The organism is Bartonella sp. EBT8, from assembly GCF_055796165.1.
Map to the genome: position 1 here is coordinate 1 of NZ_JBTTDJ010000006.1, position 82619 is coordinate 82619.

The following is an 82619-nucleotide window of genomic DNA, read 5'->3' on the forward strand; positions in this document are numbered from 1 at the left end:
TGTTGTTTCTGCTAACCAATCGCGTAAACTAGACCGAAAACCATGGGGACAAACATCAAGTCCAGTTTTTTGCATATATTTTAACATGGACTTCTCAGCAAGGGGACCACGACCTGTTGCAGAAAAAAAGAAATCATTGCGAGATAGAAGACGCGCTTGTTTCAAAATTTCCAATGCTTCAGATGATAAAGGCACGCGAAATTCTGTTGTAGCATCACGCCTTCCTTTCATATTCTCAGCAGGAATAGTCCATACACTACCTTCAATCTGATCTTTATGGATATGACGCAAGGAATTGCTACGAACCCCTGTCAAAATAAGCAGACGCAAAGCCAATTGTGTTAGAGTTGGTGTTTTGCAAAGTGTTTTATAAAAATCCGGAACCTCTCTCCAATTCATTGCTGGTCTATTCGTAGCTTTATGACGTTGTTTCCCCAACAAAGCTTTTGCTTTTTCTGTTACCTGTAAATCAACATCCAATCCCATTGCAGCAGCATGTTTAAGGCAAATATTGAGGCGATTAAGAGCTTTCATAGCTGTTTTAGCTTTTGTATGCCAAATCGGTGCGAGTGTATTGCGTATATCGGTTTGGGTAATCTCTGAAACGGGGAGGCAGCCTAATTGGGGGAGAATATGAAGTTTTAAAGATGAAAACCACTCTCCATTTTTACCATCTCCTTTTAATTCAGCTTTACGAGTTTCAAAAGCATCCAAAGCAATATCTTTGAGATAATGGAGATTACGCATTGCTTCGCGTTTTTGTTTCTCACGTTCTTTAATGGGGTCACGACCTTCACGCAAAACAGAACGCCACCCAGTTGCCAATTCACGGGCTTGTTTTAAAGAGACATCTCTTAAGGCACCCAAGCCCATTTCACGACGCCGCCCGTGGATGGTATAGCGTAAAATCCACTGAGCACCACCATCTTTACGTTTGTGAAGTAGCAAGCCGGCACCATCATTATATTTACCAGCCCCCAATGTTGCGACAGCCCTTGCATTAAGACGATTCATTAAAGGCATTTTTACTCCTTTCTAAACGTTTTTTATCCACACGTTAATCCCACTTGTGATGTGCAAGGGGATGGTTTGGTTTGATTCATCATAAACAAGATTGAAATGAGAGAATCTTAGGGTATTATGAACTCTCATTCAACATGCAAAACAATGAATTATCGTTATAAATCAATATCTTGTCCTGTAAAAGCGGCGTCAGATTTTTTTGAAAATCCTGAAAGGGAAGCCGATTTTTTATCGCCTCTCCAACGGCGGCTTTAAAATCATCCAAAATATCATAGCCAACCGATTTTGCTACCGTAAAGGAAAAAGCATGTTCCTCCGGCGCTATATCGCGCCAATCAAAGCTTGGAACAATCTTTTTAGCTGCAAAATAACGCGTGACCTCTTTGGGAGCCGTTTTGAAAAGTTCCTCATCCATGGTGCCCAAGCCCACGTGCAATCATTTGCACCTTTGCCAAGCGTGCGGCTAATGCGTGATGATCCATTTGACCGAGCAATTCATCTAAACCTTTAAGGATATCCTCATAACTTTTCGCTTGTTCAACAAGCTTTTTAAAGGGCTTTAAAAGGGGTTCTAAATCCTCTTCCCAGTCCCTTAAAGCCTCCTCAGAAAGACGCTCTAATTCGTCGTGATGATCTCCACCCTGCTCTCCTCCACCCTTGCGCTCTCTTGTAAGAGAAACATCAAAAGCCCCACCACAATCGGCACAAACATCAGCCTTTTTGCTTTCCTCACCGCTCTCTTGTCTTGCCTCATCACCGATAATATGATCAGGGGCTTTTAAAATATCTTCCTCTTTTGTTGGTTGCGAAAAACCAATCTTATTGCGCACTTCTTGCGCTCCAACATGCAATCCCAAGGGCACCAGTTTTGCCAATGCATCACTCAAAGCTTTAATATCTTCATTTTCAGAGATTGGCCAATAGACAAGCGGGTAGCGCTCTTGGCGACCAAAATTAATATCAACAAATGGCACAATCAAATCACGATTAGCGGTAAGCGCCAATTGGCGTGCATCAGCTCTGGCAATATCATGGCGGACATTTTCATGAATACGCGCTTGCGAAAAGGACGAACCATCATCCGTCGTCATGGTTTGCCCTAAAACACCCTTAGAAATCTGCCGATCTAAATATTCAGCCTTAGAGGCAAAAACAGCATTGCCACTGCCCCCCGCTGCTTCAATAAATTCAATCTCCATTTCTTTAGGAATAATAGCCGCCGCATCACTGGATAAATCACGCACAGCCTGAATAAGCACCCGCCGCTCCTCATGGGAAGAGCTTGCTCCATATTTTCCCAAACGCAACGGCATGCCGTAAATTTCTAAAAAGGCCATCCAATCCTTTAAAGTATAAGACTTAAAAAGAAAGGCCCAAGCCGCAAGCCTAGCGAGCCCTGTACGGATCGGCAAACCGCTTTTAAGCTTTGGTCGATGAATGGAAAATTTATAAGCAGGCAATTCGCAACCATCTTGAGAGCCCTCTTCTTTTAAACGCAAATGAAAACCATCCCGTCTATCCAATTGGAAAAACCGCTGATCACGCCATTTCCATGCAATAGGCCACCATGCTTTAGCACTTTTATCCCACAAGGTTTCAACAATGGCATAGCCCTTGCCCAAAGCATCTAATAAATCCGTCACATAATCATCAACAAAGGTTGGCGCTTTAATCACTTCGTAAACAGCATCGGCAATCTTTTTGTCCAAAGCACTCTCACTTGCTGCAATCACCCCTGGTTCCACCCCTGTCAGAGCATTTTTACGCATGCCAAGCACGGCACGATAATGCAAATCACGCTCTTCCATTTCATCAGCAAGCTGGAAAAATTGTTCTGGAGTGCCTTGCGCTGCTTGTTGCAAAATATCGGCAAGTTGCAAGGGCGTAAGACCACTGACAAGGGTTTGTGACCAAACATCACGCACACCACCAATCGTTGGTGCCGCCACTTCCCGCTCCAACCCTTTAATGTTCAACGCCCTACCCCATTGGTCGACAAGTTTTACCATTTCACAATTTCCTCAATAAATCTTTGACCGCATTGTTGAAAAAAAGGGGGTTGAAAAGAGCGGGCTTTCCTCAAAACCATCAACAGCACGAACAGGTGTATAGTCGTAAATCTCAGGAGTTTGACGGCTAGCAAAATAAGCCAAAGCACAAGCAATCGCGCTATCCCCATGGCGCATAAAACCATCACTGCCTTTAAAACGATGAGTATCAGGAATTTTCACAATGCCATTCACATAAGCAAGGGCTTGATGATCAGCAACAATGTCACAATCGCGCGGCAAAACAATGGTGCCATCACCAAAAGCTTCTAAATAGGCGGGCATTTCTTTGCCATACCAACTTTGCGATAATTGCACTTCCTTTACACAAGCACCATAACGTTGTGCCGCTTTTTCTGCTAAATAAGCCCCATTGCCCCGTGCATCCAAAGCGCCCCCCAACAAACGCGGCAAACCACTCACCACATAAAATAAAATCTCTCTTTGTTGATCAAAGGGTGTATTGCGCAACTCCACCATAAACCGGACACGACGCACCAGATCTTGCCCAATTTCTAAAACCACAATCGAGGTTGCATCCCCAGATCTGGCAAAATCAACACCAAAAACATGTTGGCGCCGCCGATCAAGCCCAACATGAAGGGGCTTTAAATGCCCATCACACCAGTTAAGCGCCGCAACACTTCGTTGATAATCCGATTGATTTTTAAAAGCATCCACACAAGCAAAACGCAACACCGCAATATCAGGCGCACAACAATTTTCAATCTGTAAGCGCGTTAAAGCAGCCCCTTCTTGATCGGCAGGGATCGCATCCAATTCTTGCCGCATCGCAGAAAAACGCACCCCATAAGAGGCACGAATCTGCTGCTCCCATTGTTGCTCCGCCCTTGCACTCCACACCTCCCCCTTCATGGCACAGACCCGTTTAAACAAGCCATTTTTAACCGCCTCAACAAAGGGGTAACAATGCACGGAAAAAGGAACCTTCCCCGCCCTTGCCTCACGGATCAGTTCATTGAAAGGGTTCAACACGCCATTATGCGTGGAAATCACACGGATCTTACCACCCCAAATCAACAAAGCATTGACCGCATCTAAAACAGCCCGCACATCTTGATGAAAGGCTGCCTCATCAATCACCACAATCCCCTGCAACCCGCGAATATTTTCAGGGCGGCTTGAAAGCGCTTCAATGCGAAAACCAGAAGCAAAACGCACACGGTAAGCAGAAATATATTTTGTCGATCCATCCGCCTTTTGATCAGAAAATAAAAATTCCTCCACGTCACCACTATTGCTGGTAATAGCCCTTGCAAAATTGCTCACATAGCCAATAAATTCCCGCCCCTTTTCTTTGCTATCGCCAATGTAAAAAACATTATCGCCACCAGCTTCTCGCGTTGCTGCAGCAATCAGTGTATCATCTAAAGCTTCAGCAAAAGTAATACCGGTGCGCCGCCCCTTTTCAACCAGTTTTAACGGTGATTTATCTTCAATCCATGCCCGTTGATGTGCCATCAAAACACCATCCGCTAAAGGATCTTGCTCTTTTGGAAAAGCGCTTTCCTTCCAAACATCACAACCGCTTTGATGATCAGCATGTTTTTCTATGAAAGAGCACCCTTCAGCCATGTTTTATCCCCAACACTTGCGCACGAATGGCACGCGCTGTCTCTTTGGAAAATCCCGCCGCTGCCGCTGCCGCATCAACCGCTTTGCTCGCTTGGGTCGCAAAATCTTTCTCAAGCTTTTGCCGCCTAGTGGTCGACAAATGTTCCGCAGCCAACACACCCTTTAGTGCATTTGCCAACTCTTGTGCCGCTTTTGGTGAAAGGTTTTTCCCACTGCTTAATGTGGAAAAAATAAGCTCTTTAATCGCAGCTGCCGTCAAAAGCGTAATATTGTCACAAGCTTTAGCATCAAAGCGCTGCGAGAGACTGGCCGCTATTTCCCTTGTCTGTTCTAGGCGCCGTGACATCACAGCCAAACGCAAAGAATAACGATTAAAACTGGAAAAAGAAGGAATCGAAAAACTTAATCCCGTTTCCTTTTGTAAAGCCTTTAAAGCCGCTTTAAAGTCACTATAAATAGCCATTTGTGTCTTCTCACGCCCATTTAAAGCCTCAGCAGCCGCAGCAATAATCTGATCACAAGCTTGCGGCAATAAATCAATCGCCGTTAAGCGTCCACGCCCGACCTTGCGCATCCTTCACCTCATATTTTATTGATGTGCGTTTGGGCCGCTTAATCCCCTCAATAGAAAAGCTACGATCTAAATGACGCGCCCCTCGTTCTGTTAACGCCGCAAGAAAAACCGAATCCACCTGTTTTTTTAATGTGACAGCATCTTGCTCTTCCATCCAAGCCAATTCATTATGCACAAAATCTCGATCTCGTCTGATGCCATAACTGTATAAAAGCCGCTCAATCATCGCACTCGATAAAGTCTCACTGCGCTCACAAAGGAGCCCCTTTAAAATAATCAATCGCGCTTCTTCACGGATGATCTTATCCATATCTGCTTTCATTTTTTGGCATTCTCCAGTAAAAATTCTTGCAAGCGCTCACCAATCGCCGCCACCGGTTGCAACTGTGCAGAAAGGGTATTGAGACGACCATTTAACCGTTCCATATTCACTTCCAATCGTTGCAGTCCGTCGCGATCAGGCAAAAAATCTATCTCCGTTTCTAACTTTTGCACACGCTCCTTAAGCAGCACGAGGTCTTTCAACATTTCTCGCGTACCAGAAGAAAAATAGGCTTTCAAAACACCACAAATCGCTACAATCGACAGCAGTAAAGACAACCAGCCATTGGCAACACTAATATCCAAATTCACTTGAAATTCCCCTCCCTCTTGCTCAAAACCGCTCTCACTGCAGCAGCACGACGCTGTTCGCAGATCAATAAAGCCGCACGGTCACGCCCCCAATAATGCATCACTTCTCGTGTGTTCAAAGCACGCTCTGGAAGCAAAAGCGGGCGAGAACACGCACTTTGTGCAAGCGGCGGCAATGTAACCGATAAAAACCGATAAGAAAAATTACCCACCGGCTTGCTTGTTGAGCAACCGCACACGTTCAAGCTCAATACCACAGCCAGTAACCGGTAAAGTCCCATTTGCTGCCTCCATTTTTATAAGCTCTTGTCTCAAAGCTAAAATCGCCTTTTGCGCATGACTTTCAGCAGCATCTGCTGCTTGCCTCTGTTGTTCTTTCTCAAATTGTGCACGTGCTGAAACCTTGGCAATTTCCAACTGCCAATACAAATCACGCGCTTTTTCCGCTTTGAAAACTTGCGCTTTCATAAAGCCAAATTCCGCTAACAGCGCACTCATCAGAAAAACCATCCCAAAAGACAATTTTAAAAGAGGATTAAACATTGCGTTTATCCCCCCAATGCGCTCTCTCTCCCACATCATAAGAGCTGATAGGCCGTTTATTGGAATGCTTCCTATTGGAAAAATCCAACGAACCAAAACCGCGGTGCACACCCAAATTGCCAACAATAATCGCCACCATCGAAGGAATAGAAATGGCCGCCATATCAACAATGCGCGCCACACCTAACAAACCACCCAAAATGAGCAAAAAAATAACCGCCCAAGCAAACCAAAAAGACCACCATAAATAGAGTCTCGAACCACGATAGGTCGGCTTCATAGCTTCGCCTCGCAAAAAAGTCCCAAAAGCTTTTTGGCTCGCTTTAAATAAGCCAAACGTTGAACAAGACCGTTCCTTCCCCCATTAATCGCCTTAGTAATTCCTAGCAAATCATCTTGATCGGCTAACCTATTCAAGCCTCTCATCTGCCAAAACCAAATAGCCGACCAAAGCGCTGCTGGAAATTTTTCTACCATCTCTGGAAAAGCCTCACAATCAAGCGCTTGCGCGTCTACCGAACACCAAAACTGCGTAAAACGTTGATAATTCTTGCGCCCCGTCAATTGAATCAATCCACGCCCCTTAAAGCGCACCCCATCCCCTGGGCAAACATTGCCTAAATCTTTGCGCCCCTCATAAGCACGACCAGAAGCATATTCACACACCGTAAAAAAACCATCACTTTCATGGGCACATTGGCTTAGAAAATGCGCAATACGCAAGGGTGTTGTGAGTGCAGCATAGGATAAAGCTTCAGGCAATGCCCGTGCCATTTCCACAATAATAAAATCTTGGCGCGCATGATGCGCCAATCGAGGGGCAAGCTTATGAAGAAAAGAGCTATCTATTGAAACCATAACAAACCGCCGCATGCATAAAATCCATGCGCAGTTTATTGGATTCCTACCCGCAAAGATAAGTCTGACACTGTCAGTCAAACATCTCAATATTCATAAAAATCTGGAAACAATGAACCCTGTGGTTCTTGCAAAGAAATTTTCTTCTTCAAGCGGTAAGCTGTGCGCACATGCATGCCAGAAACAGCAGCCGCAGCATCCGCTGACCAGCCTTTTTGCAAGGCTTCTGCCATTTTTTGCCGCCGTTCAGCATCTCTGCCAAGGGGAATAAGAAGACGCACACCAGCACCGTTAAAACAAAAATGCTTGATCAGTTGCTCTGTTTCTTCAAGCCCTATAATCTCAACCAACCAATCAGCATTTTCAAGGCGCCCAGGAAGATAAACCTGTCGCCCACCAAAAGCCCGCATTATATTCCATGCCGCCTCATTGCCAGCAACAGCGGCTATTTCACGCAACAATGCTGGAAAATCACTATAAGCTTCCTCTTGCATGCGCACTTATCCCCCATAACCTTTCCTCCCGCGAATTTTCCGCCCCCAAACATTCATCACTTGTCTCAAAGCAAAAACATCCATCTCCCCTAAAGCCTTACCGCTCTCAGCCATAACACTTTGATGAAAAGCCTCACAGTCAAAGGAACCATGAGGATGCAAACGCTTCCATTGGGCACATAAAATCAAATATCCCGGTACTTTCTGCCCCAGTAGTTTCTGCAAAGAATCTTGAATCTTTTTCCCTTTCCAGTCAACCCCGCCCTCACGCTGCAACCAATTTTTTAACGCCTCAATAGCTTTTGCCGCATCATCGCCATCCCGTAAAAAACGAATATGATCAATGCCCGTTTGCCGTTTGACAAAGGCAAGCAACGCTTTGTCTGAACGATCACGGATAATGCCAAGATTCCATCCCGCAATCCATAAGGCCTGAAGCTTTTTGGCATATTTGCCCTCTAACCGTTTTCCATTTTCCTGAAAGCCGCACGCTCTCATCTCATCAACAACAAGACGCTGTTCTAAAACAGTTAAATCTTTCGCCGATTGCTTGCCTGTTAAGCGAAAAAGCAGGGCGCGATAGGTCTCATCATCAAGACCTAAAGCACGTTTGCCCATATGAAGAGCAGCCAAAGACATTTTCCCCCCTCCTCACGTCTTTGCCAAATCAATCGTGACAGGGTGCCAAGGGTGCTCCAAACTGTCCCGTTCATAAAAACGCACATATTCCTTACTGGTCGTCACACGGATTGCTTCACGAATTGCACGCATAGCTTGCTTCCAGCGAGGATCATCAATATCCAAACGCAACAGCATAAAGATTTCGCCACGATTGACTTTCCCTTCTTTATCGGTATTAAAAGCACGGGTAATAATAGCGCGGATTTCAGGACGCGCATTCGCAGACCATTCATTCAAACACTCATCAAGAAGGCTTTTGGCTATTTGCAATTGCGGACCAAAATCAACACTTTCTTGCACTTGCACCCGAATGCGTTGCAAACCATCAAAACTCTGGTAAGTACAATTGCCCTTTTTACCACGCCGCTCCACACCATATTCTTGCGCAAGTAAACTATCAAAGGCACTCAAATCCGCAATCGTATGATTGTTAAAACGTGCAACCCTTGCCGATAATTCTTTGGCAAAGCCCATAATTTTACGCACCGTTTCATCTTCTAATAAATCCGCAGGGCGGATTAAATTGACCGGCACCAAAGCCCCCTTTGCATCCTTCATATAATGCGTGCCTTCAAGCTCAATTCGTTGATTCATCATAAAAATCCTCCTTGTTTTTCTGAAAACGGCGAAACGGTACAACTTCACATGATTGCGGCTGGTACCCCGCCTTTATTTGCCAACGATACCGACAAAGTTCATGACCCAAAATGTGGTTATAGCGCGCTAAACGGCGCAAATAATCATTCAATTCTCGAACATCTTTCGCACTCAAAAAAATGCCTTCCAACTCATGCTTTAACAAAGCAGAACGCATGGCAACCAAACATTCACTGACCATATAGGGATTACGTTTCATGATTTGCCTCCTCCAAAATCTATAGGAATAACTGTACCTGTCTCATCTCTTGTTTTTGCCTCATCCCTCTTTGAAGAAGAATTTTGGCAACGGGCAAAAGAGTCCACCACTTGGCTTTCTAAAACCGCTTCTGCTTCGCTTAGACGGTGAATGCTCAATTCCAATTCAATGGATAACGCCAAATCAACACAGAGTTTAAGCTGGTCCCCAATCTCAAAACCACGTTGATAATCGTCATAAAGACCAACAAGCGTATCGGATAATTCTTTATCGCACAAAGGGATCATGCCAATTCCTCCACGTCACGGTTTTTCCATGCCGCTTTGACATGTTTAAGTGTGACCTCACACCCATCTCCAAGGGCTGCCATGCTCGCCAGCACCATGGTTTTGTCAATTTGCCGCAAAGCACCAGCTTTTAAACCAATCCCTGTCAGAAACTTAATCGCTCCAGCATCTTCAATCCCCCAATCATGGATGCGGGCAGCAATATCTTCACTATAGGGCTTACGGCGCTTCAAATGCATCGCCAAACGGCTTTTAATTTGCGCATAAGAGGGGCCATTTTGACGGTGAACCAAACGTCCAGAAATCTCATCATTGCCAACCAAAGCCAAGCCTGTACCATTGACATCAACAAAATGGCGCAATTGATTAATCGCCTCATCCGTTAAATTTTGTGCCTCATCAACAATCAGTAACGTCCCACCACCTACCCGCTCTAACTTCTTACCAATGGCGCGTGTTAAGCGGGTGGGATTATATTCCACCACTTCCAATTCCGCTGCCATATCATTCAAAATACCATGAACACTGCGCGTATGCGGGCTTGCTGTCACCAAATAAACATGCGGGCGCGTTGCACGGTAATGGCGGCATGTTTCCGTTTTGCCACTGCCCGCATCAAGCGTAATCATCACCATATCGCCCGTGCTTTGTGCCAGTGTTAAAGTATCAATGATTTCCTGCGCAATACGATTCCTCTGAAAGGCCGGCTTTTCAGGAATACGCTCCAAAAGCGCATCCACATCCTTTAAAGCCTCCACCCACTGTTGAACTTTTGTATTCTGCTTGCCCAATTGCCCCGCATAACTGCCCGCATACCATTGCGAAAATGTTCCATCCGGCATACCAATGCGCCGCGCAACTTCCGCCTTCGTCCAATCATTCATTTTCCCTATAGCTCTAACCGAATCCACAAGCGTATTCCATAAGGCAATATCATCACTGTTGCGGTTTGCTGCTATTTCAGGCTGGATTTTTGGGCGCGCCCAAGAATTTTTCTCAACTGTTGCATTTATCGCGTATTTCATCTATAATCCCCTCTCGTATTGATTTAGACTAATGAATGGGTAGGGTCGCAAACCTACCCATTTTTGTTTAACCTAAAGCCGTACGCGATACTCAACCGGCTCCCGACAAATCCCCCTCATCCTTTCGCACTTAAATCAGGGGAAAGTGAATCGCTTCTCACACCTTACCCGTTTTCGACAAGGCACCTTAAAGCTTTGCTGTATTGATTTTTGATCTGATCTATTGATTTTTGAGTTCGAATAGGCAGAGCTCCAACCTGCCTCTCATCTGTATTCTCATAAAGCCGTACGCAACACTCAACCGGCTCCCCTTTAAAAATTCTTCCCCCCTCCTTATCCTCTCATCTCATTCTGTGGACTTTGGAAATTTAATCACTTCACGCCCCCCATCACTGACAGAAAGCCGTCTCAAAGCCTTATGAAGATGTTGACTAAATTCTTCTTCTCCCAAAGCCTCATCTTCCTTCACTGTCAAAGCTAAATTCCCCACATTGTTTGTCACCAATCTCGTAACCTTTGCTTTGATAGGAGATTTGCGTTTTAACTCTTTGCCCTTTTGTTCAACGCAAGCATAAACATCAGCCAATTGATCAGGCGCAAGTTTGGCTGCCAACTGCTTTTCGGCTTTCACAGCCTTCACATATTCTTTACGCAAACGCCCATTCAAACGCGCCGCATGCTGGTCGTAAAAACCCACATCGCAAAGACAAGATGCCATGCAAATAAACCGATTGTTCAAATCATAAACCCGCAAATCCTGATGCAAATGATCCGGATCAAAGCGCACAACCACCTTCTGCCCCGCATATTCATTCAACGCACGGTCCCAGTAACGATTGCCATAAAAATGAATCTCGCCCGTGCCCTTTTGCGTACGCAGCGCTTCTGAAGTCAAAAGCCATAAAGCCCGTTGTGCCGCTGTTGCTTGCCGGATAATCGTCCCATCAGCTTTTAAGCTTTCTTCAAAGGTCACATCAAAACTGCGCCCCGCACAATTAACCGCCTTGCGCCCCGCTTGCTCATTATGCGCCATAATCTGCTCTCCAACATGGGCTTTAAATGCTTCAAAACTTACCGCACGCTTGCCATAATCCTCAGGCTTAGCATCCGGCTTATTGCCCGTATAAGCCCCCGCACAAAAAGGATGTTTCGAAATCCCCTCCGCCAAATCACGCCAAGCCCGTTCAATCGGTTTCGATTGCCCACTATAGGGCGTCGTCCATTGCAACTGCACACCCAAACTCGTCAAAAGCCCTTGCGGATCATCCGGCTTAATCTTAAAGCGAAAACGGTTTTGCACACCCCCAGAAATCCATTTGCTAGTAAAGGCGCGCCCATTATCCAAAGTCATACGCTCCGGTATCCCATAGGCTTCAACCATATCCCCAATCACCAAACGAACGATTTCCCAGCTTTCAACATCCGATAGGCGCCACGATAAAATCTTCCCTGAATAAAGATCTTGAATAGCTATCAAATAAAGACGCACAGGTCTTTGAGTCCAAGGCACAGTCACAAAAACATCCAACTTATGCCCATCCATATTCACCGCTTGCAAAGCATGCAAACTCGAGCGATCACGCCGTTGTGCTGGATAAAGCTTCTTCGCCTTTTCTTCCCCCTCACGCGCCAACACCACTGCCGCCTTGGAAACTTCTTTATGAAAACGGCGCCGCAAAGCCCGCTCTGAAGGAAGTGGTTCCCAGCCTCTCTCCCGCGCAATCACAACCATCCGCCGATAACATGCCGAAAAAGCAGGTTTAGAGGGACGTAAATAATCCGAACAGAGAACTTCCCAAGCTTCCTCATGACAGGGCGCAAATTGTGAAAAATTCTCCTCACCATAACAAGGTGCTAAAGCTGCAAGCCAATCTGGGCGTTCATAACCTTCCACCCTTTGCCACCAATGAAACAGTGACCGACAACTAATACCAAAGTGAACAGCTGTCCGTACCGCTCCATCATGCACGCCAAGACCTCCATGGAGCAAATCATCCATAAAACAAAGTGCCTTCAAACGCTCTTCACAACGCCTTTTATGCTCCTTTGAAAGTCCCTCATAACGCGCCCAAAGGTCTTCTTTTTGTCCATTACTCTCTACCTCTTGTGAAACACACCCCGCTCCAGTTCGCACCAACAAAGCCGCCCGCGCCTCCTCCGGTAATAAGGAGAGATGAATCTCGACAATGGGTCGAAACGCTCCTTTAACTTTGCGTATCAAGTCATTATGATGGCGCCATTTCGTCGATAAAATCCTGCGAAATCCACTTTTGCTCTTCGGCAAACTTGGCAAAGCCGCTTCAGCCAATTCAGCAATACTAAACCATTCCTTCATGGCTGCCCTCGTCTAATTCTCACAGGGGTTGCACGCATAACCTTTAACCGCGCCGCAATCTCCCGCTGTTCTTGCTGGAGCCGTGCAATCTCTGCCAAACGCGCTTCATCCCCTTGCAACAACAACAAACCATCTTCACGCACAACCTCATCCCAGAGCCAGAAGGCTTCCGTCGCCCGCACAAAGGCCTTAAAACGCGGTAGAGAAATATCCACCTGCTTACTCTCAGCAACATAAGCATCCAAACTCGCCTTACTCAAACAACCAATGCCCAAATAATGCGCCATACGTTCAGCAACCACGCTGCGTTCAAACCGGCATTCGCGCAAAGCCCGTGCCATGGCGCGCTTCATATGTGAGCGAAACCGCTCTAAATCAATTTGCGCAACCGGTTCGCGACAAGGAAAAACCGGCTTTTGGAAAAAATCAAGCTGCCCGCAATCATGTATCTTCATCATTGCACCTCCACCGCTTGCTTTTCTAAATAGTTGCAAAAACGCGCCCGCGTTTGCTCATTCGCCCTTTGCCACACCCCCAATAATTGGGCAAAAATCCGTTCCTGTTCATTGATTTGCGGGGGCGTATTAATGCCATTGACCAAATCAAAATCCCGCCGTAAATCCCCCCTCAACCTGTTGAAAAGCAACCGCCACCCGCCGTTGCGCCAACGGTTCCATCTTTGCTAACTTCAATAATTGTGCCTGATTATCCGCCAAGGCCGTTCCACGCAAAACCGACCGCAACTCCGGCTGTAAATACTGCGCAATCTTCGTTAAATAATGTACTGCGCGTTTCGACAAACCAATGCGATCCGCTACATGTTTAGCAAAAGGGTAAACTTTACCCAATTGCTCTTCATCATGCGATTGTGCAAACTTTGCACTATTGCTACTCCTTTGAGCAATTCGGTCAAGTTGACCGAATTCCTCCAAAGACCCATCATCTCCGATCAAAGGTGCAAGTTGCCCCTTTACCACTTTGTCCCTTTCACACGTGATTTCATTATCATTTGAAGAGACATTGTCACTGATTTGAGCAATTGGGGCAACTTGCACCAATTGCTCTTTTTTGCTTTTATGCTGGTTACTACCATCCCCACCACGCTTGATTTCCCCATACTCCTTCTTCCACAATTCGCGGTAAGTCTGGACAAACAAAGCACGGTCAATAACAAACAATTCATTGCGAAACAGATTTTCCGCAACCTCTAATAGAGCAGCATTCTCCTTATCCGCTTGCACTACAACCGCATCAATTTCGCTATAACCCAAAAGCGTAGCAGCCCGTAATCGGTGCGCTCCGGCAATAAGCGTATAATTGCCCTCCTTGGCATTAGGCGTATGACGCACGGTAATTGGGTTCATCAACCCTTCTCGCGCTATCGATTGCGCAAGAGCCTTAGCATGCTCATCATCCACAGGGCGAATACGCTCCGGCACAACAATCACATCAAGAGAAAGTCTTTGAAACTGTGCCATCACCCCGCCGCCTTTCTCATTTCTTTAAAAAACAAATCCATCGCACGGCACAGCCCATCTTTGATAAGCTCTAGCAAAAACAGGATCGTTCAAACGACGACTAATCACTTGAAGAGACAAAGATATAGAAGTCCGCTGCCGTGCCTGTATGGCAACAATACGCCGCCGCGGCACTTCAAACTGATAATGCAAAATATGAATAACAATCTGCCGCGCTAATGCCGCATCAAACAAACCATGCGGCGGATCAATAATATACCGGATCGGTAGATGCCTAAAGCCTCCATTCACCGCCTTAAAACAACAAGCAAGCATCTTTTCTAATCGTTCAACCTCTGAATAAGGATTGACGATTTCTCTTTTTGCCTCTGGGGTCCATAAATTACAAGCTGCAACCATAACACCCCCCTCTAAAGAAAACCTGCTGACCACCTAAGCGCCAAAACAAACCCATCCAAACGGCCGTTTGACCATGCAACTCTCTGCAATTTATCTTGCCTATTTCGTATTGATGTTTAGACATTGATAACTCTTTTTATCTTATGATATTTAAATTCATGGGAAATGCGTAAAACACACGCACAACCTTGCAACAAAGTTCAAGCGGCATTACCGCGCAATGTGGAATGTGCACTCAAATCCGTATTGGCATGTTTTGCTGCTTTAAAAATGCGACGGCTCGTTTTAGGGTATCGGTCGCTAAAAACCTGCTCGACGGGCAAGCCGATAAAATCGGCAATGGCACGTTCGGCTTTTTCATTGGGCCGTGTCCAAATGTTTTTGACACTGGACGACGGGATTTGATAAACTTTCGTGAGTTCCGCCAAGGTCATATTACGGCGGCGTAGCTCAGCTAAAATACTATGGCGATCCCATACTTGTGTGAGAGTCATAACTTTCGCTCCTGCTTGAAACGGATGCCGCAAACATCCGTCTTTTGTGGGGTTCTTTGTGTAATAACTGTCTTTTTTAACAGACGGTAATATGAGGTATACGGCCTAAATAGGCTTTTGTAAATACCCAAATGTCATTTGGAGTAATTTTTTTTGGCACGCCCTGAAAAAGAACCTACAACAGAACTGGCAAAACGATTGCGTGAAATACGGCACACCCTTGGTTTCACGGAGCGCAAACAATTTGCTAAACATTTTGATATTCCCGAAACAACTATGCGCAATTATGAAACGGGTCTACGAGAGCCCCCATCATCTATACTGCGAATATATAAAGATCGTTGTGGAATATCCTTAGATTGGCTTGTTACTGGTGAAGGTGAAATGTTCAGTGACATGGCAAAAGCGAAAGCAGCAGGTTTTAAAGCACCTACCATCCCTACTGGACTCATGAAAAAGCTCGGTCGCATAGCTTATACAACCTATCGCGACGCAAAAATAAAACTCCCCCCTGAAGATATAGCGGAATTAGCGGCAGAGCTTTATAGAAAGTTGCAAGAGCTTGTTCAAAACATCAATGACCCAGAAGAAGTCGAAGCGACTTTTCCTCTTCTAAAATTACATTTAAAGCGACAAATTGAAGCTGAAAAAGCACATCTAACAACCACACAAAATATGGCCTAATGTCCCTTTAAAAGGAAAAATGTAGACGCGTTTCTCCTTACATTAATAAAATAAATTAACTTATTGTTTTCAAAAGATTATATGAGATAAAAATAGAAATGCGTCATACGGCGCATTTCTATTTTGCTTTTTTGGTCATTTTGGGCTGATTTTGAAGGTGATTACACTTTTTGCTTCATTTTTTTCAAAGGGTCTTCAAAGCTGGTTTTCTGAACTTTCACAGCCTTTTCTTATTTTTAGTACAAAATTCTAATTTTTGGCATTTTTCGTTCTTTTTGCAATTTTTAGGTATCAAAATTCATTTTGGATGGAACACACATTGAAGAATGAAAAATAACTAATAAAAGAAATAAGTTATCAAATATTTCTTCCTGACTCTACCTCTTCTCATTTAGCGCAAATCCTACCATCAAACCACATGTATCAACATACCCTCTATCTGACATTGTATCAATATATTCACCAAGAATATGTTTTTTCAAAACAGAATCAAGAGGTAATAATTTTAATATATCAATCGGAGTGGTTTGAGTTTCTAGCACATATGAGCAAACATGGCTAATAAAAGATGCCCTTTATAGATCACACTACTTTCAGTAAAAATCGATACATTGTATTAGAAAATCTTTATTTAACTAATACGGACTATATTCCTTATCAGTATTTTTATAAGAAACCCCATATCACGAATAAATAGCGCTCCATACCGATTTAAAAAAAATGAACGATATGGCTGGGTAATTCGACCATAGCCAACCATTCCTCCACTGCTTGACAGCCATTAACTTTAACAGCACATACTTTAGCAGCACAGCCTCTGCTTCAGCAACATAAATATCACCTTAATTTAAATTACCTGCTTACAATTTTTCACGTTCAGCACCAGTCATGTAATCATCAGGCATTCTTTTTATAAAAAATCCCTTACCATAGTAGATGTTAACATACTTAATCTAATGATCGAATATTGTTGACAAACTATAATTTACTTGTTACCGGCCCCATCCATAATGTGCTCTAATCTTTACGCATAATAGTCAATCATTAGTTTAAATAAAATAATTTATGAGTTTAAAGGAGTTTGTTTCGTGAAACATATTATTTTAGCTGCAACCTTGTTTTCTCTCCTATCTCCAATGAACAGCTAGTGCACTGCCGGTAGGAAATGGGTAGGGAAGTAAAACTGATCAGTTGATAGAAAAGATGGCAAAACAAGGTAATCTTGGAAAGCGGGAGAGAGAAATTCTTAAAAAAATTATTGTTCCTAAAAGGAGAAACCTCTTTTCATATAGAACGGACAGATTCCAAATTCAAAAGCGTAATCGTTCGCTTCTTTTAGCTATGGGATTGAGAAATTCTTGTCGTGATCTTGATCCGAAACAGCACAGTGGTTACAATTGGATGTCATGTTCCATTAATTAAAATGAGTAAATAAAGATAATTTTGATAAGAAGAGCGCATCTTATTGCATAAGGTGCGTATCTTTTCAAAGTGGCACTTTTATTTTTAGCGATTTAAGTTTTAGAAAAACATCTTGGATATGATATTTTCTAAATATGTTGGCTATGATAGCAGTCCGTGTTGACAAAAGTGATAAAACTATAGTTCTTTGGTAAATTAAAGCAGGGAGGATTTTTTCATCTTTTAATTCTTTTGTTAGAAAATTTTATTTTGGGCACAGCAAAACTTTGTTCTTTTCTCTTTTTAAAATAGGTTCTTTTTCTTATTTATAAAGAATAGCAAAAATGATTGATGCATTGAGGGATATTTTAAAAAACTCTGCTAAAATCATCAAAAATGCCTATTTACTTTACAAAAAGCGTATCTTCTTCACGCTAAGAAAACGTAGGAAATCTCTTTTACGATAAGAAAAACATTTTTGGAAAGATAGACAATGTGCAAACCAGCCAAAGTCTTTCTAAAATGAACATTTTAAAAGCTTTTAAAGAACCGTTGGCACTCTCTTCACAGTAAACAGAGAGTTCTCAATACATGGATCTACTCATCAATGAACCCGAACCATATTGCATAATAAAGACTCGACAAGTGCATTAGAGCTTATATGTTTAGGCATAAAGGGAAATGAGAGCAGCTAAAAAAGACAAGTAACAAAATGTCCTTTTCGTTTCATGCAGTAGAGAGCAAGAGTTAAATAATAAGCATTACTTTGCAAATTTCTGATACAGTGTGCTTTTTCTCTCATGCTTTCAGTAAGAAGCAAATTTTATTATAATTTACTGCGGATTACAAAAACTTGTGTATCTTATTCCAATAAGATCAAGATTTTTAATATTAAAAAGTTTTTTCTATCTCTCCATTATAAGCTTTAACGTGAAGAGTTTTTCTTTTCATATCTATAAGATAATAATCTCTATTGCAGAATGCACCAGCTGTGTAAACATGAATTTTCCCAAAGACTTCACCATTTTTGCGCAGAAACAGAATTGATAATGGATATATCTCGTTAAGATTGCTTTGACATTATAGGGAGTCATGATTGACTTAAATAAAACCTAATCCCTAGTTTTTTACGAGAAAAAAAGAACTCACCATCAATAGATGCCACACGAGTATCATGAAAATTGATGATTGTCACGTTACCTCTCTCATCAACAACTGCTAAATCTTCTTTAAGCTCATCCAAAAATTTATTGATTTTTCATCTCCATAAACGATCCCCCAAGCATACCGTATAATTTCGATAATTATAAAGTTACAGAGAGTGAGGATCTCCACAGTCCCCAAAATAACTTAAGCTCTCCTTGAGAGTATGAATATTTCCACTCGAAACAGGAAATGAACTTTCACGAATATCTGTACTAAAATAACAGAACAGACTACGATGTTTTTGATTTCAGGCACCATTCTTAAAATGGCACTTATAGCACACACATCGTTATAAAAATTGAATGCTTCAGGATTGTACACTTACTAATATTCTTAGCAGAATGGTGATTGCCTAACTCCTCATAGAGAAGTGCGCCGAGGTTTTTATAGATATTTTGATAATCGTCATAGTTTTTTGTTGACCAAGCTGTGTCAAGTGAGCCTTAACAATATGAAAAACAACCTTCTACTCTTTTATCACATTGGCAACCTACTCATTTATCTTGAACCATACCCCCTATTTGGTACTCCATTGGGATCACCAGAGTTTAAACGTCATGGTTGCGGTTTAAGCATAATGATCGTGATATATGTTTTGCAAGAAATTTTTCTTTTATAGACCAATTTATTAACGCACTCTGAAGCCTTTCATCTTTTGTTTTTTCAGAACAAAATAATGATGATGACAACCATATATTCAACTTTATATCTCATAAATGAATATCATAAAAACATTATGTATTTTAACGTAAAGTTTCTGAAAAACAATATTTCTTCAAAGAAAGGTACATAAATATCAAGCTTTGTTCTTGAAGCATTTCATTGGTTAAGAGTGTAAGCTAGAGATGCGTCTGTTTCAAAGACATATGATGAAACAACCGGTTATCAGAAAGCGAACCTTTAAAGAGAACCTAGCAATTGTCGGTATTTTATAAAATAAAAGCGAATATTAGGATATACCTAAGCAGTCAGCACCTGTAAGGAAAAACTAAAATACATTTAATATTTTTTTATACATCAGTTAATAAAAATAAATTATTTAAAATATTAAATAATGTTATACAAATAAAATACAAAAAATTAAATTTAATAAATACAGTTTGCAATAAATATAAACAGTTACAATCATTTAGTATTAATTACTTTTAAATTTGACAATGAAGCAAAAACATCTTACCCAAATGATACGCAGTCAATATTATTAGGTTAAAACAATTATACATTTTCACTTCTCTCTTATGAAGTTAGCGGGGAAATGAATATTTGGGGACGTTTATAAGGAGAATTCTGATGTATAAAAAATATCTTCTGTCGTATACAGCGACAGCAGCTATCTTGTTGTTTAATATCCAGTTCAATGCACATGCTGAAATCCTTGAAACGTCTGGGGAACAACAGACCTTATCTGAGAAAACCTATGAAACTATTCACGCACAAGGCAGCGGTAAAGTCATCGGCAATCATTTAACTGTCGTTGGAAATAAAGAGATAAACTCAAGTTCAAACACGGGTGCCTTTGCTGTAACAGTTGAAGGTGCTGAAAGTGCGATTATCTTCCAGAAAGATACAACTATTAAAGGAACTGATTCTGTCATTTCTTTAGGCGTTGAAGCAAAAAACGGTGCTAACTTTCAAATGACTGGGGGAGCCATTACAGTTTCCGATACTGGTGCTCTTTTCTGGAACAATAATAACAAAGAAAACAAACTAAAAGATGTGACCATATCGATTGATAAGGACAGGGCACCACAGACATATGGAGTGATGGCAGACAAAAACAGTACAGTCACTTTAGAAGGTGTCACTATCACTGAAGCAAACAATACCATAACTGCAAGGAATAAGTCGACAGTAACAGTCTCTGGAGGATCATTTGATGCAATACAAGACGCAATAGTTTCTGCAATCGGCAGCACCATTCTTGTAACCGGCAATGCAAAAATTACATCATCTAAGAGTGTTGGCCTCGCAGCAGAAACACAATCCACCATCACAATGACGGAAGGAAGTGTAACTGGAGAAAAAGCAGCCTTGGGTGTAACAGGCGGCGGACATATTACAGTTACAAATGTTACTCTAAAAACAAATAGTTCTGAAACAAATGCACCAACCACAGGCACTAAATATAAAGATCACTTCGGTGCACTTTCTATAGACAAGGACAGTGTGATTGAAGTGAACAATACCCAGATTAGTGATGTTAAAGTTGGGCTTGCAGCAAAAAATAATGGCATAATCAGCATGACTAGGGGGAAAATTACAGCTTCTAATTCTGGTGCTGGTTTCTTAAACAGTAAGAGTGACAAAAACAAACTGGAAAATGTAGAAATATCAAGTGGTAATAACGATGCGCTCCTTGTTGTTGGAATAAACGCAGACAAAAACAGTAAAGCCGCTTTAAAAGATGTCACTGTCACGCAAGCACAATTTGCCATATCTGCAAAGAATCAGTCGACAGTAACAGTCTCTGGAGGATCATTTGATGCAACAAAGAACGCAATAACTGCTGCAAAGGGCAGCACCATTCTTTTAACCGACAATGCGCAAATTACATCCTCTGGGAGCGCTGGACTCTATGCATATGACAATGGCATAATAGAGATAACCGGAGGAAACGTAACTGGGAAAAAAACAGCATTGGGAGCAGCAAGCGGTGGACATATTATAGCGACAAATGTATCTTTAAAAGTAAACGAAATAGATCCGCAAGCTGAGGACGCTGGCGTCAAATATGGATTGGGTGTATTTTCTAAAAACCCTAACAGTTTTATTGAACTGCATGGAGACAAGACTACGATTACTGATAGTATAATCGGTCTTGAAGCAAGTGACAATGGCGCAATCAGCATGACTGGAGGAAGTATTAAAACTTCAAAGGCTGGTGCTCTCTTCTCGAACAGTAACAGCGATAAAAATCATCTAGAAAATGTGATAATATCGAGTAGTGAAGATGATGCACTCCTAGTCAATGGAATAGAAGCAAACCAAAGCAGTAAAGTCACTTTAAAAGATATAACTATCACTCAAGCAGCGCATGCCATAGTTGCAAATAATCATTCGACAGTAACAGTCTCTGGAGGTTCATTTAAAACGAAAGGTGCAACAATAGATTCTCAAAATGGTAGTACTGTTATTTTAAAAGATGTTAAGGAAATTACATCCTCTGAGAACGCTGGACTCTATGCGGATGACAATGGCATAATAGAGATAACCGGAGGAAACGTAACTGGGAACAAAGTAGCTTTGAGTACAACAGGCGGCGGACATATTACAGCCACAGATGTTATTCTAAAAACAAAGAGAACTGGAAAAACACCGGGAGCTCAATCTAATGAAAATACTACAGGCAATAGTATTGTAGTTCCGGATATATTGGGTGCACTTTCTAGTGGTATGGACAGTGTGATTGAGTTAAGAAACGCCACGATTAGTGATAGTCAAGCCGGTATTGCCGCACAAGATAGTGGTGCAATCAGCATAATTGGGGGGGAAATTACAGCTTCTCTAGGTGGTGCTGGTTTCTTCAACAGTAACAGCAATAAAAATCATCTAGAAAATGTAACAATATCAAGCGGTAAAGATGATGCGCTCCTAACCGCTGGAATAAACGCAAACCAAAACAGTGCAGTCACGTTAAAAGATGTCACTGTCACTCAAGCCAAAAGTGCTATCATTGCAGATGATAAGTCGACAGTAACAATCTCTGGAGGATCATTTGATGCAAAAGAGATCACAATAGAAGCTGCAAAGGGCAGTACCATTATTCTAACCGACAATGTGCAAATTACATCATCTAATGACAGTGGACTCTATACATATGACAATGGCACAATCAGTATGACTGGAGGAAGCATTAAAGCTGCCTACAATGGTGCTACCTTTAAGAACAGTGACAGCGATAAAAATCATCTAGAAAATGTAACAATATCAAGTGGTAAAGACGATGCGCTCTTAATCAATGGAATAAACGCAAACCAAAACAGTGCAGTCACGTTAAAAGATGTCACTGTCACTCAAGCAGAAAATGCCATAGTTGCCAATGATCATTCGACAGTAACAATCTCTGGAGGATCATTTGATGCAAAAAAGGGCACAATAGAAGCTGCAAAGGGCAGCACCATTCTTTTAACCGACAATGCGCAAATTACATCCTCTGATCAAGTTGGCCTCCATGCAATAGACCAAGGCTCCACCATCACAATGACAAGCGGGAGTGTCACAGGGAAAGGTCATGCACTGGTTGCTGAAGATGGCGGACAGATTACGGGCACAAATGTATCTTTAAAAACAACAGATGAGAGTGATAGATCAGTCGGTGCACTTTCTACCGACTCTGGTAGTATCATTGAATTGCTAGGAGAAAAGACCGCGATTAATGATGCTAACATCGGGCTTACAGCAAGCGACAAAGGCGCAATCAGTATGATTGGGGGAAGCATTAAAGCTTTCTCCAGCGGTGCGCAATTCGAGAGCAGTGACAGCGATAAAAATCATCTAGAAAATGTAACAATATCAAGTGCTAAAGATGATGTGCTTCTAAACTCTGGAATAGAAGCAGACCAAAACAGTACAGTCACTTTAAAAAATGTCACTGTCACTCAAGCCAAAAATGCCATAGTTGCCAATGATCATTCGACAGTAACAATCTCTGGAGGATCATTCTATGGAAAAGCTGATGGTGTATATGCTGGAAGCAACAGCACTATTATATTAAAAGACAGTGCTACAATCACATCCTCTGAAGGCAGTGGCCTCCATGCAGAGGGTTCAGAATCTCAGATCACAATGGCAGGCGGAACAGTAACAACAAAAAATGAAAAATCTGCATTATCTGCGGAAAAAAGCGGACAGATTGAAGTTACGAATGTTTCTCTAATAACAGAGGGCAAAGGAGGCGGTGCATTTGCTGGCAAGAACAGCACAATTCAATTGCATGGCTATACAACAATTAACAATACTTTAAACGGACTTGAAGCCGTTGATGGTGGTAAAATTACCAGCGAAAATTTAACAGTAATAGGTGGTGAAGTAACAAATGAAAAACTAGGCGATAAAAATCTCGACACAGAACGCTCTGGCATATGGACATCAGGCTCTGGTAGTGAAATTAAGTTAACAGGCAAAACAATCATTAAAAATGTTGATGAAGGTTTTTACGCAGACGGCGGAAGTAAAATCATTAGCGGAGATTTAATCATAATCGGTGGTGAAAGTAAAGAAATCACTACTGGTGTAGGCAGTTATGAATCTGGTAGTGTCATTGAATTAAATGGTAAAACAACCATTGAAAATTTTGATATTGGCCTTGGTGCAGCAAATAATAGCACAGTTAAAATGGTGAATGGTGATAGTGAAACAACACAGAGTCAATTAGAAAATGAAATAGCAGCAAAAAAAGTTGCACTAAGGGTAGCAGCGGGTGGACAAATTGATCTCCAAAATGTTTCTATAACAGCAGGAATTGGTGGCTTACAGTTCTTAACTCTCTCTGAGGTTGATAAAGATAAACCAGATAATCCACAAAAATATCAAAGCAATGAAATCAATTTAACCAATGCTGATATTCACGTTGAAGATGGTTCAGCAATTCTCATGGGAGCTCTCAGTAAAAATAACATTAAAGAGACTCAAGACTTATCAATCGGTACAGTCAAGCTTAATAAATCAAAAATCCATGCGGATATTTTATTAAAGGATAATATTGTTTGGAATAAAAATTTGTTCGAGGAGAAAGATTTTAAAGTAACATCCAATGGTACCTTCACATTAACCGCAGATCATTCTACTCTAGAGGGCAGAGCGAATATTGCTAAAGACAGAAATGTACGCTTTGATTTAAATAACAATACCACATGGACATTAAAAAACAGCACGAAAGAAAAAGATGAGGACGGCAATCTGCTTGATATTGCTCAAAGAGCGCATTCTGATGTTTCTGTTCTTAATCTCAACAACAGCTCTGTTATTTTTAATGGTCCAACAGAAGAGCATTATCACACATTGCACATAGGGTCTGGTAAACCAGACACACAAGAAGTCTACAAGGCAACAGGGGAAGCGAAGATTTACTTCAATACTGAATGGAGTGATGGTGTAGCAAGTGCCGATCAAAAAACCGACAGACTTTTGATCAATGGCGACATATCTGGAACGACAGCGGTTTATGTCACAAGGCACTTAGGAAAGAACAATGTTGAAGAAAATACCTCTGCTGCTGCCAATCTACGTGGTCTTTCACTTATTCAAGTCTCTGGAAAAGCACAAGAAGACTCCTTTAAATTAGTAAATGGCTATACTACAAGAAGTGGTTTACCAGATATGTATACACTCCGTGCCTATGGACCAGACTCAAGCCATGGGAAAGCCGATATTGCGCAAAACCTATTGGATGAAAAAAATGAAAACTTCTGGGATTTCCGGTTACAACCTGAACTGCTAACCGATCCTAGTGGTAATTCAAGCTCCAGTGGTGGCTCTGGTGGTGCTATAGCTGCCCCTGTCCCACAAACGGCAAACTATTTGGTCATGCCAAATGCTCTCTTCTACACGGGATTAACCGATATGGCCAAGCAAAACGCGCTTTTAGCCAATATCAGAACATCCATCCCAAGAAAAGAAGAAGAGAAAAACACCGGTTTCTTCCTCTATACCTATGGAAGCACAGGAACATTATCCTCTGAACGTGGTCCTCTCAAATATGGTTATGGCGCCGATATTCGCTATGCGGCTCTCCAAGCTGGTGTGACTTTGGCACCAATTGAGAGACAAAACGTCAATACTCGTTTTGGTCTTTTAGGAACCTATGGACAACTGTCCTTCACTCCAAAGGATATAGCAGATGTCAGTAAGAGCACAGTGGATAAATGGTCTCTGACAGCCTATGCAAGCCTACAGCATGACAATGGTTTCTATCTTGATACTCTGTTATCCTATGGAGTTATAAAAGGCGAGATCGGTAATGCCATCAGGGGCAAAACAGCAAAGTTAAACGATGCCAAAATATTCAGTCTCTCTAGCACCATTGGCAAACAATTTGCCACCGGAATGGAAGGCTTAACCTTTGAACCGCAAGCACAACTTGCTTATCAACATTTGATGTTTAAACCCATTGAAGATGCTGATAATTTCACCATTGATATAAACAATCCTTCTCAATGGTTGATTCGTGTTGGTGGACGCGTGACAAAAGCCATTGCCACTGAAAACAACCGTCCTGTATCTTTGTATGGAAAAGTAAACTTTATCAAAACTTTTGGGGATGATGGTGCCATTCATATTGGTAGAGACTTTGACCTTGATCCTATGGGACCTGCCCTTGAAGGCGGCGTTGGCATCAATGCGCAACTCTCCCACAATTTCTCTCTACATGGTGATATGAGTTACCAACAAAAACTTCAAAAAACCGGAATCTCGGGAGCAAGTTTCTCTGGTGGAGTACGCTATCACTTTTAAAGCAAGATTGTAGAAATAAGCGTATATTATTCTATACGCTTCACTAACAAGGGCAGCACTCTGTGTTGCCCTTGTTAGTTTGTAAATCTGAATTTCAGCGTCACAGCCCTCTTTCCTTTTTACCAATAAAAAATGCAAACTATCTGCATTTCTTTGTTTTACACTTATGAAGTAACAAGTCGGCACCATCATTATATTTACCGGCCCCCAATGTTGCGACAACCTTTGTATTAAGACAATTCATAAGGAGCATTTTTACTCCTTTCTTTTGAGTTTTTTACCCACACGCTAACCCCACTTAGTGACATATAAGCGAGTGATTTTACTTGATTCAAAATGGAATGATTTGAAATGAGAGAACCTTACAATATTTGGAGTTATAATATAAATTGAAAAACAATTATTTATCTTTATAAATCAATATGTCGATTTGTTTTCAAAGTATGACATTCCCCTCCTAGCTTCTACATACTCACCCCTCTTTGCTGATTCTACATTCGAATGATTTTCTCAAAATTTTGGTTGTACTCATTTTTGGTAGTAGTTCATAAAGCAATATCTTCCCCTTCAATCCTTTAGATTTTTAATAAAAAAAGCTTTGAGCAGTAATGCCTAATATTTTTGAATATTGTCTTTATGGCAATTCGATTAATGAATACAAATTCATCAAACTCGTTTTTTAAATCTGTTTTTCCACTAGTTTGAACAAGCTTTTTCAAGATTTTCTAAAGAAGATTTTTAAACTATAGAGAACACCATGCTATAACTTGTTTTGTTCTTTACAAGAAAAACATAATGATATAAATACCTTCTCACTACTTGCACCATGAGGGGAATGCAATAAACATCAAAGGCATACCAACATTAAGGGCATATTTATGTATAAGAAGAAAACTTTATTGTGTACAATTGCTGGAACGTTTCTTTTCTCTCATTTCAATTTGGCTTACGCAGATCCTCCTTTTCGTGAGCTTCCCTCAGTTGCTGTTAAAAAGGGGGAAGAAAGTTTTAACAACGCCATTATCCGTGGTAAGTACACTGCAGCAATTGCTAGTGAGCCAGAAGCTGTTGCTACAATTACAAAATCAATAGTAGACTCAGAAACGACAGCCTTAAGTGTAGCAGATGGTGGACGCATTAATGCTAAGGAAGTTATAGCATCTTCATTGGTACAAGGTTTGAGTTTTTCAACCGGTATAATGAATATTGAAGATTCAATCATAAATGTCAAAGGGAACCACTATGGGTACGGTTTTGTTTTTGCTAAACCCACAAAATCTTTTTTAGAGGCAGGAGGGAAGAAATTCAACAAAGCAATCCTTACTAATACAAAACTCTTGGTAAGAGATGGTATTGGTATTTTAGGACCATATGTAGATGCTGAGATTGAACTTAAGAATTCGGAATTTCGTACCGATATGTTATTGAGAAATGACAGTTCACCAGACATTGGTCCCGCTTCTCTTAAATTAACGGCTGATAATTCCATTTTGGAAGGACGAGCACGAGGAGTACAAAAACACACGACAGTTTTTACTCTAAAAAATAATAGTAAATGGTACTTAAAGATTAGTCAAAGAGAGGTAGATAGAGATGGTAGCGTATTTAACTACACTCTTCTTGACATTAATCAACGAGCGCAATCTAACATTTCAGCACTAAACCTTAATAATAGCTCTGTTATATTTAATGTACCGAATGCACGGACCCACTACCATCATCAAACCTTGACTTTGGGAAGAGGAATACAAGCTGAAAAACCCGAATTGCAAATAAATCAAGGCTCCAAGATAGCAACAGTTTATAATGCGACAGGGGATGCAAAGATTTATTTTAACACTAAATGGAGTAATGGAGTACCAAAAGAACAACAAAAAACTGATCGTCTTTTCATTTATGGTGATGTATCCGGTACCACAAAAATTCATTTCAACAGCCTTTCAAAGGATGCGAGTATAGAAGAAATGAAAGTTGAGGATTCTATCCCCTCGAATATGCGTGGTCTTTCACTCGTTCAAGTTTCTGGAAAAGCCGATGAAAACTCCTTCAGACTTGCAAATGGCTATGCCACAATAGGTGGATTACCTTATAAATATTCACTGAATGCCTATGGACCAACATCCAGCCATGGAGAAGCGGATATTACAGAAAGCTTCTTAGAAGAGAATGGAAATTTTTGGGATTTCCGTTTGCAAAAAGCCACGTTGGATCCTGAAGCGAAAATCAGAGCCCTTGTTCCGCAAGTAGCAAGTTATTTGGTAATGCCTAGCACTGTATTCTCTGCTGGATTTTCCGATGTAAATAATCAAAATACATTGTTAGAAAATATGCAATCAACAGCAGTTGAAATGCAAAATAACAAAAATAAAGGGATCTCCTTCTCTGCTTATGGTGATAAGCATACATTATCTTCTAACCGCGATCCATTGCAATATGGCTATGGTGCTGACATTCACTATGCTGCCTTACAAGCAGGCGTGACATTAGCATCCATAGAAGATCAAAATACCATCACAAACTTTGGTCTTATGGGATCATATGGAAAACTAGCTTTCACTCCAAAAGATATGGAAGGCTCTGCAAAGAGTACACTAGATAAATGGTCCCTTGCTGCATATGGTAGCCTCCAATATAACAAGAGCATATATCTCAATGCACTCTTTTCCTATGGAGCTTTAAAGGGAAATATCACCACTGCCCTCATTGGAAATACCGCAAAAGTAGATAATACAAAAACATTGAGTGCTTCTGCCACCGTTGGACAGAAATTGGCAACGGGTGTTGAAGGATTGATTTTTGAGCCACAAGCACAGCTTGTTTATCAGCGTCTCATGTTTGGCACTCTCTCTGATGTCGATGGTTTTGAAGTCAATATGGGTAATCCTCATCAATGGTTGGTGCGTATTGGTGGGCGCTTAACGCAAATGATAATGCCTACTGAAAAAAACAATACCTTTTCTTTCTATGGTAAGCTGAATCTCCTGAAAGCATTTGGTGATAACAGCACGATACAAATTGGTGACACTTTCCACCTTAATACTATGGGATCTTCCGTTGAAGGTGGTCTTGGTGTTAGCGCGCATTTATCACAAAATGTCGTGCTTCATGCCGATGTTAATTACCAACAGAAACTCCAAAAATCCGGTATCTCTGGAATGAGTTTCTCTGGTGGAGTGCAATACCGTTTCTAAAAGACTTTGATCTGATTTTTTAAAATAAAGGCAGCGCTGAAGGATAAACGGCGCTGTTTCTGTTTTGCGCATGACGAAAAATAATGCGTCGAGAAATTATTCACTTTTCATCAAAAAGAAGACACTAGATTAAGGAGCATCTTTATGCATAAGAAGCCTTTATTTTTATGGACAACCGCTTGTGCTTTATTTTCTTGTTATTTTACCCTCACACATACAAGCAACGCCTCTGATTTAAATGCTCAAACGCGCTATCCACTAGCAAGCCATAATCAATATCCCCAAAGGGATTTGAACAACAACCCAAGAGCGGCAACAAACAATCATCAAACAACACATTCTTTTGGTACAGTTGGAAAAAATCCATATTTCAAGGAAGCAATTCAAAATGAATTCAATCGAAGGAGAGATCAAATTAACAGCTATTACGCCGCTGCTGGTCGTGGTGGATCTGGTGCACATGCCGATGCGTTAAAAAAACTTGACAATGCATATGCAGATGCCTTGGCAAAACAATATAATCATGAGGTTTTGTATAGCATTCCAACAGCGACAAATGAACAGCTTGAGAAGATAGCATCTGGTGGCATGATGGGACCAAATTCGTATTTCAGTCAGCAACTTCAAGAAGGATTGAATGATATAAAAAAGAGAGTTAATAGCCATTTTGTAGGAAGCGGTATGTATGGCTCTAGTGCGCATACAAATACGTTACAAAAGAGTCTCAGTGATGCACGTGCCCGTGCCATGGCAGATCAGTATGATAAAGACTTACAGCACATGCTGCTCGCCAATGCAATACTTGCAAAACGCAATCAGAACCAATTAAAAGCAGCAGAGATAGCCTTACGACAACAAAGCCATGCAGCTGCAAATGCTTTACAAAATGCCGTAAATCGTGATGCCGATAACCAGCGTCGTATTGATGCGCAGCGCAGACAATGGGTAAGGCAAGACAATCGCGACTGGAATGAGCTGCAAAATAAAGCGAACATGCTGCACAAAGCAATCGCAGTGGATAACGCTTTGCAAGGACAAAACAAGGCACTGTCCGATACCTTACGGGCAGAAGTCAAAAAAGCTTGGGACACCGGTACGACAACAAAAAGGGCAAGAGAAGGAGAAACGCAAATATCCTCTTCCTCAGCTAAAGAGTATCAATCATCTCTCATTGACCCCAATATAGGGAAAGAACAGGCTAGCAATAAATTCCAGCCTACTCATGCATCACAACATGAGGATAAGGATCATTCATCCCCGATAATAGATCATAAAAGGACTCTACAACCTGAAATTAATAAAAACACGCAACAAAATGTTGGTCTTGATCCAAGTGCTAACACCCCTTCTTCATCATCGACAGCCACTCTTAAAACTTCACCAGAAGCATCTATGACTTCGCCCTCAAAGGTTGAATCTGTTGACCAAACGAGCGCAAATAGTGAACAATCATCTAAGCTTAAGGACGATAAAGAAACCACAACCTTATCGCAGGCCTCTCCTGCTTCTGAAGCCAAAACGCTCACACCACAAATGGCAAGCTCTTTGGTAATGCCTCATGCGATGTTCGCCGCTGGACTTGCTGATGTAAGCAATCAAAACATAGTGTTAGACAATAGACGCATAACAATGTTTGAACCAAAAGATAATAAAGAAAAAGGGATTTTTTTATTGACTTATGGTAACAAACTCAAATTATTTGCCGCCCCTCATGCATCACAAAATGGCGCGAATGCAGATATTGGTTATACTGCTTTACAAGCAGGCGTTCCATTCGCAACAAGAGAAGATCAAAATACCACCACAGATTTTGGTCTTATGGGGACATATGGGAAACTCGCTTTCATCCCAACAGGCAGAGAAGGTGCTAGGAAAACAATAATTGATAAATGGTCCCTTACTACCTATGGAAACATTGAGCATGACAGCGGCGTCTATGCAAGTACATTCCTCTCTTATGGAATTTTTAAGGGAAAGATCACCACTGGCTCCATCGGAAAGACGAAAAGAGGAAAGGACACAAGAACATTGAGTGCCTCCGTCACCGTTGGTCAGAAATTACCAACCAGTTTTCAAGGAATAACGATTGAGCCACAAGCTCAGCTTATTTATCAACGTCTCCTGCTTGGCACTCCTTTAGGGACCGATAACTCTAAAATTAACCTCGGCAATCCTTATCAATGGGTGTTGCGGATTGGTGGACGTTTAACACAAAACAAAGGCCATGCCGTATCCTTCTCTAGCAAATTATACATTATCGAAACTTTGAGCCATAAGAATACCATAGAAAGGAATGAGAATTCACAAACTCCTGATATGGGAACTGCCATTGAGGGTGGAATTGGTATTAATGCATACGTATCACCCAAGATCGCGCTTCATGGCGAGTTCAGTTATCAACATAACCTCAAAAAGGTTGGCGTATCTGGAATAAATGTTTCCGCTGGAATGCGCTATCGTTTTTAAAAATACTTTAATTCACATCTTGAAATATAAACAGTGCCCTATATGTTTCCTTCTGTAATTTAAAAAGAAACATAATGAGTTAAAAAATAAGAGAGGGGGCAGCAGATGTTTAGGGATATATTCAATGATGAAAAAAAGCTTCTTACTCTACACAATTTCAGGAGTTCTCTTTTACTCTTCCAGCCTGTCTTATGCCCTCTCTGTAACGCTTCCTCCATCATCAACTGAAGATCTTTCCTCTGTACAACCTCGTTCTCGTAACTTAAGAACACATCTTGAAGAGGGGAGATCGACAACCACACCAACATCTCCAACTCCAGCTCCTACCATTGTAGTACTAGTACCTGAACCTCCAGAAATTGTAATTCCAAGAAATAGATCTAGCGCAAGAAACTATACAACATACGCAAATTCTTCTAGAGGAACGGGAAGGACTTCTTCTCAAAACCATAAAGAAACGCCACTGACACGTTCGACAACTATTGGTACAACTTCTTCTATACCAGATTTTTATATTGCTCCAATGGGTACAGAAATACCAAATGCTATAGCTATCCCTAATGTCGAGCAAACTCCACCTAAACTCTCAGAAGATAAACCAGAATCCGCAACGACAAACGGCGCAAAATCGAGAAGACGCCCCGTTCCCTCTCTTCCTTCCACAAACTCTATCACTGGAGAGAATCGACAAAATCCTCCTATGCCTCCACAATCAATGCCTAGAAATTCAGCATCAGCAACGCCTGAAAAACCAGAGCTTACAGAGCGGGAATCTGCAAAACCAGCGCCCGCTAAACCATCATCTGTACAGGAAATGGCTGTAAAACCCGATCTTGAAAAACCGATACCAGAACAACCAGAAAAGCAGTCTAGGAAACTTTTACCAATTGAGAGTTTTCAACCTGGTGTTGTCGTCCGAGACGGTAAAACTGTAACCCTGCATCATCCTAAAATTTACGACAAGTATTTTGCTATAGATGTAGAGGAAAAAAATTCTCTCCTAAAGATGATAGGAGGAACAGCAACTGCAGATTTTGTTGCCCTTAATACAGTAAGAGGCGGAACGATTGAAGCGACAGATATTGTTGCCACAGCACAAACAGCTGGTTTAGTAAGTGCAAATGGAACAATGAAGCTTAAGGATTCGACCGTCCATGTTACGGGCCGTTATAACGCAGCTGGTATCGCTCTCAAAAATGACCTATCCTCTCTCTCTAGAAACCGAGAGAGAGACAATGCTGAAGAAAAAGCCGATGCTGTCCAAGAAGAGCAACGCGTTGCGAACAGAATCCTCCTAGAAAATACGAAGATTGTTGTTGAACATGGTCTTGGCATTGGTGTTTATGGATCGCATATCGACAATCAAGTCAGCCTCCAAAATTCAGAAATCCATGCTGACATGTTATTAAAAAATAAAAGTGGCCCTGCCTCTCCCCTTACATTGACTGCAAGTCACTCCTTTTTGGAAGGGCGGGTCAGAACTTTAGGAGAGAGCAAAACAATTTTTGATCTCAAAGACGGCACCAAATGGCTTTTAAAGGCCAATAAAAACGTAATCAATAATGATGATGAGTCTTCTCCTTATGCGCAATTTGGCAATGATGAAAAGTCATACTCTAACCTTTCAGAACTGTCTCTCACAGACAGCACTCTTCTGTTTGAAAAGCCGAGAGGCGAACATTACCAAACGTTATTTTTAGGATCTCATCCCCATCAAAAAGAGGACACTGCCAATACCTCAGTGGTTTATAGTGCAAAAGGAAACGCAGAAATACATTTGAACGCTAAGTGGAGCGGTAATTCTCCAGTAACAAAACAAGAAACCGATCGGGTTGTGATTCATGGAGATGTATCAGGCACAACCATAGTTCATATGAATCTTTTGCAAAAGGATAAAAAAATAACCGATAGCCGTTCTGTTTGGGGAGAACACATGGTTTCAATTCCTTCAGCAACACATGGAATTTCCGTCATTCAAGTTTCTGGAAAAGCGAACGAAAATTCCTTCAAGCTAGCAGGAGATTATATGACAATAGGTGGTTTGCCTTATAAATATGAACTCGCGGCCTATAAACCTGGAACATCTCATGCAAATCAAAGCCTCTTTGGAAAAAATGATCAAAATTTCTGGGATTTTCGCTTGCAAAACGCCTACCTTGATAAGGATAAGAAGATCCGAGCACTTTTGCCACAGGTCGCAAATTATTTGGTCATGCCCAATGCTTTATTTTCTGCTGGATATACCGATATCAACAACCAAAACATCCTTTTAGATAATATGCGTTCAACCGTGTTTGGAGCAGAGAATAATAAAAACAGCGGCATCTTCTTATCTTCCTTTGGTGAGAAAGTCACCTTATTCTCTAACCGTGACCCACTACACTACGGTTATGATGCTGATGTAAACTACGCGGCTTTACAACTCGGTGTCGTCTTAGCCGCGCGAGAAGGTGAAGATATCAGTACACATTTTGGTCTTTTAGGATCATATGGAAAACTTTCTTTTACTCCAGAGGGCATGCAAGATGCTGAAAAAACGACACTTGATAAGTGGTCCATCACGGCTTACAGCAGCATTCAGCACAACAATGGTCTCTACATAAATGGCCTTCTTTCCTATGGAGCTCTAAAAGGAAAGATTACGACAGCTCTAGTTGGCAATGCCGCCAAATTGGATGGGACTGAAACATTAAGTGTCTCTGCTACCATTGGTCAAAAATTAGCAACGGGTTCTAAGGGACTGGTGTTTGAACCACAAGCGCAATTGACTTACCAAAATCTCTTTTTCGATCTATTCTCAGATGCCAATGGTTTAGAAGTTGATATGAGAAATCCACATCAATGGTTGATACGGATTGGTGGACGTTTGACACAAACTCTCACTACAGAAGAAGACACCAATGCCTTTTCTTTCTATGGTAAACTGAATATTCTCAAAGCTTTTGGTGAGAGTAAAACAATAAAGATTGCAGATGCATTTTATCTTGATCCTACCGGTTCTTCAATTGAAGGGGGCATCGGTGTCAATGCCTTTCTCTCTCAAAATATTGCCCTCCATGGTGATATTAGCTATCGGCAGAAACTCCAAAAAGCTGGTGTCTCTGGAACCAATTTTTCTGGCGGAATACGTTATCATTTTTAAAAGAAAAACAGTATCAATTTAAGTAAAAGCAGTAAAGCAGCACGGCGTGCTGCTTTTTCTTTAATCTCTCTTTCTCAAAACACTCTTATAAAAAATGCCCCAAAACACCACTGACAGGAAAAGACTTCTTCTATTCAAAAAAAATACGCCCTTTTCCCCTCTCCAAAATCTCTTCCTGATAGGAAGGGGTAGTTTTTTGCAACATAAAAATTAAAAACGGGAAAATAATAATAAATTATGACAGCAAATATTCAAATACTTAAAAGAGATTAAAGCACTCTCTCGGCAAAATCCACACGCTCCATCATTCTTTTCATCACTGATGAATGTACTCATATTGATCGAAAGAGAAGAGCGGATTAATCTGTTTCTTTTATACCACCACCCCCCTGCATAGCTTGCGAAAGGTTGTTTACTGCACTCAAATGGCTTTGAAGCAATTCACTATTACGCTGTAATTTTCCCTGTAAATCCGATAATAAATTTTCCACCTCATTGACAATATCTTCATTCATGTAGCGTTTTATATCACTCAGAGATTTATTAAGGTCACGTAAACCACGTATTTTACATAAATTTATTTCTTCATAATCTGGAACACTACTGCTCTCGAGCATATTGCTTTCATAGTCAACCACTTGTGCCAACCCTTTAACAGCAGCGACAAATTTTGTCATTGCCCAATCACGATCAATAAGATCATTATTTAGAACCTTTGCTTTTGATGCAAAGCTCTCATCACCGGATTCTATTACAGACATTTTTATTTCCCCTTCCACAATATTGTTCAATCTTGCTCTCAAATAAGGGAGATCAAACAGCTTCTCTTCAATGCTGATACACTCAATTGAGTTCATTGTGCAAACATTGCCCCAACAAAAAGCACGACAATCCTTAAAAGCGTATATCTATTCACTTCTCAACGCGTTCTCTGAAGTATTTTTCTTGCTCCACCCCCATTGGCACGATACAAATTCGCCAAAATACGGCAAATTTTCAAACCACTATACGGATGATCAATACGCGATAGATATCAGAAATCTCTAAACTTTTTCCGCCTACCTTCAATAAAAACGACATTGCGTTGATACCAACCTATGCCAACAAAAATTTGATGCATAGAAACAGTTCAGCTCCTTAAAGATTTCAACATTTCATCCTCCTCATTCTTCAGCCTTACGACGTACCTGAAACACTCCATGCTTTTTGGCACTCACAGGACCAGTATACATCTCTTCAGAAAGATTGGCTTTTCACTTGGCGCTCTCACTACCCACCCGTACAGTGTCTCACACAACACACAAAAAAGCACTCTCTGAACATAGCCACGCGATAATCTCAAAAAGATAACTTTAAAATAATCAATGATTACCCTCTCTCAATTATCATTCGCTTTTCTTTGCAAAGAATGACTATATAGGATTTTCTTAATCCTTTCAAGAGCTTCTAAAAAACAGGCAGTTCTATGCTCTTTCACCACTATAAACTCTCAAAACGCCTCCATATCGTTATTTTTAGTACTTTCTTTCCAAGTAATCTTTTTGCAGATCATTTCACTCAATAGATGAAGCACCCTTCTTAACATCACTTCTGAAAACTCACCCTCTGCATCCAAAAAAATGAGAGGAATAATAATTTCCTCTACAAAATAAAGCTTCTGCTATAAATTCTCTTTTTATTTCCAATTCAAGATGAAACTCTCTTGCTCCTCCTCTCTTTCACGGATCTCTTTGATCTTGCTTCATAAAAAGCAGCTCCCTCTCATTGACAGTGAAAAACCAATCAAAAAAATCTGTATAAAAGAGCTTTTAGCACACCAACGCAGCACATAAAAATGAAGGTACAAGCCGGCACCATCATACTATTTGCCCCCCCCAATGTTGCGACAGCCCTTGCTATTCAGACGATTCATAAGAGGCACTTTTGCTCCTTTCTAAACTGTTTTCTACCCACACGATAACCCCGCTTATGGTGTGCAAGTAAGTGACTCTAATTGATTCAAGATGAGATGAGATGAGATGAGAGAATCTTACAATATTCGGGAGTCTAATTCAATAGGCAAATAGTAAATTATCGTTATAAATCAATATGCTGTAGCAATATCTCTAATGCTCCCATGAGAATCAGAAGAGAAGATAAAGCATAAACTAAAACACTGAAATAGAGTGATAGGGCTACAAAAACCATATCCTTTTTTAAACAACTCTCTTCTTCTCGACAGATGAAACATTTCTGTTAAAGTGCTTTTTCAAAAAGTTTCATTCTTCTCATGCTTGTTGGAGATCAAACACGAAAAAATGATAAAGAGAGATCATATCGGAGAGTAACAAAATGAACTTACAACAAATTGATCCTGATATTTTTATCAGCGGACAAATTGATGTTGAAAACATCAAAACATTAGCACAAGTGGGCTTTAAAACAATTATTTGTAACCGCCCCGATCAAGAAGATCCTGATCAGCCTGATTTTTCCCTCATTAAAGCAGCAGCACAAGAATATGGCATAAAAGCCTATCATATTCCTATCGTGCCCCCCACCATTAAAAAAACAGATATTGAAACCATGAAGACAATTTTAAAAACAGCATCGACACCTCTTCTCGCCTATTGCTACCAAGGAACACGCTCCATGCATCTTTATCGTCTATCCTGTCTTTAAATCTGTGTTAATGGATCATAAAGAAAAAAGCAGTAAAATTTTAAACGATAAGAAAAACCCGAGAATTTCATAAATTTACGAAAAAGTTATGTTGAAATCAGATCGCCAACCCTTTGATTCCCCCTCTCAACAACAAAAAACGCATCTATTGCATGATGTTTTAGAATATATCTTCGTGATCATCGTGAGTTTGAGTGCTATTTTTGCCGCTCTACTCTCCTTTTCAGACCAACTTAGGGCGTATTTTTAAAAGTAAGCAGCTGATCCAACTGTGAGAGTGGTTTGGCTGCCGCCAAAATTTCTTTTGCTGCCTTTTCATCGCGTTGCATTTGTGCAATCAACGGCTCAAGCCCATCAAATTTTTCTTGCCCTCGCAAAAACTGGAAGAAAGAAACGGTGCAACTTTCTCCATAAAGATCGCCATTAAAATCAAATAAATAAGTTTCCAGAAGCGGTGCACCATTTTTAACAACTGTCGGACGACAACCAAAACTTGCAACCCCATCATACAAAACACCGTTAGCACGACGCAATCGTACCGCATAAACACCATGCGCTAAACTAACTTGAAGAGGTAAGATCTGATTAGCAGTAGGGAATCCTAAAAGGCGTCCTAGTTTTTCACCCTGAACAATCTTTGAGCATACACGGTAATGATAGCCTAACAAATGCGCTGCTTTTTCCACCTGCCCCTCAGAAAGGAGCTTGCGAATAGAGCTCGAGGAGATAATCAACGATTGTTTCTCTTGAATGTTAGAGATGCAAGGAACTTGCACCACCTCAAAACCATATTCTTTTCCCTTTTGATAAAGAAGGTGTGAATTTCCCCTTTTCTGGTGACCAAATTGAAAATTTTCACCCGTTACCACCACCGAAACATCAAAAGTTTGTTTTAAAATCACCTCGATAAATTTGTCTGCTGAAAGAGCAGCAAAATCTGCATCAAAGGGCTGTTCAATCACCCCATTAAATCCCAAAATTTTAAAGATTTCAGCTTTTTCAGCAGCTTCTGTCAAGCGATCGATAGGAGTTGAGGGGGAAAAAAAGCTTCTTGGATGTGGTTCAAAGGTTAAAACAACAGCAGGCTTATTGTTCAGACGAGCGAAATCAAGTGCTTTTTGAAGCACGGCCTGATGTCCACAATGAACACCATCGAAATTTCCAAGTGCCAACACGGTTCCTCGCCAAGCCAAAGGAAGCATATGAATCCCCTGAAGACGCAGAAAATCAGACATTATTGAAGAGCCCACATGACCGCTTGTGGCTTATAGCCATGCCGTTCAATAAAAGAGTGCAAAGCTTGCTTATCCACCACCCCATTTTGCATATAGTCATAACGGTGAATGCCTCCCATGATATAAAGAGCATCAAGACCAAAATGGATTGCACCTTTAATATCGGTCAAAAGACCATCGCCAATAGCTAAAACCTGATTTTTCTCTACTATTCCACGAATTTTTTGCAATTTTTCAAAGGCACATTCATAAATGGGTGCATAAGGTTTACCAGCAATACGAACCTCCCCGCCTAATTGTTGATAAAGACGCGCCAATGCACCAGCACACCAAAATTCCCGCTGTCCGTGATGGACAATCACATCAGGATTAGCACAAATGAAAGGCAAATTGCGCGCCCGCATACGGTGAAACATCTCCTCATAAGCAGAGGGTTCTTCCTCAAGATCTTCAAGAAAGCCACTACAAACCACAACAGAGGCTTCCCATTCTTCAACCAGTTCACACTCTAACCCTTCAAACAACATCAGATCTCGTTCTTGACCAATAAAAAAAACTTTACGGGGTGCAGCACGAATAAGATCGCGCGTTACATCTCCTGAAGTAATAAGAGCATCATAATAATCGTTATGCACATTCATATTTTGCAATTGAACAATGACATTTTCCCGTGGTCGAGGTGAATTGGTCAATAAAATAACACTTTTTCCCATCTGTCGAATTTTGTACAACACTTTTAATGCCGGTTCAAATGCGTGCACACCGTTATGCACAACACCCCAAACATCGCAAAAAACAGCATCATAATGCGCTATAACAGTCTCGATATGGGTAAGTTCATTCATTTTGCACCTGTTTATACATTTGCCATTGATCAAACTATCTTTAATCTTGTGAAACTCCTTATCGAAAGAGTATTCTTCTGTCATCTATTTTCTTAACACTGTCTTTTTTTCTACAATTTCTCAAACTTTAAGAGAGAAAATCATTTTTTCTGTCCGTAAAACTTTTGATCAGCAAACACAATATTCGTTATACACGAGAAGCGCATGAATTATAAAAGAATATTCTTTTATAATTTATTGATTTTTATCTTTTTTGGCTATTAAATTCTTGAGAGATTCATAGAGGAAAGACAAAGAGAGAGCAATTTCTTTTGCATTTTCTTAACTGTATAAAGATCAATTCTTATACCAAAGAAAAAAATTCTACGCTTCAACAAGAGAAGAGAGAACCAAACAGAGAAGCATCGTGTTCAGCAGCTGTATCAACAAACTTGATATTCCTGTTAAGTTCATTGATAAAAGTCTTGAGAGGAGACCATGGCTTACTCTTCTAAATCTTACAATCCTTCAACGCTTTCAGGTGTCTTGGCACAATATCCCATACCCAGTGTCAAGAGACGGCAAATGGAGAAGAGAGATGAGATCATCTCTTTTTAAATTTTAAGAATATAATGCCTTTTGCAAAACGAATGATGACTCTACAACCACATCCAACACAATGAATTTATTTGATGACACGCATTTGTCGCCAAATAACAGTTTTATCAATTGTTTTGTTACAATCAAAGCAGAAACAAAAGCATCCCATGGCCCTTAATCCCATCGTGTAAAACCCATTGCCATACTCCGCAGAATTCAAAACTCTATAATTGAAAATGATGCACAATTCTTTTTCTTCAGCCCTCCTCTATGAGCATGATAGTTTTAAAAGCAACATCACCTTTTATCTCTCTAGCCTCTGAATAAAAGAAGAGTTTTTTATAGAATTGTGTCAACAATGGTTTTTCGAGCAAAGAATGATTTGGGCAACAGTTCTAATCGCGAAGTGGTTTTGAGAATATACGTCCCTTGAAAGAGAAATTAAACCAGTTCACCTCTCTTGAAAAAAAAGACACAAGGATTTTCACGCCTTCTTTCGACTTGCTTTTTGCCCTTTCAGTCCGTTTTATAAAATTTACGATAGAAACATCAGGGAAATCTGTCCATAAACCTCATTAGAAACTGGAAAAGGGATTATAGGATCCATTATCCCGCCTCCATTGTAAAGGCTCGGTGAATTCACTCGACCAAAGACCAATTTTATTCTGGCGTGCTCTTTCTTCAGCATGACGATATTGTATTGGAAGAGGATTTTTACTGTCTTTTGAAAGGACAAACATTCCCTCTGCAAGACCGACTTCAGCTAAATCAATTCCATCAACAAAACATTGCGCATAGGAAATACCATTGTGCATAAGTGCCTGCTGACAAGATAAATTCTGACCAAGTGTTTTGGTGACAAGCCAAGCGGTTGTAACCGCCCCACAAGGCCATTCTTGATCGTTTAATTTTGCCCTTTGACGCGGTGCACAGGTATCGACACCATAGAGATGAATATTACGAGCAACATGCTTACGCCAAGACTGTGCAACAGGAGTAACCAGTTTAAATGTAACACCACTGGTAACCAATGCCTTACCCTGAAAAGCAGTGGTATTCTTCAAGGAAACAGTGTTCTGCAAATTAAGATTCGGTTGTTTTTTTTCTAACCGCGGTGTGGCAAGAGCTTCTCTTGGCTTTTTTTCTTCCAAAGGCAAACCAACAATATCTTGCATTGTAAATATTTTTAAAACACCCAAATCTATTTTATCTTTATATTGACTGATCCCCCATAATATAGAACCCATAATATAAACAATAACGATGAATCTAAACCGCAATTGTTTAATACATTTGCTCAAAAAATTCATTATTTCTCTGTCCTTTCATATTTTTAACAATAACCTTCTTAAATTCTTGAAGAAAAATTTTAAGAAGGTCTGTCGCAAATTAACTCTGCAAAATATTACAACTTAAAATTGCCATTTTTATGTAGAACAATCTTAAGAAGAAAATTTTTGTCTCACGAGAAGAGCATTGTGAGAGTGAGAAAGAGTCACTGTCAAAGCTTTTATAAACGAGAAACCTGGGCGGGCAGGATGTGGGCTGTAAAGCTTTTTGAGGAGAGATGAAAGAATATCAGGAGATGAATAATTCTTTTTAATAGAGAGGTAAAATGACAAAAAATATATCCAAAAACATGATGTTTACCGTCCTTATGCTGTTTTTAACAGCAATCATTGTCTTAGATCCTTCTTATGCCGCTTCTACTGGTGCCGATGGACTAGGGAAGCTTGATGGTATTTTACAAAATATTGTTGACATGATGACGGGAACAACAGCAAAACTCATTGCGATTATATGTGTTGCTGCTGTGGGTATCGGCTGGATGTATGGTTTTATCGATTTACGCAAAGCTGCGTATTGTATTATCGGCATCGGCATTGTCTTTGGAGCACCTGCTCTTGTTGGTAAGTTAACGGGCACGACATAAATGAACGAAGATACCCTTTTCCTTGCTTGTACAAGACCAGCCATGTTTGCGGGTGTCACAATGGAAGCAATGGCTCTCAATATCATGGCGACGACCATTCTTTTTATTGTGACCAGCGATTTTACAATGTTTGGTTTAGGTGTTGGTCTACACTTTGTTTTACGTGAAATAACAAAGCATGATCACAACCAATTTCGCGTCTTATTTGCCTGGCTTAATACGCGGGGAAAACAAAAAAACCTCAAGCGATGGGGAGGAGGATCGACTTCCCCATTGCGCCTTATCCGTACTTATAAGGAATTAATTGCGTGAAACAAGCATCAATCATGAAACGGGAAATGCTGCCTGAAGACTATATTCCGTATATACGTCATATCAACCAGCATGTCATTGCATTAAGTTCACGGTGTTTAATGACGGTGATAGCTGTTGAAGGGGTCAATTTTGATACGGCAGATATTGATCAATTAAATTCCTTACATAACCAATTAAACACTCTTTTAAAAAACATTGCTGATGAGCGTGTTGCTTTATATTCTCATATTATTCGTCGTCGCGAAACGATCTATCCAGAGGGCCATTTTTCTTCCTCTTTTGCAGCAACATTAGATGAAAAATACAAAAAGAAAATGGTTTCGCAAGAGCTTTATAGAAATGATCTGTTTGTGTCATTGTTGTGGAATCCGGCATCAGACAAAACAGAACGCTTGGCTTCATTTTTTCAGCGTCTCACAAAAGCGAAGAAAACGCAAAGTGAACCGGATGAGGAAGCTATTCGTAAGATCGAAGAATTAAGTCGAGATTTTATAGAAGGTTTGGAGGCCTATAAAGCCCGCCTCTTATCAATTTATGAACATGATGGCCTTTTATTTTCTGAACAAAGTGAATTTCTTCACCAGTTAGTAGGAGGACGACGTGAACGTATTCCTCTCACCTTTGGGACGATTGCTTCAACGATTTACTCGGATCGTGTTATTTTTGGGAAAGAAATTATTGAAATTCGTCATGAAAGCAATGAACGTTTTGTTGGTATGTTTGGCTGGAAAGAATATCCCTCTAAAACACGCCCTGGCATGACGGATGAATTGCTGACCGCCTCCTTTGAATTCATCCTCACACAATCTTTTGTCTTTAAGAGTAAAGCGGCTGCCGGTGCCATTATGAGCCGCAAACAAAACCAAATGATTAATACAGCAGATCGTGCTAGCTCACAAATTGATGCCCTTGATGAAGCGCTTGATGATTTAGAGTCCAATCGTTTTGTTTTAGGCGAACACCATCTCTCTCTAGCCGTTTTTGCCGATCACCCTAAAATATTAGCTGAAAATCTCTCAAAAGCACGCTCACATTTAACCAATGGTGGAGCCGTTATTGCTCGAGAAGATTTAGGATTGGAAGCAGCATGGTGGGCGCAACTTCCTGGAAACTTTAGCTATCGTGCACGTTCTGGAGCTATTACCAGCAGAAATTTTGCAGCTTTATCACCGTTCCATTCCTTTCCCCTTGGACAACTTGAAGGGAATGTTTGGGGGTCCGCTGTAGCCTTGTTAAAAACGCAAGCAAGTTCTCCTTATTATTTTAATTTTCACTATGGCGACCTTGGTAATACCTTTGTTTGTGGTCCTTCTGGATCTGGTAAAACGGTCATTGTTAATTTTCTTCTTGCCCAATTACAAAAGCACAATCCAACAATGGTCTTTTTTGACAAAGATCAAGGTGCAGAGATTTTTGTGCGTGCTGGAGGTGGAAAATATAAACCCTTAAAAAATGGTCAACCTACGGGTATTTCCCCTTTAAAAGGCATGGAATACACCGAAAAAAATAAAGTTTTTCTTCGCAATTGGGTCTTAAAACTTGTGAGTCCTGAAGAACAAACTGTGACAGAACAAGAGCGACAAGATATTGCAAAAGCCATTGATTCTCTAGAAAGTTTGCCCCGTTCCCAACGCTCTCTTGGTGCACTTCAGCTGTTTTTTGATAACACATCAAAAGAAGGAATTGCCATAAGGTTACAACCTTGGATTAGAGGCAATGCTTTAGGCTGGGTTTTTGATAACGATCAAGATGATCTTAATTTAGACTCCCAATTTATTGGTTATGATATGACCGATTTCTTAGACAATGAAGAAATTCGACGTCCCTTGATGATGTATCTGTTTCACCGCATTCTCGATCTCATTGATGGGCGACGCATCATTATTATCATTGATGAATTCTGGAAAGCTCTTGAAGACGATTCATTCAAAGCGTTTGCGCAAGATCGTCTCAAAACGATCCGTAAGCAAAATGGTATGATGCTCTTTGCTACGCAAAGTCCCAAAGACGCTATCAATTCAACAATCGCCCACACGATTATTGAACAGTGCCCTACTCAAATATTTTTTCCAAATCAAAAAGCAAATTACCAAGATTATGTTGAAAATTTCAGACTGACTGAGCGTGAATTTGAACTGATACAATCAGAATTAAGTAGAGAATCCCGTCGTTTTCTCATCAAGCAGGGACAAAATTCTGTCGTTGCAGAACTTAACTTACGTGGAATGAATGATGAGATTGCTGTCTTGAGTGGCACAACCAAGAATATTGAACTCATGAACCAAATTATCAATGAACATGGCACTGCCCCCGATATATGGCTGCCCATATTTCATCAAAGGAGAGAAAATCAATGAAAAAATATAGTTTAGTTACCCTCTTATCTTTGTCTTTTATCCATCACGCCATAGCAGAAAATGGAGAAAATGTTGAAGAATATTATAAAAAGGCACTAGAAAGCACACAACAATTAAATGCTGTAAAATCAGAAACAGCTGAAACTATTCATCAGCAGGCAGCTGCAGCTATAAAAGAAATTGAAAAAATAAGCAAAGAACTTACACAAGCTCAGACACAAGCACAAGCTCCAGCAGAAGAAAAAGCTGGTACAGAAAAAATACAGGCTCTTCAAGCAAAACTTTCCGTTCTTCAAGCAAAACTTCAAGCGGACGCTTTAAAACTCCAATCTTTGGATATGATTCAAGCAAGAGATACAAAAACAAAAGAGGAGCTTCGTGAAGAAGAGATCCAAAAAGGCCATGAAAATCTTGCAAAACAACTAAAAGAAAAACTTGATAAATCTAATGTTCCATCAAGTCTTGGGAGTTTAGATGTCGGACTTTAGCTCTGCACCATTTGAGAGTGTTTCTGGATACATTTTAAAGCCACTCAATGATGTGATGGATATGACGGTGAGCAATTTGTCGAGTGCTATTTCGGCACCCCTTAATCTTGCCTCGATCATTTTCATCTTTCTTTATGGCTATAATGTCATGACGGGTCGTGCTGCTCTTTCCATGCATAGTCTTCTCAACAACGTCGTTAAAATTGTTGTTGTAACGACTATGGCAACCAATGCAGATACTTTTAACATCTATGTTAAAAATGTCTTTTTCAATGATTTAGTAAACGCCATTGGCAATGCACTCAACGGCAATAACACGGGTTCCAATGTCTTTGACTATATTTTGTTACAGGCCTCTCTCCGCTATCAAGAGGTCTTAGCGAAAGCGTGGTTCCTTGAAAAGATCTTGGTAGGGCTTCTTGGCTTTTTAATGATTTGCGCTGTCATTATCTTTTGTATCGGTGGTTTTATTGTGCAAATGTTTGCCCAAGTTGCCCTTGTGATGATTATAGGTCTTGGACCGCTGTTTATTAGTTTATACTTATTCAATGCAACCAGAAAATATACCGATGCTTGGATTACGACCTTAATCAACTTCACTATTTTGCAAGTTTTGGTGATCATGCTTGGAACGATTATGTGCAAAGTTATTCTGCACGTTCTTAGTGGCTCATATCATTCGATCTACGTTCTCTTTCCCCCTGTTGTTGTCATCTCAGTAATAGGAGCTATTCTGTTCCGGGCACTTCCTGGCATTGCCTCTGCCCTCTCCTCTGGTGGCCCATATTTTAACGCTGGCATCTCTTCAGGAGGACAGATTTTCACGATGCTCTCCGGTGGAGCTAAAGCTGGTGGAAATGTAGCCAAAGGTGCTGCTTCAAAACTCTCTGGTGCAGCAAAAATGGCGGGGGCTGCAAGATCGGGGGCCGCAGGAATAGCAAATGCTGCCGCCAAATCCGCAAGAATGGGATCTCAGGGCCGTGGTCGATTTTAATGTTGGACACCTTAAAAAGGCAAAGTTTTTGTTTTTGCAATGCGCGCGTATCAAAGCGCGCGCATTAGGCACACATTGTGGAGAGTCCTTAATATCCTTGGTTTCATCAGACCAATTAAAACCTTGCATCCCTTTCCTTTGTGAAGTGGCTCAAAGCAAGAAGTCTGAGAGGTTTAATTGTATTCCAAAATATTTGTGAGTTTAAAAAATGAAACGAAAAATAACTTTTTTTGTAATCTTAAGCATAACCCTTACCGGCTGTGCCTCTCTGAGTGGTCCTAAAAAACCGCCACGCTGTAATGGGAAACAAACCCGCATTTTAAATAGGGACAAATGGGATTGGGACAATAAAAATACATTACAAGGAAAAATCGTAAAATCTGTCACAACACCCATCATTCTGAATACCTTAGAAAGCGAAAAAGCAGGAGCGGATGTAACGATTAAGGAAGCTTCACTCAACCCCATAAAAGATGAAATGCTCTTTGAGAAAACGATGGAGAACACGCGTGAAAAGTGATGCCCTTGAAGAATATATAAAAGAAGCACGCTCATTCGATATTGATCGCATGCATGGGATGCGCGTGCGAATGAAAATTGCCATGGCTTTAACAGTGCTTTTTGGCTTAATGACCATCGCCTTAGCTTTGGCTGTAGCAGCATTAACCCCCTTAAAGTCCGTAGAGCCCTTTGTTATCCGCGTTGATAATTCAACAGGCATTGTTGATACGGTTAGTGCCCTAAAGGAATCTCCCAATGACTATGATGAAGCAATAACACGCTATTTTGCTGCCAAATATGTTCGCGCACGCGAGGGATTTCTAGCATCAGAGGCAGAAAATAATTTTAGCCTAGTCTCTTTGTTATCTTCACCAGCCGAACAAAACCGTTTTGCAAAATGGTATGCAGGCAACAATCCAGAAAGTCCACAAAATATCTATCAAAATATGATTGCGACTGTCACGATCAAATCAATTTCCTTTTTAAGCAAAGATCTTATTCAAGTGCGTTACTACAAAGCGGTCAGAGACATTAATGGTAAAGAAAATATTTCCCATTGGGTTTCGATTTTAAACTTTTCCTATGTGAATGCACAAATTTCAACGACAGACCGCTTAATCAATCCCCTTGGCTTTCAAGTGTCGGAATACAGATCCGATCCAGAGGTGATACAATGAGCAAATTTTTAAAAATAAGCTTTTTAACTTTCATGGTCGCAATCAATTGTTATACGGCGCCCCTCTTTGCAGAAACAGCACCTGTGAGTGCCCGCAAAGATAATCGTATTCGCTTTGTCAATTATGATCCCTACAATGTCACGCAAATCATTGGTTCTATTCGTTCCTCAGTGCAGCTTGAATTTGCCGATGATGAAGAAGTGATCTATGTTGGTATTGGCAATTCTGTTGCTTGGCAAGTTGCACCAGCTGGTCACTTTGTTTTCTTAAAACCACGCGAAGTTCAACCTGTCACCAATTTACAAATTGTCACCAGCCGCGAAGACGGTACAAAGCGATCTTATCAGTTTGAACTCCAAGTGCGAGAAGGCGATGTTTCAGCGGGCAATGAAACCTATTTCCTTGTAAAGTTTCGCTATCCAGAAGATGAAGCCTTGCGTAAGAAATTAGCGGAAGCAGCGAAAGCCGAACAGCACGAGGAAAATTTTGTCAATGATATTCTGAATATTCATGAAAATTTTGGTCCACGCAATTGGGCTTATGAAGCACAAGGATCAACGCTCATTGAACCAAGTTCTGTCTATGACAACGGTAAAACGACAACCTTTATATTTTTAGGCAATAGCGAAATTCCTTCCATTTATCTTGTCTCTTCTGATGGACAAGAATCGCTCGTTCCAAAATCGATTAAAGGCAATAAGGTTATCGTTCATGCGACAGCTGCGCAATTTACTTTGCGCCGTGGAAATGACGTGCTGTGCATCTTCAATAGAAGATTTACTCCAGAAGGGATCAACCCCGAAACTGGTACAACATCACCCTCTGTACAACGTAAAGTGCATATAGGAAACAACCATGAATGACACAATGGATGAAAAAGACATCAATGACCGTGATACGATAAGAGACGCTCGCGGGAAAAACCAACAGAGCAATATAGGCAAAGCAGCTGTTCTTATTATTCTTTTCAGTGTCTGTATTTATTTAGCATATTCAACACTTGCCACAGAAAAGAAACAAGCTGTTGAACTTCCCAAAGAAGGGATTATTAAGCAAACGGAGATTTTCCGACCTGCTAAGATAAAACCTACACCTCTTCCACCGAACGAACAAAATAGCAGCACGCTGTTGCCCAAAGTTGAGCTCCCAACCCCAACAATTACTCAATCAAAGCCCGATGCGAAACTTCTGGAAGCAGCACAACGTGCTCCTGTCTTAGCCTATGCGAATAAACAGCAAGAAAAAGCAATAACACAAAATGGCTTGTCCCTTAACCAACTCGAAAAAAAACCTGATGAAATAGCACAACGCTTTAACAATCTTCTCAAGCCAACCACCCTTGAGGGGATTCGTGCCTCAACGCTTGGCAACCGCAACTATATCATTGCCATGGGTGCTTCTATTCCCTGTATTTTAGAAACGGCCATTAGCAGTGATCAACAAGGTTTTACCAGCTGTATCGTCTCGCGAGATATTTTGTCAGATAATGGTCGCGTTGTCCTGCTTGATAAAGGCACACAAATTGTTGGCGAATATCGTGCTGGCTTGAAAAGAGGGCAAAAGCGCCTTTTTGTTCTCTGGAATAGAGCAAAAACCCCAAATGGTGTCATTATCACATTAGCTTCACCGGCGACTGATTCCTTGGGGCGTTCTGGTATGGATGGAGATATTGATAATCATTGGTTCGAACGCATTGGCTCTGCACTTCTTGTTTCGATTGTCAAAGATGTAACAAACTATGCGAGAAACCGTTTTGCACCAAATCCAGAGCAGCAAAACTCTGAAACAGCCTCTTCGGGACAAAATATTGCAAATATTCTCACAGAAAACTACACCAACATTCCTCCAACATTGACCAAAAATCAAGGTGAAATGGTCAATGTTTTTGTGGCCCGCGATTTAGATTTTTCCAGTGTTTATAAATTGAAACTCACTGAAAACAAAAGACAAATCATTCATCGCACCCTTTCAAGAAACTTTTATAAAAATTCTGTGGTGCCGTTACAATGAACCCCACAATACCTCCGTTGAATGATGAAACTGTTGCAATTGTTTTAACAAAACTTGAGCCACTGCGTGCTTTTTTGAAAGATGACAGTCTTTTTGAAATTGTCATCAATCGCCCCTATCAAATCATGACCGAAGGGTTTGAAGGATGGAAAACGGTAGAGGCACCCGCCCTTTCATTTAATGAACTTATGGGCATTGCTAAAGTTGTCGCTTCCTATTCTAAGCAAAATATATCGGATAAAAATCCCATATTATCGGCAACTCTACCAGAGAATGAACGTATTCAAATTGTCATTCCTCCAGCGGTTGAAAAAGACACAATCAGTATAACAATTCGCAAACCGTCATCACGCACTTTTTCCCTCGAAGATCTTGCCAATAAAGGTCTTTTTTCCTTGTGTGAACAAGTCTCATTCACACCTTTAAAAACTTATCAATCACATTTTAACGAACTGAAAAATATTGAACACGATTTGATAACCGCTTATTATAAGAAGGATTTCGTCTCCTTTTTAAATCAAGCGGTACAACGTCAAAAAAACATTTTGATTGCTGGAAAAACCGGTTCTGGGAAGACAACACTTTCAAAGGCCCTCATTGCCAAAATTCCCAAGGATGAACGTATTATCACCATTGAAGATACACAAGAACTGATTGTCCCACAACCCAACCATGTTTCTATGATCTATTCAAAAGATGGGCAAGGTTTATCCTCTATTGGTCCTAAAGAATTGCTTGAATCTGCTTTACGCATGCGTCCTGACCGCATTCTTTTACAAGAACTTCGAGATGGAACAGCCTTTTATTATATCCGCAATGTCAATTCGGGGCACCCCGGTTCGATTACCACGGTTCATGCCTCAACAGCACTTTCTGCCTTTGAACAGATGACCCTTTTGGTCAAAGAAAGTGAAGGTGGAAGTGATTTAGAGCGTGATGATATTCGAGGACTCTTGATCTCAATGATTGATATTATCATTCAATGTAAACGGGTTAATGGGAATTTTAAAGTCACAGAAATCTATTATGACCCATTCAAACAACGAAACATTTTTGGCGGGTAAACGCATGAAGAGAACCTCTTGTGTAAAAAGACCTTTTTAAAACAACCGTTGAAAAACGCTAAAGGAAAAACAAATGGAAACAAAGGCAACAGAAAATCTTTTCTTGCATACAGCGGAAGAATTAAAAAAACGCCGCGAAGCGGTTAATGCAACCATCAACAGCTATGAAATTGAGGGGATAACACTTCATCCCAAAACGCTGGAAATTTTAGAACGATACGCAAGGGGAGAACTTTCACTCGAAGAATTTAACACTCTCATGGACAACGCTATATTATAAAGAGGAAACAATGCCAAAAGCAAAAGCAAAAATAAAAGGAAGCGCCTCGCCCCTTCATTATGTCTATCCTAAAACGACAACACTTAAAAATAAATATGGAACAAAAGACTTAAAATCCTTTCTGGAAAAATGCTCGCATGATACAGCCCAAGCAATGATCAATCTGCGTGAAGCCCCCCTACCAGAAAACTTTGATAGTGCCTATTTATGCTCTCTTCATCATGCGTTATTTAAAAATACATTTGAATGGGCTGGACATCTACGCCATCTCCCCTTTACATTTTCAGATGGCACCACGGCCATCATGCCGGAAATGAAAAGAACGGGTTGGGACAATCCTTTTGCTATCGGTGATGAAATCGAAGAAGGTTTACAAAAATTAGAGCAAACACTTGCAGAAAAAAATAATTTGCAAGGCTTAACACGTGAAGAGTTTAATATTGAAACAATAGGCTTATTTAACTCTCTCAACCAACTCCACCCTTTCAGAGAAGGGAATGGACGCACCCAACGAGTCTTTTTTGAAAATCTCGCCAAAGCAGCAGGCCATCAGCTTGACTTCTCGCTTGTCACAAAAGAACGCATGATGCTTGCCAGTGTTGCAGTAACAGAAAAAGACGATCTAGAACCTATGCGCCATCTGTTTGAGGATATCTCCAATCCAGAAAAAATTCTTCTTTTAAAAGAATTCATGGAAAACATGAAAACTCTTGGACGCAATGTTAATGACCGCCCTGTCATGATTGTAAAGGAAGGAGAGACCTATTCAGGCACCTATAGAGGTGCTGGTATTGAAGGCTTTACCATCAACGTCAAAGGTGCTTACATCATTGGCAAAAAAGATCATCTCACACCCGACCAGCTAAAAACCTTAAAGCCTGGTGATAAATTCACCTTTACAGTTCCAAGAGCACAAGACCTTGAAAAAATCCTCATTCCAGAAGAGAAGTTGGCTCCTTTGTCTCAATCTGAATATATTGAAATGGTTTCCCAAGATGCCTGTGTAAACACATGTCGCGAACAAATTCAAAAATACGCAAAAATTGTTTATGGAAAATCGAAAGCATTAAATACACAGATGGCAGATCTTATTAAAAATCCAAACCTTAGTCAACAAATCGCTACACAGATTGCGGAGCATCCGCAGTCTGTTGCTCATCTTGCCGGTATTGACTTCTTGTGCTTTAAAAATCAAGCCCGTGCCAATGCTGAAGAGCATGTTGAAACACTTTGTAATGCCGTTGCAAATTTCGCGCATGCTGTAAAACATGCACAGCAAGAAATTACGCAAGAACATCAAAAAGAACAACAACGTCGCGGACAAAAAGTAGAAATGCCAAGTCAAAACTTGCAAAGTCTCTTCGCCTTGCCAAAAGAATTACAAGGAGAAACCTTAGCAACCTCTCCCTCTCTTCAAAACGAACTGCGTCGTTTTGTAAGAAATGCCCATAGCCGTCTCTCACAAAGTGAGCAGAAAGCAATCAAAAACAGTGATCATGAAACACTGGCGAAAAGTCTTGGAGTCTCACAACAGAAAGCAAAAGAAATTACTCAAATCACGAAGCAAGCCAAAGAAGTACATCAACAATCGCAAGTGTGTACACTCCATCGCTCAAAAGTGCTCGCAATCGCTAGCTAAACATTTTGCGCTGGTCCTCCTTGATTTAAACACCAAGAGCGAGAAGATATTTTAACAGATACACTCTCTCATGAGAAAAGGAAGTATTTCATGCTATACCCCGTCATTTTTGGTCTCTCCTCACCGAATAAAAAGGAAGACACCACAAGTGATGACTTTAATGGGAGAGAAATTCTATAAAAATGTCATGAAAGAGAAATAGATGCAGAACACTCAACATCTCGACACTTGAAAGAAAAAGCTTTCTTTAAAATGCCCTTTATAGAGGAGACCAAGCAAAAAGAGAGACTTCGTAAAGAAACCTAATACCCCTATCAATCAAGTTCTATTATTAAGGAGGTCATTATGCCAAAAGCACAAGCCAAAACAAGAGGAAGTGCCTCGCCCCTTCATTATGTCTATCCTGGAACGAACATCCTCAAAAATAAATATGGAGAAACAAATTTAACAATTTTTCTAGAAAAATGTTCAGCTGATAGAGAACAAGCACTAAAACTTCTGCGTGAAGAATCTCCGCCAGAACATTTTGATTCCAGCTATCTTTGCCATATTCATTACCAGTTATTTAAAAATACCTTTGAATGGGCTGGAAAGATCCGCACTGTTCCCTTCACATTTTCCGATGGCACCACGGCCATCATGCCAGAAATGAAAAGAGCAGAGTGGAATAAAGGTTTTGTAAACGATGAGGAAATCCTTGAAAATTTACAAAAATTAGAGAACATACTCGCCGAAAAGGACAATTTGCGAGGCTTAACGCGCCAAGAATTTATCTCTCAAGCAGTAGGAATTTTTCTTTCTCTCAGATATATTCATCCATTCATAGATGGCAATGAACACACAGAACAATTCTTTTTGGAAAGTCTTGCCGATGCAGCAGGGCATCATCTTGACTTTTCGCTGGTAACAAAAGAACGCATGACGATTGCCTATAGCGAAGCAGCACAATATGGCAATCCAGAGCCTATGTGGCATGTCCTTGAAGATATCTCCAATCCAGAAAAAAGACGTGCGTTACAAGCATTCATGAAAAGCATGAAAGACCTTGGACACGATGTTAACGATTATCCTGTTATGACTGCAAAAGAAGGTGTCACTTACCTTGGCACCTATAAAGAGATTAATTCTGATGTCTTTATGCTCGATGCGCAAGGGACTTACATCATCGGCAATAAAGAGCATCTCACGCCAGAACAAATAAAAACATTAAAATCCGGTGATACAATAACCTTTACAGCCCCAAAGAAGCAAGAGCTTGAAAACATTCTCATTCCCAAAGAAACACGAGCGCCTCTCACAGAAAGTGAATTTTCACAAAAAGTTGCAAACAGTATCCATGTCCAGTCAACTCGAGATCACATTCAACATTTGTCAAAAATTATTTATGGCAGCTCAAAAAAATTAAACACACAGATGGAATTGATTTTTACAGATCCAGATTTAGGCCAAAAGCTTGCACGTCAAATTAAGCGCTTTCCTGACTCGATTGCTCCTCTTTCAGGGATCGATTTTTTTTTCTTTAAAACGCAAACGCGCACGAGAGCTGAAGAGCATGTTAATCTGCTCTGTAGCGCAATTGTCGAATATGCGGATGCTGTAATTTATAAGCGTCATGCCATCACTCAAGAACATCAAAGCGAACAAGCACGCTGTGGAAGAGCCGTCGAGAAGCCGAGTAAAGACTTACAAAATCTATTTTGCTTATCACCAGAAGAACAAAGAGCCGTTTTGTCTCAATCTCCTCTGTTATACAAAGAACTCCGCACTTTTATATGCAGTTTAGAGCATCGTCTCTCATCAAGTGAATCTCAAGCAATCACAAACCATGATTATGAAGCCCTAGCGAAAAGTCTTGGAGTCTCACAACAAAAAGCAAAAGAGATTACCAACACTGTTGAGAAGGCAAAAGAAGCGCATACGCAAGCCTACACACGTAAACTCCATCACTCAAAAGGACTCGCGATGGCTAGCTAAAAGAGATGAAAATTTGCATCTTCCTTTGAACACTTATGGCTCAAAGAGCGTTGTCGTCTTCTTCCACAGAGGAAAAAAATGGCTATTTAACGCTCTATCTCCATTTTTCAAAAGTAAAAAAGATCGTTTTCACAGCATACCGCAATAAAACTGGAAGTAAGAAACAATGAAATACACAAAAACGCAATTTGCGCTTATTCTCATGCCAATCGCTTTAGGAATTTTAACAATATTTCTTGTTCCTCATTTTTTGTTGTCGATCACAAATGGGCTGACAGACAATGAAATTTATTGGTATATTCGCTCAAAGCCATTATTAATACTCGTCCTGTTTTCTGCTGTTTCATTACTTTATACTCTCTTACAAAAACTATACCTGCGCAAAGCGATTACCCTCGTCTCAGCACTTTTTTTTGCAATCATTGCCCTTTATTACATCGGAAGTGAAATAAAACGCTTAAGTCCCTATGTTGGTCAACAAGGAATAACTTGGAACTATGCTCTCCAATTCATGGATCCGATGATTATCTTTGGCGTTCTTATCGGCTTTGTTCTTTTAGCAATTCAAAACTTTATAACTTCTCCACAGACAAACAAAGTCAAGCGTGCTAAAAAAGGAATTTTTGGTGATGCCGCATGGATGAATTTACGCGATGCAGGCAAAATCTTTCCTGCCAATGGGCAAATTGTTGTTGGCGAAAGATACCGTGTTGATCAAGATAGTGTGTGTAATATTCCCTTTGCTCCTGGCAATAAAACAACATGGGGAAAAGGTGGAAAAGCGCCTCTGCTCTCCTTTAACCTTGATTTTGGTTCAACTCACATGATTTTTTTTGCTGGGTCTGGTGGATATAAAACAACAAGCACAGTGGTTCCAACATGCCTAACCTATCCAGGTTCTATTGTTTGCCTTGACCCTTCCACGGAAGTTGCACCAATGGTTAGATTTGCTCGGAAAAAAATGGGCAATAGAAATGTTATTGTTCTTGATCCCAATTCTATTTTAACGAAAAATTTTAACGTGCTCGATTGGCTTTTAGACGATAGCGTCCCCCTCACACAACGTGAAGCGAATATTGTTGGTTTTTCCAAATTGCTTCTCACAGATAAAAAGTCAGAAAACTCTTCAGCAGAATATTTTTCAACACAAGCACATAATCTTTTAACGGCTCTTCTTGCTCATGTGATATTTTCTGATGACTATGAAGATAGTGAGCGCAATTTAAAAACCTTACGTGGGATTTTGTCTCAATCAGAAACAGCTGTTGTCAATCAACTCCGCATCATTCAAGAAACCACCCCTTCTCCTTTTATCCGTGAAATGGTTGGTATTTTTACAGAAATGGCAGAGCAAACCTTTTCAGGCGTCTACACAACCGCTTCCAAAGACACCCAATGGCTTTCTTTGTCCAATTACGCGGATCTTGTTTGTGGCGATGACTTTGCATCCTCTGATATCACCAATGGCAATACAGATGTTTTTCTCAATCTTCCAGCGAGCATTTTGAACAGTTATCCAGCAATTGGACGGGTGATTATCGGTGCTTTCTTAAATGCCATGATTACCGCTGATGGAAACTACAAAAAGCGTGTTTTATTTGTCTTAGATGAAGTTGATCTTCTTGGATATATGAATATTTTAGAAGAAGCACGTGATCGTGGTCGTAAATACGGCACCTCGCTGATGCTTTTTTATCAATCCACAGGTCAGTTGGTCAATCACTTTGGGGAATCAGGGGCACGATCATGGTTTGAAAGCTGTTCCTTTGTCAGTTACGCTGCCATTAAAGATCTTCAAACAGCCAAAGACATTTCAGAGCGCTGTGGTCAAATGACAATTGAGGTAGCTGGAACAAGCAAATCGAGAGGTTTGTCATTGGGAAAGAACTCTTACAACATCAATTATCAACAAAGAGCCCTGATTTTACCTCACGAAATTATTCAGGAAATGCGTCAAGACGAACAAATTATTCTTATGCAAGGGCATCCCCCTTTACGATGTGGTCGAGCGATCTATTTTAGAAGAAAAGAAATGTTAGCGGCTGCTGAAAAGAACCGTTTTGCCCCACAAAAAAAGAAAAGCTGAAAAACACCCTCTTATGGGGAATGACAGCATAAAAAAGAAAAAGCCAAGCGTTCTCTTTCATAAAAGTCTATTAAAAAGGGATTTTTATAGAGTCCAACAAGGAAAAAATGATGGAGAAGATCTTAGGTGCTACATCTGTCCGTGCGTTCCCAACATCAGCGTCCCTTGTGAACGCCCTCAAACAAAATCAACGGCAATCACGCTCTGCTCTCCATTCCTTAAAAGCCGAACAAAGAGCTTTTGAAGAAGACAACTTGGAAAGGAAAATGTCTAAAGAAGATGTCAGTGATGACACCGACAATCAGGAAGAGAAAGGCTATCAAAGAGAGCGTTTTCTAAGCACATCAAAAAAGACAACGTCCATGCAAACAATTCAAACACACCATCAAATCCCATACAAAGAAATGACAAAAACGAAGAGCAACAATTGCTAAAGTCAATCATACCGATCCTAAGACAGAGAGTTGAAGGAATAAAATTTTCTCCTCAAAAATTTGGAATCGCAAAAGAATACGCGAAGGGGGGATTTGAACACGAAGCGTTTAGCGCGCTCATCGCCCACCCACCCTCATAAGGAAAAAAATATGTTGGAGCAAAATTATCTGTATAAAAAGAGCAAAACACTGAAAAACAAATATGGGATCAAAGACCCACACAAACTATATACACGCACGGCCCATGATACAGCCAAAGCAGCAATGAATTTTCGCCATGAACCACCACCGCAAAGATTTGATGCCGCTTACTTAAAAACAATTCACTGGAGCCTTTTTCATCAGACTTTTGAATGGGCCGGTCAGATGCGTGACAAACCCTTTACCTTTGCAGATGGAAGCATCGCTCGTATGCCAGCAATGCGCCCAAAAGGTTATGAGATCCCCTTTGCTGTTGGTCCACAGATTCAAAAAGAACTGAAACAATTAGAGCAAAAACTTCGTGCAAAGAATAATTTACAAGGTTTATCACGCCAAGAGTTTTCTGTCGAAGCCGCTGAAATTTTTATGGCACTCGATCATGCACATCCTTTCAGAAAAGGGAATGGGCGTGTCAATCGCATGTTTATGGAAAAGCTTGGAGAAGTAGCAGGTTATAGAATTGACTTTTCTTTTATCACACAAGCACGCATGACCACTGCTTGTATTGAAGCAATGCAATATAACAATCCACAGCCAATGAGAGATCTATTTGAAGATATCACCCATCCGCAAAAAGCCCTTCTTTTAAAAGAATTCATCTCCCAAATGAGAAATTCTGGTCTCAATGAAATCAATAATCGTATTGTTGTCGCTGCAAAAGAAGGAACCACCTATGAAGGCATCTATAGGGGCTCTTCAGCAGAAGGTTTTGTTATGGAGGTAGGAGGTATTTTCGTCGTTGGCCATAAAGATGATCTCAAACCCGAGCACATCAAAACCTTACACAATGGCGCCCACATCTGCTTTGAAAAAACCAACGTTCAAAACTTACGAGAAGATCTGATCCCAAAAGAAACATTATCGCCTCTGACCAATGAAGCACTGTTTGAAAGCCTGAAATACAATCCCTGGGTCGAAGCGGGCCGAAAAAAAGTTGAAGAGCTCTCAAAATATGTTTATGGCAACCCGCAAGCTTTAAGCACAAAGCTAGATCTCATCAATGCCGATCCAACCTTAGGAAACCAGTTTGCCGATCAAATAATGCAAGATCCTAAATCCGTTCATAAGCTTGCGGGAAGGAAAATTCTTGGCATGAAAAGTCCATCGCGAAGACGCGCTGAAGAGAATGTCCAACAGCTTTGTGAAGCATTAAAAGACTATACAACAACAGCGCAACAGACAAAGGACAATATTCTAGAACAACACACAAGAGAACAAAATCGCTTGAGCCAGCCTGTTGAAAAGCCGACAAGAAACTTGCAAACCCTTTTCTCCTTATCAGCGGAACAACAAAAAGAAGCCTTGTCTCATTCTCCTACGCTGCAACGAGAACTGCATGCTTATGGACGCAAATTACACAATCGTTTATCATCAGAGGAGCGTAAAGCCATACAGGACCAAGAGATCACAAGACTTGCTTGCCTGCTTGGCACCTCAGAAAGCAAAGCGAAAGACATTGCCAAAGTTGTGACCTCCACCAAAGAAGCACAATGTCAAACGCGTGCCCTCAAAGTCAGTCGCTCTTCATCCCTCGCTCTTAGCAGCTAACAACCACCATCATTTTTGCTTGTACTCGCATCTCTTGGCGCACATCATTTTTTCTCAATTGCGTCAAGAGGTGTTCTAAAACGTTACAAAAAATTCCCTCAAAACAGACTTAGTAATTTTATTTAACTTATTGATAAAATTTCACAAAAAAACTGTATAAAAGACACAAACATCCATTACGAAAGGGGTGAATAGCGCAGAATCTTTGGAGGTTATTCTGTCATTCAAATGAGTACTTTTTATAAAAGCGCTCCCACCATAAAGGGAGAGAATACTCCAAAGAGGTTTTCTAAAATTTTGAAAGGAAACATGCATGAAAAAACATCAACCAAGTCCTTCTGCACCATTTGACCCAAGTGAGCTCTACGCAAAGGTTAATAAGCAAAATAGAGGACAGCGTCAAACACGATCAGCAGAAGAGGTTCGAACAGAATCTCCCTATGCCCCGCAAAACCCACCGACAGATGCCAATCCCTATTCAAGACCGCGTAGTGAGCCAACCCTTCGAAAACGAGTGGACCCCTATGCAATAAAAGATCTGTCAGAAGACAATTGGCGCACATCCCTCCAAGAGCCTCCTGAATTGGGTGCGGTTGGTGGACGAGCCCCCCATCAACAAGAATCTCTCTACGCAGATCTTGACTTCAGCGGAAGTGGAGGGCGACAACCCCGACCAAAATCAGAGCATCTCTACGCAGAAGTCGACCCAAGGGGTGGACGGCACCCCGAACGACCAATAGACTCTGTCTACGCAACGCTTGGCATGGGAAGTGGTGGACCAGGCGCTGATCACCGAGAAAATCCTATCTACCAAGGACCAGAGTCAAGAAAAAGAACATCCCCTCCTCAGACCGAGAAGGATTTAATAACTTCAATGCTTTTAAAAAACACAGACTTCCAATATGGTGCAAGCGAAATCCAAGTGTGGTGCGCAACGGTTTATGGTAATCAACATGCTTTGAACCCCCAGCTTGCTCGAATTCTTGATGATCCGAGCAAAGGACGGGAAATCTTACAAGACCTAATGCAAAATCCTGAGGGTCCTGGTAAGCTTGCCGGACAAAAAATACTTGGTGTCAAAAGCCCAGCCCGCAGAGACGCTGAAGATGGTTTTGGTCCCCTTTGTGCAGCCCTTGAAAGACATGTACACGTTGCAGAAAAGCTCCACAAAAATCTCACCCGTGAACACCGCCAAGACAGAGGTGTTGAGAGGGAAAAAGAAAGTCCAGAGCGTCAAGCACGCCATCAGCACCATGAACGCCATCATCGCCAAGGGAGAGAACAAGATTCTCCACAACAAGAAAGGCAACCACGTGGCAGACAGCAAGGTGGTGGCATGGCTTTTGCGATGTAAGCATGCAGAAGAGAGAGAAGCATAAATTCTCGTCGTTTATCTGATCTCTTGGCGCAAAGTGTTGTCTTTCGATTTGCGCCAAGGATGGTTGTAAAATGTTATGAAAAATCTCTCTTCAATAAATTCCATAATTTATATAAGTTATTGATAAAATTTCATAAAATAGCTTTATAAAAGACATAAAGGTCTCTTACAGCAATGGCGAAGAGCCAAATCTTTGCAAGTTCTTGCAGGGGTTGTTCTTTGTCATAAAACTCTCAAACGATAAAGGTGGCGTGTTCACCAAAAAGGTTTTCTGAAACAATTTTGAAAGGAAACAGGCATGAAAAAAAATCAATCCCGTCCGCCACACCATTCAGTACAAGAGCTCATAAAACTCTATGAACAAACTGCCACACAGCGCACTTTCCCAGAAAATCTTTCCACAAAATCTGCCTCACAACACAAAAAACAATCTTCCAGCTTGAAAAAACAACAGCAAAGACACTCTGTAACCAACACTTCAACGAACACTGAAGAAGAGGCCCTCTCCGCATCCGCAACAGCATCTTCACAAAAGCCTCCAAAGGTTCTTTCAGAAGAACAAATTATGCAGCTTCTTCCGCACAGCCAATTGGTAAAATCATATCGAGAGAAGCTCCAAGATTTATGCCAAAGTGCTTATGGCAACACAAATATTTTACAAGAAAAAATGGAGGAAATTCAAAAAAATCCCACACTAGCAGAGAGCCTCTCCTGGCAACTTACAACACATCCTGAAAGTGTGTCTAAACTTGCCGGTATCAGCTTCTTAGGCATAAAAAATCGTGCACGCAGAAATGCAGAAGAAAATCTTTCTACCCTTTGTAGCACTCTTGCTGGTTATGGAGAAGCTGTAAAATATGCAAGAGAAGAATTGGTCATGACCCCAGACGCAGTGCTCGTCCATTATGAACAATCAATGGGAAGTGAAGCAATAGCCAAAATTCTACAAAGCTCAGATCATCCTGAAAGGATGCACCCCCCCCTTTCGAAAGCAGAAATTTCTACCATGGTTGAGGAAAATTCAGCGATCAAAAGGCATCATGCACAAGTCAACCATTGGAGCAAAGTTGTTTTTGGCAGCTCCACTATTTTTACCGAAAAAATGAAAGAGATTCTCCAAAATCCTGCTGTAGCAGAGGAATTCACATGGCAACTTGCAGCTTATCCCCAATCACTTCGCTCCTACGCTGGTCTGAACCTCTGTGGCTTTAAAAACAGTGCACGCCGACATGCTGAAGCAGGTCTTTCTCACCTCATTGACGCGGTTGACAACTACGCAAGTGCGGTAAATTCGCTACAAAATCACCTTCTACAATCCCATCAAAAACAACAAAAACACCACGATCCCTCTGCTCAACGAGCGAAAAGCTTACAAAGACAGCAAGAGTCACCAAAAGCTTCTAAACTGCCTGAATATTTATCCTCTACCTCACAGCATGAGTCTAGTCAAACCTCTGGGCATTCATACGAAAAAGGTCCAACCGTTCGTCCTCGTAAAGTTTTATGCCAAAAAACGATAGCCTTCTCTAGCTAAGCATGGAGAAGTTTTAGTTTCCAATCGTGTCTTTTGACACACTTCTCGCAAAGGTGAAGAAGGAATGAAATAAAAAGTTTTATCATAATTCTCCTCAAATTTGTTCTAACGGGTTCATATGACAGCATCTTTAATGACAAATATTGATGATCATCTCTATCAAAGAATGCAAAATTTTTTGAAAGCATCCAATTTTAGCATTCTCCATAAAAAGTGATGAAAAAGCATGAAGATGAAGAGGAGCTTGAAGAACTTTTCGAAAGCAAATCGTGTAAAAATTTGAAAGGAAACATGCATGAAAAAAAGACAACCTTCCCCTGCTATAGCAAACCTGATGGAAAAATTTCAAGGACCGCAAGAACAATCAACCCCAATATCCCCTACCCCAAATGTTTCCCCAAAGGAACAAACACCTCCTCACCACCAACAACCAACACAAGCCGTACAGGAAAGCGTTCCTTCGCAAAGGACATCTCCTGTAAGCGAAAAGCAACAAAGCACCATAGCAACACAAGAGAGCCCAACACCACAAACAAGGGTTTCCCCTCCAAGACCACCGCGTGCGCACGAGAGAAAGTTAAGCAACCAAGCGGCACAAGACAGCCAAACACTACAAACAAGAACTTCTCCACCAAGACCACCGCGCGCAAGAGACAGAGAGTTAAGCAACCAAGCGACACAAGACAGCCAAACACTACAAGCAAAGTTTTCCCCTCCAAAACCGCCCCGGGCGAAAGCTATGCAGAAAGACAGCTCTTCCTCTCAAGATAGTGCAGGACTTTATGCAACAGCGGTTCCACCAAAACCACCTCGTACGAAAGCCATGCAGAAAGACAGCTCTTCCTCTCAAGACAGTGAAGGTCTCACTGCAACAGCCGCTCCTCCAAAACCACCTCGTACGAAAGCCATGCAAAAAGACAGCTCTTCCTCTCAAGATAGTGCAGGACTTTATGCAACAGCGGCTCCACCAAAACCGCCTCGTACGAAAGCCATGCAGAAAGACAGTTCTTCCTCTCAAGATAGTGCAGGACTTTATGCAGCAGCGGCTGCGCAAAAATCACCGCACTTCAGCGACAAAGGGCAAAAGCGTGCAACGCTTACTTCCGCAAGAATAACCTCCTCTCTCTCTCCAGAGGAAATTCTCGACAGAGTTAGAAGCAATGCGCTGGTCCTAATCTGTAAAGACAGCGTCAGAGGTTTGTCTCAAACTGTTTATGGCAATCCAGATATTTTTAATCAAAAACTTGCAGAAATTGAAAAAAGTCCTTCCCTAGGCGAAAGCCTTTCATGGCAAGTTGCAGACAATCCTAAACTTGTTGGTAGACTTGCTGGAAAAAAAGTTCTTGGTATAAAAAATCAAGCACGCAAAGAGGCCGAACAGCAGGTTCCCTCTCTCTGTTTTGCCCTTGAAAATTATGCCGAGACTGTAAAACGAGCAAGAGAGAATATTTTTCAGGCCCGTTTAGGAAGAAGACCACAGCATAGAGCATCAATGGACCTAAAGACTCTCGCTGAAGATTTACAAAAAAAACCGCATCAAGCTGAGCAAGAAAGAGATACCCTTTCACCGAAGGAACTTGCCCGCAGAGTTAAAAGCCAGACACCAGTGAAATATTGTCATTCAGAAGTCACTTATTGGTGTGCAGTTGCTTTTAATGATCCGGGCATTTTGCAGTATCGGATTGAAGATATTGAAAAAAATCCTGCCATGGGAGAGGAAGTTGCATGGCAAGTTACACATCATCCTCAATTGTTTGGTAAACTTGCTGGTCGCAATTTCCATGGCTTTAAAAGTAATGCACGCAAAGAGGCTGAAAGTGCTCTTCCCTATCTAGGGGAAGCCATTGAAGGTTATGCAGAAGCTCTAAAACATGCAAAAGAGCACATTGTAGAAACCCATCAACAACAACAACGCCATACCCCTTCTAGCAGCCTAGAGAGAAACTTGCAACAACAAGACCTCTCGAAGCCTCATAAACAACTTGAACGCTCACCAGAAAATCTCCACCCAAAAGCTGCTGAAGCTTCTCTGAAGCAAGCGGAAAAGGGCAGTCTAGAGGAAAGCTTGCAACCACAGCATCCCCCCTTAAAACCTCATAAAAAACTTGAGCGCACACTAAATGTCCACCAAAAAGCTGCTGCCTCTTCCCTGAAGCAAGCAGAAAAGAGCTCTCAAGACGTTCGACCACGCAAAGTTGAGAGAGAAGGAAGTCGAGCTCTGAGCTGCTAAATAGACATCAACTTTGGTCTTTCATTTGGTCCCTTAAAGAGAAATTATATCAAGGAATAGTGTGCAATACCCCAGCAAAATTTTACCAAATATCTCGCTCACCCTAAAGAATTGAGAAAACAAAATGTTGTTCTCACTCTCTCTCTCAAAAGAAAGGGAATAAGCGTATTATGAAGCGTTTGACACAAGCAAGCAGACCCCATATGCTTGCAAGGATAACGCTTCATTTAAAATAAAAACGCTTGAAATTTTAAAAGAATGTGTAAAGAAAGATTCCATCAGAAGAATTAAAGACTCTGATAAACCGAGCTCTATGACAAGGAAAGATCCCTCTCTTTGAGCATAATTTTCTTTATCCAAAAAGGATCACACTGAAAAAAAAGAAACAAAAACGCTTCCAAGATTACCAGTGCAGTATGCCGGCAATTGTGCCAAAGAAATTCTTCATTGACACCAAGAAGCACCACCGCAAAGGCTAACATCAGCAAATCTGCGCTCCCTTCATCACACTTTATTGAAAAATACTTTTGAAGCGGCTAGCTCTGCCCATGAAAAACCATTCACCTTTGCACAGAACACTATCGCTCGTCCGCCAGAGTTGAAAAAAAACGATCTTGTTTTGCATCGGAAAGCATAAGGATTAAGAGAATCTTGAAAATGAAGACCGAACACTGAGATAATAATTTGCCAAACTTAACCCGCAAAGCATGGATTGAAAATGCCGCTAAAATCATGACACAGTTAAACGACACGCATCCTTTCATAAAAGACAATGAACGCACGCAACAGATGTTTTTTGACAAACTTGCTAACGTTGCAAACCACATATGTGCCTTTTTTCTTATGACAGAAAAACGCATAAATCTTACCAGTCTTGCATCCCTGAAAGACAAAAATTGACAACCTATGTAAGATTTGTTTAAAGATATCTCCAATCCAAAAAAGCGCTTGTTTTAAAAGAACGCATGGAACATAGAGATTTTGGGCTCAAGATTCTTCCTCATCATCTTATGAGCGAGGGTAAAACCTTTAGGGGCTCTCCTAGAGGTATCAATGTGTTGATTTATAATGATAATTTATCGTTTTTCCTCTCGAATGAGCCCCCCGAATATTGTAAGGTTCTCTTAATCTTAAATCCTCTCATTTTGTATCACTCATAATCATTTATTTGCACGTCCTAAGCAGAGTTGATGTGTGGGTAAAAACTCTCAAGAAAGGAGCAAAAATACCTCTTACGAATCGTCTGAAGAGCAAGGGCTGTCGCAACATTGGGGGGCGGTAAAGAGGATGACAGGGCCAGCTTGCACCTTCATAAGGGTAAAGATAGTGGTGCTCAATGGCGGTAGAGCAAATGGTTTCATGTTTATTTCCTCAAAGGAAAAGTCCCCTAATGATAATTTTAAAAAGCAAAACAGAGAGTGTGAAAACAAAAAAATGCCCTCTGTATCATAACCAGAAAAAACGCAATAAAAGTCCCAACAAAAATAATCATCACTCTTAATCTACTCTCTGGACGTTCTCTTCTATTCGTGACAAAAATCCTCTCTCTTTAGTTTAAGAGAAAGAAACTTTATTTCTTTATGCATATTCTAAAAACTTTCATACAGGAGCAACAAGCACACTTTAAAACGCTCCAAGCACTTTTGATGAGAAATAAGCGCCAGCATAAAACACTTTAAAAGAGTATTTATTAACACTATTGTATTAACACGCTAATCAGATTTTTATAATCTCATGATTTATAGTCATCTTTTATTACCTGTCCTTTATGAAAAACCCGATGTATTTTTATGATTTTAATTAAAAAATTTGCAACTGTTGCTTCTGGAACCCTGATGAGCCGTATTTTTGGCTTTATCCGTGAAATGCTCATGGCGGCAGCTCTTGGAACTGGCCCTGTTTCCGATGCATTCAATGCAGCATTTCGTTTTCCCAATACATTTCGCCGTTTTTTTGCTGAAGGCGCCTTTAACGCAGCTTTTGTTCCTCTTTTTTCGAAAAAAATTACTGAAGATGGTGGGGAAGCTGCTTGCAAATTCGCAGAAGAGGTCTTTGGCGTTCTCTTTTCGCTGCTGTTACTTTTAACCATTGCCATGGAACTCAGTATGCCTTTTTTGGTACGAACGATCATTGCTCCAGGTTTTACAGAAGATGCGACAAAATTTAACGCAACGATTCATTTTACCGCAATCATGTTTCCCTATTTAACTTGCATGTCTTTAGCAGCAATGATGGGGGGCATGTTGAATGCTCTACGGCGCTATTTTATCGCAGCCGTAGCCCCCCTCTTCTTGAACATTATTCTCATCGGCGTGCTTGCCTATGCTTGGTTCTATAAGCTTGATGCTTGGCATATCGGCTTAAATCTTTCTTGGGGTGTCTTAGCGGCAGGCATTCTCCAACTCACCTTAATCGCTATTGCTTTGCGTCATAGTGGAATGAAGATTTTTCTTCGCCGCCCCCATTTCAGTCCCAATGTTCGCAAGCTTTTAACTTTAGCATTCCCTGCCGCCATCACAGGGGGGATCACGCAAATCAATTTGCTCATCAATACCAATATTGCTTCCAGCCAATCGGGTGCTGTATCCTCTTTGATGTATGCTGATCGTCTTTATCAATTGCCCCTAGGCGTCATAGCAATTGCCGTTGCAACGGTTCTTTTACCAGAATTAACAAGAGCACTGCGTAGCAAGAAGCATGAAGAAACGCATGATTTACAAAATCGCTCCATTGAACTCACCCTGTTGTTAACACTTCCTGCCTCTGTTGCCTTTTTGCTGCTCTCCACGCCCATTGTCAGTTTGCTTTTTGAGCGTGGGCAATTTACCAGTGAGTCAACGCACCATGTTGCACAACTCCTTAGACTTTATGGATTAGGGCTTCCAGCCTTTGTCCTCATCAAGGTGTTTATTCCCAATTTCTTTGCCCATGAAGATACAAAAACGCCGATGATTTTCACTGGTATTTGCGTTTTCATCAATATCAGTCTTGCTTTAACATTGTTCCCCCTTTTATCAGCCCGCGGCATTGTCATTGCCGAAATCACCTCTGGATGGGTTAACACACTGTTGCTTTGTAGTATCCTTATCAAACGGAGCTATTGGAAAGTTGATGCACAACTGATAAAGCACATTGCCTGTCTGATATTCGTTACTTCTTTAAGCACGATAGCCCTTCATTATCTTCTCGATGAGCTTGGTTTTTTGTCTATTCCCCTCTCCTCACAAGCATCCTTTTTCTTGCGTGCAAGCACGCTTGCAGGGATCATGCTTGCCCTCCTCTTGGTCTATTTCAGCGCCTATTTTTTAATGAATAAGCGCTCCTTTTTTCTCACCTTCAAAAATTTTAAAAAACGGCTGTAATATTTTATCTTGCTTTCAGAAAAGCGTTTTGACACAAAACGCAAAAGAAATAACTTTATTGAGGAAAGAACACTTCTATGGACACTTTCACACCGCTTGTTTTTTCTGGTGTACAACCAAGTGGTAATTTACATCTTGGTAATTATCTTGGCGCTATCCAGCATTGGGTTGAGCTACAAACCTCTTATCAATGCCTCTATTGCGTTGTCGATATGCACGCACTCACAGTAAATCCAGATCCCCTCGTTTTGACTGAAGCAACCAGAGCCGTTACAGCCGCCTTTTTAGCAGCGGGTATTGATCCTCAAAAACACATTATTTTTAACCAATCTCGGGTTTTTCAACATGCCGAACTCGCATGGATTTTCAATTGTATTGCTCGCATTGGTTGGCTCCAACGGATGACGCAATTTAAAGATAAAGCAGGAAAAGATCGTGAAAAAGCATCCCTTGGACTTTTTGCTTACCCAAGTCTGATGGCCGCTGATATTTTACTCTATCGTGCCACCCATGTTCCAGTTGGTGAAGATCAAAAACAGCATGTTGAACTGACGCGAGACATTGCCCAAAAATTTAACAACGACTATTCTGATCGTATTGCAAAATTAAATTGTGCTGTTTCGATGCAAATGGGTGAGGAAGAAAAACAAGGTTTTTTCCCAATACCAGAAGCCCTGATAGGAGAGACAGCGATGCGCGTTATGTCTCTACGCGATGGAACAAAAAAAATGTCAAAATCAGATCCTTCAGATTTTTCGCGCATTAATTTAACCGATGATGCTGATCTTATAGCCAAAAAAATCCGCAAAGCAAAAACGGACTCAGCCCCTCTTCCCGATACACTAAAAGCTCTCGAAGGACGACCAGAGATTGACAATCTTCTTGGGATCTATGCCGCCTTTGCACAAGTGAACAAAGAAAAAGCGCTTTTAGAATTTTCAGGGCAACAATTTTCACTATTCAAAACAGCCTTAGCAGACCTTGTTGTCCATAAACTTGCCCCAATAACAGAGGAATTGCGTCGATTGCATCAAGACAGCGCTTATATTGACTCCGTTTTGCATGATGGCGCACACCGTGCTAGCGCATTAGCAGAAAAAAATATGAAAAAAGTCCGTGAAATCGTTGGATTTTTGCACGATACATGAAACAATAGGATTTCAATCATCAAGAGGATAGAGAGAAAACCCATGGTTTCTAAGCAAAAAAATCCAAAAAAACAGCACAAGAAAAAAATTTTGGTCATCATTGATGAAACACCAGAATGTCGGCGTGCTGTTGCTTTTGCCGCACAACATGCACAAAATACCAATAGAACACTGGTCTTGCTCTGTATCGTTGACAGTATAGAATTTCAACATTTTTTGGGTGTCAATAACGTTATGCGCACAGAATCAACGCAAAGTGCCTATAAAGTGTTGCGAGAAATTGCTCATGATGTCCGCACCACACATGCTCTAGAAACAGAAATGATTATCCGCGAAGGAAAAAAAATTGATGAAATTTCTAAACTCATCGATGAAGATAAGGAAATTGCACTCATTGTTTTAGCAGCCAGTGCACACGCAGAAGGACCAGGACCACTGATTCAAATGATTGGTAACAAGGGGACAGCTTTTTCAATTCCTGTCACTGTCATTCCAAGCAACCTTGCCGATGAAGACATTGAATTGATTGCTTAAAAGCGCGAAGAAGCGTCATCATATTCCTCATCCCTCACAAAAAAAGGAGAGTTCTATGTTTATTCAAACAGAAACCACGCCCAACCCTGCAACACTCAAATTTCTACCAGGTCGTGTGGTTCTTTCCGAAGGAGTATTAGAATTTCGCGATCGTGAAGAAGCGGCTAAAAATTCACCTCTGGCGGCGAAACTGTTTAATATTCCAAATGTCAATGGTGTTTTCTTGGGTTATGATTTCATCACTGTCAGCAAAAAAGAGGGGGAATGGCAACATCTAAAACCAGTTATTTTAGGCACAATTATGGAGCATTTTCTCTCCGGTGATCCAGTTATCACCGCCAACGCTTCTACACAAGCGCAAACCCATGCCCTTAACGAAGAATTTTATGATGAGAAAGATGCTGAGATTGTCTTAACAATTAAAGAGCTTCTCGAAACACGCGTTCGCCCAGCTGTTGCCAATGATGGAGGAGATATTACTTTTCGTGGATTTGAAAATGGTATTGTTTACCTCAATATGCGAGGAGCATGCGCCGGATGCCCCTCTTCGACCGCAACACTCAAACATGGCATTGAAAATCTTTTGCGGCATTTTATTCCAGAAGTTTTAGGTGTAGAAGCAATGCCGCAATAAAAAGCAAAGCGACCGATAAGCAAATGCTACAACCAAAAGAGTCTTAACCACACTGTTACAAAAATGTCCACTTATGAAGGTACAAGCCGGCGCCATCATACTCTTTACCAGCCCCCAATGTTGCGACAGCCCTTTCTATTCAGACGATTCATAAGAGGCATTTTTACTCTTTTCTAAACTGTTTTCTACCCACACGATAACCCCGCTTATGGCGTGCAAATAAATGACTTTAATTGATTGAACATAAGCAGGTTTGAGATGAGAGAATCTTACAATATTCGGGGGTCTCATTCAATAGGAAAAACAGTAAATTATCTTTATAAATCAATGTGTTGTACGCCTCTAACACAACCACAGCACTCCAATAGTGCAAAAGAAACACTCGAATCCCTAAAGCCAATACGCTACACAAGGTACTGTCATGCAAACAAAGTGATACATCTATAGCTCCGTTGTTTCATCCCCCTCATTCTTTCATCCTATTACTACAGCACATTGATTTATAATGATAATTTATCATTTTATCTGTTGATGTGAGACCCTTGAATATTGCAAAACCCTCTCATTTTGTATCAATCATAATCATTTATTTACACGTCACAAGAGGGGCTGGTGTGTGGATAAAAACTCTAAGAAAAGAGTAAAAATGCCTCTTATGAATTGTCTGAATAGCAAGGGCTGTCGCAACGTTGGGGGCCGGTAAATGAATGATGAGGCCGGCTTGTCCTTTCACAAGCGTAAAGATGGTGGTGTTCAATGGCTTTATCGTTATACTATCCACGGGTAGTGTCGTAAAATGGGTTTTGATGCTTTAAGAAATGTTTCTTAAAAAAGCTCGTGAATGTGCAACCCAATGGCGTTCTATTTTGCCACAAGATCTTTGATATTGGCGCCAAAACATCTTAGCAAACTTTAAAAGAAGAGAAGAGATCCTCCTCTCTTCATCACAAGCAAATGCACTTAAACAAACAGCAAGTGCTTCAACTCGATACCGCTTAAATTTTTTTAACAAATTCTGATTTTAAGCCAATTTGGCCAATTCCAGGAATCTTACAATCAATATTATGATCCCCATCAACCAGGCGAATATTCTTCACCTTAGTCCCAGTTTTGAGAACGGAGGCTGCGCCTTTTACTTTAAGATCTTTCACCACCATAACGCTATCGCCATTTGTCAAAACCTGACCATTCGCATCATAAACAACCTCCGAGGCAAAAGAATCTTCCCTCTTTTGTGGCCACTCATGGGCGCATTCAGGACATAAGAAATTTTCACCCTCTTCATAAGTATAAATCCCACCACAGTGCGGACATTTAGGGTATTGATTCATAAGATTACCTCTAATTTATTCATTCAAGAAAAGTCATCCCTCTGAGCCCTCAATAGAGCAATATATCCTCACTGTCCATTGCTAAAGCACAACACAAACATGGCATTTTTCTAAAATGCTTCGCGATTAAAATCATCTCACAAGAAATAAAAGCGAAATTTTGCTAAAGACCAAAACATCTTCTAAAATAACATGACCATCAAAACACTTCTTAAAAAAATGCATCAATGAAGCATAAGATCTCTTGGCACAAGAAGAGCACAGTGCAACCATAAGAAAAAATCACAGAAAAAATGACACTCTCTTGATCCATTTTTATCTTTATGAAAGGGCTTAGAAAACCATTCCGCCCCTTCCACCTCTAAACATTGGGGGCATTGGGATCTCTTCTTTAGCATTTCAACAACTATTGCCTTGTATCGTGATAAGAAGGTTCGCAATTAAAGCAGCATGGGCAAGAGCACAACGGACAACCTTCACGCGATCAACTTCCCAAAGCAATCAAATCAGCAACTTCACGCGATACATATCTCAACAATACGCCGCTCTGGTATACCGATAAAGCCATTGAGCACCGCCATCTTTACGCTTATGAAGGGACAAGCCGGCCTCATCATACTCTTTGTCAACATCCAATGTTGCGACAGCCCTTACTATTCAGATGATTCATAAGAGGCATTTTTACTTCTTTCTTTAAATCTTTACACACACGCCAGCCCCACTTCTGACGTGCAAATAAATGATATCACTTGATTCAAAATGAGAGGATTTAAGAGAATCTTACAATATTCGGGAATCTCATTCAATAGGAAAAACGATAAATTATCGTTATAAATCAACCAATTAGCATCGATTAAAAAAGGGTTAAAAAAAACGGGCCCAATGGACCCGTCCTCTTTATTTTTATGAAAGGGCTTAGAAATCCATTCCACCCATTCCACCCATTCCGCCACCAGGCATCGGAGGCATTGGGGTTTCTTTCTTTGGCATTTCAGCAACCATTGCTTCTGTCGTGATAAGAAGGCTCGCAATTGAAGCAGCATTCTGAAGAGCAGAACGCACAACCTTCACAGGATCAACAATTCCCAAAGCAATCAAATCACCGAATTGACCGGTTGCAGTGTTGTAACCATAGGTATCGGCATTGTTTTCCAAGACCTTACCCACAATAATTGCTGCTTCTTCACCAGCATTCGTTGCAATTTGACGAGCTGGTGCTTGGAGTGCACGACGAACAATATTAATCCCAGCTTCTTGGTCAGGATTGTTTCCTTTAACGGTCAACGCATTTGCTGCACGCAACAATGCGGTACCACCACCAGCAACAATACCTTCTTCCACAGCAGCACGTGTTGCATTCAAGGCATCATCAACACGATCTTTCTTTTCTTTCACTTCAACTTCTGTTGCACCGCCAACACGAATAACGGCAACACCACCAGCGAGTTTAGCAAGTCTTTCTTGCAATTTTTCACGATCATAGTCAGAAGTTGTTTCTTCAATTTGTGCTTTGATTTGATTAACGCGTGCATTAATTTCAGCTTTTTGCCCAGCACCATCAATAATCGTGGTATTTTCTTTCGAAATATTCACTTTCTTAGCCCGTCCAAGCATATCCAAAGTGACATTTTCAAGTTTAATGCCCACATCTTCAGAAATCACCTGACCCGATGTTAAGATTGCAATATCTTCAAGCATTGCTTTACGACGATCACCAAATCCTGGCGCTTTCACGGCAGCAATTTTCAAACCACCACGCAACTTATTAACAACGAGTGTTGCCAAAGCTTCCCCTTCAACATCTTCAGCGATGATGAGCAATGGCTTACCAGACTGAACAACAGTTTCAAGCACTGGAAGAAGAGATTGGAGATTAGACAATTTCTTCTCATGAATGAGAATGTAAGGATCATCGAGATCAGCCACCATTTTCTCAGCATTGGTGACGAAATAGGGGGAAAGATATCCACGATCGAATTGCATCCCTTCCACGACTTCTAATTCCGTTTCAGCAGTTTTTGCTTCTTCCACGGTAATGACGCCTTCATTGCCTACTTTTTCCATAGCATCAGCAATCATCTTACCGATTTCTTCCGCACCATTAGCGGAAATTGTTCCCACTTGTGCAATTTCTGCTGAAGTTTGGATTTTCTTCGCTTTTTGGAAGAGATTTGCTACCACTTCATCGACAGCAGCATCAATTCCACGCTTAAGATCCATTGGGTTCATACCAGCAGCAACGGCTTTTACGCCTTCTTGAACGATAGCTTGTCCCAAAACAGTTGCCGTTGTTGTTCCATCACCAGCAATATCATTGGTTTTGGAAGCCACTTCACGCAACATTTGCGCACCCATATTTTCGAACTTATCTTCTAGTTCGATTTCCTTTGCAACGGATACACCATCTTTTGTGATGCGAGGTGCACCAAATGATTTATCGATCACCACATTGCGCCCTTTAGGGCCGAGGGTTACCTTAACAGCGTTAGCAAGGATATCAACACCGCGCAACAAACGCTCACGCGCTTCACGGCCAAACTTGACTTCTTTAGCAGCCATTTAATTTCTCCTTGAAATTATCTCAAATAGTACAAAACAAAAAATTGGGATTCTTAAATTAGCCTAGAATACCCATAATGTCAGATTCTTTCATGATGAGGAGATCTTCCCCATTAATCTTTACTTCAGTGCCAGACCATTTTCCAAAGAGGATACGGTCCCCTGCTTTCACTTCGAGAGGCACACGCTTTCCGTTGTCATCAAGAGCGCCATTGCCAACAGCAATAATTTCACCTTCTTGAGGTTTTTCCTTTGCAGTATCAGGGATGATAATGCCACCAGCGGTTTTATTTTCAGATTCAACCCGACGAACAACGACACGATCGTGAAGTGGGCGGAATTGTATATTAGCCATGTTTTAAATCCTTAAAACTTAATATAATTGATAAAATTGAATTAATCTTAAGTTCTTGCTAGCACTCTCAAACTACGAGTGCTAACAGCAGTTGGAATATAAAATCGCTGCTCACAGATGTCAAGGATGATTAATAAAATAATTTCTCTAAAGAGCCTTCAAAGGCTTGCCTCTCTTTTCTATTTTGCGTTATCTAGCTTTTTATTAAATTTGCGAACAAAAAGGATCTTAGTCATGGTTGAAACACGTCAGGAAACCGATAGCTTTGGAACGATTGCCGTACGGCAAGATCGTTACTGGGGTGCACAAACTGAACGTTCTCTGCATAATTTTAATATCGGCAGTGAAAAACAACCTCTCAGCATCATTTATGCCTTAAGCCTTATCAAAAAAGCAGCAGCCATTGTGAATATGGAAAAGGGCAAACTTTCAGAAAAAATTGGCAAAGCGATCATTACAGCTGCTGACGAAGTGCTCGCAGGGGCATTCGACACCCATTTTCCCCTTTCTGTTTGGCAAACCGGCTCTGGAACCCAAAGCAATATGAATGTCAATGAAGTGATTGCCAACCATGCCAGCATGCTGTTAGGAGGAAAATTAGGCAGCAAAAAACCGGTTCACCCCAATGACCATGTCAATATGAGTCAATCCTCAAATGATTCTTTTCCCACAGCGCTTCATATTGCCACCACATTGCAAACACGCCAACACTTATTTCCCATTCTTGAAGCCCTTATTATGACTTTAAAGAAAAAGGAGGAAGAATTTGCCGACATCATCAAAATCGGCCGGACTCATACCCAAGATGCAACCCCTCTCACTCTCGCACAGGAATTTTCAGGCTATCGTTCTGCCTTAGAAGCCAACCGCCAACGCATTGAAACAGCTCTAAGCGATGTGCAAATGCTTGCCCAAGGAGGCACAGCGGTTGGAACAGGGCTCAATGCACCGCAAGGTTTTGATGTTGCCTTTGCGCAAACAATCAGCACCCTGACAGGGATCACTTTTAAGACCGCTGACAATAAATTTGAAGCTCTTGCCCATCATGGAGCCCTTGCACATTTCCACGGCAGTCTCAATGCTCTAGCCGCCGATTTATTCAAAATTGCCAATGACATTCGGTTTTTGGGTTCAGGTCCACGTTCAGGATTGGGAGAACTAAATTTGCCCGAAAATGAACCAGGCTCTTCTATCATGCCGGGTAAAGTCAATCCCACACAATGTGAAGCAATGACGATGGTTGCCTGCCAAGTTTTTGGCAATCATACCAGTGTAACATTTGCCGCAAGTCAGGGACATTTTGAACTCAATGTTTATAAACCAGTGATTGGCTATAATGTTTTACAGTCGATTACGCTTCTTGGTGATTGCATGCGCTCTTTTGATCTCCATTGCATACAAGGGTTACGTGCCAATCGAATCCATATTCACACTCTCATGGAACGCTCCTTAATGCTGGTAACAGCTCTTGCCCCAGAAATTGGCTATGAAAAAGCTGCTGAAATTGCCAAAGCAGCCCATAAAAATGATACAACGTTGCGTGTTGAGGCCATAAAAGCAGGCGTTTCTGGGGAAACTTATGACCGACTGGTTGATCCTAAAAAGATGATTCAACCGCAATAAGCTCGCACAACGAGCCCGCATAATAAACAATAAAAGCAGCAAAAATCTTGATTGATGAAAACATCGGACCTTTTACGGTCCGATGTTTTCTCTCTTCAATGCGTTCACAATTACCGAATGCAAAAATCTAATTTTTTGCGCAAAGATCAAGGACATAACGCAACGCACAACACCCTCAAGAGAGCAGCGGAGAGACTTATGCCAGAAACCTCGAAAGCGCTCCACTCGACAAAAAGCGCTTCACACCACAGAAAAGAAGAAACATTTTAATCAAAAGCTTTATGTCATAATGTCGGGCTTTTCACGACCCAATTGCTGTTTTATATCCAACAATTTGAACGCAACCTGTTGCAAAGGCTGGATAACCCTTTGCGGATCTTGAAAATGTTTGCGTGGATCGCCTTCATACTGCTCAAAATAAAGCCGCAAGGTAGCCCCCACCGTTCCCGTTCCCGATAAGCGCACCACCAACCGTGCTCCATTTTTGAAAAAAATACGCAGACCTTGCCTGCTACTCACACTCTGATCAACGGGATCATGATAGGTAAAGTCCTCTGCTTTTTCGACCAAGAGTCCAGCAATTTCGGTTCCCGCCCGTGGTAAATGAGCCCGCAATTGCTCTATAAGTGCATTGGCTTTTTCCTCGTCCACTTCTTCATAATCATAGCGCAAAGAGTAAAAACGTCCATAGGTAGCCCAATGATGGTGCACAATTTGTGCGACAGTTTTCCCTGTCACCGCCAAAAGATTTAACCAAAACAACACCGCCCATAAACCATCCTTTTCGCGAATATGATGAGAGCCTGTTCCAAAGCTTTCTTCCCCACAAAAGGTTACTTTTCCCGCATCCAAGAGTGAGCCAAAAAACTTCCAACCCGTTGGTGTTTCAAAACAATTTAACTGTTTTTTTTCAGCAACCAAATCAACAGCACGCGTTGTTGGCATAGAGCGAGCGACCCCCACAATGCCTTGGCGATACGCTTTAATGAGATGTGCATATTCCACCATAATCGCCAAGGAATCAGAAGGCGTCACAAATTGCCCACGCCCAATAATGAGATTACGATCCCCATCCCCATCAGACGCCGCCCCAAGATCAGGCGCTTGCTGCAACATTAAAAGATCATAAAGCCCCTTGGCATAAACCAAATTGGGATCTGGATGTTCTCCTCCAAAATTGGGTAAGGGAACACCATTTACCACCGTTCCTTCAGGAAATCCCAAACATTTTTCAAAAATTTCATAGGCATAAGGTCCGGTTACCGCATGCATTGCATCAAAGCGCAAAGTTAAGCCTTCTTTCACAGCCTGAGCAATACAATCAAAGTCAAAAATCTCCTGCATCAAAGCGACATAATCGGCAACGGGATCAATAATATCAACCCGCATATCCCCTAGAAAAGTTGTCCCTTCTCTTTCTAAATCAATATCTGGCGCCTCAAAGATTTTATAAAAAGAAAGCTGCTGTGATGTGGTGAAAATCTCTTCACACAGAGAAACGGGAGCAGGTCCACCATTGGCAATATTGTATTTGATGCCACAATCCCCCTCTAAACCACCAGGATTATGGCTTGCTGAGAGAATAAGCCCCCCATGGGCATGCGTTTTGCGAATAAGATGCGAAACAGCCGGCGTGGAAAGAATGCCCCCTCTTCCTACTTTTACGCAAGCAATACCATTGGCCGCTGCCATTTTCAGCACAGTTTGCAAAAGGGTAGCATTAAAATAGCGCCCATCTCCGCCAAGAATGAGACATTTTCCCTCAAGATCTGCAATGCTCTTAAAAAGAGACTGGATAAAATTTTCCACGTAATGGGGTTGTTGAAAAACCGACACTTTTTTACGCAAACCAGAGGTTCCCGGTTTTTGATCATCAAAAGCCGTTGTTAAAACTGTCTTTATCATCGCAAAGGTGCCTTCATACTCTCCCCTTTAATTTTAAAGTGAATATCACACAAAGTCGACCATTAATTTCCCTTGACGCAACAATGAAATACTTGCACACTCATTAAGTATAGAAGACTTTTTAAGACACCTTCTTGAAAGCATATTTAAAAATGAGGTTTAAGTGCATATTTAAAGAAGGGATCTATTTCGAAACGCAATTTTCACAAAAATACAGGAGCATAATTATGATAAAAAAAACCGTTCCCAATGTCACTTTCCATACACGTGTCCGCGATGATTCCGTTGGTGGAGATAATCCGTATCGATGGCAAGAGGTTCACAGTGATGCGTATTTTAAAGGAAAACGGGTTATTCTTTTTTCTCTTCCAGGAGCTTTTACCCCTACATGTTCAACCTTTCAACTGCCTGATTTTGAAAAACTTTATGATGAATTTAAAAAAGCAGGCATTGATGAAATTTATTGCCTTTCCGTCAATGATGCTTTTGTCATGAACGCTTGGGGAAAGGCGCAAGAAATTAAAAATGTAAAATTAATCCCTGATGGTTCGGGGGAATTTACCCGCAAAATGGGGATGTTAGTTGCAAAAGACAATGTTGGTTTTGGCATGCGCTCATGGCGTTATGCCGCTGTTATTAACGATGGTGTCATTGAAAAATGGTTCGAAGAACCAGGTTTTTCAGATAATTGTACGACAGATCCTTATGAGATTTCTTCACCAAAAAATGTTTTAAAAACCTTACAAGGCTAATTTCATCTCTCATTCAAATATTTAAAAGCACAGATTTCACGGCATAAATTCCTTCGCGAGGATGAATTTGTGCCGTTTGTCTTTTAGAAATTTTTGAGTGCAAAAAATGTAACGAGAATATTTTACGAAACGCACATATCACTCTCTCATCATACCAACCCTCATAATGATTGAAAGAACAACCCTCCATCCTCATGGAGACTAAAGAAAGATCCATTGTAAGAGATGTCAAAGAGGTATACCGTCCCCCAAACAGCCTCCGTATAGCAGTCTCCCCCCCTCATCAAAAGGGGGACTTTTTATGCAATTGCGAGGACTATTCATCCTCAATTTTATTTTTTAAAATCATTGACTCTCAAGAATTAAGATTTCTTTTTAAATTTCAAAATGATTTCTAAAACAACTGCTTATTCGAGGGATCTCCCGTGAAAACCGCATCCATTTCTTCATCTTCATCAAAGTCACACTCTTCATCACCTCTTGCAACCCCAAAAATATCTGGATTTACAAAATAACAATCCTTTTTTGTTCCCTTCGCTATAATTTTGTTACATTCTAATTCGTCAATACCTTCTTTAAAAGTTGTAAAATTAAGGTATTCTGGTTCTTTACTGAAAAAATTCACAAGACAAGAATTCAGTGAGAATATCCTGATTTAATGTTACCTGATCAAACCATAAATCCACTTCATCCTCCTCTAACATTTTCCCCACTTGCCACAACATAACAAAAAACTTTTCATACCAGTAAAGGAGAGTCCAAGGATCATACGCCGACTATCAGACGCTCCTGAAAATGTGATTTGGGACAGATCTTCAAATTCGAAGTGTGAAGAAGGAAGCTGAAATGATTTTCCAATATCCTCAGGTCTTTCAAGAATAAAAGGATTTCGTTCATAGAGCAAGGTAAAATCATATTGGGCCATTGTATTTCTCCATTAATGCATTGTAATGCATTGATTTTATGAAAAAACGCATATTACCAAACAGTTACCATTATAGGCACTGACAATTGATCCCAATATTTTCCTGTAAAAATTGTTCGATTTAAGTCATTCAATTATTTTTTAAACTTAAAAAGTCTTTTCAGATCAAACTCTTTAATTCTCCCTTTCAAGAAGGCTAGATTTTGTTGTGCCACTAAGAAGAGCACATCAAAGGATTTGATGCCAACGGATGAGAATCCAAAGCTTAAGCGAATATAATTATTGTCAATATTTTTGTAAACTTTTTGAGAATCGTTCCGTAAAGCCCTTAAATTTCTCAAGATTTTTTGGTTGTTAAAGTTTTTTGGTTATGAAGATGTTATCATGCCCCTCAAAAGGACGCGTTTTTAGTAAAGCGTGCTTATACCTCTTAAGAAATCTCTCATTGTTGCCGCACTGGCTCAAAAAATAACTCGATTTTGCATAAGAACATCAAGACATAGAAACAAGAAAAGTACAGATTTCAAAAATTGAAGCTCAAATTTCCCAAATATCGCTCACAATTCTTTCCATAGGAACTTTTACCATCATTGCCTTTGTGTTTTCAAAATATCCTGCACTGCTTTGACCAATTGCTCTTCATCAACCATCACTTGCGCTGGTCGACTTTCGCGCCATGTTTGGTTATCCTTAATTTCATGAGACAACCGCGCTCCTTCAATCAAATCTTTGATCTGTATTTTTCCGCACTCACGCTCTTGTGATCCTTGAATGACCACGCAAGGCGCTTTTCGCCGATCAGCGTATTTCATCTGCGCCTTCATCCCCGCTGCTCCTAAATAGAGTTCAGCACGAATTCCGGCACCACGCAATTTTCTGACCATTTTTTGATAAGCAGCAACAGCCTCAGGCTCTTTATCCATCATCAGCACCACAACCGGTCCTAACGTTTCCTTCACCGGCAATTTTCCGAGATTTTGCAAAGCAGCAATCAAGCGAGAGACCCCAATTGAAAAGCCCGTTGCTGGAACATTTTCTCCGCGAAAGCGAGCCACCAACCCATCATAGCGCCCGCCCCCCCCAACAGAGCCAAAGACAACCTTTTGTCCATCATCATTGAGCACATCAAGCAGTAAGGTAGCCTCAAAAACAGGCCCCGTATAATAATCCAAACCCCGCACCACCGATGGATCAATTTTGATACGATTCTCAGCGCCATTCGCGACAAAAATTGCTTGCATTTCCTCAAGCTCACGAATTCCTTCAAGCCCTTGATCGTGATCACCAACCACTTTTCTCAAAGCATCAAGGGTTTCCTCTGCTGTTTTTGCTCCAGCAGCAGTTAAGGAAAGAATACACTCAATATCTTTATCCTTAAGCTCCGCCCCTTTTGTAAAATCACCACTTTCATCCAAACGCCCCCTCCCTAATAGCAAACGCACCCCTTCAGGACCAAATTTATCCAACTTATCAATTGCCCTTAAAACAGTTAAGCGTTTTTCAAGCTGTTCATTTCCTGCCAAACCAATCAACTCTAAAACACTCTCGAGAATTTTTCGGTTATTAAGACGAATAGCATATTCATGATGCTGAAACCCTAATTTTTCCAAACTATCGGCTGCCATCATGCAAATTTCAGCATCCGCTGCCACTGTTGGCGCTCCAACAATATCGGCATCAAATTGCATAAATTGCCGAAACCGCCCTGGTCCGGGCTTTTCATTGCGAAAAACAAAACCAAGACGATAACTCCGATAAGGTTTTGGCAAAGTTTCAAAATTCTCTGCAAAATAACGTGCAAGTGGCGCGGTAAGATCATAGCGCAAAGACACCCATTGTTCATCATCATCTTGGAGTGAAAAAATCCCCGCATTGGGACGATCTTCATCAGGTAAAAACTTACCCAACACATCTGTATATTCAAAAATCGGTGTTTCAAGCGCTTCAAAACCGTAAAGTTCATAAACTTCACGAATTTGTGCAATCATGGTCTCAGTTGCATATAATTGCGCATTTGTGCGATCAACAAAACCACGCGGTAAACGAGCTTTGGTTTTTTCTTGTTTCGATGACATGCTTTTCTCTAACAACAATTTGGTTCACGGATGACTTGTGTCTATCTTATAGGAACAAAGGCTGCAATAACTTTATCACTCTCAACCCAGCACAATAAAGACCACCCCTCGCTTTCCAAAGAGGAGACTCCTCACCTTTAAGCGTATAAAAACACGCGCACTTTTAATCGCAAAATCCCAGCTTTCTATGAATATTTTTCCAATTATCACTTAAAAAACCAATTATCGCTAAAAAAAATGACCCGCAGCCACAAAACTCTCCGCAATAATTTCCTCACAAAACTTCCCCCTACCATCCCCCGCAATGATTTGCTTATTTGCTCCTAAACAATGCCTCTCAAAACACATCTCCTACACTCTTTTCCCTCCATTCCCCTTCCCTTAAAACACCTTCTCATGCGCCCTCCAATCTCAAGAAACCCATGCATGTTTTCTTGAAAGCATCAAAACAGCTGCTGATTTCAGAGGAGCTAAAATCATTTTTCGAGAAAAAAGCACCCTCCTTATAAGAGCTTGATAGATTGATTGCCTCTGCAAAAAATCTCAAGGCATCAGTGTGCTTTTCGCTTGCTGTGCAAAATGATTGATCAGCGTTTTTAAATCCGCACTGTTACGACCAGCATCTGTAATCGACCTTGAAATTGAGGGAATAATATTCTGCCACAAATTTTGCGGAAACTGGTTTGTCAGTTGAGGAATTGTTCCCCCCTGAGCCCCAATCCCTGGAACAAGAAACAGACTGTTTTTTAACTGTTCAATTGTCTCTCTCGATTCACTGCCCAAAGTTGCTCCAATGACCGCCCCGATGGGCCCAACCGCACAATGCCCAACAGCATAATGTTGAGCAACAGACTGACTATTATAATCACAAAGGCGCTGTGCCAAATGAACAGAAAGTGTCTGATCACCGATGCGCGCATTTCGAAGTGTCTCCCCCTCTGGATTCGAAGATTGAACAACCACAAAAACCGCTGCTTCTGTTTCTTCAGCAATTTTAATCAGAGGGATCAACGCATCAAACCCCAGAAAAGGATTAACTGTCATGGCATCCGCCTTGAACGCACTGCTTAATCCGAGCCAAGCTCTCCCATAAGCTTCAATAGTAGAGCCAATATCCCCCCTTTTTGCATCAGCAATCACCAATAAGCCTTGTTCGCGTGCATCTTCAATGAGCTCTTTGAGCACTTGAAGACCTTCCACACCATACAACTCAAAAAAAGCGACTTGCGGCTTTATCACACCCACTTTACCAACAACCGCGGCTAAGAGGATGTCACAAAACTCTTTTAAGCCTTTATAATCGCAACTTAAATTCCATGATTGCAAAACTTTATGACTAGGATCGAAACCAACACAAAGTGGTCCATAGATTTCACGGTTTTTAAAAAAAGTCGAACAAAACATTCTCACACCCAAAACACTCTCTCCTTCCATTTTCGATAGGAACGAAAAAGGAATTTATTGAAAACCGAAATTTATTTTTCACAATGAACCGGTACCATAGTTCCCATGCAAAAGAAAATATTTTCCTATTTCACGACAGAACAAACAAGACAAGTGATTATTTCACAACACATCATGCTTAAC

65 protein-coding genes and 3 pseudogenes are annotated in these 82619 nt (G+C 40.9%); 32 read left to right on the forward strand and 36 right to left on the reverse strand.

The features are described from left to right. From AC0QT4_RS05250 to AC0QT4_RS05360, 23 genes and pseudogenes are all read right to left on the reverse strand, one after another. The coding region (locus tag AC0QT4_RS05250; RefSeq protein WP_473200669.1) for a tyrosine-type recombinase/integrase at positions 1 to 1023 on the reverse strand (1023 nt) is incomplete at its 3' end. A gap of 169 nt (positions 1024 to 1192) precedes the next feature. Next, positions 1193 to 1438 (reverse strand): annotated as a pseudogene (locus AC0QT4_RS05255) (phage head morphogenesis protein); the annotation flags it as partial. Continuing rightward, a complete protein-coding gene (locus AC0QT4_RS05260; RefSeq protein ID WP_473200670.1) occupies positions 1431 to 3032 on the reverse strand; it encodes a DUF935 domain-containing protein in 1602 nt (533 codons plus the stop codon). The gene AC0QT4_RS05260 and the pseudogene AC0QT4_RS05255, both read right to left, overlap by 8 nt. A gap of 12 nt (positions 3033 to 3044) precedes the next feature. After that, positions 3045 to 4667, reverse strand: a complete 1623-nt coding sequence (locus AC0QT4_RS05265) for a hypothetical protein (protein WP_473200671.1) — start codon at positions 4665 to 4667, stop codon at positions 3045 to 3047. After that, complete coding sequence (locus tag AC0QT4_RS05270; RefSeq protein ID WP_473200672.1) at positions 4660 to 5241, reverse strand: phage protein Gp27 family protein; 582 nt, start codon at positions 5239 to 5241, stop codon at positions 4660 to 4662. The genes AC0QT4_RS05265 and AC0QT4_RS05270 overlap by 8 nt, the downstream gene beginning before the upstream one ends. Continuing rightward, positions 5204 to 5563: a VpaChn25_0724 family phage protein gene (locus AC0QT4_RS05275; protein WP_473200673.1), complete on the reverse strand. Its 360-nt coding sequence runs from the start codon at positions 5561 to 5563 to the stop codon at positions 5204 to 5206. The genes AC0QT4_RS05270 and AC0QT4_RS05275 overlap by 38 nt, the downstream gene beginning before the upstream one ends. After that, complete coding sequence (locus tag AC0QT4_RS05280) at positions 5560 to 5874, reverse strand: DUF2730 family protein (protein ID WP_473200674.1); 315 nt, start codon at positions 5872 to 5874, stop codon at positions 5560 to 5562. Before AC0QT4_RS05280 ends, AC0QT4_RS05275 begins: the two co-directional genes overlap by 4 nt. Next, positions 5871 to 6086, reverse strand: a complete 216-nt coding sequence (locus tag AC0QT4_RS05285; protein ID WP_473200675.1) for a hypothetical protein — start codon at positions 6084 to 6086, stop codon at positions 5871 to 5873. Before AC0QT4_RS05285 ends, AC0QT4_RS05280 begins: the two co-directional genes overlap by 4 nt. After that, the gene (locus AC0QT4_RS05290) at positions 6079 to 6417 is read right to left on the reverse strand and encodes a hypothetical protein (RefSeq protein ID WP_473200676.1); all 339 of its coding nucleotides are present in this window, start codon (positions 6415 to 6417) and stop codon (positions 6079 to 6081) included. The genes AC0QT4_RS05285 and AC0QT4_RS05290 overlap by 8 nt, the downstream gene beginning before the upstream one ends. After that, on the reverse strand, positions 6410 to 6697 hold the full coding sequence (locus AC0QT4_RS05295) for a hypothetical protein (protein WP_473200677.1): 288 nt from the start codon (positions 6695 to 6697) through the stop codon (positions 6410 to 6412). Before AC0QT4_RS05295 ends, AC0QT4_RS05290 begins: the two co-directional genes overlap by 8 nt. Beyond that, positions 6694 to 7290 (reverse strand): glycoside hydrolase family 19 protein, encoded by a 597-nt coding sequence (locus AC0QT4_RS05300; protein WP_473200678.1) that lies wholly within the window; start codon positions 7288 to 7290, stop codon positions 6694 to 6696. The genes AC0QT4_RS05295 and AC0QT4_RS05300 overlap by 4 nt, the downstream gene beginning before the upstream one ends. A gap of 71 nt (positions 7291 to 7361) precedes the next feature. After that, positions 7362 to 7769: a helix-turn-helix domain-containing protein gene (locus AC0QT4_RS05305; RefSeq protein WP_473200726.1), complete on the reverse strand. Its 408-nt coding sequence runs from the start codon at positions 7767 to 7769 to the stop codon at positions 7362 to 7364. 6 nt (positions 7770 to 7775) lie between these two features. Beyond that, the gene (locus AC0QT4_RS05310; protein ID WP_473200679.1) at positions 7776 to 8408 is read right to left on the reverse strand and encodes a regulatory protein GemA; all 633 of its coding nucleotides are present in this window, start codon (positions 8406 to 8408) and stop codon (positions 7776 to 7778) included. A gap of 12 nt (positions 8409 to 8420) precedes the next feature. Beyond that, on the reverse strand, positions 8421 to 9044 hold the full coding sequence (locus AC0QT4_RS05315) for a DUF3164 family protein (RefSeq protein WP_473200727.1): 624 nt from the start codon (positions 9042 to 9044) through the stop codon (positions 8421 to 8423). Beyond that, positions 9028 to 9306, reverse strand: a complete 279-nt coding sequence (locus AC0QT4_RS05320) for a hypothetical protein (RefSeq protein WP_473200680.1) — start codon at positions 9304 to 9306, stop codon at positions 9028 to 9030. Before AC0QT4_RS05320 ends, AC0QT4_RS05315 begins: the two co-directional genes overlap by 17 nt. Beyond that, entirely contained in the window at positions 9303 to 9593 is a 291-nt protein-coding gene (locus tag AC0QT4_RS05325) for a hypothetical protein (RefSeq protein ID WP_473200681.1), read from the reverse strand. The genes AC0QT4_RS05320 and AC0QT4_RS05325 overlap by 4 nt, the downstream gene beginning before the upstream one ends. Continuing rightward, entirely contained in the window at positions 9590 to 10618 is a 1029-nt protein-coding gene (locus AC0QT4_RS05330) for an AAA family ATPase (protein ID WP_473200682.1), read from the reverse strand. The genes AC0QT4_RS05325 and AC0QT4_RS05330 overlap by 4 nt, the downstream gene beginning before the upstream one ends. A 346-nt stretch (positions 10619 to 10964) precedes the next feature. Next, complete coding sequence (locus AC0QT4_RS05335; RefSeq protein ID WP_473200683.1) at positions 10965 to 12953, reverse strand: transposase domain-containing protein; 1989 nt, start codon at positions 12951 to 12953, stop codon at positions 10965 to 10967. Then, positions 12950 to 13408, reverse strand: a complete 459-nt coding sequence (locus AC0QT4_RS05340) for a hypothetical protein (RefSeq protein ID WP_473200728.1) — start codon at positions 13406 to 13408, stop codon at positions 12950 to 12952. The genes AC0QT4_RS05335 and AC0QT4_RS05340 overlap by 4 nt, the downstream gene beginning before the upstream one ends. After that, positions 13408 to 13554, reverse strand: coding sequence for a hypothetical protein (locus AC0QT4_RS05345; protein WP_473200684.1), 147 nt, complete (start codon positions 13552 to 13554; stop codon positions 13408 to 13410). The genes AC0QT4_RS05340 and AC0QT4_RS05345 overlap by 1 nt, the downstream gene beginning before the upstream one ends. Position 13555: 1 nt before the next feature. Further along, positions 13556 to 14431, reverse strand: a complete 876-nt coding sequence (locus AC0QT4_RS05350; RefSeq protein WP_473200685.1) for a ParB/RepB/Spo0J family partition protein — start codon at positions 14429 to 14431, stop codon at positions 13556 to 13558. After that, positions 14431 to 14830: pseudogene (locus AC0QT4_RS05355) on the reverse strand (hypothetical protein). Before AC0QT4_RS05355 ends, AC0QT4_RS05350 begins: the two are co-directional and overlap by 1 nt. 200 nt (positions 14831 to 15030) lie before the next feature. Continuing rightward, on the reverse strand, positions 15031 to 15324 hold the full coding sequence (locus tag AC0QT4_RS05360; RefSeq protein ID WP_473200729.1) for a helix-turn-helix domain-containing protein: 294 nt from the start codon (positions 15322 to 15324) through the stop codon (positions 15031 to 15033). 153 nt (positions 15325 to 15477) lie between these two features. Here AC0QT4_RS05360 and AC0QT4_RS05365 point away from each other — a divergent pair, with 153 nt between their 5' ends. From AC0QT4_RS05365 to AC0QT4_RS05390, 6 genes are all read left to right on the forward strand, one after another. Further along, positions 15478 to 16008, forward strand: a complete 531-nt coding sequence (locus AC0QT4_RS05365; RefSeq protein WP_473200686.1) for a helix-turn-helix domain-containing protein — start codon at positions 15478 to 15480, stop codon at positions 16006 to 16008. Positions 16009 to 17199: 1191 nt separating this feature from the next. Beyond that, entirely contained in the window at positions 17200 to 17430 is a 231-nt protein-coding gene (locus tag AC0QT4_RS05370) for a hypothetical protein (RefSeq protein ID WP_473200687.1), read from the forward strand. A 2475-nt stretch (positions 17431 to 19905) separates the two neighbouring features. Continuing rightward, the gene (locus AC0QT4_RS05375; RefSeq protein ID WP_473200688.1) at positions 19906 to 26067 is read left to right on the forward strand and encodes an autotransporter outer membrane beta-barrel domain-containing protein; all 6162 of its coding nucleotides are present in this window, start codon (positions 19906 to 19908) and stop codon (positions 26065 to 26067) included. A gap of 878 nt (positions 26068 to 26945) precedes the next feature. Then, positions 26946 to 29258 (forward strand): autotransporter family protein, encoded by a 2313-nt coding sequence (locus AC0QT4_RS05380; RefSeq protein ID WP_473200689.1) that lies wholly within the window; start codon positions 26946 to 26948, stop codon positions 29256 to 29258. A 144-nt stretch (positions 29259 to 29402) separates the two neighbouring features. Continuing rightward, complete coding sequence (locus tag AC0QT4_RS05385; protein ID WP_473200690.1) at positions 29403 to 31724, forward strand: autotransporter outer membrane beta-barrel domain-containing protein; 2322 nt, start codon at positions 29403 to 29405, stop codon at positions 31722 to 31724. Between the two features lie 127 nt (positions 31725 to 31851). After that, positions 31852 to 34866: an autotransporter family protein gene (locus AC0QT4_RS05390; protein ID WP_473200730.1), complete on the forward strand. Its 3015-nt coding sequence runs from the start codon at positions 31852 to 31854 to the stop codon at positions 34864 to 34866. 359 nt (positions 34867 to 35225) lie between these two features. On the opposite strand, the gene AC0QT4_RS05395 is transcribed toward AC0QT4_RS05390, so the two are convergent. Beyond that, on the reverse strand, positions 35226 to 35627 hold the full coding sequence (locus tag AC0QT4_RS05395; RefSeq protein ID WP_473200691.1) for a flagellar protein FlgN: 402 nt from the start codon (positions 35625 to 35627) through the stop codon (positions 35226 to 35228). Positions 35628 to 37197: 1570 nt separating this feature from the next. Here AC0QT4_RS05395 and AC0QT4_RS05400 point away from each other — a divergent pair. Beyond that, positions 37198 to 37527 (forward strand): protein tyrosine phosphatase family protein, encoded by a 330-nt coding sequence (locus AC0QT4_RS05400; protein WP_473200692.1) that lies wholly within the window; start codon positions 37198 to 37200, stop codon positions 37525 to 37527. A gap of 233 nt (positions 37528 to 37760) precedes the next feature. Here AC0QT4_RS05400 and AC0QT4_RS05405 read toward each other — a convergent pair whose 3' ends face one another. The 3 genes from AC0QT4_RS05405 to AC0QT4_RS05415 all read right to left on the reverse strand — a co-directional run bounded on the left by AC0QT4_RS05405 (position 37761) and on the right by AC0QT4_RS05415 (position 41496). Then, positions 37761 to 38762, reverse strand: coding sequence for a bifunctional riboflavin kinase/FAD synthetase (locus tag AC0QT4_RS05405; RefSeq protein ID WP_473200693.1), 1002 nt, complete (start codon positions 38760 to 38762; stop codon positions 37761 to 37763). Beyond that, entirely contained in the window at positions 38762 to 39607 is an 846-nt protein-coding gene (locus AC0QT4_RS05410) for a TIGR01459 family HAD-type hydrolase (RefSeq protein WP_473200694.1), read from the reverse strand. Before AC0QT4_RS05410 ends, AC0QT4_RS05405 begins: the two co-directional genes overlap by 1 nt. 1154 nt (positions 39608 to 40761) lie before the next feature. Then, complete coding sequence (locus AC0QT4_RS05415) at positions 40762 to 41496, reverse strand: hypothetical protein (protein WP_473200695.1); 735 nt, start codon at positions 41494 to 41496, stop codon at positions 40762 to 40764. Between the two features lie 305 nt (positions 41497 to 41801). Here AC0QT4_RS05415 and AC0QT4_RS05420 point away from each other — a divergent pair, with 305 nt between their 5' ends. The 23 genes from AC0QT4_RS05420 to AC0QT4_RS05530 all read left to right on the forward strand — a co-directional run bounded on the left by AC0QT4_RS05420 (position 41802) and on the right by AC0QT4_RS05530 (position 69507). After that, a complete protein-coding gene (locus tag AC0QT4_RS05420) occupies positions 41802 to 42119 on the forward strand; it encodes a TrbC/VirB2 family protein (RefSeq protein ID WP_473200696.1) in 318 nt (105 codons plus the stop codon). After that, on the forward strand, positions 42120 to 42431 hold the full coding sequence (locus AC0QT4_RS05425) for a VirB3 family type IV secretion system protein (protein WP_473200697.1): 312 nt from the start codon (positions 42120 to 42122) through the stop codon (positions 42429 to 42431). It begins immediately after the preceding gene. 14 nt (positions 42432 to 42445) lie between these two features. Further along, entirely contained in the window at positions 42446 to 44791 is a 2346-nt protein-coding gene (locus tag AC0QT4_RS05430; RefSeq protein WP_473200731.1) for a VirB4 family type IV secretion/conjugal transfer ATPase, read from the forward strand. After that, positions 44788 to 45279 (forward strand): type IV secretion system protein VirB5, encoded by a 492-nt coding sequence (locus AC0QT4_RS05435; RefSeq protein ID WP_473200698.1) that lies wholly within the window; start codon positions 44788 to 44790, stop codon positions 45277 to 45279. The genes AC0QT4_RS05430 and AC0QT4_RS05435 overlap by 4 nt, the downstream gene beginning before the upstream one ends. Continuing rightward, the gene (locus AC0QT4_RS05440) at positions 45266 to 46273 is read left to right on the forward strand and encodes a TrbL/VirB6 family protein (RefSeq protein ID WP_473200699.1); all 1008 of its coding nucleotides are present in this window, start codon (positions 45266 to 45268) and stop codon (positions 46271 to 46273) included. Before AC0QT4_RS05435 ends, AC0QT4_RS05440 begins: the two co-directional genes overlap by 14 nt. A gap of 208 nt (positions 46274 to 46481) precedes the next feature. Beyond that, a complete protein-coding gene (locus AC0QT4_RS05445) occupies positions 46482 to 46793 on the forward strand; it encodes a type IV secretion system protein VirB7 (protein ID WP_473200700.1) in 312 nt (103 codons plus the stop codon). After that, entirely contained in the window at positions 46747 to 47451 is a 705-nt protein-coding gene (locus AC0QT4_RS05450; RefSeq protein ID WP_473200701.1) for a VirB8 family type IV secretion system protein, read from the forward strand. The genes AC0QT4_RS05445 and AC0QT4_RS05450 overlap by 47 nt, the downstream gene beginning before the upstream one ends. After that, positions 47448 to 48314: a P-type conjugative transfer protein VirB9 gene (gene virB9, locus AC0QT4_RS05455; RefSeq protein ID WP_473200702.1), complete on the forward strand. Its 867-nt coding sequence runs from the start codon at positions 47448 to 47450 to the stop codon at positions 48312 to 48314. The genes AC0QT4_RS05450 and virB9 overlap by 4 nt, the downstream gene beginning before the upstream one ends. Continuing rightward, positions 48307 to 49461 (forward strand): type IV secretion system protein VirB10, encoded by a 1155-nt coding sequence (gene virB10 / locus AC0QT4_RS05460; protein WP_473200703.1) that lies wholly within the window; start codon positions 48307 to 48309, stop codon positions 49459 to 49461. The genes virB9 and virB10 overlap by 8 nt, the downstream gene beginning before the upstream one ends. After that, positions 49458 to 50525, forward strand: coding sequence for a P-type DNA transfer ATPase VirB11 (gene virB11 / locus AC0QT4_RS05465; protein ID WP_473200704.1), 1068 nt, complete (start codon positions 49458 to 49460; stop codon positions 50523 to 50525). Before virB10 ends, virB11 begins: the two co-directional genes overlap by 4 nt. Before the next feature lie 73 nt (positions 50526 to 50598). After that, entirely contained in the window at positions 50599 to 50805 is a 207-nt protein-coding gene (locus AC0QT4_RS05470) for an antitoxin VbhA family protein (RefSeq protein WP_473200705.1), read from the forward strand. Between the two features lie 10 nt (positions 50806 to 50815). Beyond that, a complete protein-coding gene (locus AC0QT4_RS05475; RefSeq protein WP_473200706.1) occupies positions 50816 to 52444 on the forward strand; it encodes a BID domain-containing T4SS effector in 1629 nt (542 codons plus the stop codon). A gap of 345 nt (positions 52445 to 52789) precedes the next feature. Continuing rightward, entirely contained in the window at positions 52790 to 54418 is a 1629-nt protein-coding gene (locus AC0QT4_RS05480) for a BID domain-containing T4SS effector (protein ID WP_473200707.1), read from the forward strand. A 166-nt stretch (positions 54419 to 54584) separates the two neighbouring features. After that, positions 54585 to 56504 (forward strand): Ti-type conjugative transfer system protein TraG, encoded by a 1920-nt coding sequence (gene traG, locus AC0QT4_RS05485; protein ID WP_473200708.1) that lies wholly within the window; start codon positions 54585 to 54587, stop codon positions 56502 to 56504. A 107-nt stretch (positions 56505 to 56611) separates the two neighbouring features. Next, positions 56612 to 56938, forward strand: a complete 327-nt coding sequence (locus tag AC0QT4_RS05490) for a hypothetical protein (RefSeq protein WP_473200709.1) — start codon at positions 56612 to 56614, stop codon at positions 56936 to 56938. A 150-nt stretch (positions 56939 to 57088) separates the two neighbouring features. Continuing rightward, positions 57089 to 58687 (forward strand): BID domain-containing T4SS effector, encoded by a 1599-nt coding sequence (locus tag AC0QT4_RS05495; RefSeq protein WP_473200710.1) that lies wholly within the window; start codon positions 57089 to 57091, stop codon positions 58685 to 58687. Between the two features lie 313 nt (positions 58688 to 59000). Then, entirely contained in the window at positions 59001 to 60041 is a 1041-nt protein-coding gene (locus AC0QT4_RS05500; RefSeq protein ID WP_473200711.1) for a BID domain-containing T4SS effector, read from the forward strand. 322 nt (positions 60042 to 60363) lie between these two features. Beyond that, positions 60364 to 61599: a BID domain-containing T4SS effector gene (locus AC0QT4_RS05505; RefSeq protein WP_473200712.1), complete on the forward strand. Its 1236-nt coding sequence runs from the start codon at positions 60364 to 60366 to the stop codon at positions 61597 to 61599. 295 nt (positions 61600 to 61894) lie between these two features. Next, the gene (locus tag AC0QT4_RS05510) at positions 61895 to 63829 is read left to right on the forward strand and encodes a BID domain-containing T4SS effector (protein ID WP_473200713.1); all 1935 of its coding nucleotides are present in this window, start codon (positions 61895 to 61897) and stop codon (positions 63827 to 63829) included. Positions 63830 to 65619: 1790 nt separating this feature from the next. Next, entirely contained in the window at positions 65620 to 67191 is a 1572-nt protein-coding gene (gene murJ, locus AC0QT4_RS05515; protein WP_473200714.1) for a murein biosynthesis integral membrane protein MurJ, read from the forward strand. 77 nt (positions 67192 to 67268) lie between these two features. Beyond that, positions 67269 to 68339: a tryptophan--tRNA ligase gene (gene trpS / locus AC0QT4_RS05520; RefSeq protein ID WP_473200715.1), complete on the forward strand. Its 1071-nt coding sequence runs from the start codon at positions 67269 to 67271 to the stop codon at positions 68337 to 68339. A gap of 42 nt (positions 68340 to 68381) precedes the next feature. Further along, positions 68382 to 68873 (forward strand): universal stress protein, encoded by a 492-nt coding sequence (locus AC0QT4_RS05525; RefSeq protein ID WP_473200716.1) that lies wholly within the window; start codon positions 68382 to 68384, stop codon positions 68871 to 68873. A gap of 55 nt (positions 68874 to 68928) precedes the next feature. Beyond that, positions 68929 to 69507 carry a NifU family protein gene (locus AC0QT4_RS05530; RefSeq protein WP_473200717.1) on the forward strand — a complete coding sequence of 193 codons (579 nt, stop codon included), beginning with the start codon at positions 68929 to 68931 and terminating at the stop codon, positions 69505 to 69507. Positions 69508 to 70502: 995 nt separating this feature from the next. On the opposite strand, the gene AC0QT4_RS05535 is transcribed toward AC0QT4_RS05530, so the two are convergent. The 4 genes and pseudogenes from AC0QT4_RS05535 to groES form a co-directional block, all read right to left on the reverse strand. Continuing rightward, complete coding sequence (locus tag AC0QT4_RS05535; protein ID WP_473200718.1) at positions 70503 to 70838, reverse strand: zinc ribbon domain-containing protein YjdM; 336 nt, start codon at positions 70836 to 70838, stop codon at positions 70503 to 70505. A 549-nt stretch (positions 70839 to 71387) separates the two neighbouring features. Continuing rightward, a pseudogene (locus AC0QT4_RS05540) lies at positions 71388 to 71517 on the reverse strand (integrase); the annotation flags it as partial. Positions 71518 to 71753: 236 nt separating this feature from the next. After that, on the reverse strand, positions 71754 to 73397 hold the full coding sequence (gene groL / locus AC0QT4_RS05545) for a chaperonin GroEL (RefSeq protein WP_473200719.1): 1644 nt from the start codon (positions 73395 to 73397) through the stop codon (positions 71754 to 71756). A 58-nt stretch (positions 73398 to 73455) separates the two neighbouring features. Continuing rightward, positions 73456 to 73752 (reverse strand): co-chaperone GroES, encoded by a 297-nt coding sequence (gene groES, locus AC0QT4_RS05550; protein ID WP_004865053.1) that lies wholly within the window; start codon positions 73750 to 73752, stop codon positions 73456 to 73458. A gap of 234 nt (positions 73753 to 73986) precedes the next feature. On the opposite strand from groES, the gene fumC reads away from it, so the two are divergent. Next, positions 73987 to 75375, forward strand: a complete 1389-nt coding sequence (fumC, locus tag AC0QT4_RS05555; RefSeq protein WP_473200720.1) for a class II fumarate hydratase — start codon at positions 73987 to 73989, stop codon at positions 75373 to 75375. A gap of 279 nt (positions 75376 to 75654) precedes the next feature. Here the strand turns inward: fumC and AC0QT4_RS05560 are convergent, their stop codons facing one another. Beyond that, positions 75655 to 77280 (reverse strand): alpha-D-glucose phosphate-specific phosphoglucomutase, encoded by a 1626-nt coding sequence (locus tag AC0QT4_RS05560; protein ID WP_473200721.1) that lies wholly within the window; start codon positions 77278 to 77280, stop codon positions 75655 to 75657. A 227-nt stretch (positions 77281 to 77507) separates the two neighbouring features. Between AC0QT4_RS05560 and AC0QT4_RS05565 the strand changes: the two genes are divergently transcribed. Further along, positions 77508 to 78032: a redoxin family protein gene (locus AC0QT4_RS05565; RefSeq protein WP_473200722.1), complete on the forward strand. Its 525-nt coding sequence runs from the start codon at positions 77508 to 77510 to the stop codon at positions 78030 to 78032. A 394-nt stretch (positions 78033 to 78426) separates the two neighbouring features. On the opposite strand, the gene AC0QT4_RS05570 is transcribed toward AC0QT4_RS05565, so the two are convergent. The 4 genes from AC0QT4_RS05570 to pyrF form a co-directional block, all read right to left on the reverse strand. Next, entirely contained in the window at positions 78427 to 78657 is a 231-nt protein-coding gene (locus AC0QT4_RS05570) for a hypothetical protein (protein ID WP_473200723.1), read from the reverse strand. A gap of 72 nt (positions 78658 to 78729) precedes the next feature. Continuing rightward, entirely contained in the window at positions 78730 to 78957 is a 228-nt protein-coding gene (locus tag AC0QT4_RS05575; protein WP_473200724.1) for a hypothetical protein, read from the reverse strand. 587 nt (positions 78958 to 79544) lie between these two features. Beyond that, positions 79545 to 81032 carry a histidine--tRNA ligase gene (gene hisS / locus AC0QT4_RS05580; protein WP_473200725.1) on the reverse strand — a complete coding sequence of 496 codons (1488 nt, stop codon included), beginning with the start codon at positions 81030 to 81032 and terminating at the stop codon, positions 79545 to 79547. Between the two features lie 543 nt (positions 81033 to 81575). Next, positions 81576 to 82436: an orotidine-5'-phosphate decarboxylase gene (pyrF, locus tag AC0QT4_RS05585; RefSeq protein WP_473200732.1), complete on the reverse strand. Its 861-nt coding sequence runs from the start codon at positions 82434 to 82436 to the stop codon at positions 81576 to 81578. Positions 82437 to 82619: the final 183 nt, after the last annotated feature.

Bases quoted from the DNA above. Each gene is read 5' to 3' on its own strand.
- AC0QT4_RS05260 (WP_473200670.1), bottom strand. From the start codon at position 3,032: ATGGTAAAACTTGTCGACCAATGGGGTAGGGCGTTGAACATTAAAGGG.
- AC0QT4_RS05265 (WP_473200671.1), bottom strand. From the start codon at position 4,667: ATGGCTGAAGGGTGCTCTTTCATAGAAAAACATGCTGATCATCAAAGC.
- AC0QT4_RS05270 (WP_473200672.1), bottom strand. From the start codon at position 5,241: ATGCGCAAGGTCGGGCGTGGACGCTTAACGGCGATTGATTTATTGCCG.
- AC0QT4_RS05275 (WP_473200673.1), bottom strand. From the start codon at position 5,563: ATGAAAGCAGATATGGATAAGATCATCCGTGAAGAAGCGCGATTGATT.
- AC0QT4_RS05290 (WP_473200676.1), bottom strand. From the start codon at position 6,417: ATGTTTAATCCTCTTTTAAAATTGTCTTTTGGGATGGTTTTTCTGATG.
- AC0QT4_RS05295 (WP_473200677.1), bottom strand. From the start codon at position 6,697: ATGAAGCCGACCTATCGTGGTTCGAGACTCTATTTATGGTGGTCTTTT.
- AC0QT4_RS05300 (WP_473200678.1), bottom strand. From the start codon at position 7,290: ATGCGGCGGTTTGTTATGGTTTCAATAGATAGCTCTTTTCTTCATAAG.
- AC0QT4_RS05305 (WP_473200726.1), bottom strand. From the start codon at position 7,769: ATGCAAGAGGAAGCTTATAGTGATTTTCCAGCATTGTTGCGTGAAATA.
- AC0QT4_RS05310 (WP_473200679.1), bottom strand. From the start codon at position 8,408: ATGTCTTTGGCTGCTCTTCATATGGGCAAACGTGCTTTAGGTCTTGAT.
- AC0QT4_RS05315 (WP_473200727.1), bottom strand. From the start codon at position 9,044: ATGAATCAACGAATTGAGCTTGAAGGCACGCATTATATGAAGGATGCA.
- AC0QT4_RS05320 (WP_473200680.1), bottom strand. From the start codon at position 9,306: ATGAAACGTAATCCCTATATGGTCAGTGAATGTTTGGTTGCCATGCGT.
- AC0QT4_RS05325 (WP_473200681.1), bottom strand. From the start codon at position 9,593: ATGATCCCTTTGTGCGATAAAGAATTATCCGATACGCTTGTTGGTCTT.
- AC0QT4_RS05330 (WP_473200682.1), bottom strand. From the start codon at position 10,618: ATGAAATACGCGATAAATGCAACAGTTGAGAAAAATTCTTGGGCGCGC.
- AC0QT4_RS05335 (WP_473200683.1), bottom strand. From the start codon at position 12,953: ATGAAGGAATGGTTTAGTATTGCTGAATTGGCTGAAGCGGCTTTGCCA.
- AC0QT4_RS05340 (WP_473200728.1), bottom strand. From the start codon at position 13,408: ATGAAGATACATGATTGCGGGCAGCTTGATTTTTTCCAAAAGCCGGTT.
- AC0QT4_RS05350 (WP_473200685.1), bottom strand. From the start codon at position 14,431: ATGGCACAGTTTCAAAGACTTTCTCTTGATGTGATTGTTGTGCCGGAG.
- AC0QT4_RS05360 (WP_473200729.1), bottom strand. From the start codon at position 15,324: ATGACTCTCACACAAGTATGGGATCGCCATAGTATTTTAGCTGAGCTA.
- AC0QT4_RS05375 (WP_473200688.1), top strand. From the start codon at position 19,906: ATGTATAAAAAATATCTTCTGTCGTATACAGCGACAGCAGCTATCTTG.
- AC0QT4_RS05380 (WP_473200689.1), top strand. From the start codon at position 26,946: ATGTATAAGAAGAAAACTTTATTGTGTACAATTGCTGGAACGTTTCTT.
- AC0QT4_RS05385 (WP_473200690.1), top strand. From the start codon at position 29,403: ATGCATAAGAAGCCTTTATTTTTATGGACAACCGCTTGTGCTTTATTT.
- AC0QT4_RS05390 (WP_473200730.1), top strand. From the start codon at position 31,852: ATGAAAAAAAGCTTCTTACTCTACACAATTTCAGGAGTTCTCTTTTAC.
- AC0QT4_RS05395 (WP_473200691.1), bottom strand. From the start codon at position 35,627: ATGTCTGTAATAGAATCCGGTGATGAGAGCTTTGCATCAAAAGCAAAG.
- AC0QT4_RS05400 (WP_473200692.1), top strand. From the start codon at position 37,198: ATGAACTTACAACAAATTGATCCTGATATTTTTATCAGCGGACAAATT.
- AC0QT4_RS05405 (WP_473200693.1), bottom strand. From the start codon at position 38,762: ATGTCTGATTTTCTGCGTCTTCAGGGGATTCATATGCTTCCTTTGGCT.
- AC0QT4_RS05410 (WP_473200694.1), bottom strand. From the start codon at position 39,607: ATGAATGAACTTACCCATATCGAGACTGTTATAGCGCATTATGATGCT.
- AC0QT4_RS05415 (WP_473200695.1), bottom strand. From the start codon at position 41,496: ATGAATTTTTTGAGCAAATGTATTAAACAATTGCGGTTTAGATTCATC.
- AC0QT4_RS05420 (WP_473200696.1), top strand. From the start codon at position 41,802: ATGACAAAAAATATATCCAAAAACATGATGTTTACCGTCCTTATGCTG.
- AC0QT4_RS05425 (WP_473200697.1), top strand. From the start codon at position 42,120: ATGAACGAAGATACCCTTTTCCTTGCTTGTACAAGACCAGCCATGTTT.
- AC0QT4_RS05430 (WP_473200731.1), top strand. From the start codon at position 42,446: ATGAAACGGGAAATGCTGCCTGAAGACTATATTCCGTATATACGTCAT.
- AC0QT4_RS05435 (WP_473200698.1), top strand. From the start codon at position 44,788: ATGAAAAAATATAGTTTAGTTACCCTCTTATCTTTGTCTTTTATCCAT.
- AC0QT4_RS05440 (WP_473200699.1), top strand. From the start codon at position 45,266: ATGTCGGACTTTAGCTCTGCACCATTTGAGAGTGTTTCTGGATACATT.
- AC0QT4_RS05445 (WP_473200700.1), top strand. From the start codon at position 46,482: ATGAAACGAAAAATAACTTTTTTTGTAATCTTAAGCATAACCCTTACC.
- AC0QT4_RS05450 (WP_473200701.1), top strand. From the start codon at position 46,747: ATGAAATGCTCTTTGAGAAAACGATGGAGAACACGCGTGAAAAGTGAT.
- virB9 (WP_473200702.1), top strand. From the start codon at position 47,448: ATGAGCAAATTTTTAAAAATAAGCTTTTTAACTTTCATGGTCGCAATC.
- virB10 (WP_473200703.1), top strand. From the start codon at position 48,307: ATGAATGACACAATGGATGAAAAAGACATCAATGACCGTGATACGATA.
- virB11 (WP_473200704.1), top strand. From the start codon at position 49,458: ATGAACCCCACAATACCTCCGTTGAATGATGAAACTGTTGCAATTGTT.
- AC0QT4_RS05470 (WP_473200705.1), top strand. From the start codon at position 50,599: ATGGAAACAAAGGCAACAGAAAATCTTTTCTTGCATACAGCGGAAGAA.
- AC0QT4_RS05475 (WP_473200706.1), top strand. From the start codon at position 50,816: ATGCCAAAAGCAAAAGCAAAAATAAAAGGAAGCGCCTCGCCCCTTCAT.
- AC0QT4_RS05480 (WP_473200707.1), top strand. From the start codon at position 52,790: ATGCCAAAAGCACAAGCCAAAACAAGAGGAAGTGCCTCGCCCCTTCAT.
- traG (WP_473200708.1), top strand. From the start codon at position 54,585: ATGAAATACACAAAAACGCAATTTGCGCTTATTCTCATGCCAATCGCT.
- AC0QT4_RS05490 (WP_473200709.1), top strand. From the start codon at position 56,612: ATGATGGAGAAGATCTTAGGTGCTACATCTGTCCGTGCGTTCCCAACA.
- AC0QT4_RS05495 (WP_473200710.1), top strand. From the start codon at position 57,089: ATGTTGGAGCAAAATTATCTGTATAAAAAGAGCAAAACACTGAAAAAC.
- AC0QT4_RS05500 (WP_473200711.1), top strand. From the start codon at position 59,001: ATGAAAAAACATCAACCAAGTCCTTCTGCACCATTTGACCCAAGTGAG.
- AC0QT4_RS05505 (WP_473200712.1), top strand. From the start codon at position 60,364: ATGAAAAAAAATCAATCCCGTCCGCCACACCATTCAGTACAAGAGCTC.
- AC0QT4_RS05510 (WP_473200713.1), top strand. From the start codon at position 61,895: ATGAAAAAAAGACAACCTTCCCCTGCTATAGCAAACCTGATGGAAAAA.
- murJ (WP_473200714.1), top strand. From the start codon at position 65,620: ATGATTTTAATTAAAAAATTTGCAACTGTTGCTTCTGGAACCCTGATG.
- trpS (WP_473200715.1), top strand. From the start codon at position 67,269: ATGGACACTTTCACACCGCTTGTTTTTTCTGGTGTACAACCAAGTGGT.
- AC0QT4_RS05525 (WP_473200716.1), top strand. From the start codon at position 68,382: ATGGTTTCTAAGCAAAAAAATCCAAAAAAACAGCACAAGAAAAAAATT.
- AC0QT4_RS05530 (WP_473200717.1), top strand. From the start codon at position 68,929: ATGTTTATTCAAACAGAAACCACGCCCAACCCTGCAACACTCAAATTT.
- AC0QT4_RS05535 (WP_473200718.1), bottom strand. From the start codon at position 70,838: ATGAATCAATACCCTAAATGTCCGCACTGTGGTGGGATTTATACTTAT.
- groL (WP_473200719.1), bottom strand. From the start codon at position 73,397: ATGGCTGCTAAAGAAGTCAAGTTTGGCCGTGAAGCGCGTGAGCGTTTG.
- groES (WP_004865053.1), bottom strand. From the start codon at position 73,752: ATGGCTAATATACAATTCCGCCCACTTCACGATCGTGTCGTTGTTCGT.
- fumC (WP_473200720.1), top strand. From the start codon at position 73,987: ATGGTTGAAACACGTCAGGAAACCGATAGCTTTGGAACGATTGCCGTA.
- AC0QT4_RS05560 (WP_473200721.1), bottom strand. From the start codon at position 77,280: ATGATAAAGACAGTTTTAACAACGGCTTTTGATGATCAAAAACCGGGA.
- AC0QT4_RS05565 (WP_473200722.1), top strand. From the start codon at position 77,508: ATGATAAAAAAAACCGTTCCCAATGTCACTTTCCATACACGTGTCCGC.
- AC0QT4_RS05575 (WP_473200724.1), bottom strand. From the start codon at position 78,957: ATGGCCCAATATGATTTTACCTTGCTCTATGAACGAAATCCTTTTATT.
- hisS (WP_473200725.1), bottom strand. From the start codon at position 81,032: ATGTCATCGAAACAAGAAAAAACCAAAGCTCGTTTACCGCGTGGTTTT.
- pyrF (WP_473200732.1), bottom strand. From the start codon at position 82,436: ATGTTTTGTTCGACTTTTTTTAAAAACCGTGAAATCTATGGACCACTT.